The organism is Variovorax sp. Soil_C_19, assembly GCF_057657255.1.
Genome location: NZ_JBDGIV010000010.1, coordinates 1 through 110,667, shown reverse-complemented (window position 1 = coordinate 110,667; position 110,667 = coordinate 1). Strand labels below are relative to the sequence as shown.

At 68.9% G+C, this 110,667-nt stretch carries 105 protein-coding genes and 1 pseudogene (1 of these 106 only partly in view); 55 read left to right on the top strand and 51 right to left on the bottom strand.

Features of this window, described 5'->3' with window-relative positions; genetic code table 11:
• Nucleotides 1-115, top strand: partial view of an ABC transporter substrate-binding protein gene (locus tag AC3A6R_RS19250; RefSeq protein WP_487865268.1) — the final stretch only. It extends 1,010 nt beyond the left edge of the window; 115 of the gene's 1,125 nt are visible here — the last part of the coding sequence; its start codon lies beyond the left edge, outside the window; its stop codon occupies nt 113-115.
• Nucleotides 116-125: 10 nt separating this feature from the next.
• Here the strand turns inward: AC3A6R_RS19250 and AC3A6R_RS19245 are convergent, their stop codons facing one another.
• Genes AC3A6R_RS19245 through AC3A6R_RS19235 form a run of 3 tightly spaced genes read right to left on the bottom strand, consistent with a single transcriptional unit; the run spans nt 126 to nt 3,671 of the window.
• Nucleotides 126-1,220: a M14 family metallopeptidase gene (locus AC3A6R_RS19245; protein WP_487865267.1), complete on the bottom strand. Its 1,095-nt coding sequence runs from the start codon at nt 1,218-1,220 to the stop codon at nt 126-128.
• On the bottom strand, nt 1,217-2,425 hold the full coding sequence (locus tag AC3A6R_RS19240; protein ID WP_487865266.1) for a M20 aminoacylase family protein: 1,209 nt from the start codon (nt 2,423-2,425) through the stop codon (nt 1,217-1,219). The genes AC3A6R_RS19245 and AC3A6R_RS19240 overlap by 4 nt, the downstream gene beginning before the upstream one ends.
• A gap of 55 nt (nt 2,426-2,480) precedes the next feature.
• Nucleotides 2,481-3,671, bottom strand: a complete 1,191-nt coding sequence (locus tag AC3A6R_RS19235; RefSeq protein ID WP_487865265.1) for a glycerophosphodiester phosphodiesterase — start codon at nt 3,669-3,671, stop codon at nt 2,481-2,483.
• A 110-nt stretch (nt 3,672-3,781) separates the two neighbouring features.
• Here AC3A6R_RS19235 and argE point away from each other — a divergent pair, with 110 nt between their 5' ends.
• From argE to AC3A6R_RS19215, 4 genes are all read left to right on the top strand, one after another.
• On the top strand, nt 3,782-4,948 hold the full coding sequence (argE, locus tag AC3A6R_RS19230) for an acetylornithine deacetylase (protein WP_487865264.1): 1,167 nt from the start codon (nt 3,782-3,784) through the stop codon (nt 4,946-4,948).
• A 31-nt stretch (nt 4,949-4,979) separates the two neighbouring features.
• Nucleotides 4,980-6,203, top strand: a complete 1,224-nt coding sequence (locus tag AC3A6R_RS19225) for a DUF445 domain-containing protein (protein WP_487865263.1) — start codon at nt 4,980-4,982, stop codon at nt 6,201-6,203.
• Between the two features lie 124 nt (nt 6,204-6,327).
• Entirely contained in the window at nt 6,328-8,010 is a 1,683-nt protein-coding gene (locus AC3A6R_RS19220; RefSeq protein ID WP_487865262.1) for a Vgb family protein, read from the top strand.
• A gap of 120 nt (nt 8,011-8,130) precedes the next feature.
• Nucleotides 8,131-8,907 carry an MHYT domain-containing protein gene (locus AC3A6R_RS19215; RefSeq protein WP_487865261.1) on the top strand — a complete coding sequence of 259 codons (777 nt, stop codon included), beginning with the start codon at nt 8,131-8,133 and terminating at the stop codon, nt 8,905-8,907.
• 21 nt (nt 8,908-8,928) lie between these two features.
• Here the strand turns inward: AC3A6R_RS19215 and AC3A6R_RS19210 are convergent, their stop codons facing one another.
• Nucleotides 8,929-10,188: a DEAD/DEAH box helicase gene (locus AC3A6R_RS19210; protein ID WP_487865260.1), complete on the bottom strand. Its 1,260-nt coding sequence runs from the start codon at nt 10,186-10,188 to the stop codon at nt 8,929-8,931.
• Between the two features lie 57 nt (nt 10,189-10,245).
• Between AC3A6R_RS19210 and AC3A6R_RS19205 the strand changes: the two genes are divergently transcribed.
• From AC3A6R_RS19205 to rbp, 3 genes are all read left to right on the top strand, one after another.
• Entirely contained in the window at nt 10,246-10,626 is a 381-nt protein-coding gene (locus tag AC3A6R_RS19205; RefSeq protein ID WP_487861192.1) for a translation initiation factor Sui1, read from the top strand.
• Nucleotides 10,627-10,653: 27 nt separating this feature from the next.
• Entirely contained in the window at nt 10,654-10,887 is a 234-nt protein-coding gene (locus tag AC3A6R_RS19200; protein WP_487861191.1) for a DUF3820 family protein, read from the top strand.
• 184 nt (nt 10,888-11,071) lie between these two features.
• Nucleotides 11,072-11,479 carry an RNA-binding regulator gene (gene rbp, locus AC3A6R_RS19195; protein WP_487865259.1) on the top strand — a complete coding sequence of 136 codons (408 nt, stop codon included), beginning with the start codon at nt 11,072-11,074 and terminating at the stop codon, nt 11,477-11,479.
• Between the two features lie 97 nt (nt 11,480-11,576).
• Here rbp and AC3A6R_RS19190 read toward each other — a convergent pair whose 3' ends face one another.
• Nucleotides 11,577-12,335: a TSUP family transporter gene (locus tag AC3A6R_RS19190; protein WP_487865258.1), complete on the bottom strand. Its 759-nt coding sequence runs from the start codon at nt 12,333-12,335 to the stop codon at nt 11,577-11,579.
• 343 nt (nt 12,336-12,678) lie between these two features.
• Here AC3A6R_RS19190 and AC3A6R_RS19185 point away from each other — a divergent pair, with 343 nt between their 5' ends.
• Nucleotides 12,679-12,939, top strand: a complete 261-nt coding sequence (locus AC3A6R_RS19185; protein ID WP_487861188.1) for a hypothetical protein — start codon at nt 12,679-12,681, stop codon at nt 12,937-12,939.
• A 7-nt stretch (nt 12,940-12,946) separates the two neighbouring features.
• Here AC3A6R_RS19185 and AC3A6R_RS19180 read toward each other — a convergent pair whose 3' ends face one another.
• Nucleotides 12,947-14,620: a thiamine pyrophosphate-binding protein gene (locus AC3A6R_RS19180; RefSeq protein ID WP_487865257.1), complete on the bottom strand. Its 1,674-nt coding sequence runs from the start codon at nt 14,618-14,620 to the stop codon at nt 12,947-12,949.
• Between the two features lie 185 nt (nt 14,621-14,805).
• Between AC3A6R_RS19180 and AC3A6R_RS19175 the strand changes: the two genes are divergently transcribed.
• Nucleotides 14,806-15,306, top strand: a complete 501-nt coding sequence (locus tag AC3A6R_RS19175; protein ID WP_487861186.1) for a hypothetical protein — start codon at nt 14,806-14,808, stop codon at nt 15,304-15,306.
• Between the two features lie 21 nt (nt 15,307-15,327).
• Here the strand turns inward: AC3A6R_RS19175 and AC3A6R_RS19170 are convergent, their stop codons facing one another.
• Complete coding sequence (locus tag AC3A6R_RS19170; RefSeq protein WP_487865256.1) at nt 15,328-16,959, bottom strand: GMC family oxidoreductase; 1,632 nt, start codon at nt 16,957-16,959, stop codon at nt 15,328-15,330.
• Between the two features lie 133 nt (nt 16,960-17,092).
• Here AC3A6R_RS19170 and AC3A6R_RS19165 point away from each other — a divergent pair, with 133 nt between their 5' ends.
• The 6 genes from AC3A6R_RS19165 (at nt 17,093) to AC3A6R_RS19140 (ending at nt 22,102) form a co-directional block, all read left to right on the top strand.
• A complete protein-coding gene (locus tag AC3A6R_RS19165; protein ID WP_487861184.1) occupies nt 17,093-18,022 on the top strand; it encodes a LysR family transcriptional regulator in 930 nt (309 codons plus the stop codon).
• A gap of 145 nt (nt 18,023-18,167) precedes the next feature.
• Complete coding sequence (locus AC3A6R_RS19160) at nt 18,168-19,334, top strand: MlaE family ABC transporter permease (protein ID WP_487861183.1); 1,167 nt, start codon at nt 18,168-18,170, stop codon at nt 19,332-19,334.
• A complete protein-coding gene (locus AC3A6R_RS19155) occupies nt 19,331-20,149 on the top strand; it encodes an ABC transporter ATP-binding protein (protein WP_487861182.1) in 819 nt (272 codons plus the stop codon). Before AC3A6R_RS19160 ends, AC3A6R_RS19155 begins: the two co-directional genes overlap by 4 nt.
• A gap of 16 nt (nt 20,150-20,165) precedes the next feature.
• On the top strand, nt 20,166-21,134 hold the full coding sequence (locus tag AC3A6R_RS19150; RefSeq protein ID WP_487865255.1) for an MlaD family protein: 969 nt from the start codon (nt 20,166-20,168) through the stop codon (nt 21,132-21,134).
• Nucleotides 21,135-21,149: 15 nt separating this feature from the next.
• A complete protein-coding gene (locus AC3A6R_RS19145) occupies nt 21,150-21,836 on the top strand; it encodes an ABC-type transport auxiliary lipoprotein family protein (RefSeq protein WP_487865254.1) in 687 nt (228 codons plus the stop codon).
• Nucleotides 21,837-21,880: 44 nt separating this feature from the next.
• On the top strand, nt 21,881-22,102 hold the full coding sequence (locus AC3A6R_RS19140) for a hypothetical protein (protein WP_487861179.1): 222 nt from the start codon (nt 21,881-21,883) through the stop codon (nt 22,100-22,102).
• Nucleotides 22,103-22,119: 17 nt separating this feature from the next.
• Here the strand turns inward: AC3A6R_RS19140 and AC3A6R_RS19135 are convergent, their stop codons facing one another.
• Nucleotides 22,120-22,902 (bottom strand): SIR2 family NAD-dependent protein deacylase, encoded by a 783-nt coding sequence (locus tag AC3A6R_RS19135; protein ID WP_487865253.1) that lies wholly within the window; start codon nt 22,900-22,902, stop codon nt 22,120-22,122.
• Between the two features lie 19 nt (nt 22,903-22,921).
• Nucleotides 22,922-23,776 carry an IclR family transcriptional regulator gene (locus AC3A6R_RS19130; RefSeq protein WP_487865252.1) on the bottom strand — a complete coding sequence of 285 codons (855 nt, stop codon included), beginning with the start codon at nt 23,774-23,776 and terminating at the stop codon, nt 22,922-22,924.
• A gap of 110 nt (nt 23,777-23,886) precedes the next feature.
• On the opposite strand from AC3A6R_RS19130, the gene AC3A6R_RS19125 reads away from it, so the two are divergent.
• From AC3A6R_RS19125 to fahA, 5 genes are read left to right on the top strand one after another with little or no spacing between them, the layout of a single operon-like run.
• Complete coding sequence (locus tag AC3A6R_RS19125) at nt 23,887-24,846, top strand: MBL fold metallo-hydrolase (RefSeq protein ID WP_487865251.1); 960 nt, start codon at nt 23,887-23,889, stop codon at nt 24,844-24,846.
• Nucleotides 24,847-24,894: 48 nt separating this feature from the next.
• Entirely contained in the window at nt 24,895-26,535 is a 1,641-nt protein-coding gene (locus AC3A6R_RS19120) for an FAD-dependent oxidoreductase (RefSeq protein WP_487865250.1), read from the top strand.
• A gap of 14 nt (nt 26,536-26,549) precedes the next feature.
• Complete coding sequence (locus tag AC3A6R_RS19115) at nt 26,550-26,750, top strand: DUF2783 domain-containing protein (protein ID WP_487865249.1); 201 nt, start codon at nt 26,550-26,552, stop codon at nt 26,748-26,750.
• A gap of 52 nt (nt 26,751-26,802) precedes the next feature.
• Entirely contained in the window at nt 26,803-28,107 is a 1,305-nt protein-coding gene (gene hmgA / locus AC3A6R_RS19110) for a homogentisate 1,2-dioxygenase (protein WP_487861173.1), read from the top strand.
• A 31-nt stretch (nt 28,108-28,138) separates the two neighbouring features.
• Complete coding sequence (gene fahA, locus AC3A6R_RS19105) at nt 28,139-29,413, top strand: fumarylacetoacetase (RefSeq protein ID WP_487865248.1); 1,275 nt, start codon at nt 28,139-28,141, stop codon at nt 29,411-29,413.
• On the opposite strand, the gene mrdA is transcribed toward fahA, so the two are convergent.
• The 4 genes from mrdA to AC3A6R_RS19085 form a co-directional block, all read right to left on the bottom strand.
• Nucleotides 29,414-31,381 (bottom strand): penicillin-binding protein 2, encoded by a 1,968-nt coding sequence (mrdA, locus tag AC3A6R_RS19100; RefSeq protein ID WP_487861171.1) that lies wholly within the window; start codon nt 31,379-31,381, stop codon nt 29,414-29,416.
• A 61-nt stretch (nt 31,382-31,442) separates the two neighbouring features.
• On the bottom strand, nt 31,443-31,964 hold the full coding sequence (gene mreD / locus AC3A6R_RS19095; protein WP_487861170.1) for a rod shape-determining protein MreD: 522 nt from the start codon (nt 31,962-31,964) through the stop codon (nt 31,443-31,445).
• Nucleotides 31,961-32,929, bottom strand: coding sequence for a rod shape-determining protein MreC (gene mreC, locus AC3A6R_RS19090; protein ID WP_487865247.1), 969 nt, complete (start codon nt 32,927-32,929; stop codon nt 31,961-31,963). Before mreC ends, mreD begins: the two co-directional genes overlap by 4 nt.
• An 86-nt stretch (nt 32,930-33,015) precedes the next feature.
• The gene (locus AC3A6R_RS19085) at nt 33,016-34,059 is read right to left on the bottom strand and encodes a rod shape-determining protein (RefSeq protein ID WP_007833435.1); all 1,044 of its coding nucleotides are present in this window, start codon (nt 34,057-34,059) and stop codon (nt 33,016-33,018) included.
• 214 nt (nt 34,060-34,273) lie between these two features.
• Here AC3A6R_RS19085 and gatC point away from each other — a divergent pair, with 214 nt between their 5' ends.
• Genes gatC through gatB form a run of 3 tightly spaced genes read left to right on the top strand, consistent with a single transcriptional unit; the run spans nt 34,274 to nt 37,559 of the window.
• On the top strand, nt 34,274-34,573 hold the full coding sequence (gatC, locus tag AC3A6R_RS19080; RefSeq protein WP_487861168.1) for an Asp-tRNA(Asn)/Glu-tRNA(Gln) amidotransferase subunit GatC: 300 nt from the start codon (nt 34,274-34,276) through the stop codon (nt 34,571-34,573).
• Nucleotides 34,570-36,063, top strand: coding sequence for an Asp-tRNA(Asn)/Glu-tRNA(Gln) amidotransferase subunit GatA (gene gatA, locus AC3A6R_RS19075; RefSeq protein WP_487861167.1), 1,494 nt, complete (start codon nt 34,570-34,572; stop codon nt 36,061-36,063). Before gatC ends, gatA begins: the two co-directional genes overlap by 4 nt.
• A gap of 2 nt (nt 36,064-36,065) precedes the next feature.
• Nucleotides 36,066-37,559 (top strand): Asp-tRNA(Asn)/Glu-tRNA(Gln) amidotransferase subunit GatB, encoded by a 1,494-nt coding sequence (gene gatB / locus AC3A6R_RS19070; protein WP_487865246.1) that lies wholly within the window; start codon nt 36,066-36,068, stop codon nt 37,557-37,559.
• Between the two features lie 12 nt (nt 37,560-37,571).
• Here gatB and AC3A6R_RS19065 read toward each other — a convergent pair whose 3' ends face one another.
• Nucleotides 37,572-38,246: a DUF4124 domain-containing protein gene (locus AC3A6R_RS19065; protein ID WP_487861165.1), complete on the bottom strand. Its 675-nt coding sequence runs from the start codon at nt 38,244-38,246 to the stop codon at nt 37,572-37,574.
• 10 nt (nt 38,247-38,256) lie between these two features.
• Nucleotides 38,257-38,943 (bottom strand): orotate phosphoribosyltransferase, encoded by a 687-nt coding sequence (pyrE, locus tag AC3A6R_RS19060; protein WP_487865245.1) that lies wholly within the window; start codon nt 38,941-38,943, stop codon nt 38,257-38,259.
• A 12-nt stretch (nt 38,944-38,955) separates the two neighbouring features.
• On the opposite strand from pyrE, the gene AC3A6R_RS19055 reads away from it, so the two are divergent.
• Together AC3A6R_RS19055 and AC3A6R_RS19050 are read left to right on the top strand one after the other, a co-directional pair.
• Nucleotides 38,956-39,759: an exodeoxyribonuclease III gene (locus AC3A6R_RS19055; RefSeq protein WP_487865244.1), complete on the top strand. Its 804-nt coding sequence runs from the start codon at nt 38,956-38,958 to the stop codon at nt 39,757-39,759.
• A gap of 46 nt (nt 39,760-39,805) precedes the next feature.
• The gene (locus tag AC3A6R_RS19050; protein WP_487865243.1) at nt 39,806-40,450 is read left to right on the top strand and encodes a Fic/DOC family protein; all 645 of its coding nucleotides are present in this window, start codon (nt 39,806-39,808) and stop codon (nt 40,448-40,450) included.
• On the opposite strand, the gene AC3A6R_RS19045 is transcribed toward AC3A6R_RS19050, so the two are convergent.
• Genes AC3A6R_RS19045 through AC3A6R_RS19035 form a run of 3 tightly spaced genes read right to left on the bottom strand, consistent with a single transcriptional unit; the run spans nt 40,434 to nt 41,942 of the window.
• Nucleotides 40,434-40,598, bottom strand: coding sequence for a hypothetical protein (locus AC3A6R_RS19045; RefSeq protein WP_487865242.1), 165 nt, complete (start codon nt 40,596-40,598; stop codon nt 40,434-40,436). The genes AC3A6R_RS19050 and AC3A6R_RS19045 overlap by 17 nt on opposite strands.
• Nucleotides 40,599-40,644: 46 nt before the next feature.
• On the bottom strand, nt 40,645-41,028 hold the full coding sequence (hpxZ, locus tag AC3A6R_RS19040) for an oxalurate catabolism protein HpxZ (protein ID WP_487861161.1): 384 nt from the start codon (nt 41,026-41,028) through the stop codon (nt 40,645-40,647).
• Between the two features lie 38 nt (nt 41,029-41,066).
• Nucleotides 41,067-41,942, bottom strand: a complete 876-nt coding sequence (locus AC3A6R_RS19035; protein WP_487865241.1) for a M48 family metallopeptidase — start codon at nt 41,940-41,942, stop codon at nt 41,067-41,069.
• A 49-nt stretch (nt 41,943-41,991) separates the two neighbouring features.
• Here AC3A6R_RS19035 and AC3A6R_RS19030 point away from each other — a divergent pair, with 49 nt between their 5' ends.
• The 7 genes from AC3A6R_RS19030 to AC3A6R_RS19000 all read left to right on the top strand — a co-directional run bounded on the left by AC3A6R_RS19030 (nt 41,992) and on the right by AC3A6R_RS19000 (nt 50,479).
• Complete coding sequence (locus tag AC3A6R_RS19030) at nt 41,992-43,347, top strand: AmpG family muropeptide MFS transporter (protein WP_487865240.1); 1,356 nt, start codon at nt 41,992-41,994, stop codon at nt 43,345-43,347.
• 106 nt (nt 43,348-43,453) lie between these two features.
• Entirely contained in the window at nt 43,454-44,656 is a 1,203-nt protein-coding gene (locus AC3A6R_RS19025; RefSeq protein WP_487865239.1) for a beta-ketoacyl-[acyl-carrier-protein] synthase family protein, read from the top strand.
• Nucleotides 44,653-45,489 carry a beta-ketoacyl synthase chain length factor gene (locus tag AC3A6R_RS19020; protein ID WP_487865238.1) on the top strand — a complete coding sequence of 279 codons (837 nt, stop codon included), beginning with the start codon at nt 44,653-44,655 and terminating at the stop codon, nt 45,487-45,489. Before AC3A6R_RS19025 ends, AC3A6R_RS19020 begins: the two co-directional genes overlap by 4 nt.
• Before the next feature lie 45 nt (nt 45,490-45,534).
• The gene (locus AC3A6R_RS19015; RefSeq protein WP_487865237.1) at nt 45,535-47,166 is read left to right on the top strand and encodes an NAD(P)/FAD-dependent oxidoreductase; all 1,632 of its coding nucleotides are present in this window, start codon (nt 45,535-45,537) and stop codon (nt 47,164-47,166) included.
• A gap of 58 nt (nt 47,167-47,224) precedes the next feature.
• On the top strand, nt 47,225-47,947 hold the full coding sequence (locus tag AC3A6R_RS19010; RefSeq protein WP_487861155.1) for a response regulator: 723 nt from the start codon (nt 47,225-47,227) through the stop codon (nt 47,945-47,947).
• Nucleotides 47,948-47,958: 11 nt separating this feature from the next.
• The gene (locus AC3A6R_RS19005) at nt 47,959-49,137 is read left to right on the top strand and encodes an ATP-binding protein (protein ID WP_487865236.1); all 1,179 of its coding nucleotides are present in this window, start codon (nt 47,959-47,961) and stop codon (nt 49,135-49,137) included.
• 76 nt (nt 49,138-49,213) lie between these two features.
• Nucleotides 49,214-50,479, top strand: coding sequence for an O-antigen ligase family protein (locus AC3A6R_RS19000; protein WP_487865235.1), 1,266 nt, complete (start codon nt 49,214-49,216; stop codon nt 50,477-50,479).
• On the opposite strand, the gene AC3A6R_RS18995 is transcribed toward AC3A6R_RS19000, so the two are convergent.
• The 3 genes from AC3A6R_RS18995 to AC3A6R_RS18985 form a co-directional block, all read right to left on the bottom strand.
• Nucleotides 50,445-50,654, bottom strand: a complete 210-nt coding sequence (locus tag AC3A6R_RS18995; protein WP_487861152.1) for a zinc-finger domain-containing protein — start codon at nt 50,652-50,654, stop codon at nt 50,445-50,447. The genes AC3A6R_RS19000 and AC3A6R_RS18995 overlap by 35 nt on opposite strands.
• 8 nt (nt 50,655-50,662) lie before the next feature.
• Nucleotides 50,663-51,610: a branched-chain amino acid transaminase gene (locus tag AC3A6R_RS18990; protein WP_487861151.1), complete on the bottom strand. Its 948-nt coding sequence runs from the start codon at nt 51,608-51,610 to the stop codon at nt 50,663-50,665.
• A gap of 78 nt (nt 51,611-51,688) precedes the next feature.
• On the bottom strand, nt 51,689-52,120 hold the full coding sequence (locus AC3A6R_RS18985; protein ID WP_487865234.1) for a MarR family winged helix-turn-helix transcriptional regulator: 432 nt from the start codon (nt 52,118-52,120) through the stop codon (nt 51,689-51,691).
• A 209-nt stretch (nt 52,121-52,329) separates the two neighbouring features.
• Between AC3A6R_RS18985 and AC3A6R_RS18980 the strand changes: the two genes are divergently transcribed.
• The 3 genes from AC3A6R_RS18980 to AC3A6R_RS18970 all read left to right on the top strand — a co-directional run bounded on the left by AC3A6R_RS18980 (nt 52,330) and on the right by AC3A6R_RS18970 (nt 55,444).
• Nucleotides 52,330-52,824, top strand: coding sequence for a tripartite tricarboxylate transporter TctB family protein (locus tag AC3A6R_RS18980; RefSeq protein WP_487861149.1), 495 nt, complete (start codon nt 52,330-52,332; stop codon nt 52,822-52,824).
• Nucleotides 52,825-52,840: 16 nt separating this feature from the next.
• Nucleotides 52,841-54,355, top strand: a complete 1,515-nt coding sequence (locus AC3A6R_RS18975) for a tripartite tricarboxylate transporter permease (RefSeq protein ID WP_487861148.1) — start codon at nt 52,841-52,843, stop codon at nt 54,353-54,355.
• Between the two features lie 117 nt (nt 54,356-54,472).
• Entirely contained in the window at nt 54,473-55,444 is a 972-nt protein-coding gene (locus AC3A6R_RS18970) for a recombination-associated protein RdgC (protein WP_487861147.1), read from the top strand.
• 52 nt (nt 55,445-55,496) lie between these two features.
• Here the strand turns inward: AC3A6R_RS18970 and AC3A6R_RS18965 are convergent, their stop codons facing one another.
• Both AC3A6R_RS18965 and radA read right to left on the bottom strand, forming a co-directional pair.
• On the bottom strand, nt 55,497-55,910 hold the full coding sequence (locus AC3A6R_RS18965; protein ID WP_487861146.1) for a glycerate kinase: 414 nt from the start codon (nt 55,908-55,910) through the stop codon (nt 55,497-55,499).
• A gap of 68 nt (nt 55,911-55,978) precedes the next feature.
• Nucleotides 55,979-57,370, bottom strand: coding sequence for a DNA repair protein RadA (radA, locus tag AC3A6R_RS18960; RefSeq protein WP_487861145.1), 1,392 nt, complete (start codon nt 57,368-57,370; stop codon nt 55,979-55,981).
• Nucleotides 57,371-57,470: 100 nt separating this feature from the next.
• Between radA and hpaR the strand changes: the two genes are divergently transcribed.
• Genes hpaR through AC3A6R_RS18900 form a run of 12 tightly spaced genes read left to right on the top strand, consistent with a single transcriptional unit; the run spans nt 57,471 to nt 68,362 of the window.
• Nucleotides 57,471-57,905: a homoprotocatechuate degradation operon regulator HpaR gene (gene hpaR, locus AC3A6R_RS18955; protein ID WP_487865233.1), complete on the top strand. Its 435-nt coding sequence runs from the start codon at nt 57,471-57,473 to the stop codon at nt 57,903-57,905.
• On the top strand, nt 57,902-58,540 hold the full coding sequence (locus tag AC3A6R_RS18950; protein ID WP_487865232.1) for a fumarylacetoacetate hydrolase family protein: 639 nt from the start codon (nt 57,902-57,904) through the stop codon (nt 58,538-58,540). Before hpaR ends, AC3A6R_RS18950 begins: the two co-directional genes overlap by 4 nt.
• The gene (locus tag AC3A6R_RS18945; RefSeq protein WP_487865231.1) at nt 58,537-59,310 is read left to right on the top strand and encodes a fumarylacetoacetate hydrolase family protein; all 774 of its coding nucleotides are present in this window, start codon (nt 58,537-58,539) and stop codon (nt 59,308-59,310) included. The genes AC3A6R_RS18950 and AC3A6R_RS18945 overlap by 4 nt, the downstream gene beginning before the upstream one ends.
• Nucleotides 59,307-60,767 (top strand): 5-carboxymethyl-2-hydroxymuconate semialdehyde dehydrogenase, encoded by a 1,461-nt coding sequence (gene hpaE, locus AC3A6R_RS18940; RefSeq protein WP_487865230.1) that lies wholly within the window; start codon nt 59,307-59,309, stop codon nt 60,765-60,767. The genes AC3A6R_RS18945 and hpaE overlap by 4 nt, the downstream gene beginning before the upstream one ends.
• 2 nt (nt 60,768-60,769) lie before the next feature.
• Nucleotides 60,770-61,648: a 3,4-dihydroxyphenylacetate 2,3-dioxygenase gene (gene hpaD / locus AC3A6R_RS18935; protein ID WP_487865229.1), complete on the top strand. Its 879-nt coding sequence runs from the start codon at nt 60,770-60,772 to the stop codon at nt 61,646-61,648.
• A 17-nt stretch (nt 61,649-61,665) separates the two neighbouring features.
• Nucleotides 61,666-62,073 carry a 5-carboxymethyl-2-hydroxymuconate isomerase gene (locus AC3A6R_RS18930; protein ID WP_487865228.1) on the top strand — a complete coding sequence of 136 codons (408 nt, stop codon included), beginning with the start codon at nt 61,666-61,668 and terminating at the stop codon, nt 62,071-62,073.
• Nucleotides 62,074-62,086: 13 nt separating this feature from the next.
• A complete protein-coding gene (hpaH, locus tag AC3A6R_RS18925; protein WP_487865227.1) occupies nt 62,087-62,890 on the top strand; it encodes a 2-oxo-hept-4-ene-1,7-dioate hydratase in 804 nt (267 codons plus the stop codon).
• 25 nt (nt 62,891-62,915) lie between these two features.
• Complete coding sequence (hpaI, locus tag AC3A6R_RS18920) at nt 62,916-63,746, top strand: 4-hydroxy-2-oxoheptanedioate aldolase (RefSeq protein ID WP_487861137.1); 831 nt, start codon at nt 62,916-62,918, stop codon at nt 63,744-63,746.
• A 50-nt stretch (nt 63,747-63,796) separates the two neighbouring features.
• A complete protein-coding gene (gene ilvD / locus AC3A6R_RS18915) occupies nt 63,797-65,545 on the top strand; it encodes a dihydroxy-acid dehydratase (RefSeq protein ID WP_487865226.1) in 1,749 nt (582 codons plus the stop codon).
• A gap of 34 nt (nt 65,546-65,579) precedes the next feature.
• A complete protein-coding gene (locus AC3A6R_RS18910; RefSeq protein ID WP_487865225.1) occupies nt 65,580-66,569 on the top strand; it encodes a Bug family tripartite tricarboxylate transporter substrate binding protein in 990 nt (329 codons plus the stop codon).
• 19 nt (nt 66,570-66,588) lie between these two features.
• Nucleotides 66,589-67,380: a class II aldolase/adducin family protein gene (locus AC3A6R_RS18905; protein ID WP_487861134.1), complete on the top strand. Its 792-nt coding sequence runs from the start codon at nt 66,589-66,591 to the stop codon at nt 67,378-67,380.
• Between the two features lie 4 nt (nt 67,381-67,384).
• The gene (locus tag AC3A6R_RS18900; protein ID WP_487861133.1) at nt 67,385-68,362 is read left to right on the top strand and encodes a 2-dehydropantoate 2-reductase; all 978 of its coding nucleotides are present in this window, start codon (nt 67,385-67,387) and stop codon (nt 68,360-68,362) included.
• Here the strand turns inward: AC3A6R_RS18900 and AC3A6R_RS18895 are convergent.
• The 5 genes from AC3A6R_RS18895 to alr form a co-directional block, all read right to left on the bottom strand.
• Nucleotides 68,356-69,345, bottom strand: a complete 990-nt coding sequence (locus tag AC3A6R_RS18895; RefSeq protein ID WP_487865224.1) for a tripartite tricarboxylate transporter substrate binding protein — start codon at nt 69,343-69,345, stop codon at nt 68,356-68,358. The genes AC3A6R_RS18900 and AC3A6R_RS18895 overlap by 7 nt on opposite strands.
• Nucleotides 69,346-69,380: 35 nt before the next feature.
• Nucleotides 69,381-70,589: an acyl-CoA dehydrogenase family protein gene (locus tag AC3A6R_RS18890; protein ID WP_487865223.1), complete on the bottom strand. Its 1,209-nt coding sequence runs from the start codon at nt 70,587-70,589 to the stop codon at nt 69,381-69,383.
• A gap of 18 nt (nt 70,590-70,607) precedes the next feature.
• The gene (locus AC3A6R_RS18885) at nt 70,608-72,209 is read right to left on the bottom strand and encodes an AMP-binding protein (RefSeq protein ID WP_487865222.1); all 1,602 of its coding nucleotides are present in this window, start codon (nt 72,207-72,209) and stop codon (nt 70,608-70,610) included.
• 120 nt (nt 72,210-72,329) lie between these two features.
• Complete coding sequence (locus tag AC3A6R_RS18880; RefSeq protein WP_487861129.1) at nt 72,330-73,325, bottom strand: LysR family transcriptional regulator; 996 nt, start codon at nt 73,323-73,325, stop codon at nt 72,330-72,332.
• Between the two features lie 39 nt (nt 73,326-73,364).
• Nucleotides 73,365-74,468: an alanine racemase gene (gene alr / locus AC3A6R_RS18875; RefSeq protein ID WP_487865221.1), complete on the bottom strand. Its 1,104-nt coding sequence runs from the start codon at nt 74,466-74,468 to the stop codon at nt 73,365-73,367.
• Nucleotides 74,469-74,639: 171 nt separating this feature from the next.
• On the opposite strand from alr, the gene lplT reads away from it, so the two are divergent.
• Genes lplT through AC3A6R_RS18860 form a run of 3 tightly spaced genes read left to right on the top strand, consistent with a single transcriptional unit; the run spans nt 74,640 to nt 77,356 of the window.
• Nucleotides 74,640-75,944 (top strand): lysophospholipid transporter LplT, encoded by a 1,305-nt coding sequence (lplT, locus tag AC3A6R_RS18870; RefSeq protein WP_487861127.1) that lies wholly within the window; start codon nt 74,640-74,642, stop codon nt 75,942-75,944.
• Between the two features lie 7 nt (nt 75,945-75,951).
• Nucleotides 75,952-76,842, top strand: coding sequence for a DMT family transporter (locus tag AC3A6R_RS18865; RefSeq protein WP_487865220.1), 891 nt, complete (start codon nt 75,952-75,954; stop codon nt 76,840-76,842).
• A 16-nt stretch (nt 76,843-76,858) separates the two neighbouring features.
• Complete coding sequence (locus AC3A6R_RS18860) at nt 76,859-77,356, top strand: glutathione peroxidase (RefSeq protein WP_487865219.1); 498 nt, start codon at nt 76,859-76,861, stop codon at nt 77,354-77,356.
• Between the two features lie 3 nt (nt 77,357-77,359).
• Here AC3A6R_RS18860 and AC3A6R_RS18855 read toward each other — a convergent pair whose 3' ends face one another.
• The 10 genes from AC3A6R_RS18855 to AC3A6R_RS18810 all read right to left on the bottom strand — a co-directional run bounded on the left by AC3A6R_RS18855 (nt 77,360) and on the right by AC3A6R_RS18810 (nt 87,343).
• A complete protein-coding gene (locus tag AC3A6R_RS18855) occupies nt 77,360-77,794 on the bottom strand; it encodes a carboxypeptidase regulatory-like domain-containing protein (RefSeq protein ID WP_487865218.1) in 435 nt (144 codons plus the stop codon).
• A gap of 88 nt (nt 77,795-77,882) precedes the next feature.
• A complete protein-coding gene (glcF, locus tag AC3A6R_RS18850; protein WP_487865217.1) occupies nt 77,883-79,133 on the bottom strand; it encodes a glycolate oxidase subunit GlcF in 1,251 nt (416 codons plus the stop codon).
• Between the two features lie 42 nt (nt 79,134-79,175).
• Nucleotides 79,176-79,988, bottom strand: a complete 813-nt coding sequence (locus AC3A6R_RS18845) for a YoaK family protein (RefSeq protein ID WP_487861121.1) — start codon at nt 79,986-79,988, stop codon at nt 79,176-79,178.
• 9 nt (nt 79,989-79,997) lie between these two features.
• Nucleotides 79,998-81,116, bottom strand: coding sequence for a glycolate oxidase subunit GlcE (gene glcE / locus AC3A6R_RS18840; protein WP_487865216.1), 1,119 nt, complete (start codon nt 81,114-81,116; stop codon nt 79,998-80,000).
• An 11-nt stretch (nt 81,117-81,127) separates the two neighbouring features.
• Nucleotides 81,128-82,594: an FAD-linked oxidase C-terminal domain-containing protein gene (locus AC3A6R_RS18835; RefSeq protein WP_487865215.1), complete on the bottom strand. Its 1,467-nt coding sequence runs from the start codon at nt 82,592-82,594 to the stop codon at nt 81,128-81,130.
• A 110-nt stretch (nt 82,595-82,704) separates the two neighbouring features.
• A complete protein-coding gene (locus AC3A6R_RS18830; RefSeq protein WP_487865214.1) occupies nt 82,705-83,595 on the bottom strand; it encodes a LysR substrate-binding domain-containing protein in 891 nt (296 codons plus the stop codon).
• A 19-nt stretch (nt 83,596-83,614) separates the two neighbouring features.
• Entirely contained in the window at nt 83,615-84,550 is a 936-nt protein-coding gene (locus tag AC3A6R_RS18825) for an SMP-30/gluconolactonase/LRE family protein (protein ID WP_487865213.1), read from the bottom strand.
• 139 nt (nt 84,551-84,689) lie between these two features.
• Nucleotides 84,690-86,090: an ammonium transporter gene (gene amt, locus AC3A6R_RS18820; protein ID WP_487861116.1), complete on the bottom strand. Its 1,401-nt coding sequence runs from the start codon at nt 86,088-86,090 to the stop codon at nt 84,690-84,692.
• 20 nt (nt 86,091-86,110) lie between these two features.
• Entirely contained in the window at nt 86,111-86,449 is a 339-nt protein-coding gene (gene glnK, locus AC3A6R_RS18815) for a P-II family nitrogen regulator (RefSeq protein ID WP_487861115.1), read from the bottom strand.
• Between the two features lie 69 nt (nt 86,450-86,518).
• Entirely contained in the window at nt 86,519-87,343 is an 825-nt protein-coding gene (locus AC3A6R_RS18810) for a TorF family putative porin (protein WP_487861114.1), read from the bottom strand.
• Nucleotides 87,344-87,566: 223 nt separating this feature from the next.
• On the opposite strand from AC3A6R_RS18810, the gene AC3A6R_RS18805 reads away from it, so the two are divergent.
• Entirely contained in the window at nt 87,567-89,108 is a 1,542-nt protein-coding gene (locus AC3A6R_RS18805) for a YifB family Mg chelatase-like AAA ATPase (protein WP_487865212.1), read from the top strand.
• A gap of 20 nt (nt 89,109-89,128) precedes the next feature.
• On the opposite strand, the gene AC3A6R_RS18800 is transcribed toward AC3A6R_RS18805, so the two are convergent.
• The 6 genes from AC3A6R_RS18800 to tssJ all read right to left on the bottom strand — a co-directional run bounded on the left by AC3A6R_RS18800 (nt 89,129) and on the right by tssJ (nt 98,935).
• Complete coding sequence (locus tag AC3A6R_RS18800) at nt 89,129-91,099, bottom strand: serine/threonine-protein kinase (protein WP_487865211.1); 1,971 nt, start codon at nt 91,097-91,099, stop codon at nt 89,129-89,131.
• Nucleotides 91,100-91,133: 34 nt separating this feature from the next.
• Complete coding sequence (gene tagF / locus AC3A6R_RS18795) at nt 91,134-91,847, bottom strand: type VI secretion system-associated protein TagF (RefSeq protein ID WP_487865210.1); 714 nt, start codon at nt 91,845-91,847, stop codon at nt 91,134-91,136.
• A 1-nt stretch (nt 91,848) separates the two neighbouring features.
• Nucleotides 91,849-95,481: a type VI secretion system membrane subunit TssM gene (tssM, locus tag AC3A6R_RS18790; RefSeq protein ID WP_487861110.1), complete on the bottom strand. Its 3,633-nt coding sequence runs from the start codon at nt 95,479-95,481 to the stop codon at nt 91,849-91,851.
• Nucleotides 95,481-96,872: a DotU family type VI secretion system protein gene (locus AC3A6R_RS18785; RefSeq protein ID WP_487865209.1), complete on the bottom strand. Its 1,392-nt coding sequence runs from the start codon at nt 96,870-96,872 to the stop codon at nt 95,481-95,483. The genes tssM and AC3A6R_RS18785 overlap by 1 nt, the downstream gene beginning before the upstream one ends.
• Nucleotides 96,873-96,880: 8 nt before the next feature.
• Nucleotides 96,881-98,176: a type VI secretion system baseplate subunit TssK gene (gene tssK, locus AC3A6R_RS18780; RefSeq protein ID WP_487861383.1), complete on the bottom strand. Its 1,296-nt coding sequence runs from the start codon at nt 98,174-98,176 to the stop codon at nt 96,881-96,883.
• Between the two features lie 243 nt (nt 98,177-98,419).
• Nucleotides 98,420-98,935 carry a type VI secretion system lipoprotein TssJ gene (gene tssJ, locus AC3A6R_RS18775; protein ID WP_487861108.1) on the bottom strand — a complete coding sequence of 172 codons (516 nt, stop codon included), beginning with the start codon at nt 98,933-98,935 and terminating at the stop codon, nt 98,420-98,422.
• 184 nt (nt 98,936-99,119) lie between these two features.
• Between tssJ and AC3A6R_RS18770 the strand changes: the two genes are divergently transcribed.
• Genes AC3A6R_RS18770 through AC3A6R_RS18760 form a run of 3 tightly spaced genes read left to right on the top strand, consistent with a single transcriptional unit; the run spans nt 99,120 to nt 102,257 of the window.
• A complete protein-coding gene (locus AC3A6R_RS18770; RefSeq protein WP_487865208.1) occupies nt 99,120-99,494 on the top strand; it encodes a TssQ family T6SS-associated lipoprotein in 375 nt (124 codons plus the stop codon).
• A gap of 44 nt (nt 99,495-99,538) precedes the next feature.
• Nucleotides 99,539-101,431 (top strand): type VI secretion system-associated FHA domain protein TagH, encoded by a 1,893-nt coding sequence (tagH, locus tag AC3A6R_RS18765; RefSeq protein WP_487865207.1) that lies wholly within the window; start codon nt 99,539-99,541, stop codon nt 101,429-101,431.
• Nucleotides 101,424-102,257, top strand: coding sequence for a PP2C family protein-serine/threonine phosphatase (locus tag AC3A6R_RS18760; RefSeq protein ID WP_487865206.1), 834 nt, complete (start codon nt 101,424-101,426; stop codon nt 102,255-102,257). The genes tagH and AC3A6R_RS18760 overlap by 8 nt, the downstream gene beginning before the upstream one ends.
• Before the next feature lie 18 nt (nt 102,258-102,275).
• On the opposite strand, the gene AC3A6R_RS18755 is transcribed toward AC3A6R_RS18760, so the two are convergent.
• The 7 genes and pseudogenes from AC3A6R_RS18755 to AC3A6R_RS18725 form a co-directional block, all read right to left on the bottom strand.
• A complete protein-coding gene (locus tag AC3A6R_RS18755) occupies nt 102,276-102,659 on the bottom strand; it encodes a DUF4150 domain-containing protein (RefSeq protein WP_487861104.1) in 384 nt (127 codons plus the stop codon).
• 44 nt (nt 102,660-102,703) lie between these two features.
• Entirely contained in the window at nt 102,704-103,414 is a 711-nt protein-coding gene (locus AC3A6R_RS18750; RefSeq protein WP_487865205.1) for a DUF3540 domain-containing protein, read from the bottom strand.
• Nucleotides 103,411-104,538 (bottom strand): pentapeptide repeat-containing protein, encoded by a 1,128-nt coding sequence (locus tag AC3A6R_RS18745; RefSeq protein WP_487865204.1) that lies wholly within the window; start codon nt 104,536-104,538, stop codon nt 103,411-103,413. The genes AC3A6R_RS18750 and AC3A6R_RS18745 overlap by 4 nt, the downstream gene beginning before the upstream one ends.
• On the bottom strand, nt 104,535-107,201 hold the full coding sequence (locus tag AC3A6R_RS18740; protein WP_487865203.1) for a DUF2169 family type VI secretion system accessory protein: 2,667 nt from the start codon (nt 107,199-107,201) through the stop codon (nt 104,535-104,537). Before AC3A6R_RS18740 ends, AC3A6R_RS18745 begins: the two co-directional genes overlap by 4 nt.
• A complete protein-coding gene (locus AC3A6R_RS18735; RefSeq protein ID WP_487865202.1) occupies nt 107,198-107,647 on the bottom strand; it encodes a hypothetical protein in 450 nt (149 codons plus the stop codon). Before AC3A6R_RS18735 ends, AC3A6R_RS18740 begins: the two co-directional genes overlap by 4 nt.
• Nucleotides 107,648-107,675: 28 nt before the next feature.
• Entirely contained in the window at nt 107,676-110,018 is a 2,343-nt protein-coding gene (locus AC3A6R_RS18730; protein WP_487865201.1) for a type VI secretion system Vgr family protein, read from the bottom strand.
• A 55-nt stretch (nt 110,019-110,073) separates the two neighbouring features.
• Nucleotides 110,074-110,667 (bottom strand): annotated as a pseudogene (locus AC3A6R_RS18725) (type VI secretion system tip protein VgrG); the annotation flags it as partial.

The following is a 110,667-nucleotide window of genomic DNA, read 5'->3' as shown; positions in this document are numbered from 1 at the left end:
CATCGACCGCCAGCCCTTCGGCGGTTTCGAGGTCTCGTTCTCGCCGCGCAACCACGTGGGCTCGAAGTTCGTCGAGCTCTCGATGATCACGGGCGACGGGCGGATCAGGACCTGAGCCTCGCCCCTCAGGACGCCAGGCCGTCGACGGCCTGGAACATCGCCTGCCGTGCCTGGCTGATGACCTGCCCGCGCCAGGCGTCGGTGTCGGTATAGAAGGCCTCGCGCATGCGCGTGCGGATGCCGTCGGCCAGGTCGGCCGGCGCCTCCGGGTGCTTGTGCAGCCAGTGGTCGGCGCGCAACGCGCCCGTCACTTCGAGCATCGGCAGCGTGCCGTACTCGAGCGCGATGCCGGTGTATTCGGCCTGCGGGCATTCTTGGTACGCGGCATCCCACATCAGCCCGCGCAGCAGCGCCGAACTCGAAGAGCCGTCGTAGATCGAGGTGACCGGCGCCGCCGCCGTGCCCCACCAGGCATTGGCGCGCGCATAGGCGGCCTTGTCGTCGCGGCAGGCAAAGATGCGTTCGCCGATGCCGTTCGGCCCGAGCCCCGTGTGCAGGTCGATCCATGCGAGCCGGCGTGCCCCGCCGGCATGCCGTTGCAGCACCGTGCGCAGTGTCCTGTTGCTCCAGGTCGGCGCCCGGCCGCCGAAGAACAGGCCGTCGTCGAACTGGTACTGGCCGCTCGTGACCGCGGCCTGGTAGGCGGTGGCGCCATGCGCCTCGATCCACTGGCCGATCGCGGCCTGGTTCTCGGGCGTCGGCGGCCAGGTGTCGGGGACGAGCAGCGGATGCAGGCTGGCGTAGGCCTCGTTGACGGGCAGCGGCTGCGAGAAGTCGACGAAATTGCGGTTGAGGTCGACGTTTTCGTGCGTCACGCGGCGGCCGTGCGAAAAGCCGTGCGGGTTGAGCGCATGGATGTAGAGCACCGCCACGCCCTGCGCGCGCGCCTTCTCGCGCCATTCGGCATCGTGCAGCGCGAACACCTGCACGCCGCTGCCGCAATGGCCCTCGACGCCGTGGCAGGCACTGGTCACGATGAGCAGGCGCTCGGCGCCGGGTTCGCCGTCGAGCGCCACGTCCATCGACAGCGCCTCGCCGTCGCGGCCCTTCTCGGGGTGTGCATGCGGCTCGACCACGAGGCCCGCGCTCACGCAGGCCTGCAGGAACTTCTGGCGCGCCTGGGCGTAGCGCGGCGAGAACGCCTCGCCGATGCCGATCAAGACGCCGCTCCCCCGGGGTTCCGTGCCAGGAACTGCTCGGCGATCTGCACCCAGCAGGTGGCGCCGAGCGGGATCAGGTCGTCGTTGAAGTCGTAGCTCGCGTTGTGCAGCGTGCACGGCCCCTCGCCGTGGTGCACGTCGCGGTGCGAACCGTCGCCGTTGCCGATGAAGGCATAGGCGCCGGGCTTGGCCTGCAGCATGAAGGCGAAATCTTCCGAGGTCATCGCGGGCTCTTGCCGGAGCACGTTCTCGGCGCCGACGATGCCGCCCATGACGCGGCGCGCGAAATCGGCCTCGGCCTCGGTGTTGACCGTGGGCGGGTAGTACCGCTCGAAGCGGAATTCGCAGGTCGCGTCGTGCGCGGCGCAGATGTGGTCGCAGACCTGCTTCATGCGCGCCTCGATCATGTCGAGCACCTCGAGCGAGAAGGTGCGCACGGTGCCCGAGAGCTCGCAGTTGTCGGGGATCACGTTGTTGGCCTCGCCGGCATGGATCGTGGTCACCGAGATCACGGCCGAGTCGGTCGGCTTCATCTTGCGCGTGAGGATGGTCTGGAAGGCCTGCACGATCTCGCAGGCGATCGGCACCGGGTCGATGCCGGTCTGCGGCAGCGCCGCATGGCCGCCCTTGCCGATCACGTTGACGAAGAACTTGTTGCCCGAGGCCATGACCGGACCAGGGCTCACGGCGAACTGGCCCGCCTTCATGCCGGGCCAGTTGTGCATGCCGAACACCGCGTCCATCGGGAACTGGTCGAACAGCCCCTCCTTGATCATTTCGCGCGCGCCGCCGCCGCCCTCTTCCGCGGGCTGGAAGATCAGGTAGACGGTGCCGTCGAAGTTGCGTTGCTTCGCGAGGTGCTGCGCCGCGGCCAGCAGCATGGCCGTGTGGCCGTCGTGGCCGCAGGCGTGCATCTTGCCCTGGTGCTTGCTGGCATGCGCGAAGGTGTTGAGCTCGGTGACGGGCAGCGCGTCCATGTCGGCGCGCAGGCCCACGGCGCGGTTGCTGGTGCCGTTCTTGACGATGCCCACCACGCCGGTGGTGCCCAGGCCGCGGTGGATCGGAATGCCCCATTCGGTGAGCTTGCCTGCCACCACGTCGGCGGTGCGGACTTCTTCGAAGCAGAGTTCGGGATGGGCATGGAGGTCGCGCCGGACGGCGGCGATGCCGGCCGCCTGCGTGACGAGCGAGTCGATGAGTTTCATGGGCACAGTCTAGGCTTTGCGGCATCGCCCGCAAAGACCGTGCCCGGGCAAACCCTCAGCGGCCGAGGCTCTTGAGGAACTCGGCGCGCGCCGCGATGGCAGTGTCCGGAAAGTCGGTGAAGACGCCGTCCACGCCCAGCCGGTAGTAGGTGGCGTATTCCTTGGCGCCGTCCTTGTCGTAGTCGGCCGCGAGCCGGCGCGACTCGTTGCGGAAGGTGAAGGGGTGCACGAACAGGCCCGCCTTGTGCGCCTCGGCCACGAGCGGCGTGGGCGAGACCGAGGTGGCGTCTGCGTCGTCGACCTTGCCGTCGCGGTTCAGGTCCATCGGTTTGCCGTCGGGCCCGATGACGCCTTTCAAGCTCACGATGTAGCGCTTCCACGGGCCGATGCCGTCGGCATAGGTCTTGATTTCCGCGAGCCCCGCGGGCGTGACCATCACGTCGAAATTGCGCCGGTCGCCGGCCTTGGTCCATTCGTAGGGACGGTCGAAGGGCACCGCGTAGGTCATGGCACCGGTCGCCATGTCGATGCCGTCGCCGTCGATGAGCTGCACCAGCTTCGCCTGGAGGCCCCTGGCCCGCATGATCTTGAGGCTGCCGGGCTCGAACGACTGCACGAACACCGGCGCGGCCTTGCTGTTCCAGCCCGCGGCCGTGAGCGCGGCGACCACCTTGTCCTCCATCGCGAGCCCGAGGTCGCGGAAGTAGGTCGGGTTCTTGGTCTCGGGGTAGATCGCGATGGTGCGGCCGGTTTCCTTCGACTTTGCCTTGGCCAGGTCGATGATCTCCTGGAAGGTCGCGACCTTGAACTTGCCGTTGTACTGCTGCGGCCGCTCGGGATCGGTCGCGATGGCGCCGAGCATCCTGATCTCGGCCAGCGTGAAGTCGTTGCAGAACCAGCCGGTCTGGGTCTCGCCGTCGACCTTGATCGTCTTCTTGCGCGCAGCGAAGCGCGGGTGCTTCGCCACGTCGGTGCTGGTCGCGAGGTTCGGGTCGTGGCGCGCGATCAGCACGCCGTCCTTCGTGGAGACCAGGTCCATCTCGATCACGTCGGCGCCCTGTTCGATGGCGCGCACATAGGCTTCGAGCGTCTGCTCCGGCAGGTAGCCCGAGGCGCCGCGGTGGGCGATCACCAGCGGCGGCTGGCCATCGAGCGTTGCAAGGCGGCCCGGGGGCGCCGTGGCGGCGCAGCCGGCGAGGCCCAGCACGGCCGCTGCGGCCCAGACGATCGGCAGGGAAATGCGCATGGTGTGTCCTCCATCGAGACCGTGAAAATCGAAGAATGAGGCTACCCCGTCGTCATGAAAGCGCCGATACCCGGCAGCGCCCGGTGCCGACTTCCGGGAGAATGTGTTGCATGCAGCACACGCTTTCTCCCCAGAGCCTCCAGATGGCGCAAACCTTGGTTCGCATGAACACCATCAGCGCGAACAGCAACCTCCAGCTGATCGACCTTGCGCAGGCCCACCTCGCCGCACTCGGCGTCAAGAGCCGCATCACCTACAACGCCGAGCGCACCAAGGCCAACCTGTTCGCCACGCTGGGCGAAGGCAAGCCGGCGGGCGTGATCGTCTCGGGCCACACCGACACGGTGCCCTGGGACGGCCAGGCCTGGAGCGTCGACCCGCTTTCGGCCACGGTGCAGAACGAGCGCCTCTACGGCCGCGGCTCGGCCGACATGAAGAGCTTCATCGCCATCGCGCTGTCGAACGCGAAGCGCTTCCTCGAGAGCGATTCGCCGTTCGCGATGCACTTCGCCTTCACCTACGAGGAGGAGATCGGCTGCTTCGGCGTGAAGGAGCTCATCGCCGACATGCGCGATGCCGGCATCAAGCCGCTCGCCTGCATCGTCGGCGAGCCGACCAGCATGGTGCCGGCCATCGCGCACAAGGGCGTGTACCGCTACCGCTGCTGCGTGCGCGGCAAGGAGGCGCATTCCTCGCTCACGCCGAAGTCGGTCAACGCGATCGAGATGGCCGCGCGCGTGGTCGGCAAGGTGCGCGACATGGCCGAGGGCTTCGAGCGCAGCGAACCACGCTACGAAGGCTTCGACGTGCCTTTCAGCACCGCGAGCGTGGGCCAGTTCCATGGCGGCATCGCCGACAACGTGGTGCCGCGCGATGCCGAGTTCCGCTACGAATTCCGCGACCTGCCGACCGCCGACGCCAAGCGCATGCAGGAGGAAGTGATTGCTTATGCCGGCACGCTCGAGCCGGCGATGAAGAAGGTGGCACCCGATGCCGGCTTCAGCTTCGACACCATCTGCGAGATCCCGAGCTTCCTGGGCAGCGCGAACGATCCGGTCACCCTGCTCGCCCAGCGCCTGGCGGGCGAGGACCGCACCACGCTGGTGGCCTTCGGCACCGAGGCGGGCCTGTTCAAGAACGCCGGCATTCCCACAGTGGTGTGCGGCCCCGGCAGCATCGAGCAGGCGCACCAGCCCGACGAGTTCGTGAGCCTCGAACAGCTCGCGCGCTGCGAGCTGTTCATGGAGCGACTCGCCGCCACGCCGGCCATCGGCTGAAGGACGAAGAAGCCGTGGACGCGCGCGGCCCATGAAACGCATCGCCTTCGGCCTGCTGTGCGCCGCCGCCGCGCTCTATGCGCTGGCCAGTGTGATGCACGACGTGCACCCCGCCTGGGGCTACGTGGCCGCGTTCGCCGAAGCGGCCATGATCGGCGCGATCGCCGACTGGTTCGCGGTGGTGGCGCTGTTCCGGCATCCGCTCGGCCTGCCGATCCCGCACACCGCGATCATCCCGAGCAACAAGGACCGCATCGGCGCCAAGCTCGCGGGCTTCATCTGCGACAACTTCCTGAGCACCGCGCAAGTGCTCGCGAAGCTGCGCGAGTTCGATGCCGCAGCCCGCATCGCCGACTGGCTGGCGCGGCCCGCGAGCGGCGAGAAGCTGAGCGAATGGGGCGTCGCCGCCGCGCGCTACGGGCTCGGCGCCTTCGACGACGAACGCGTGCGCGCCTTCATGGGCCGCGCTGCGGCCGCAGGCCTCGGCAAGGTCGACCTGTCGCGCCTCATGGGCCAGGCGCTCGATGCGCTCACGGCGGGCGGTCGCCACCAGGCGCTGCTCGACGACGTGCTGCAGCAGCTCGCGGGCGTGCTCGAGGGCGAGGAGGTGCAAGCGCACATCACCGAAGCGATCGCGCGCGAGATCCGCACGCTGCGCTACGTGGGCCTCGACCAGGTCGCGGCCAGGATGGCCACGCGCAAGATCGTGGCCGCGGTGGCGAACACCATCGCAGAGCTCGCGGCCGAGCCCGGCCATCCGATGCGCAAGCGCTTCGACAGCTTCATGGACGACTTCGTGGTGCGCCTCAAGCTCGACCCCGAGTTCCGCGCGCGCGGCGAGCAGGTCCGGGCCGAACTCATGGCCCACCCCGCGCTCGGCGAGTACCTGCACGGGCTCTGGAGCGAACTGCTGGCCTGGCTGCACGACGACCTGGGGCGCGGCGATTCCTCCATCGGCCGGCGCATCGCCGTGATGGCCGGCACGCTGGGCCAGCGGCTGCAGGCCGATGCGGCGATCCGCGGGTGGATCAACGAGCAGCTCGAAGCCGCCGCGCCGGCCGCGATCGAACGCTACCGCGAAGACATCCGCCGCTACATCGAAGGGCGCGTCGCCGAGTGGAACGCCGCCGAGATGACCGTCGAGCTCGAGCGCCACATCGGCCGCGACCTGCAGTTCATCCGCATCAACGGCACGTTGGTGGGCGGGCTCGTGGGACTGGTGATCCACGCCGTGACGCAATTCCTGCGCGGCTGATCCTGCGCGGCGGATCCCCGGGTAACCGAGAGCGGATGAAAGTCCGCATGTCCCGCGCGGGACTGCCACACGCCCCCCGCCTGCTTCTAGACTCGTCCGCACACAGAAGAAGGAGAGAAGCAGCATGTTCTTCCGCCGCTTTGCAGCAGCCGCCGCCCTGACCGCCACGCTCGCCCTGCTGGGTGCCTGCAGCAGCGTCTTTCCGCCCTCGGCGCCGCAGCAACCGCCCACGCGGCCCGATGCCTGGGGGCCGCCCGAGGCCCTGGTGGCGCCCTCCGCGTTCGCAGGGGTGCACGGCCTGGCCATCGACACGAAAGGGCGCCTGCTCGCCGGCTCGGTGCTCGGCAACACGCTGTGGGAAGTCGACCGCCGCACCGGCGCCGCGCGCGTGCTCGTGCCGGCGCCCGAAGGCCAGGCCGACGACATCGCGGTGGGGCCGCGCGGCGAACTCGCATGGACCAACTACCTCATGGGCATGCTGCGCTACCGCGAGCACGACGACGCGCCGATGCGCGTGCTCGCCAAGGACCTGCCGGGCCTCAATTCGGTCGACTTCGACCGCCGCAGCAACAAGCTCTACGCCTCGCAGGTGTTCCTCGGCGACGCGCTGTGGGAGATCGACCGCGAGGGCAAGAAGCCGCCGCGGCTCATCAAGAAGGACATGGGCGGCTTCAACGGCTTCGAGGTCGGGCCCGACGGCATGCTCTACGGACCGTTGTGGTTCAAGGGCCAGGTGGTGAAGATCGACCCCGCCACCGGCAGCATGACCGTGATCACCGACGGCTTCAAGATTCCGGCCGCGGCCAACCTCGACGGGAAGGGCAATCTCTGGGTGGTCGATGCGCGCAGCGGCGAACTGGTGCGCGTGGACCTCGCCAGCGGCCGCAAGACGCTGACCCGGCAGCTGCGTCCGTCGCTCGACAACCTGGCCATCGCACCCGACGGCACGATCTACGTGTCGAACATGGCCAACAACGAGATCCAGGCCTTCGACCCGGCAACGGGCGCGCTGCGCACGCTCACCAGCGGCAAGCTCGCCGCGCCCGCGGGCCTCAAGGTCGAGGGTCGCACGCTGTGGGTGGCCGACGTGTTCGGCTTCCGCCAGGTCGACGTGCACACCGGCGAGGTGCGCGACGTGTTCCGCATGCAGCGCGACCCCGAGCTCGACTACCCGTTCTCGGTCGGGCTCTCGGGCCGGCTCTTTGCGCTCGCCTCGTGGTTCACCGGCACGGTGCAACTGGTCGACCGGCAGACACTGCGCACCGTCGAGACGCTGCACGGCCTGAAGGCGCCGTTCGACGCGATGCCCATGGCCGACGGCAGCGTGATCTATGCCGAGATCGCGACCGGCAGCATCACGCGCGCCAGCGGGCCGGGCTTCGCACAGAAGCAAGTGCTCGCCAGCGGCCTTGGCGGCCCGGTGCAGATGGTCCTTGGCCAAGACGGCGCGCTCTATGTGACCGAGGCGGCCGGCAAGCTCACGCGCATTCCGCTCGACGCGAGCGCGCCGCTGCGCGCGATCGCCGAAGGCCTTGCGCTGCCCGAAGGCCTGGCGCAAACGCCCTGGGGCAGCTTCATCGTGGCCGAAAGCGCGGCGCGCCGCCTGGTGGAGATCGACCCCGCCACCGGCAGCCGCCGCACCGTGGCGGAAGACCTGCCGATCGGCCTCGCACCCGGGCCGGGCCTGCCGGCGCCCTACGTGGTGACCGGCGTGGCGGTCGGCCCTGACGGGACGGTCTATGTGTCGGCCGACCGGAACAACGCGATCTACCGGATCCGCCCCAGAGGCAAAGACCAGAAAATGTGAAAAATGCAAAATTCTGTTTACTTATCCACACAAAGGTTACAAACTCCGCGACGAACGTCTGGTTACGCCTCCTGACAACGGTGTCGGGGGCGGGCGTTCTTCCATCCAGAAGGAGTCCCCATGCCACCCCTCGTCGTAGGCCAGATGCTGTCGCCCGAATACTCGCTGGGGCTGGTGGCGCTCTCGTTCCTGATCTCGTTCGCGGGATCGCTGGTGGCGCTGATCTGCGCGAAGCGCATGGTCGGCGCGGACGGCAACCCGAACCTGGCCGTCGTGGCCTGCGCGGCGGTGGCGCTCGGCGGCATCGGCATCTGGTCGATGCACTTCATCGGCATGCTGGCCTATCGGCTGCCGGTGGGCATCTCGTACAACGTGCCGCTGACCGCGGTGTCGCTGGTGGCGGCGATCCTGATCTCAGGCATCGCGCTGTACCTCGCGGGCGGTCGACGCAGGTTCAGCAAGCCCGGATGGCTGGCCGGCAGCCTGCTCGCGGGCGTAGGGGTCTGCGTGATGCACTACATGGGCATGTTCGCGATGAACATGCGCGCCTCGATGGACTTCGACCTCGGCATCGTGGCGCTGTCGGTGGCCATCGCCATTACCGCGGCCGGCGCCGCGCTGTGGCTGGCCTTCAACCTGCGGCGGCTGCTGCACCAGGTGGCGGCAGCCCTTGTGATGGCGCTGGCCGTCTGCACGATGCACTACGTGGGCATGAGCGCCGCGAGCATGATCTGCACCGCGGCCGCGCCGGTCGACGCGCTCGCCATCGGCGGCAGCTACATAGGCCTCACGGTGTTCGGCACCGCCGGCGCCGTGCTGATCTTCATCTACTGGGTCGTGACCGGCACCAGCATGGACGCGCCCGCCGCGCCGCGCCGCGTGCGCACCAGCAGCTGACGCAACGGCCCGCGCGCGGGGCTACTCGCCCTGCCCGGTCGCCTTGGCGGCCGCCGCGCGCAGCTTGTCCTTCTTGCTCGGCCGCTTGCCCTTGATGCCGCCGGTGCCCGACGCATCGACGAGCGGCACGGCCGCTTCGGTCGGCTCGAAGCCCTCGATGCGCTCGCGCGGCAGGCTCAGACCCTGGCGTTTCTCGATGAGCCGGAAATGCGCCTCGGTCGACGCACCCACGAAGCTGATCGCAAGCCCGCTTTCCCCGGCACGGCCGGTGCGGCCGATGCGGTGGATGTAGTCGGTGGGCGAACGCGGCAGGTCGTAGTTGATCACCACCGGCAACTGCGCAATGTCGAGGCCGCGTGCCGCGAGGTCGGTGGCGACCACCACGTCCCAGCGGCTCTGCTTGAATTGCGACAGGATGTCGCTGCGCGTGCCCTGCGCGATGTCGCCGTGGAATGGCACCGCGTAGATGCCGTTCTTGTAGAGCTTCTCGGCCACGATCTGCGCCGCATGCTGCGTGGCGACGAAGACCAGCACGCGGTCCCAATCGTCCTTGTGCCGTTCGAGCAGGTGGCGCAGCAGTTGGGTGCGGCGGTTCGCGTCGACCTCGATCACGCGCTGCACGATCGCCGGCTCGGTGCCCGGCTCGCCCTGCACGTCGACGATCGCGGGCTCGTGCAGCATGCCGTCGGCCAACGCCTGGATGGCCGGCGGGAAGGTGGCCGAGAACAGCAGGTTCTGGCGCTTCGCCGGCAGCAGCGCGAGGATGCGGCCGAGCTCCTCGGCAAAGCCCAGGTCGAACAGGCGGTCGGCCTCGTCGAGCACGAGCATCGACACCCCATCGAGCCGCAGCGCGTTGTGGTCGGCCAGGTCGAGCAGCCGGCCCGGCGTGGCGACCACGATGTCGGCGCCGCCGCGCAGGCTCATCATCTGCGGATTGATCGACACCCCGCCGAAGGCGACGACGATCTTCAGCCGCACGCTCAGGTGCTGCGCGAGGCTGCGCATGCTCTCGCCGACCTGCGCCGCGAGTTCGCGCGTGGGCACGAGCACCAGCGCGCGCACGCGGCGCGGCGTACCCACGGTCTCGCCCGCCAGACGCTGCAGCAGCGGCAGCGAAAATGCGGCGGTCTTGCCGGAACCGGTCTGCGCCGTGCCGCGCAGGTCGCGGCCCTGCAGAATCGCCGGGATGGCGGCCGCCTGGATCGCGGTCGGCGCGGCATAGCCGCTCTCCGTGGCTGCCTGCACGAGCGCGGGCACGAGGCCCAATGAATCGAATGGCATGTGAGCAGGCGGCAAGATGGAGAAACCCCGGAAATTGAAGACGAAGAGACGGACCGAATGGCAGCGATGAAGAACAACCCGGCGAGCGCGCTGGTGTATTCCACCGAATCGGGCGGCCGCATGTGCCCCGCGTGCGGCGCGCCGGTCGCGCAATGCCGCTGCAAGGAACTGATGAAGAAGGCGCAGACGCCCGCCACGGACGGCATTGTGCGGGTATCGCACGAGACCAAGGGCCGAAAGGGCAAGGGCGTGACGGTCGTCAAGGGTCTCGCGCTCGATGCGGCGGCGCTCGCAGCGCTCGGCAAACAACTCAAGGCGGCCTGCGGTTCGGGCGGCACCGTGAAGGACGGAATCATCGAAATCCAGGGCGACCACCGGGACCTGGTGATCGCGTCGCTCGCGAAGCAGGGCCACACCGTCAAGCGCGCAGGCGGCTGAAATCCGGCGCCGTCACCAAGAAGAAGCATGAAACCCGAAGACCTGCAGCGCCTCGTGACGCTCCCCATGCCGTTCGGCAAACACAAGGGCACCGTGATTGCCGATTTGCCCGGAAATTACCTGACCTGGTTCGCGCGCGAGGGTTTTCCCGCAGGCGAGATCGGGCGGCTGCTGCATTTGATGCATGAAATAGACCACAACGGGCTCAAAGGGCTGCTCGAACCGTTGCGAAATCGCCCGTCCGGACGTGATGATTGGTAATAAGTGGGGGATGCAGCGTGCTTTTTCCGAATCGCCGCTGATAATCGGGCCTACGTGTCTGCGAGCTTGTCTCCCGTGCACGTAATTCGGTGATCGGTCAGTTTCGCGCCACAGCGCAATTTTGTTTGTTGTGATTCTGGGACTCCATCGCTTTGTTTTGTTGGTTTGAATCAGGAGTCCCTCCATGGGCAAGAAACTTTACGTAGGCAACCTCGCCTACTCCGTGCGTGACAGCGACCTGGAACAGGCTTTCGGCGAGTACGGCTCGATCGTCAGCGCCAAGGTCATGATGGAACGCGACACCGGCCGTTCGAAGGGCTTCGGCTTTGTCGAAATGGGCTCGGACGCCGAGGCCCTGTCGGCCATTGAAGCCATGAACGGCCATTCGTTCCAGGGCCGCGCCCTGACGGTGAACGAAGCACGTCCGATGGAAGCACGCCCCCCCCGCACCGGTGGTGGCGGCGGCTACGGCGGCGGCGGTGGTGGTTACGGCGGTGGCGGTGGTGGCGGCGGCTACGGCGGCGGCGGCGGTGGCCGTAGCGGTGGTGGCGGCGGCTACGGCGGCGGCGGCGGTGGCCGCGGCGGCTACTAAGCCCTTGCACCTCCGAGAGTTCGCTCTCGAATGAAAAAAGCTCCTTCGGGAGCTTTTTTCGTTTCTGTCCGCCGTGTGCCCGGGCGAGGTCGGGCCGCTATTTCAGAAATGCGTCGTAGGCGGTCTTCAGGATCAACGCGCTCACGACGACGATGAATACGCCTCGCACGAAGCCGGCGCCGTGCTTGAGCGCCACGCGCGTGCCAAGCAGGCTGCCGGCGACGTTGGCCACCGCCATCACCAGGCCGTAGTGCCACCAGACATGGCCCTTGGCGGCGAGCAGGAGCAGCGCCGCGGCATTCGTGAGCGTGTTGATGATCTTGGCCGAGGCCGAGGCGTTGAGAAAGTCGTAGCCCATCCAGCGCACGAACAGGAACACGAGGAAGCTGCCTGCACCCGGGCCGAAGAAGCCGTCGTAGAGGCCGATCGAGAAGCCGATCGCGCAGGCCGCGAGCGTTTCGGCGCGCCCCGCGAAGCGCGGCACGTGGTGGCGGCCGAGGTCCTTGCGCGCCAGCGTGTAGAGCAGCACGCCGAGCAGCACAATGGGCAGCGCGCGGCGCAGGAAGTCGCCCGGGAACAGCGTCACGCCCCAGGCGCCGAGCATCGAGCCGACGAAGCCGAGCACCGCGGCGGGCCACAGCGCAGCCCAGCGCATCTGCACGCGCTGGCTGAACTGCGCCGCCGCGGCCGCGGTGCCCCAGATCGACGCGCTCTTGTTGGTGCCGAGCAGGGTGGCCGGCGGCGCGCCCGGAAAGACTGCGAACAGGGCCGGCACGAGGATCAGCCCGCCGCCGCCAACGATCGCATCGACAAAGCCCGCGAACAGCGAGGCGAGCGTGACCACCAGCATTTCCATGCCGGGATTGTCGCATCGCTTGCTACAAAAACAGGAGCTAAAACCAGCGCTGCGTGCAGAGCAGATGGCCTTGCACCGCCGGCTGCGGACATAAAAAAGGCGCCGACCAGCGGCGCCTTTCAAGTTCAGCAGGGCCTCTCGAGCGGAAGCCTTCAGATTCTTCTTTTGACCGGAATTTGTCTCCTCGGACCCTCGGCAGCACGAGCTTGGCCCGTTGCGAGTGGGCAGACTGTAGGCGGTGCACCGGCGCAGTGCATCGGGAATTACCCGCTTTCGGCCTGTGCGCCCTCTGGGGTCGGCCTCGATCTTGCTGAGGCATTGCGAGCACCCCGACGGAGACGCCATGCCATCCATGTCCGAAAGCGAACGCATTGCCCTGGCCGCGCGCCTGCACGTGGCGCTCAGGCGAAAGCACGGGCGTGTGACCGATACCGAATGGATGGCGACCAATGCGGAGTACGCGGCCGAGATCGTGCGCATGACGCGCGCCCACGCGATCGAGACCAACGACGAGGAACTCGGGCAGCTCGCGGGGCGGCTCGAGTTGGCGATGGAGCCGCTGGCGCGCGCCGCCCGCCTGGCGGCACGGCGACCCGGCGTTTAGTCGCCCTTCAGCGTGCGGCCAGCGCCGCCTCGCGAAGGCCCTGCAGCGTGCCCGTGGGCGTGATCGCCTCGGGGTCGAGCAGGCAATGCAAGATCGCAGGCTTGCCGCTCGCGCGCGCACGGGCCAGCGCGGGCGCGAATTCCGCCGTGTGCGTCACGCGTTCGCCGTGGCCGCCGAACACCTCGGCATAGCCGCGGAAGTCGGGGTTCCTGAGCTGTGTGGCACTGACGCGGCCGGGGTAGTGCTTTTCCTGGTGCATGCGGATGGTGCCGTACATCGCGTTGTCGAGCAGCACCACGAGGATCGGCAGCCCGTACTGCACGGCGGTGGCGAACTCCTGGCCGTGCATCATGAAGTCGCCGTCGCCCGCGAACACCACGACCTCGCGCTGCGGCCACAGGCGCTTGGCGCCGACGCCGGCCGGCAGGCCGTAGCCCATCGAACCGCTGGTCGGCGCCAGCTGGCTCGCGAAGGCGCGGAACGGCCAGAAGCGGTGCACCCAGGTGGCGAAGTTGCCCGCGCCGTTGCAGAAGATGGTGTCGGGCGGCAGCACTTCGCGCAGGTGCTGCATCACCTCGCCCATCTGCAGCGTGCCGGGAATTCGGATCGGCGCCGGATCGCTCCAGCGCAGGAACTCCTCACGCGCGGCTTTCGTGCGCGCCTGCCAGGCGGGCTCGGCGGCCGGACGCAGCGCGGCCACGGCTTCGGCAAAGGCCTGCGGCGTCGCATGGATGCCGAGCGCCGGCCGGTAGAGCTTGCCGAGTTCATCGGCATCGGCATGCACGTGCACCAGCGCCTGCGCGGGCTGCGGAATCGCGAGCAGTTCGTAGCCCTGCGACGGCACCTCGGACAGGCGCCCGCCGATGAGCAGCACCAGATCGGCATCGCGGATGCGCTCGAGCATGCGCGGGTTGGCGCCGAGCCCCAGGTCGCCCGCATAGTTCGGGTGATCGGCCGACAGCAGCATCTGGCGGCGGAACGAGCAGTAAACGGGCAGCGAGAACGCGGCCGCGAAATCCGCGAACTGCAGCGCCGCCTTCTCCGACCAGCGGCTGCCGCCGAGGATGACGACCGGACGCTCGGCCCGAGCGAGGCGCTGCTGCAGCTCGGCGAGCTGTGCCGCGCCGGGATGCGTTTCTGTCACGGCATACGGAAGCGCGTCGGCCACGCTCGCGGCCTGCGTCAGCATGTCTTCGGGCAGCGCGATCACCACCGGGCCGGGCCGGCCGGAGGTGGCCACGTGGAAGGCGCGCGAGACCAGCTCGGGCACGCGCGCGGGGTCGTCGATCTGCACCACCCACTTGGCCATGGTGCCAAAGACGGCCGCGTAGTCGAGCTCCTGGAAGGCCTCGCGGCCGAGCGCGTTGCGCGCCACCTGCCCGACGAACAGCAGCAGCGGCGTCGAGTCCTGGTGCGCGATGTGCACGCCGGCCGAGGCATTGGTGGCGCCCGGCCCGCGGGTGACGAAGCACACGCCGGGCCGGCCGGTCAGCTTGCCTTGCGCCTCGGCCATCATCGCAGCGCCGCCCTCCTGGCGGCACACGGTGACGTCGATTGCGCCGTCGTGCAGCGCATCGAGCACCGCGAGAAAACTTTCGCCGGGTACGCAGAAGAGCTGCCGGACGCCATGGATGAAGAGTTGGTCGACCAGGATCTGGCCGCCGGTTCGGGGGGAGTTCATGCGGGGCACTATCAGCCAATCGCGTGCGCTTGCCTAGCGACAAAAACGAAGGACCTGGTGCGTTGGCGGAAGGAACCCGGCGCCCGCTGTGCGCACGATGCGCTGGGCGCCTACGCGCCGCAGGCCCCTGTGCGCCGAAGATCCGGGCGCCGATCCACCGCACGCCGCACCCGGCGCACACCCGCATGAAACTGGTCCACTCCCTCTACGCCGCGATCCATGCGCTGATGTCGCTGGCCTTCGCCCTCGCATCGATCGTGCTCGTCGTGATCGCGGTGCGGGCCGGCTGGAGCGCAGTTCTCAACGGCCTCGACCTGGCCGCAGCGGAAGCGATCATCGAGGCGGTAGGCCTGCTCGCGGCCGGCGTGGTGGCGCTGCAGATCTCGCAGACCGTGCTCGAGGAGGAAGTGGTGCGCGACGCCCACATCAGCGCGCCGACGCGCGTGCGCAGGTTCCTCTCGCGCTTCATGGTGGTGATCGTGGTCGCGGTGTCGGTCGAAGCGCTGGTCGCGATCTTCAAGGCGCGCGAGGCACCCGAGCTGATGCTCCATGCGGCGCTCATGCTCGGTGCCGTGGGCCTGCTGATGGCCGGCTGGGGCGTCTTCATCCGTATGAACCGCTATGCGGAGGAGCTCGAGCCCGAGGCCATGGCCGAAGCCAAGCGCGAAGACAGCAAGCTCAAGTGAACCGTCCGGGCGCGCCTCTTTTCAGACGCCCCGAAGAACCCAGTCTGCCGCCTTCTCGGCCATCATCAGCGTCGGGCTGTTGGTGTTGCCGCTGGTGATGGTGGGCATGGCGCCCGCATCGACCACGCGCAGGCCCTGCACGCCACGCACGCGCAGGTGCGAATCGAGCACGGCCATCGGATCGTCGTCGGCGCCCATCTTGGTCGTGCCGACCGGATGGAAGATGGTGGTGGCGATATCGCCGGCCAAGCGCGCGAGGTCGTCGTCGCTCTGGTACTGCACGCCCGGTTTCCACTCCTCGGGCTTGTACTTCGCGAGCGCCGGCTGCGACGCGATGCGGCGCGTCACGCGCAGCGAATCGGCCGCCACCTTGCGGTCCGCGTCGGTGCTCAGGTAGTTGGGCGCGATGGCCGGCGCGTCCTCGAAGCGCGCACTGCGGATACGCACCGTGCCGCGGCTCGTCGGGTTGAGGTTGCACACGCTCGCGGTAAAGGCGGGAAAGCTGTGCAGCGGCTCGCCGAAGGCATCGAGCGAGAGCGGCTGCACGTGGTATTCGATATTGGGCCACGCGTGCTCGGGCGAGCTGCGCGTGAAGGCGCCGAGCTGCGACGGCGCCATGCTCATCGGGCCGCTGCGCTTCATCAGGTACTGGAGACCGATCTTTGCCTTGCCGAGCATCGAGGAGGCCAGCACGTTGAGCGTGGGCGCGCCGTCGATCTTGTAGACCGCGCGGATCTGCAGGTGGTCCTGCAGGTTGGCGCCGACGCCCGGTGCATCGACCGCCACCTCGATGCCATGCTGGCGCAGCAGATCGGCCGGGCCGATGCCCGAAAGCTGCAGCAGTTGCGGCGAGCCGATGGCGCCGCCGCAGAGGATCACCTCGCGCGTGGCGCGGGCCGTCACCATCTCATGGCCGTCCCACACCTGCACGCCGGTGCAGCGGCGGCTGCCGTCGGGCTGGGTCTCGAGCACCAGCCGCGTGGCGTGCGCATTGACCCACATCTCGAAATTGGGCCGGCCGTAGCACACCGGCCGCAGGAAGGCCTTGGCGGTGTTCCAGCGCCAGCCGTTCTTCTGGTTGACCTGGAAATAGCCCACGCCCTCGTTGCTGCCGCGGTTGAAGTCGGTGCTGTGGGGAACGCCGGCCTGCACCGCGGCCTCGGCGAAGGCATCGAGGATGTCCCAGCGCAGCCGCTGCTTCTCGACCCGCCATTCGCCGCCGGCGCCATGCAGTTCGTCGGCGCCGAGGTAGTGGTCCTCGTGTTTCTTGAAGTCGGGCATCACGTTGTCCCAGCGCCAGGCGTCGTCGCCGGTGAGCCGCGCCCATTGGTCGTAGTCGCGCGACTGGCCGCGCATGTAGATCATGCCGTTGATGCTGGAGCAGCCGCCCAGCGTCTTGCCGCGCGGATAGCGCAGCGAGCGCCCGTTGAGCCCGGCGTCGGGCTCGGTGCTGTAGAGCCAGTCGGTGCGCGGATTTCCGATGCAGTAGAGATAGCCGACCGGGATGTGAATCCAGTGGTAGTCGTCCTTGCGGCCGGCCTCGACGAGCAGCGTGCGCTGCTGCTTCTTGCGCGTGAGGCGGTTGCACATCAGCGCACCGGCCGTGCCGCCACCGATGACGATGTAGTCGAAAGTGTTGTCGTCTTCGCTCATGGCACCTGCTTCTTGTCTCTGTGGATATTTTTGCTGCTCATGGACCATGCCGATCCCGCGGACGGCAGTTTCACCCATTCCCTCGGCCGATTGCCAATGATTTCGGCGCCAGTGGTTTATAAGTCGCACTTATATGACCGCCGCCGCCCCGGACCTCCATCTCCTCCGCGCCTTCGTGCTGGCGGCGCGCGAAGGCAATGTCTCGCGTGCCGCCGAGCAGCTGCACCTCACGCAGCCGGCGGTGAGCCTGCAGCTCAAGCGGCTGGCCGAGGACACCGGACTGCAGCTCTTCACCCGGACGCCGCACGGCCTGGCGCTCACGGCGGACGGCGCCGCGCTGCTGCCGCAGGCCGAGCGCGTGCTCGCGGCAGTGGCCGACCTGCAGCAGGCGGCGCGCAACCTGCAGGGCAGCGTGCGCGGGGCGCTGCGCATCGGCACCATCCTCGACCCCGAATTCACCCGGCTCGGCATGTTCCTGCGCGAGCTCGTCGAGTCGGCTCCGCAGATCGAGACCGAGCTGCGCCACGGCATGAGCGGCACGGTGCTGGCCCAGGTGCTGCGCGGCGAGCTGGACGTGGGCTTCCACCTCGACACCTTCGACGGCGAGCCCACCGACGGGCCCAGCGACGCACCCGCCGCCGCCGCGCCGCTCGCCGCACGCACGCTCACGCGCTTCACCTACCGCGTGGTCGCGCCCGCCGGCTGGGGCCCGCAGGTGCTGGGCCGCGACTGGAAAGCCCTGGCCGCGCTGCCGTGGCTCGGCACGCCGCCCGAATCGGCGCACCACCGCCTGCTGCAGCGCGTGTTCGGCCCGCTCGGGCTCGCGCCGCGGCGCGTGGCGCTCGTGGACCAGGAGGCGTCGATGCTCGACCTGCTGAAATCGGGCGTGGGCCTGAGCCTTCTGCGCGACTCGATCGCCATTCGCGAGAGCCAGTCGCATGGGCTGGTGATGGCCGACCGCGTGCAGCTCGACTGTGCGCTGCGCTTCGTCTCGCTCGCGGCGCGGCGCAACGAGCCGGTCATCGCCAGCGCCTGGAACGCACTGTCGCGCGCCTGGGGGTGACGCCGGGGCCCGGCAGGCGGCCGCGGAAACGGCGTGAACCCCTACGCCAAGCGCCGGCAGAGCGTCACCGGAACGCCGATTCACCCGGTTACGATGCGGCCTCCGACCGCCGCTTTCTTCTTGCTCCGCCCTGCACCGCCCCGCCATGCCCATCGCAACTTCGCCTGCCGACGCATCCGCCGCCGACAGCGGATTGCCGCGCATCGAAGCGCGCGAGCAGGAGGGCCGGCGCTGGATGGTGGCGACTGGCCGCTGGACCACGCTCGCGATGTCGTCGCGCCCTGCCTGGCAGGCGCTCGCAAGCGACCTCGCCGCGGCGCCGCCCGGCGACGACCGCGCCTGGGACCTGCGTCCGATCGATCAGCTCGACCACATTGGCGCACAGCTGCTCTGGGACCACTGGCGCCACGACTGGCCGGCAACGCTCGAAATGTTGCCGCAGCACAAGGCGGTGCTCGACCAGGTGGCGCGATACACCGTCGGCACGCCCGAGGAACCGTCGCCGACGCTGGCCGAGCGGCTGCGGCATTTCTCGCACACCGGCCCGCGCGCGCTGCAGGCGACGCGCGACTACGTGGGCCTTGTCGGCCAGCTCGCGATCGACGTCGGCACGCTGCTGCGTGCGCCGCACCGCGGGCCGTGGCGCGACTTCTCGGGCCACCTCTACCAGTTCGGCGCCACCGCCCTGCACATCACGGCGCTCGTGGGGCTTTTGATCGGCGTGGTGCTGGCCTACCTGATCTCGCAGCAGCTGCGCCAGTACGGTGCCGAGGCGTTCGTGGTCAACATCCTCGGCCTGTCGCTGGTCCGCGAACTCGGTCCGGTGCTCGCCGCGGTGCTGATCGCGGGCCGTTCGGGCTCGGCGATAACGGCGCAGATCGGCGTGATGCGCGTGACCGAGGAACTCGACGCGATGCGCGTGATGGGCATTCCGCACGGCTTCCGGCTGGTGATGCCGCGCGTGCTGGCGCTGGCGATCGCGATGCCGCTGATCAGCCTCTGGACCTCGATGGCGGCGCTCGCGGGCGGCATGCTCGCGGCCGACGCGGCGCTCGACATCTCGCCGGCCTACTTTCTTTCGGCACTGCCGCGCGCGGTGCCGATCACCAACCTCTGGATCGCGCTCGCGAAGTCGGCGGTGTTCGGCGTGCTGATCGCGCTGATCGGCTGCTACTTCGGCATGAAGGTCAAGCCCAACACCGAAAGCCTGGGGCGCGGCACGACCTCGTCGGTCGTGACCTCGATCACCGCGGTGATCCTGGTCGATGCGCTGTTCGCGGTGCTGTTCAAGGGCGTGGGGTTCAGGGCATGAGCGACGAAGCAGCAGTCGTCGACATCCGCAAGCTCTGGACGGTGTTCAAGAACGCCGACGGCGAGCAGGTGGTTCACCGCGACCTCGAACTGCGCATCGAGCGCGGCGAGGTGCTGTCGCTGGTCGGTGGCTCGGGCACCGGCAAGACGGTGCTGCTGCGGCAGATCCTCGGCCTCGAGAAGCCCACGAAGGGCACGGTCGAGGTGCTGGGGCGGGCGCCCGGCGAGCTCAGCGCCAAGGGCGCGGCGAACGTCGGCATGCTGTTCCAGCACGGCGCGCTGTTCTCGGCCTTCAGCGTGCTCGAGAACATCGCCTTTCCGCTGCGCGAGCTCAAGCTGCTGCCCGACGAGCTGATCCGCAACGCGGCGCTGGTCAAGCTGCAGATGGTGGGCCTCGAGCCGCAGCACGCCAACAAGAGCCCGGCCGACCTGTCGGGCGGCATGATCAAGCGCGTGGCGCTGGCGCGCGCGCTCATCATGGACCCGCCGCTGCTGCTGCTCGACGAGCCCACGGCAGGCCTCGACCCCGAGGCCTCCGACAGCTTCTGCGACCTGCTGCGCGGCCTGCACCGCGAGCTCGGCCTCACGGTGGTGATGGTCACGCACGACCTCGACACGCTGTTCGACCTGAGCACCCGCATCGCGGTGCTGGCCGACCAGAAAGTCATCGTGAGCGGCGCCGCGCGCGAGGTGATCGCGTACCCGCATCCGTTCATCCACGAATATTTCCTGGGCGGGCGCGGCCAGCGCGCGCTGGAGGCCCTGCATGACAAACCCGCCGATGCCCCGCCTGCCGCGGCCGGCGCGGGCCACTGAAAGGTAGCCACACACCATGGAAAACAAATCCCATGCGCTCGCCGCCGGCGCCTTCGTGCTCGGCCTGATCGCCGTGCTCATCGGGCTGGTGGTCTGGTTCACGCGCGACAACACGGTGCGCAACATCTACGAACTCTCCACGCGCGACGCGGTCAGCGGACTGCAGCCGCAAGCCATGGTGCGCTACCGCGGCATCGCGGTCGGCAAGGTGACCTCGATCGACTTCGACCCCAAGATGCGCGGCAACGTGCGCGTGCGCATCACGGTCGACCAGCGCGTGCCGCTCACCACCTCGAGCTTCGCGACGCTGAGCTACCAGGGCGTGACGGGCCTCGCCTTCATCGCGCTCGACGACAAGGGCGAATCGAACGTGGTGCTGACGCCGAACAACGACGACCCGCCGCGCATTCCGCTCAAGCCCTCGATGCTGGCGCAGCTGCAGGACCGCGGCGAGGCCATCATCAACCAGGTCGACGAGGCCACGAAGCGCGCCAACGCGCTGCTCGGCGACGGCAACCAGAAGCGCGTGGCCGAAGCGCTCGAGAACATCGCGGCCGCCTCGGCCAGCGCCAATACGCTGCTCAAGCAGCTCGACAACACGGTGAAGACCGGCCTGAACCCCACGCTCGCAGCGCTGCCCGAGACCATGGGTTCGGTGAAGAAGGCGGCCGGCGACGTCTCGCGCGTGGCCAACAACTTCAACACCACCGTCAACCGGCTGAATGCGCCGGACGGGCCCATCGATCGCCTGGGCGAGGGCACCAAGTCGCTTGCGCAGGCGGTCGACTCATTCAATTCCGCCACGCTGCCGCGCGTGAACCGCGTCGCCGACGACACCTCGCGCGCGGTGCGCCGGCTCGGCCGCGCGGCCGACGGCATCAACGACAACCCGCAATCGCTGCTGTTCGGCAACGGCGGCGCCGCCGCGGGGCCCGGGGAGCCGGGCTTCACGGCACCGCCCGCCGCATGGCCGGACCGCCCCTGAGGCCGAGGATTGAAGATGACCCTGACGAACCACACCATTCGCCGCCCCTTCCGCCTCGCCCCGGCCGCCGGGCTCGGGCTCTTGCTCGGAGCGCTGCTGCTCGCCGGCTGCGGGGCCCTGCCCGACAAGCCCGCGCGCGCCACGCTCTACGACTTCGGGCCCGGCCCCGCTGGCGCGGCGGCCGCTGCGGCGGCACCGGCCGCGGCGCTGCCGACGCTCGCACTGGCCGAGATCGAGAGCAACAGCCGCCTCGACGGCACGCAGATCCTCTACCGGCTCGGCTATGCCGATGCCAACGAGCTGCGCCCTTACGGCCAGTCGCGCTGGAGCCTGCCGCCGGCCCAGTTGCTGCGCCAGCGGCTGCGCGACGCGCTGGCCGAACGGCGCACCGTGCTCGGCCCCGAGGAAAGCGCGACCATCGCGCGTACCGAAGGCCGGGTGCCCGACACCCTGCGCGTGTCGGTCGACGAATTCAGCCACTACTTCGATTCGGCCAGCAACAGCGCCGGCCTGGTGCGCCTGCGCGCCACGCTGATCCGCGGCACCGCGGGCGGCGACCGGGTGCTGGGCCAGCGCAGCTTCACCGTGCGCCGCCCAGCGCCGAGCGCCAACGCGCCAGGCGGCGTCAAGGCGCTGGCCGCCGCCACCGACGCGGCGGTCGCCGAGATCGTGCAATGGGTCGACCAGATCCCGCGGCAGTAAGCTCGAACCATCCACCACAACCATCACAACGAGGAGACCTCCGCATGAATCCCACACGCATCATCGGCATCCTGCTCATCGTCGCGGGCTTCGCAGGCCTCGCGCTCGGCGGCTTCAGCTTCACCAAGGAAACGCACCAGGCCAAGCTCGGCCCGCTGGAGCTGTCGGTGAAGGAGCAACAGCAGGTCAACTTTCCGGCCTGGGCCAGCGTGGCGGCGATCGTGGTGGGCGGGGCCCTGGTGCTGCTGGGCGGCAAGAAGGGCTGAGCGCCCTCAGGCTCGGCTCAGGCCAGGCTTCCCGGTCCGCCGAGCCCCGCCAGCAGCCGCGGCAACAGGTCTTCGGACGCGCCGCGCAGCACCACCGCTGCGGCCGCATCGAGCTGCGGCAGCGGCTCCATGTTGAGCGTGATCAGCCGGGCGCCATGGGCCAGCGCCATCTCCGGCAGTTCCGCGGCCGGGTAGACGACCGCCGTGCTGCCGACCACCATGAACGCGTCCGACTCCTGCGCCGCGGCCTGGGCGTCGAGCAGCACGCCGGGGTTGAGCGCCTCGCCGAACATCACCACATCGGGCCGCGCGCGCGAGGCGCAGCGCAGGCAGCGCTGGAACGGCCACGGCCCCTGGCGGTTGCCGCAATGGTCGCAGCGCCAGCGGCGCAATGAGCCGTGCAGTTCGAGCACCTCCAGTCCGCCTGCGATCGACAGCAGGCCGTCGACGTTCTGCGTGATGAGGCGCGTGGCCGGGCGCAGCCGCTGCAGCTGCGCGAGCGCCTGGTGGCCGGCGTTCGGCTCGGCGGCCTCGACGGCCGCGAGCCGCTGGGCCCAGAACCGGCTGAAGCCCTTGGGGTCGCGCTGCAGGTCCTCGGCATGCGAGAACTGCAGCGCGTTGCGGTTCATCCAGAGCCCGTCGGCGTCGCGGTAGGTCGGAATGCCCGATGCGCGCGACAGGCCCGCGCCCGAGAACACCACGATGCGGCGTGCGGCGCCCAGCAGCGCGATGGCGGATTCGACGGCCGCGGCAGATGGCGAAGCGGGAGAAGAAAGAGAAGAATCGTTGCCCAGGCTCATGGCGCTCGCGGAATCAGTCTCAGTCGGTGCCCTTTGCGACCGAGCTTGCGCCGAGCCGCTCGGACACCGTGCCCGCGCAGGCCTTGAGCGCGCGTGCGATTTCTCCGTCCCAGGCGGTGTCGAAGATGGCGGCGGGGCCGATGGCCGTGACGGACAGCACGATCGCGCCCGTGTGGTCGAACACCGGCGCGGCCATGGCGCTGACGCCCTCGATCACCTCGCCCTCCGAACGGCTGATGCCGTGGGCGCGCACTTCCTCGAGCTGCCGCTCGAATTCGCCCCACGAGGGCAGCGGGCGCTCGGGCGGCATGCCGGGCGTGCGCTGCTTCTGGCGCCCGCGCTCGGCGTCGAGCAGCTGCCGCACGGTGGCGGCCTCGAGGTAGGCGGCAAAGATGCGGCCCGAGGCCGTGTTGGTGAGCGAGAACACGGTGCCGTGCCGCATGTTCACATGCACCGGCGACGGCGACTCGGCCGTGCGCACGATGGTCGCGCCACGCGCGCCCCAGACCGCGAGCGCCACCGTGTGGCCGATGCGCCGCGCCACTTCGGCGATCAGCGACGTGGCGATGTGCACCGGGTCGGCCTGCTGCAGACTGATGAGCCCCAGTTGCAAGGCCAGCGGACCGAGCAGATAGTGGCCGCTGGCGCGGTCCTGCTCGATCAGCCCCAAACGCCCGAAGCTCACCATGTACGGGTGCGCCTTGGCGGGCGTCATGTCGGCTTCGCGGGCCAGGTCCTTCAGGGCCATCGGCCGGCCGTGGTGCACCAGTGCGCGCAGCAGCTGGCCGCCCACTTCGATGCTCTGGATGCCGCGCTGCGCCGCGCGGTCGGTGTCGTTGGCCGCCGTGGCGCCGGGCGTCGGATGTTCGTTCATGAAGAAGGGATTAGACATGAACCGGTTCAGCGCCTACACTTCGCAAATTCGTTATCCGCAAATTCATTTGCTTTAGACGAATTCAACATTCACATTCGATGGAGACCACGATGAGCCAAGCCAAGAAGTTCGCCAGCCAGGCCGACATGGAGGAGAAGAAGGTCACCTTCAGCCAGATCTCCGAGCACGCCTGGGCCTACACCGCCGAAGGCGACCCCAACACCGGCATCGTGATCGGCGACGACTGCGTGCTGGTGGCCGACACCCAGGCCACGCCCGCGATGGCCGCCGACGTGGTGCGGCGCATCCGCGAAGTGACCGACAAGCCGATCAGGTACGTGGTGCTCACGCACTACCACGCGGTGCGCGTGCTGGGCGCCGCCGGCTACGGCGCCGAGCACATCCTCGCGAGCCAGGACACGCGCGACCTGATCGTCGAGCGCGGCGAGGCCGACAAGGCCAGCGAGATCGGCCGCTTCCCGCGCCTGTTCCAGAACGTCGAGACCGTGCCGCCGGGGCTGACCTGGCCCACCATGACCTTCACCGGCAAGATGACGCTGTGGCTCGGCAAGCTCGAAGTGCAGCTGCTGCAGTTGGGCCGCGGCCACACCAAGGGCGACACGGTCGTCTGGCTGCCCCAGGAGCGCGCGCTGCTGTCGGGCGACCTGGTGGAGTTCGGCGCCACGCCCTATGCGGGCGACGCGTACTTCAAGGACTGGCCGCAGACGCTCGACAACCTCGCCGCGCTGAAGCCCGCGGCGCTGGTGCCGGGCCGCGGCGCGGCGCTCACCACGCCCGAGCAGGTGGCCGAGGGCCTGCAGGGCACGCGCAATTTCATCTCCGACGTGTACGCGAGCGTGCAGGAAGGCGTAAAGGCCGGACGCGACCTGAACGCGGTCTACAAGGAGACCTACGCGAAGCTCCAGCCCAAGTACAGCCAGTGGGTGATCTTCGACCACTGCATGCCCTTCGACGTGAGCCGCGCCTACGACGAGGCCTCGGGCCACGCCGACCCGCGCGTGTGGACGGCCGAGCGCGACATCGAGATGTGGAAGACGCTCGAGGGCTGAGCTTGCCCCTCCCCGGAGGGGAAGGAGAAGAAAACGGAGACAAGAATCGTGATCGACTACCAGAGCCTGCGCTTCGACTACCGGCGCCACGCCGATCAGGACACTGCCGCGCCCGCCCGTCACCCCGTGGTGATCGTCGGCGCCGGGCCGGTCGGCCTCACGCTCGCCATCGACCTGGCCTTGCGCGAGGTGCCGGTGGTGCTGCTCGACAACGACAACACGCTCTCGACCGGCTCGCGCGCGATCTGCTTCGCCAAGCGAACGCTCGAGGTGTTCGATCGCCTGGGCTGCGGCGACCGCATGGTGGACAAGGGCGTGTCGTGGAACATCGGCAAGGTCTATTTCCGCGACGAGCAGGTCTACCGCTTCGACCTGCTGCCCGAGCCCGGCCATGAGCGCCCGGCCTTCATCAACCTGCAGCAGTACTACGTCGAGGGCTACCTGGCCGAACGCGCGGCGGCGCTGCCGCTGATCGACATCCGCTGGAACAACAAGGTCACGGGCATCGCGCGGCAGGACGATGGCGCGCTGCTCACGGTGGAAACGCCCGAGGGCGAGTACCGCTTGGCGGCCGACTACGTGGCGGCCTGCGACGGCTCGCGCTCGAACCTGCGCCAGCTGCTCGGGCAGGAACCCAAGGGCCGCACCTTCCGCGACCGCTTCCTGATCGCCGACGTGGTGATGGATGCACAGCTGCCGACCGAGCGCCGCTTCTGGTTCGACCCGCCCTTCCATCCGGGCCAGAGCGTGCTGCTGCACAAGCAGGCCGACGGCATGTGGCGCGTGGACTTCCAGCTCGGCTGGGAAGCCGACCCGGTGGAAGAACGCAAGACCGAGCGCATCGTGCCGCGCGTGCGCGCGCTGCTCGACAGCATCGGCCATGCGGGGGTGCAGTTCGAGATCGGCTGGGCCAGCGTCTACACCTTCGCCTGCCAGCGCATGGAGAGCTTCCGCCAGGGCCGCGTGCTGTTCGCGGGCGATTCGGCGCACGGCGTGTCGCCGTTCGGCGCGCGCGGCGCGAACTCGGGCGTGCAGGATGCCGACAACCTCGCATGGAAGCTCGCGGCGGTGCTCAAGGGCGAGGCGCCCGACGCGCTGCTCGACACCTATGCGCGCGAGCGCGAGTACGCGGCCGACGAGAACATCCGCCATTCTACGCGCGCCACCGACTTCATCACGCCCAAGAGCGAGGTCAGCCGCCTGTTCCGCGATGCGGTGCTCGAGCTGACGAAGCGGCACGCCTTCGCGCGCACGCTGGTCAACAGCGGCCGGCTCTCGGTGCCGGCGGTGCTGCACGGCTCGCCGCTCCACACGCCCGATGCCGAGCCTTTCGCGGGGCCGATGGTGCCGGGCGCCGCGGCGGCCGATGCGCCGATCGTGCGTGCCGACGGCAGCACGGGCTGGCTGCTGCGCGAGGTCTGCCGCACGCACGGCTTCACCGCGATGGTGTTCGGCGATGCCCGCGACCCGGCCGTGGCGCAGAGCCTCGGCGCCATCGACGAAGCGGGCCTGCCGGTCGCCACCGTGCGCGTGCCGGCCGCCGCAGGCGAACTGGCGGCCCAGCGCTACGATGCGCGGCCCGGCACCGTCTACCTGCTGCGCCCCGACCAGCATGTGTGCGCCCGCTGGCGCGCGCCCTCGGCTGCGCAGCTGCGCGCTGCCTTCGACCGCGCGCTGGCCAGGCATTGAACGGACACCACGCCATGACCACCCTGCCACCACCGACCCTGATCACCGAGCCGCACCTCGAAGCGCCCGATGACTTCTACGAAGCACTGATCGAAGCCCACCAGGGCCTCGGCACCGAAGAGAGCCACGCCTACAACGCGCGCCTCGTGCTGGTGCTCGCCAACCACATCGGCTCGCTAACCGTGCTGCGCGAGGCGCTCGCGGCGGCGAAGTGAATGCCCTGCGGGCAGCCGATTTCCTTTTTTCCTTGAACCCCAAGACCACACCATGACCGCCACCTACCAAAGCGGCTTCGGCAACGAATACGCCAGCGAAGCCGTCGCCGGCGCCCTGCCCCAGGGCCGCAACAATCCGCAGCGCGCGCCCTTCGACCTCTACACCGAATTGCTCTCGGGCACGGCCTTCACCGCGCCGCGCCACGAGAACCGCCGCACCTGGCTCTACCGGCGCCAGCCTTCGGTGGTGTCGGGCCGCTACCAGCCCTACGCGCAGCCCCACTGGACCACCGGCGCCGACCGCGGCATCGCGCTCGCGCCCGAGCCGCTGCGCTGGCACCCGATGCCGCTCGACGGCGCGGCCGGCGCCGACTTCATCGACGGCATGCACACCGTCGCGGCCAACGGCGACGCCGAGTCGCAGGTCGGCATCGGCGCGCTGATGTACCTCGCGGGCCGTTCGATGGACAAGCGCGCCTTCGTCAATGCCGACGGCGAGATGCTCGTGGTGCCGCAGCAGGGCCGCCTCGTGATCACGACCGAACTCGGCGTGCTCGAGGTCAAGCCCGGCGAGATCGCGGTGCTGCCGCGCGGCATGGCGTTCAAGGTGGCGCTGCCGGATTCGGATGCCGGCGCGGGTCCCTCGCGTGGCTACGTCTGCGAGAACTACGGTGCGCACTTCCGCCTGCCCGAGCTCGGTCCGATCGGCTCCAACGGCCTCGCCAACGCGCGCGACTTCCAGGCGCCCGTGGCGGCCTTCGAGGAAGACGGCGGCGCCTGCGAACTCGTGAAAAAGTTCGGCGGCCGCTTCTGGGCCGCACCGACGAAGCAGTCGCCGTTCAACGTGGTCGCCTGGCACGGCAACCTCGCGCCGGTGAAGTACGACACGGCCAATTTCATGGCGATCGGCTCGATCAGCTTCGACCATCCCGATCCCTCGATCTTTACCGTGCTGACCTCGCCGAGCGACACGCCCGGCACCGCGAACTGCGATTTCGTGATCTTCCCGCCGCGCTGGATGGTGATGGAAAACACCTTCCGTCCGCCCTGGTTCCACCGCAACCTGATGAGCGAGTTCATGGGCCTGGTGCTCGGCGAGTACGACGCCAAGCCGGGTGGCTTCAAGCCCGGCGGCGCGAGCCTGCACAACTGCATGGTGCCGCACGGCCCCGACGAGGAGGCCTTCGACAAGGCCACGAACGCCAACCTCCAGCCGCAGAAGCTCGACAACACGCTGGCCTTCATGTTCGAGAGCCGCTACCGCTTCATCCCGACGAACTTCGCACTGAACAGCCCTGCGCTGGACACCGACTATGCCGACTGCTGGGCCGGCCTCAAAAATCACTTCAAGCCCTGACCCGCCGATTTCGAACGGAGAAAGACATTCCATGACCACCGCCACACTGAACACCACCCACGACCCGAAGCTGCGCAGCTGGGTTGCCGGCGCCAACCAGGCCGGCAGCGACTTCCCGATCCAGAACCTGCCGTTCGGGCGCTTCCGCGCCGCGGGCAGCAGCGAGGCCTTCCGCATCGGCGTGGCCATCGGCGACCAGGTGCTCGACCTGCGCGCGGCGGGCCTGGTCGAGACCGACGACATGAACCTGCTGATGGCCGCGAGCGTGCCGGAGCGGCAGGCCCTGCGCGCGGCGATCTCCGCCGGCCTGGCCGAAGGCAGCGACAAGCAGGCCGCATGGTCCAAGGCGCTGACCGCGCAGGCCGGCGCCGAGATGGCCGTGCCCTGCCGCATCGGCGACTACACCGACTTCTACACCGGCATCCATCACGCGACCACCATCGGCAAGCTGTTCCGCCCCGACCAGCCGCTGATGCCCAACTACAAGTGGGTGCCGATCGGCTACCACGGCCGAGCCTCGTCGATCGGCGTGAGTGGCCAGGTGTTCAAGCGCCCGCATGGCCAGACCAAGGCACCCGATGCAGCGGCGCCGAGCTTCGGCCCGTCGAAGCGGCTCGACTACGAACTCGAACTCGGCTTTCTCGTCGGGCGCGGCAATGCGCTCGGTGAACCCGTCGCGATCGGCGAGGCCGAGGACCACCTGTTCGGCGTGACGCTGCTCAACGACTGGTCGGCGCGCGACCTGCAGGCGTGGGAATACCAGCCGCTCGGCCCGTTCCTCGCGAAGAACTTCGCGAGCACGCTGTCGCCGTGGATCGTGACGATGGAGGCGCTCGCGCCCTTCCGCGCCCGGTTCGAGCGCCCGGCCGGCGATCCGCAGCCGCTGCCGTACCTCGACGCACCTTCGAACCGCGAGCGCGGTGCACTCGACATCACGCTCGAAGTGCTGCTGCAGACCGCGAAGATGCGCGCCGAAGGCGCAGCGCCCGTGCGCCTCACGCGCGGCAACACCACCGAGGCCGCCTACTGGACCGCCGCACAACTCATCGCGCACCACACGGTGAACGGCTGCAACCTGCAGCCCGGCGACCTGCTGGGCTCGGGCACGCTCTCGGGCCCGCAGCCCGACCAGGCCGGCTCGCTGATCGAGCTCACGCAAGGCGGCAAGCAGCCGATCACGCTGCCGAACGGCGAGCAGCGCACCTTCCTCGAAGACGGCGACACGCTCGTGATCCGCGGCTATTGCGAGCGCGATGGCGCGGTGCGCATCGGGCTGGGCGAAGTCAGCGGGACGGTCGTCGCGTAGTCAGGGCGCGGGCGCGATCGTGCTGACCATCGGCCATGCCATCTCGCTCGCGATGCGCGGCTTGCCGATCGGTGCGCCGGCCTTGCCGATGCGCACCGCGGCGATGTCGGCTTCGCTCGGATACTGGTCCATGAGCCAGTAGTCGAACACGCGCCGCGCAATGGGCGCCGCGGCGCCGGCGCCCCAGCCCGCGTTCTCGACGATGACCGCGAGCGCGATCTTGGGGTCGGTGGCCGGTGCGTAGGCCATGAACAGCGCATGGTCGCGCTGGTGCTCTTCGAGCGCCTTGGCGTTGTAGCGGGTGTTCCGCGCCTGCGTCATGGCCTGCGCCGTGCCGGTCTTTCCGGCCGCCTGGTAGCCCGCACCCGCGAACACGCCGCGCGCCGTGCCGTTCGAGACCACGCTGGCAAGGCCTTCGCGGATCACCGCGACGTGGGCCGGCTTGTAGCCGAGGTTCTCGGGCGGCGGCTGCGGCAGCGGCACGACCTGGCCGCTCACGGTGTCGCGTGTGGCCAGCACCAGGTGCGGCTTGCGCTTCATGCCGCCGTCGGCCACGATGGCCGTCGCCTGCGCGAGCTGCAGCATCGTGAAGGTGTTGTAGCCCTGGCCGATGCCCAATGAGATGGTCTCGCCCGCGTACCACTTCTTCTGCTCGGGCCGCCGGTAGGCATTGCGCTTCCATTCGGTGCTCGGCAGCACGCCGCGCACCTCGCCGCCCATGTCGATGCCGGTGATCTGGCCGAAGCCGAGCGGCTTCATGAAGTCGTGGATCAGGTCCACGCCCATCTCGTTGGCGAGCGAGTAGTAGTAGATGTTGCTCGACACCTGGATCGAGCGGCGCATGTCGACGCCGCCGAGGTTGCCTTCGGGACTGCCGAAGCGGTGGCCGCCAAAATTGAAATAGCCCGGGTCGTTGACCACCACGTTGGCGCCGCGCTTGCCGGTTTCGAGCGCAGCGAGCGCCATGAAGGGCTTGTAGGTCGATCCGGGCGGGTAGGTACCGCGCAGCGCGCGGTTGAGCAGCGGCTTTTCGATCGATTCGCTGAGTTCCTTCCAGCTCTCGGTGTCGATGCCTTCGACGAACAGGTTCGGGTCGAAGGTGGGCTTGCTCACGAAGGCCAGCACTTCACCGGTCTTGGGATCGATCGCCACGAGCGCACCGCGGCGGTCGCCGTACATGTCCTCGACGAGCTTCTGCAGCTTGATGTCGAGCGACAGCATCACGGTGTTGCCCGGCGTGGCCGGGTGGCTCGCGAGGCGGCGCACCGCACGGCCGCCGGCCGAGGTCTCCATCTGCTCGACGCCGGTCTGGCCGTGCAGCGTCTTCTCGTAGCTCTGCTCGATGCCGAGCTTGCCGATGTAGTCGGTGCCCTTGTAGTTGGCCTGGTCTTCCTCGGGCCATTCCTCCATCGCGGTCTTCTCGCGCTGGTTGATGCGCCCGATGTAGCCGAGCACGTGCGCAGCGGTCTCGCCATGCGGGTAGTTGCGGAACAGCCGCGCCTTGATCTCCACGCCCGGAAAGCGGTAGCGCTGCGCCGCGAAGCGCGCCACTTCCTCGTCGCTCAGGCGCGTGCGGATCGGGATGGAGTCGAAGCTGCGCGAGTCCTCGCGCAGGCGCTTGAAGCGGCGGCGGTCGCGCGGCGAGACCTCGAGCACCTGCGTAAGGCTGTCGATGGTCTCCTCGACGTCGTCCACCTTCGAGGGCGTGATCTCGAGCGTGTAGGCCGAATAGTTCGAGGCCAGCACGATGCCGTTGCGGTCGAGGATCAGGCCGCGGTTGGGCACCACCGGCACGATGGCCGTGCGATTGCTCTCGGCCCGCTCCGCGAGATCGGCGTGCCGCACGACCTGCAGGTAGAACAGGCGCGCGCCGATCAGACCGAAGGCGAAGAGCACCACGAGGCCGATCACGACCACCCGGCGCTTGAAGCGCGCGAGGTCGGCGGCGACATTGCGGATTTCGGTCATGGCGAAGTGAGCTTAGGTGCGCGCGGCTGCGTTGGCAATGCAAGACCCGGGAACAGCAGGCTCAAAGCGGGCGGTTCTCGTCAGGATCGGGCGTGCGCAATTGCGGCGCGAGCAAGAGCGCGGTCGCCAGCGGCCACAGCGCGGCTTCGATCGCCGGCGAGGCCAGCACCCACCAGCCCGGGAACACGCCGCCACCGATCAGGCGCGCGACGATCTCGATGAACTGCGACACCGCGAACAGCGGCAGCACCTGCAGCGCCTGCGATGCCACCGGGTACCACAGCAGGCGCCGGTGGACGGTGGCGGCGAAGAAGCCGAGCAGGGTGTAGGACAGCGCGTGCTGGCCCAGCATCGCGGCCTCGTGCACATCCATGCACAGACCGAACGCAAAAGCCGCGCCGATGCCCACGCGCATCGGCTGGTGCACGCCCCAGAAAACGATCGCGAGCGCGAGCAGGTCGGGCATCCAGGCGGCGCGGCCGACCGGGATCATGTTGATGAGCAAGGCGACCACGAGGCTCGACCACATGAACAGCGGGCTGACGGGCAGCAGGAGCTGCTGTTGTCCGGGACGTTTGATCATCGGGCACGCTCAGCGGTCTTCTTGTCGGTCTTGGCGGGTTTCGATGCCGCCTTGGCTTCGGGCTTCTTCGTGGGCGCCACGGCAGCCGGCGCAGGCGGCGGTGCCGTCGGGCCACCCGTGGGCGCCAGCACCAGCACGTAGCGCACGGCCGTCACATGCGCGAGCGGCACGCAGTAGATGCGCGCAAAGGCCGAGTCGGCGCGGCGCTCGATGCGTTCGATCTTCGCGACCGGCAAGCCGGGCGGATAGACGCCATCGACGCCGCTCGTGGACAGCAGGTCGCCCTCCTGCAGGTCGGCATTGGCGGCCATGAAGCGCAGTTCGAGGCCGCTGCCGTGCGCCGAGGCATCGCCGAAGGCCACGCTGCGCACGCCGGTGCGGGTGTTCTGCACCGGAATGGAAAGATCGCGGTCGATCACCAGCGTGACCTCGCTCGTGAAGGGCAGCACCTGCGTGACCTGGCCCAGCACGCCGTTCGCGTCGATCACCGGCGAGCCCGGGACAACGCCTTGCGTGAGCCCCTGGTCGATGACGATCTTGCGCGTGTAGGGGTCGGCCGCGTCGTAGAGCACCTCGGCCGCACGGCCCGGCGTCTGGGTGGTCTCGCGCAGCTCGAGCAGCGCGCGCAGCCGCGCGTTCTCCTGCGCGAGCGTGTCGGCCTGGCTCGCGCGCTCGGCCTGCAGCATGAGCGCGCGGCGCGCCGCGTCCTCGTTGTGCTGCGCGGTCTGCAGGTCCTCGAAGTAGCGGCCCGCGCCCGTCACGAACTGCACCGGCTTGAGCGCCAGCCATTGCACCGGGTAGAGCACCGCGCCGACCGCCGCGCGGATCGGCTGCACCAGGTGCAGCCGCGCGTCGGCCACCATCAGGAACAGCGCGAGCGTCCCGAAGAAGATCAGCTTGCTCAGCGCCGACTGCCCCTGGTTGAACAGGGGCGGGGCGGAGCGATCGAGCGTGCCCAGGGGCATGGTTCAGATCCGGCTGGCGTGCAACGTCAGATGGCAAAAAGGCCGGCCTGCGCAAGCAGAGCCGGCCGACGGTGGCAGTGGCGCATTCACTCGCTGGTAAAGATGCTGCCCAGGCGGTCCATGCGCTCGAGGGCAATGCCGCATCCGCGCACCACGCAGGTCAGCGGGTCTTCCGCCACCAGCACCGGCAGGCCGGTTTCTTCGGCCAGCAGGCGGTCGAGGTCTCGCAGCAGCGCGCCGCCGCCGGTCAGCATCATGCCGCGTTCGGCGATGTCGGCACCGAGCTCGGGCGGGGTCTGCTCGAGCGCGTTCTTCACGGCCGAGACGATGTTGTTGAGCGGATCGGTCAGGGCTTCCAGCACTTCGTTGCTGCTGATGGTGAAGCTGCGCGGCACGCCTTCGGACAGGTTGCGGCCCTTGACTTCCATTTCCTTGACTTCGGAGCCGGGGAAGGCCGAGCCGATGTTCTTCTTGATGACTTCGGCCGTCGGCTCGCCGATCAGCATGCCGTAGTTGCGGCGGATGTAGTTGATGATGGCTTCGTCGAAGCGGTCGCCGCCGACGCGCACGGAGCCCTTGTAGACCATGCCGCCGAGGCTGATGACGCCCACCTCGGTGGTGCCGCCGCCGATGTCGACCACCATCGAGCCCGAGGCCTCGCTGACCGGCAGGCCGGCGCCGATGGCCGCGGCCATGGGTTCCTCGATCAGGTAGACGGAGGTGGCGCCAGCCGCTTCGGCAGCGTCCTTGATGGCGCGGCGCTCGACCTGGGTCGAGCCGCAGGGCACGCAGATGATGATGCGCGGGCTCGGCGTGAGCAGCGTGCGCGGGTGCACCATCTTGATGAACTGCTTGATCATCTGCTCGGTGATCACGAAGTCGGCGATCACGCCGTCCTTCATCGGGCGGATGGCCTCGATGTTGCCGGGCACCTTGCCGAGCATGGCCTTGGCCTCGCGGCCCACGGCCTGGATCACCTTCTTGCCGTGGGGGCCGCCTTCATGGCGGATCGCGACGACCGAGGGCTCGTCCAGCACGATGCCCTTGTTGCGGGCGAAGATCAGGGTGTTGGCGGTGCCGAGGTCGATGGCCAGGTCGGTGGAAAAGTACCGACGAAAAGCTCCAAACATGTGCGGAATCCTTTGGAGCACGCCTGCGCGTCGGCAGGTCGTCGCTCTTTTTTTGGGTCGTTTGACGGGGTGAATTGATCGTTTTTGGCGCAAAAGCCGGCGCGTTCGCGGGGGTTGCGGCAAAGGCGGGATAATACCCGAATCCCCTCTGAATCCCGTGTCTGCACCCCTCTGGGCGTGCGAATTACTGCCGGTTCCGCGACCGGTCCGACCCATGTCCCTTTCCAGTTCAGATATTGCACGCATTGCCTCGCTCGCAAGGCTGCAGCTTGCGCCAGACGAAAGCGAGCGCATGCTTAGTCAGATCAATGGCTTCTTCGACCTGGTCGAGCGCATGCGCGCCGTCGACACCACCGGCGTCGAGCCGCTGGCCCATCCCGTGGCCGCCCTCGAAGATGTCACGCTGCGCCTGCGTGACGACGTCGTGAGCGAGCCGGACAACCGCGAAGCCAACCAGAAGAGCGCGCCCGCGGTCGAAGCGGGTCTGTTCCTGGTGCCGAAGGTGATCGAATGAGCGCCGGCAAGGACCTGCATCAACGGGGCGTGGCGGAACTGGCGGCGGCGCTGTCCCGGCGCGAGGTGTCGGCCGTCGAGGCGGCGCAGCACTTTCTCGGCCGCATCAAGGCCAACGAGGCGCTCGGCACCTTCCTCGACCTGAACGAGGACGCCACGCTGGCCCAGGCCCGCGCGGCCGACGAGCGGATCGCCGCGGGCGGCGCGCCTGCGCTCGCCGGCGTGCCGATCGCGCACAAGGACATCTTCGCCACCACCGACTTCGCCACCACCGCGGGCTCGAAGATGCTCGCGGGCTACCGCTCGCCCTTCGATGCCACCGTGGTGCGCCGCCTGGCCGAGGCCGGCGCCGTGACGCTGGGCAAGCTCAGCTGCGACGAGTTCGCGATGGGCTCGGCCAACGAGAACGTCGCCGTGCCGGCCGTCGGCCACGACAAGGCCGTGCCGGTGCGCAACCCCTGGAACCTCGAGCGCATCCCCGGCGGTTCGTCGGGTGCCAGCGCGGCGGCCGTGGCGGCGCGGCTCACGCCGGCAGCCACCGGCACCGACACCGGCGGCTCGATCCGCCAGCCGGCCTCGTTCTGCGGCATCACCGGCATCAAGCCGACCTACGGCCGCGCCTCGCGCTACGGCATGGTGGCCTTCGCGTCGAGCCTCGACCAGGCCGGGCCCATGGCGCACTCGGCCGAAGACTGCGCGCTGCTGCTGTCGGCCTTCTGCGGCCCCGACCCCGACCGCGATTCCACCTCGCTCGACCGCCCGGCCGAAGACTTCGGCCGCGCGCTGAACGACTCGCTCGAGGGCCTGCGCATCGGCGTGCCGAAGGAGTTCTTCGGCGACGGCGTGGCGCCCGGCGTGCGCGCGGCCATCGATGCCGCGCTGTCGCAGTACGAGAAGCTCGGCGCCAAGCGTGTCGAGGTCTCGCTGCCGCGCACCGAACTGTCGATTCCCGTCTACTACATCCTGGCCGCGGCCGAGGCCTCGAGCAACCTGAGCCGCTTCGACGGCGTGAAGTTCGGCCACCGCGCGGCGCAGTACAAGGACCTGTCCGACATGTACGGCCGCACGCGCGCCGAAGGCTTCGGCGATGAGGTGAAGCGCCGCATCATGATCGGCACCTACGTGCTCTCGCACGGCTACTACGACGCCTACTACCTGCAGGCGCAGAAAGTGCGCCGCATGATCGCCGACGACTTCCAGCAGGCCTTCCGGCAGTGCGACGTGATCGCCGGCCCCGCTGCGCCGACCACGGCCTGGAAGATCGGCGAACACGGCGACGACCCGGTCGCCGACTACCTCGCCGACATCTTCACGCTGCCCGCCTCGCTCGCCGGCCTGCCCGGCATGAGCGTGCCCGCGGGCTTCGACGCGGGCATGCCCGTGGGCCTGCAGCTGATCGGCAACTACTTCGGCGAAGCGAAGCTGCTCAACGCCGGCCATCGCTTCCAGCAGGCCACCGACTGGCACCTTCGCACGCCGGAGGGCTTCTGACCATGAGCGAGACAGCAGTGAACACCTTCGAAGCACAGCAACAGGGCCGCCCGACCGGCCCGCTGGTGCGCGGCTATGAAGTCATCATCGGCTTCGAGACCCATGCCCAGCTCTCGACCGCGAGCAAGATCTTCAGCCGTGCGTCCACGGCTTTCGGCGCCGAGCCCAACACGCAAGCCTGCGCGGTCGACCTGGCGCTGCCCGGCACGCTGCCGGTAATGAACAAGGGCGCCGTCGAGCGCGCCATCCAGCTCGGTCTCGCGCTCGGCTCGCACATCGCGCCGCGCAGCGTGTTCGCACGCAAGAACTACTTCTACCCCGACCTGCCCAAGGGCTACCAGATCAGCCAGTTCGAGATCCCGGTGGTGCAGGGCGGCACGGTGTCGTTCTTTCTCGGCGAAGAGATGAAGACGGTGCGCCTGGTGCGCGCCCACCTCGAGGAAGACGCGGGCAAGTCGCTGCACGAGGACTTCGTCGGCCAGAGCGGCATCGACCTGAACCGCGCGGGTACGCCGCTTCTGGAGATCGTGACCGAGCCCGACATGCGCTCTACCGCCGAGGCCGTGGCCTATGCGCGCGAGCTGCACAAGATCGTCACCTGGATCGGCATCTGCGACGGCAACATGCAGGAAGGCAGTTTCCGCTGCGACGCCAACGTGTCGGTGCGCAAGCCCGGCGACAAGCTCGGCACGCGGCGCGAGATCAAGAACCTCAACAGCTTCAAGTTCATGCAGCAGGCGATCGACTACGAGATCCGCTGGCAGATCGACGAGATCGAGGACGGCCGCAGGATCGAACAGGCCACCGTGCTGTTCGACCCCGACACGGGCGAGACGCGTGCCATGCGCGCCAAGGAAGACTCGGCCGACTACCGCTACTTCCCCGATCCCGACCTGCCGCCGCTGGTCATCGCCGCCGACTGGATCGAGCGCGTGAAGGCCACGATGCCCGAGCTGCCGCGCGCGATGGCCGATCGCTACGTGCGCGAGCACGGCCTGTCGGCCTACGACGCGGCGCAGCTCACGCAGAGCGCGGCACTCGCCGGCTACTTCGACGCCGCCGTGGCCGCGGGCGCCACGCCGAAGCTCGCGAGCAACTGGATCACGGGCGAGATGGCGCGGCGGCTCAACGCGGCCGAGATCGGCATCGAGGCCGCGCCGGTCACTGCACAGCAGCTCGCCGCGCTGGTGCAGCGCATCGCCGACGGCACGCTGCCCAACAATGCGGCGCGCCAGGTGTTCGAGGCACTCTGGACCGGCGAAGGCAGCGACGTGGACGCGATCATCGAGGCCAAGGACCTGAAGCCGATGAACGACGCCGGCGCGCTCGACAGGATCCTCGACGAGGTGATTGCGAAGAATGCGAAGAACGTCGAGGAATACCGCGGCGGCAAGGAAAAGGCGCTCAACGGCCTCGTCGGTCAGGTCATGAAGGCCAGCGGCGGCAAGGCCAATCCGGCGCAGGTCACCGAGCTGCTGAAAGCCAAGCTGGGCTGAGGCCCGTCGCGCTCAGCGGTTGGTGCCGCCGTTCTGCGGTGACCAGAGCTGCTTGAGGCGCGTGCGCTCTTCGTCGAAGCGCGCGTTCACGCGCTTCTTCTCGTCTTCCTGTTCGCCGACGAAGCGGTCTTGCACCGCCACGCTGCGCAGGTTGTCCTCGAGCTTGCGGCGCACCGCGCCCGGCGCCTTGCTCACGTCGGCCTTGTAGAACTCGAGCTCCTCGTCGATCTTCCGGCGGTCTTCGGCCAGCTCGACCAGGCGCTTCTTCGCGGCCTGGATCACGGCATCGATCTGCACCAGCGCCTCGGCGCGCTCGCGGTCGTGTACGGTCGCATTGGGGTAGCGCACCAGCAGCGCACGCTCGCGGCGGCGCTCGTCGACGATCCGCGCGGCCTGCAACGCGGCCTCGCGCGCACGGTCTTCGCGCTCGGCGATTTCGCGCGCGGTGTAGGTCGGCTCGATGACGCGGCGCGTGGTGCCGCTCGGGTTCAGTTCGCGCTGCTCGCGGTCGATGCAGGCGGCGATCGGCCGGTCGGCCGTGTGCGTGCGGCCGCGTGCATCGGTGCATGAATAGATGCCGCCTGGCGCAGGCGCCGACGGCACCTGTGCCAGCGCGGCCGCGGGCGCCAGCGCGAGCAGCGCCGCGGCGATCGCCGGATCGAATAGGTGATGGCGAACGTCACGCATGGCGCGGGCCTCAGTGGGCGCCGTAGCGCGCGCGGTAGGCCAGCACCCGGTCGCGGTGCGCGCCCAGGTCGGTGGCGGCATGGCCCGAGAGATAGCTCAGCAGGTCGTCGAGCGTGGCGATGGCGACAACCTTCAGGCCGAGCTGGTTGCGAACGTACTGCACCGCACTGTGGTCGACGTCGACGCCGTTCTCGGTGGCTTTCTCCTGCCGGTCGAGCGCGATCGCCACCGCGTGCGGCGTGGCGCCGGCGGCCTCGATGGCGGCAATGGATTCGCGCACCGCGGTGCCGGCCGACATCACGTCGTCGACGATCAGCACGCGCCCCTGGAGCGGCGCACCGACCAGTGCACCGCCTTCGCCGTGGGCTTTGGCTTCCTTGCGGTTGTAGGCAAAGGGATGGTTGCGGCCGCGCCGGGCCAGTTCGGCCGCGACCGTCGCACCGAGCGGAATGCCCTTGTAGGCCGGGCCGAAGATCATGTCGAACTCAACGCCGCTCTCGATCAGCCGGTCTGCATAGAATCCGGCGAGCCGCGCGATCTTGGCGCCGTCGTCGAACAGCCCCGAATTGAAGAAGTAGGGGCTCAGGCGGCCGGCCTTGGTCTTGAACTCGCCGAAGCGCAGGACGCCCGCGTCGAGCGCGAACTGGACGAAGTCCTGCGCCACCGCGCTGCCTTGTTCCTCACCATCTACAGCCATCGGAATTTCCTTGTGTTCAAACTGACCAGCCTCAATCTCAATGGCCTGCGTTCGGCCGCCACGAAAGGGGTGGCGGACTGGGTGGCCGAACTTGCGCCGGATTGTATTTGCATGCAGGAAATCCGGGTCCAGGCGAGCGACATCGAGGGCCGCTTCGAGGAGATGGCGGGCCTCAAGGGCCATTTCCACTTCGCCGAGAAGAAGGGCTATGCCGGCACTGCCATCTACACCCGGCACGCGCCGAGCGACGTGGTCGTGGGCTGGGGCGACCGCGAGTTCGACGCCGAGGGCCGCTACCTCGAGCTGCGCTTCGACACCCCGGCGCGCAAGCTCTCGATCATCAGCTGCTACTTTCCCAGCGGCAGCTCGGGCGAGGAGCGCCAACTGGCCAAGTTCCGCTTCCTCAAGGGCTTCTTCCCGCACCTGGTGGCACTCAAGCAGTCGCGCGAATTCATCCTCTGCGGCGACATCAACATCGCGCACAAGGAGATCGACCTCAAGAACTGGCGCGGCAACCAGAAGAACAGCGGCTTCCTGCCCGAGGAGCGCGCCTGGATGACGCGGCTGCTCGACGCCAGCACCGACGGCGCGGGCATCGTGGACGTCTACCGCATGCTCAAGCCCGAGACCACGGCCGAGGCCTACACCTGGTGGAGCAACCGCGGCCAGGCCTATGCGAACAACGTGGGATGGCGGCTCGACTACCACCTCGCCACGCCGCAGACCGCCGCGCTGGCGCGCACCGAGCAGATCTACAAGACCGTCAAGTTCAGCGACCACGCGCCGATCACGGTCGAATACGACTTCGGACTCTGAGCGCCACGATCTGAGTATTCGATAAGGTTGCCGAACCCAACGCGCGATGATCAACCGCTATCAAACTGCTGGAGCTGAAGGCGAATTCGAACCAGGGTCGAACGAACAGGTGCTGCGCAATCTCGTTGGCATCACGTCCGCCGACGATATAGACGCGCTTGAATTGCAGCTATTGAACGACCTCTACGACGAGGTGCTCCTGCAGGATCTGCCGGACCGCACCCTGACGGTGGCCGACCTCAAACACTGGCACCGCTTGTGGCTCGGCAACGTGTACGCATGGGCGGGGCAGGAACGCTCGGTCAACTTGGGCAAGGGCGGCTTCCAATTCGCTACCGCCGGGCTGCTGCCGGGCTTGCTGAACAATTTTGAAAGGGAGTTCCTGACGAGATGGACTCCCTGCGGCAACCTGGCTCCCGACGAACTGGTGAATGCCATTGCCGTGACGCACGTGGAGTTGATCGTGATCCACCCTTTTCGCGAGGGCAATGGCCGCTTGTCGCGCCTGCTGGCCGATGTGATGGCCGTACAGGCCGGCCATGAGCCGCTGGACTACAGCAGTTGGGAGCAAAACAAACCAACCTATATTGGTGCGGTTCACGCCGGCTTCTCGGGCGACTATGGCCCGATGGAGCAGCTTGTGGGTCAGGCCATGGCTGCCGGCGATGCCGGCCTCAGCGGGCCAGCTTGATGTTGGGAAAGCGCGCAGCGGGTTGCTGCAGTCGACGTTCGAGCTGCGCGACGTTTTGGCCTGTTTCCACCGCCGTGGAACTGGCCACCGACCGCCGCACGGCTTTGCGGCTGGGCGTCTTGCGTTGGGGCTCTGCGATTTTTGGCATGCTGTGTTTCACGAGGGCGGGGATGTGAATTTTATCGGGGCGTGATTCAGCCCAGCAAACTCACATGGGCCGCCACCACGCGCCAGCCCGCGGGCGTGCGCATCCAGGTCTGGCTCTGCCGGCCGGTGCGGGTGCTGCCGTCGCGCCGGAATTCGCAGTGGGCCGTGGCGAAGTCGCGCCCGTAGGTGGTGATGGCGGTGCGGGTCAGTTCGCGGGCCAGGCCCTGCGACGGGCGCGCCGCACGGAAAGCCTGGATCTCCTCGTAGCCGTAGAGGTTCTCGGTGGCGCCGTAGCGCATCGTCGTGGGGCTGTTCCAGAACAGTTCGTCGAGCACCTCGACCTTGTTGTTCACCAGGGCGTCCTCGTAGCGCGCGAAGGCGGCCGTCACTTCGGCGAGCACGTCGGGCAGGTTGATGTCGGTCGGTTTCATGCGGCGATCTTCGCCGATGCGGTGCGGCCGCGGGCCGCTCAGCTGCGCCGGGCTTCCTTGTAGAGCCCCTCGACCTTCGGCAGGTTGGCCTCGAGCTTCTGGATCCGGTCCGGCCCGCTCGGATGGGTGGACAGGAAGCTCAGCCCGCCCTGGCTCTTCGAGGCGGCGGCCATCTTCTTCCAGAGCGACACCGAGGCCTTGGGGTCGTAGCCGGCGCGCGCCGCCAGTTCGAGGCCGACGAGATCGGCCTCGGTCTCGTCGCCGCGGCTGAACTTGAGCGTGAGCAGCTGGGTGCCTGCGCGCGCGGCCAAATCGCCCATCTGGCCGAGCCCGAGCAGTTGCGCGCCGATCGAGAGCGCGGCGCCGGTGCCGGCGCTCTTGGCGAGCCGCGCGCGCGCATGCTCGCGCAGCGCATGCGCCATTTCGTGGCCCATCACCATCGCGACCTCGTCGTCGCCGAGCTTGAGCTGCTCGAGGATCCCGGTGAAGAAGGCGATCTTGCCGCCGGGCATGCAGAAGGCGTTGACCTGCTTGCTGCCGATGAGGTTGACCTCCCACTTCCATTCGCGCGCCCGCGAGTTCCAGGGCGTGGCGAACGGGATCAACCGCTTGGCGATGGTGCGCAGCCGCTGCAGCTGGGCATTGCCGTTGCCCGCAAGGGCGCCCTTGGCGCGCGCCTGGTCGAGCAGCTGGCCGTACTGCTGCACGCCCGCGGCCTCGATGCGGTCGGCAGGCACGAGATTGCGCGCCACCGAGGCGTTGCCCACGTTGACCTGCGCGAGGGCCGGGCCCGTGAGCGCGGCGCCGGCCGCCGCGAGCAGGAAGGCGCGCCGCGGCTGCCAGGCCGAGGCCGGCGAGGCCGCGTCGGCGGGCGCGCCGTGGAGAACGAAGGGGGCGTCGCATCGGTTGCACATGCGCGAATGATAGGAACAATCGCCTGCCCTCGTGGACAATCCGGGGTTCATGTCTGCCCAGCCCGCCGAAACGCCCCCTTCCTCGCCCTCCGTGCCCTGGCGCGACACACTGAAGGTCTATCTCGAGCCCGCCACGCTGCGCATGCTGGCGCTCGGCTTTTCGGCCGGGCTCCCGCTGCTGCTGGTGCTGGGCACGCTGAGCTTCCGCCTGCGCGAGGCGGGCATCGACCGCACCACCATCGGCTACCTGAGCTGGGTCGGCCTGGCCTACGGCTTCAAGTGGGTGTGGGCGCCGCTGGTCGACCGGCTGCCGCTGCCGCCCCTGACCACGCTGCTCGGGCGCCGGCGCGGCTGGCTGCTGCTGGCGCAGGGCCTGGTCATTGCAGGGCTGGTCGGCATGGCGTTCAACGATCCGCGCCAGGGGCTCGGACCGCTGGTCTGGTGTGCGTTGCTGGTGGCCTTCGGCTCGGCCACGCAGGACATCGCGCTCGATGCCTTCCGCATCGAATCGGCCGAGACGCGCAAGCAGGCCGCGCTCGCGGCGGCCTACCAGACCGGCTACCGGCTCGCGATGATCTGGGCCGGGGCCGGCGTGCTGTGGGTGGCAGCCTGGGCCGAAGTGGTGCCGGCGACCGCGGCCACGGGCGCCGCAGCCTACCAGAACGCGGCCTGGAAGACGGCCTACCTGGTGATGGCGGCTTCGATGGCCGTGGGCGTGCTCACCGTGCTGCTGTCGCCCGAGCCGGTGCGCCGTGCGCTGCCCAAGGCGCGCAATGCGGCCGAGTGGCTGCGCAGCGTGCTGATCGAACCCTTCGCCGACTTCATCCGCCGCTACAAGTGGCAGGCCGCGCTGATCCTCGCACTGATCGCGACCTACCGCATCAGCGACGTGGTGATGGGCATCATGGCCAATCCGTTCTATGTCGACATGGGTTTCACCAAGGACGAGGTGGCCACGGTCAGCAAGATCTACGGCGTGGTCATGACGTTGGTGGGCGCCTTCGTGGGTGGGGTGCTCTCGATGCGCCTCGGCGTGATGCGGGTGCTGATGCTCGGCGCCGTGCTCAGCGCCGCCAGCAACCTGCTCTTCGCCTGGCTGGCCACGCGCGGGCACGACCTGACGGCGCTGATCGCGGTGGTCTCGGCCGACAACCTGGCCGGCGGCATCGCCTCGGCGGCCTTCATCGCCTACCTGTCGAGCCTGACGAACATCAGCTATTCGGCCACGCAGTACGCGCTATTCAGCTCGCTGATGCTGCTGCTGCCGAAGTTCATCGCCGGCTATTCGGGCCTGTTTGTCGACGTCTGGGGCTACGCCCGGTTCTTCACCTGCACCGCGCTGCTGGGTGTGCCGGTGCTGCTGCTGGTGGCGCTGGCCGCCCGCGCCGCTCGGGCAAACAGATGACGCCGCAGCGGCCGCGCAGCTGGTAGGCTGTCGTTTTCCGGCCACCGCCGCTTCCGCCGCTTCGCTTCCAAGCGTTCCTACACCTTCGCCGAAACCCTCAAGCACCGTGCCGTCCCGCATTCCACCCCTTCAGATCAGCGCCTTCACGGCCACGTCGGCCGTCGGCGTCGGCAAGGAGCCGCTCGCGGAGGCACTCGCCGAATCGCGCAGCGGCCTGCGTGCCAACGATTTCGGCCCCGCGCCGCTGCCGACCTGGATCGGCCGGGTCGACGGGCTCGAAGACGTCCGCCTGCCCGAGGCACTCGCCCATTGGGACTGCCGCAACAACCGGCTCGGCTGGCTCGGCCTCCAAGCCGACGGCTTTCTCGAAGCGGTGGCGGCTGCGCGGGCCAAATACGGCGCGTCGCGCATCGCGCTGGTGCTCGGCACCTCGACCTCGAGCATCGGCGAAACCGAACTGGCCTACACCCAACTCGATGCCGATGGGCTCTTTCCCATGGACCAACGCCGCCCCGCCGTGCATTCGCCGCATTCGCTCGCGATGTTCGTGCAGCAGGCGCTCGGGCTCACCGGCCCGAGCGAGACGATCTCCACCGCCTGCTCGTCGAGCGCCAAAGTGTTCGCCTCGGCCGAGCGGCTGATCCGCCTCGGGTTGGCCGATGCGGCCGTTGTGGGCGGGGCCGACACGCTGTGCGGCAGCGTGCTGTTCGGGTTCAACTCGCTCGAACTGGTGTCGAGCGAACCCTGCCGCCCGTTCGACGCGCACCGCAAGGGCATCAGCCTCGGCGAGGCGGCCGGCTTCGCGCTGCTGGAGCGGGTGCAGGACGACCCGGCCTTGCCGCTGCGGCTTCTGGGCTACGGCGAAGCCAGCGACGCGCACCACATGTCGACGCCGCATCCCGAAGGCCTGGGCGCGGAACGCGCGCTCGACGACGCGCTCGCGCGCGCGGGTCTGGCGCCCGAAGCCATCGACTACATCAACATGCACGGCACGGCGAGCCAGAAGAACGACGAGGTCGAGGGCGCGCTGGTCGCTCGCCGCTTTCCGGCCCGCACCCATGCGAGCTCGACCAAGGGCTTCATGGGCCACACGCTGGGCGCGGCCGGCATCGTCGAATCGGTCATCAGCCTGCTCGCGATCGAGCGCGGCCTGATGCCCGGCACCGTGAACACCACCGAGCTAGACGAGAGCTTCGGGCCGCAGATCCAACTCGCGTCCGTGCGCGGCGACGTGCGGCATGCGCTCACCAACTCCTTTGGCTTCGGCGGCAACAACTGTTCGCTCGTCTTCGGCAAGGCTGGCCAATGACGACGATCACGCCACCCACGCTCTACATCGAAGGCCCGGCCTTCTGGACGCCCACGCTGCCCGGCTGGGACGCGGCACGCGCAGCCTTCCGCGGCGAAGGCGCGCTCGCCGACCCGCCGGCCAAGCGGCCGTCGCCGCAGGTGCTCGCACCGGCCGAGCGCCGGCGCGCGCCCGACACCGTCGCCCTGGCGCTCGAAGTGGCCGCCGCCGCCATGGCGGGCGCGGGCCGCAACGCGGCCGACGTGCCCTGCGTCTTCGTGTCGGCCCATGGCGACCTCTCGATCAACGACTACATGTGCAGCACGCTCGCGAGCGATCCCACGGTGCTGTCGCCCACGCGTTTTCACAACTCGGTGCACAACGCGGCCGTGGGCTACTGGACCATTGGCACCGGCTGCATGGCCGCGAGCAACTCGCTCTCGGCGTACGACCACAGCTTTCCCGCGGGCCTGCTCGAGGCGGCCGTGCAGTGCGCGGCCGACCAGTCGCCAGTGCTGCTGGTGGGTTACGACACGCCCACCGTCGGCCCGCTGACCTCGGTGACCGACAGCCGCGGCCTGCTGGCCGTGGCCTTGGTGATCGCGCCCGAGCGCACGGCGCGCAGCGTGGCGTCGTTCGACTGGTCGATCGAAAGCAGCGACGGGCACTTTCCCGCGCCGCGCTCCGAGGCCGCAAAAACGCTCGCGCAGATCAATCCGATGGCGCATGCGCTCGGCCTGTTCGAGGCGCTCGCGTTGGCGGCAGACGGCGGCCCGTCCGCCTCGGCCATCGAACTGCCGCTCTCGGCGACGCTTTCACTGCGGCTGTCGCTGCAGCCGCTCAACAACGACTAGGAACAAGCCATGAACGCTGCGTCAGGAGTGCCACCGGAAAACACTGTGCATTCTTTCGACGCCGTGATCATGGGCGGCGGGCTCGCGGGCCTGACGCTCGCGCTGCAGCTCAGGCAGCGCTTTCCCGACCTCGACGTGCTGGTGCTCGAACGGCGCCGGCATCCCGTGCCCGAGGCCGCGCACAAGGTCGGCGAGTCGTCGGTCGAGATCGGTGCGCACTACTTCGACACGGTGCTCGGCCTCAAGCCCCACATGGACGGCGCGCAGCTGCGCAAGTTCGGCTTCCGCTTCTTCTTCAGCGAGGGGCGCCGCGACTTCGACCAGGTCACCGAGATCGGCGCGAGCCGCTACCTGGCCGTACCGAGCTACCAGATCGACCGCGGCATCTTCGAGAACTACCTCGCCGAAGAGGCCGTGCGGCGCGGCGTGCGCTTCGAGGACGGCGCGCTGGTGCGCCGCATCGAACTCGCCGCCGAGGACGATGCGCCGCACCGCATCGAATGGTCGCAAGGCGACCGGACGCACGCGGCCGAGGCGCGCTGGCTCATCGACGCCTGCGGCCGCGCCGGCATGCTCAAGCGCAAGCTCGGGCTTGCCGAGCCCAATGCGCACGACGTCAACGCGGTGTGGTTCCGCATCGCGGAGCGCATCGACGTCGACGCCTGGAGCGACGATCCGGCCTGGCGCGAACGCTGCGATCCGCAGGCGCGCTGGCTCTCGACCAACCACCTCGTGGGCGCGGGCTACTGGGCCTGGCTGATCCCGCTGGCCTCGGGCTCGCATTCGGTGGGCATCGTGGCCGACCCGAAGCTGCATCCGCTCGACACCATCGACACCTTCGAGAAGGCGATGCAGTGGTTCGCCATCTACCAGCCGCGGCTCTACGACGCGCTCGACGGCAAGCGCCACCTGCTGCAGGACTTCGCGTTCCTCAAGCACTTCTCGCACGGCTGCAAGCAGGTGTTCTCGGGCCGGCGCTGGGCGCTCACGGGCGAGGCGGGGCTCTTCCTCGACCCGTTCTACTCGCCGGGCAGCGACTTCATCGCGATGAGCAACACCTACATCACCGACCTGGTGGCGCACGATCGCACGGGCCGCTCGGTGGAGGCGCGTGCGCAGCTCTACGACCAGATCTACCACTCGTTCTACGAGAGCACGCTGGCGCTCTACCAAGACCAGTACCCGCTGTTCGGCGACCCCGAGGTGCTGCCGGTGAAGGTGATCTGGGATTACGCCTACTACTGGGGCGTGCTGTCGCAGATCTTCTTCCAGCAGCGGCTCACCGACCTGATGCTGCTCGGCAGCCTGAAGGAAGAGCTGCAGCATTGCCAGCGCCTGAACATCGCGGTGCAGCAGCTGCTGCGCGCCTGGTCGGCCGCGAGCCGCAAGCGCAATGCACCGGTCATGCTCGATCAGGCCGCGATGCCGTGGTTCGCCGAGCTCAACAAGAGCCTCACCGACCCGCGGCTGGACGACGCCGCGTTCAAGGCGCGCATCCGCACCTCGACCGCGCAGCTGCGCCAGCTGGCGCGCGAGATCCTCGAGCGGGCCCGGGCCGACGGCACGGACCTGGCGGACTGCGCCGTGCCCGCCATGCTCGAGGCGCACATGGCCGAGCCCTCCGCCGCCCTTCCTGCGGGCGCCATGCTGTTTTCGGCCCACCCGTTGACAGCCTGAAGCGCCGTTTACCCAACTTTACGGAGCGTTCAAGCCCCGTTGCCTCCTGTGGACGACCATGAAGCGCATGAGCACCCCCCATCTCCTGATGATCGAAGACGACACCCGCCTGGCGCAGATGGTGAGCGAGTACCTGACGCAGTCGGGCTTCGTCGTCACGCACGCTGGTGACGGCGCGAGCGGCCTCGAGCAGCTGCAGCAGCACGCGCCCGACCTCGTGATCCTCGACCTGATGCTGCCCGACACCGACGGGCTCGAGGTGTGCCGCCGCATCCGCTCGCTGCCGCCGCCGGCGTCGAAGGTGTCGGTGCTGATGTTGACCGCCAAGGGCGACCCGATGGACCGCATCATCGGCCTGGAGATCGGCGCCGACGACTACCTGCCCAAGCCCTTCGAGCCGCGCGAGCTACTTGCGCGCATCCGCGCGGTTCTGCGCCGGCGCAGCGAGAACAGCGTCGACACCGAGGCCAGTTCGGTGATGCGCTTCGGCACGCTCGAGATCGACCGCAATGCCCGCACCGTGTCGGTGGCGGGCGTGGTGGCCGACCTCACCTCCTACCAGTTCGACCTGCTGGTCGCGATGGCCGAGCGCGCGGGCCGGGTGCTCACGCGCGACCAGATCATGGAAGCCGTGCGCGGCCGCGAGCTCGAGGCCTTCGACCGCTCGATCGACGTGCACATGGGCCGCATCCGCGCCGCCATCGAGGCCGATGCGAAGAACCCGAAGCGCATCCTCACGGTGCGCGGCGTCGGCTACGTGTTCGCCAAGCAGCAAGACTAGGGCCCGACCCGATGCTGCGCACCCTCTACTCGCGCCACCTCTACGTCCGCATCTGGATGGCGGTGGTGGCCGGCGTCGTGATCCTCACGCTGATGGCGAACTGGGTCGTGCGTGAAGCGGCGCAGGCCGAGCGTGAGCGCCTCGCGCCGGTGCCGCGCAACGTCGTGGTGCTCGACGAGAACGACACCCCCATCGGCACTGGGCAGGCCTTGCGCGTGCCGGGCCAGGGGCTGGAGTTCGACGTGACGTTGAGCGACGGCAGGGAGATGACCCTGCGCGTGGCGCCGCGCGATCGCCGCCCGGGCGGGTTCTCGCCCTGGCGAACGCCGTTCGGGCTCGGCTGGATGATCGCGCTCGTGGGCATCGCCGTGGCGCTCGGGGTGTACCCCATCGTGCGGCGGCTGACGCAGCGGCTGGAGGCGCTGCAGCGCGGCGTGCAGCGCTGGGGCGACGGCGATCTGTCCGTGCGCATCACCGAGGAAGGGCAGGACGAAGTGGCCGATCTCTCCAAACGTTTCAATGCCTCGGCCGAACGCATCGAACAGCTGGTGCGCTCGCACAAGTCGCTGCTGGCCAACGCCTCGCACGAGCTGCGTTCGCCGCTCACGCGCATCCGCATGGGCCTCGAGCTCATGGGCGAGCGGCCGAGCCCCTCGGCGCGCGAGGAGATCTCGCGCAACATCGGCGAGCTCGACCAGCTCATCGACGAGATCCTGCTCGCGAGCCGCCTCGATGCGCGTGAGGCCGACATGGGCACGATCGAGGCAGTCGACCTGACCGGCCTCGCCGCCGAGGAATGCTCGCGCGTGGACGCCGAACTCGACCTCGTCGAAGGCACCGACAGCGCGACGCTCACCGTCCCCGGCGTGCCCCGGCTGCTGCGCCGCGCGGTGCGCAACCTGCTCGAGAACGCGCGCCGCTACGGGGCGGGCGAGACCTCGGTCGAACTCGGCAGCACCGACGGCTTTGCCACGGTGCGCGTGAACGACCGCGGGCCGGGCGTACCCGCCGCACTGCGCGAGCGCATCTTCGAGCCCTTCTACCGGCTGCCCGGCGCGAGCGAGCGCAACGGCGGCGTGGGGCTCGGACTGGCACTCGTGAAATCCATTGCCGAACGCCACGGCGGCAGCGTGCAATGCGAAGACCGCCCGGGCGGCGGCGCAAGCTTCGTGATCCGCCTTCCGCGGTGACGCAGCACCGCGCGGGGACCCGCCGCACCGCCAAAGCCAGGCGCGCGATCGGGCCGCGCCTCTAGAATTCCGCCCCATGTTCCGTTCAAGACTCGGACGCCCTGCGGCGGCCCTCTGGGGCTTCGTGGTCTACATGCCGGTCGGCGTGAACTACGCGGCCCTTCTTCTCCTGCTGCTCGCGATGGCCATCGACGGCAACTGGCGCGAGCGTGCGGCGCGCGTCAGGGCCCATCCGCTGTGGTGGCCGATCATGGCGTACGTGGGCTGGATGCTGGTGGTGCTGGCCGTGTCGCCGCACTTCAAGGAAACCGGCGGCGAGCTGGCCCATGGCCTGCGCATCGCGCTCACGATGCTGCTGGCGCTGGCACTCACGCGCGACGAATGCGTGTGGGCGCTGCGCGCTTTCCTGCTCGCCTCGGTGCTGGGGCTGCTGCTGATCGCGCTGTACCACACCGTCGGCCTGCCCGACCTGCAGGTCTGGCGCGCCGTGACGATCATGCAGGGCAACAAGTCGATCAACGACGCGCTCCTGTTCGCGATGATCGGCGCCGCGGCCGCGGTGCTGGGCCTCGCGCACCTCGGCGATGCGCGCCGCTGGCACTGGGCCGGGCCGGCCTTCGGCGTGGCGGCCGTGATGGCGATCGTGGTCAGCCTCGCGCTGCCTTCGCGCACCTCGCTCGTCGCCATGCTGGGCTGCGTGTTCGCGGCCTGCTTCCACCAGTGGCGCAGCCATCCGCGCGGCCTGCTGGCGGGCCTGGCGCTGGCCACGGCGCTCGCGGCGCTCGGCGCCTGGCAATTGCCCGCTTCCATCAAGAGCAAGTTCGAGCTCGGCGTGCAGGAGCTCGAGCAGGCCCAGGCCGGCCTGGCCTCGGAGGGCAGCTGGGTTTCACGCTACTACATGTACCGCGAGACCGCGCAGATGATGCTCGACGCGCCGGTCGCGGGCCAGGGCATCGGCGCCTGGACCAGCGAATGGAAGAAGCGCGCGCCGGAAGTGATCGGCTACAAGAACATGCCGCACAACGACTATCTCTGGATCGGCTCGCAAGCGGGCATTCCGGGGCTGCTGTCGCTGCTCGCGATCATGCTGGGCGGGGTCTGGGTGTGCTGGCGGCGCGCCGACCTGACGGGGCGCATCGGCTTCGTTGCGATGCTCACGATGACCGTGGCCGCCAGCCTGAACTCGGCCATGCGCGACGCGCAGATCGGCCTGTCGCTGCTGTTCGTGGCCTTTCTTTTCCTGCGCATGGTGCAGGAAAGCGGCAGCCCGTGGCGATCGGTGCTGCCGCCGCGCCTCGCGGGCCTCTTCAGTGGTGGCCCGCCACCTGCTCACCCGCTTTGAGGCGGTAGACGGTGCCGCAGTAGGGGCACTTGGCTTCGCCGGTGCGCGCCACGTCCAGGTAGACCTTGGGGTGGGTGTTCCAGAGCTTCATGTCGGCCTTGGGGCTCGGGCAGAACACGCCGCCCTGCGGGTTGAGTTCCTTGGCCAGGAGTTCGACGACTGCGTTGGTGGGCATGGGTTCTCTCAGACCTTCGTGAGCCAGTGGGCGTACTTGGGGTTTTTGCCGTTCACGATGTCGAAGAAGGCCGCCTGGATCTTCTCGGTGACCGGCCCGCGCGAGCCGCCGTCGCCGCGGTTGCCGATCTCGATGCGGTCCAGTTCGCGGATCGGCGTGACTTCGGCGGCCGTGCCGGTGAAGAAGGCCTCGTCGGCGATGTAGACCTCGTCGCGCGTGATGCGCTTTTGCACCAGCTCGATGCCGAGGTCCTTGCACACGTGCAGGATGGTGTTGCGCGTGATGCCGTTGAGCGCGCCCGCCGACAGGTCGGGCGTGTAGACCACGCCGCCCTTGACCACGAAGATGTTCTCGCCCGCGCCTTCGGAGACGAAGCCGCTCGCGTCGAGCAGCAGCGCCTCGTCGTAGCCGTCGTCCAGCGCTTCCATGTTGGCGAGGATCGAGTTGGTGTAGTTGCTCACCGACTTGGCCTGCGTCATCGTGATGTTGACGTGGTGGCGCGTGTAGCTCGAGGTCTTCACGCGGATGCCGCGCCGCATGCCCTCTTCGCCGAGGTACGCACCCCACGACCAGGCCGCGACCATGGCGTGGATCTTGTTGCCCTTGGGGCTGACGCCGAGCTTCTCGGAGCCGATCCAGACCAGCGGGCGCAGGTAGCAGCTCTCGAGCTTGTTCTCGCGCACGACCTGCTTTTGCGCTTCGTTCAGCTCTTCGGGCGTGAACGGGATCTTCATGCGCAGGATCTTGGCGCTGTTGAAGAGCCGCTCGGTGTGTTCGGCCAGGCGGAAGATCGCCGTGCCCTCGGGCGTCTTGTAGGCACGCACGCCTTCGAATGCGCCGCATCCGTAGTGCAGCGTGTGGCTCAACACGTGGATCTTGGCGTCGCGCCAGTCCACGAGTTCGCCGTCCATCCAGATCTTGCCGTCACGGTCGTCCAGAGAGGGAAGCGCGCTCATGTGGGGTCCTTAGGAGGAGAAAGCAAAGCGCGGATTTTAGCGGCCCGGCCTTTTCCGGCATTTTCCCGGCGCGGCGCCTCAATGTTCGTCGATGCTGCCCTGGATCGCGTGCGCGAGGCGCACCGCCTCGGCCAGCTCGGAGAGTTCGGTCAGGTGGCGCTGCGCCAGCTTGGCCAGCACCTTGCGCCCCTTGGGCAGCAGGTGCACCTCGACCTGGCGCCGGTCGACCTTGCTCGACTCGCGTCGCACCAGCCCGGCGTCCTCGCAGCGCGAGATCAGCGCCACCACACCGTGCGGCTGCGCCTGCAGGCGTTCGGCCAGCTCGCTGACGGTCGCCCAGAGCCGACCGGGAAAGCCCTGGGTGTGCAGGAGCAGCTGGTACTGCAGCGCGGTCACGCCGGCCTCGCGCGCCGCATCCTCGCTGAAGCGAAGGAAGTTGCGCAGGCGATAGCGAAATTCGGAAAGCGCCTCGAGGCGCCGCTTGGAAGGACTTTCCCGGGGATCGGACATGGTGTGCTTTGTTGTGGCCCGTCGCTGAATGTAGCAAGGCGCGGCCACACCGGGGCAGGGAAAGCGATAAGTCAATTCTCGATTCGCTTACATCACGACATGATATAAATTTGGATGCTGGCCACGGCCCCATCGGGGCCCTTCGTCCGTGCGCGTCGCCTGCGGCCTCCTCCATCCATCTCTCCCCACCCGAAAGTGCACCACCCACCATGAAGATCAGGAGTCAAAAGGACTTTTTCTCCGGGCTGATGTTCGCCTCCGTCGGCGCGGCTTTTGCCATCGGCGCCCTCAACTACAAGATTGGCAGCGGTGCCCGCATGGGCCCGGGCTATTTCCCGCTGATGCTCGGCATCCTGCTGTGCGTGATGGGCCTGGTGGTCCTGGTGAATTCGCTCTCGCTGCGCGGCAACGAGGGAGACACCAACCCGGTTGGTGCCATCGCCTGGAAGCAGCTGGGTTTCATCATCGGCGCCAACCTGCTGTTCGGCGTGCTGCTCGGCGGCATGCCGAGCATGGACGTGCCCGCGCTCGGCCTGGTGCTCGCGATCTATGCGCTCGTGATCGTCGCCAGCATGGCCGGCACGCAGTTCAGGTTCAAGGGCTCGCTCATGCTGGCCAGCGTGCTTGCCGTCGGCAGCTACCTGGTCTTCATCCTCGGCCTGAGCCTGCAGTTCCAGGTCTGGCCCAGCTTCATCACCGGCTGAAGGGGCCGACAACAACATGGAACTGATCGACAACCTCGCGCTGGGCTTCGGCGCAGCCTTCACGCTGCAGAACCTGCTCTATGCCTTCTTCGGCTGCCTGCTGGGCACTTTGATCGGCGTGCTGCCGGGCATCGGCCCCGTCACCACCGTCGCGCTGCTGCTGCCGGCCACCTATGCGCTGCCGCCGGTCGCGGCGCTGATCATGCTGGCGGGCATCTACTACGGCTCGCAGTACGGCGGTTCGACCACGGCCATCCTGGTCAACCTGCCCGGCGAATCGTCGTCCGTGGTGACCGTGATCGACGGCCACCAGATGGCCAAGCAGGGGCGCGGCGGGGCCGCACTCGCGGCCGCGGGCATCGGCTCTTTCTTCGCCGGTTGCGTGGGCACGCTGGTGCTCGCCGCCTTTGCACCGGTGCTGACCGAGCTGGCCTTCAAGTTCGGCCCGGCGGAATACTTCGCGCTCATGGTGCTGGGCCTGATCGGCGCGGTGGTGCTGGCCTCGGGCTCGCTGCTCAAGGCGATCTGCATGATCGTGCTGGGCCTCCTGATCGGCCTGATCGGCACCGACGTCAACTCGGGCGTGGCGCGCTACTCGTTCGACATCCCCGAACTCACCGACGGCGTGAGCTTCATCGCGGTGGCCATGGGCGTGTTCGGCTACGGCGAGATCATCGCCAACCTGGCCAAGCCCGAAGAGCAGCGCGAGGTCTTCACGGCCAAGGTGTCGAGCCTGTTCCCGACCCGCGAGGACTTCCGCAACATGGTGCCGGCCATCCTGCGTGGCACCACGCTGGGCTGCGCGCTCGGCATCCTGCCGGGTGGCGGCTCGCTGCTGTCGGCCTTCGCGTCGTACACGCTCGAGAAGAAGCTGCGCCTGAGGCCCGGCGAGATCCCGTTCGGCCAGGGCAACATCCGCGGCGTGGCGGGCCCCGAGTCGGCTAACAACGCGGGCGCGCAGGCCTCGTTCATCCCGCTGCTCACGCTCGGCATTCCGGGCAATGCAGTGATGGCGCTGATGGTCGGCGCGATGACCATCCACAACATCCAGCCGGGCCCGCAGGTGATGACCAGCGACCCCGAACTGTTCTGGGGCCTGATCGCCTCGATGTGGATCGGCAACGCGATGCTCGTGATCCTGAACCTCCCGCTGATCGGGATCTGGGTCAAGCTGCTGACCATTCCGTACCGCTGGCTGTTCCCCGCCATCGTGCTGTTCTGCGCGATCGGCGTGTACTCCACGAACAACAACACCTTCGACGTCTGGATGGTGGGCCTGTTCGGCATCATCGGCTACGCCTTCCACAAGCTCGAGTGCGAACCGGCACCGCTGCTGCTGGGCCTGATCCTCGGGCCGATGATGGAAGAGAACCTGCGCCGCGCGCTGCTGCTGTCGCGCGGCGACTGGAGCGTGCTGGTCACGCGGCCGATCTCGGCCAGCCTGCTGGCCGCGGCCGCGGTGCTGCTGGTGATCGTGCTGCTGCCGTCGGTGCGTAGCAAGCGCGAAGAGGCTTTCGTCGAAGAAGACTAGGCCGCACCTCGAAGCACCTTCTCTCAAAGGGCCTCCGGGCCCTTTTTTCTCGCCCGCGGGCCGGGCCTGTGACAATGGCGGGTTCCGCGTTCGTCGCAGAGTAGAAAAGGTTTTTCAGTGTCCGTATTCAAGAACGTCATCGTCTATCGCATCGAACCTGCCTGGTCCCAAACGCTGGCCGAGGCGGAAGAAGGCCTGGGCAAGCAGCGCTTCGAGCCCTGCGGCCCGTCGCAGGAAAAGTCGGCCGGCTGGATCGAGCCGCGCGGCGAGGCCAATGGCCCGCTGGTGGAGTCCATCGACGGGCAGTGGCTCGTCGAGTACATGATCGAGAGCAAGGCCGTGCCCGGCTCGGTGGTGCGCCGCAAGCTCGACGAGCGCTGCGCGCAGATCGAGGCCGCCACGGGCCGCAAGCCCGGCAAGAAGGAAAAGAAGGAGCTCAAGGAGGACATCACGCTCGAGCTGCTGCCGATGGCCTTCACGCGCAGTGCCCGCGTGGCCGTGTGGATCGACCAGGCCGAGCGCCGCCTCGTGATCAACTCCGCCAATGCCGCGCGCGCCGACGAGGTGATCACCAGCCTCGTGAAGGCGTTCGACGGCTTTGCCGTGAGCCCGATCAACACGCAGGTCGAGCCCGCTGCCGCCATGGCCAACTGGCTGCTCACGCAGGAACCGCCGGCCGGCTTCACGGTCGACCGCGAGTGCGAGCTCAAGGCATCCGACGATTCGAAGGCCGTGGTGCGCTATGCCAAGCATCCGCTCGACATCGAGGAAGTCAAGCAGCACATCAGCGACGGCAAGCGCCCGACAAGGCTCGCGCTGACCTGGGACGACCGCGTGTCGTTCGAGCTCACGCACGGCATGCTGATCCGCAAGATCGTGTTCCTCGAAGGCACGGGGGACGGCGCGGCCGGCGGCAAGAAGGAAGACAACTTCGATGCCGACGTGGCGATCGCCACCGGCGAGCTCGGCCAGCTCGTGCCGGCGCTGCTCGACGCGCTCGGCGGCGAGGCGGCGTTCGGCGCGGCTCCGACAGAGGCCGCAGCGCCAGCGACCGCTACGCCGGCCGAAGAGGCGGACGCACCGTTCTGAAAGCCGGCCGCCGTACGCGGCGGCCGTGAAGGGTTCGCGCAGGACGCGAAAGCTACGGCTGCTCGTCGTCCGCGGGCTGCTCGGGCCGCGTCAGCGTCCAGCTTTGCAGCTTGCCGCCGTTGAACACCGCGTCGACGTAAGAGCCGCCTGCATCGGTCCAGCGGTAGTGCTCGGGCTGCTCGTCGCGCGGCGAGCGCGGCTCGCCGAGTGCGCGTGTCAGGGCGATGACGTGCATCAGCGTGACGCCCTGCTTGAGCTTGGCATTGAGCATCACCGCGCTCGCCACATGGCCGATCGGGCGGTTGCCCGCGCGCTTGAGCACCTGCATCAGGCGATTGAAGTGCATCAGCACGAACATCACGATCACGCCGGCCGCGAACGCGACTCCGCCCCAGCCGTAGCTGCGCCACGAGACACCGATCAGCACGATGGCGCCGACCGGAATCAGAAACTTCTGGAAATTCATGCGCATATTGTCGCCGCCCGCACTGGCGTTCTTCGCCGCGCAGCGCGTCGAAGGCGCTTCGGGCACGTTCAATCCAGCCCGCGTACGACGTCCATCGCCTCTTCGATGCGATCGACCGCGTGGATCGTCAGGCCCTCGATCTCCTTCGCGCCCTTGCGCGGCGCGTTGGCCTTGGGCACCACGGCCACGCTGAAGCCCAGCTTGGCGGCTTCGCGCAGCCGCTCCTGGCCGCGCGGCGCGGGCCGCACCTCGCCGGCCAGGCCGACCTCGCCGAAGGCGATGAAGCCCTTGGGCATCGGCTTGCCGCGCAGGCTCGAGGTGATGGCGAGCATCACCGCGAGGTCGGCCGCGGGTTCGCTGATGCGCACGCCGCCCACCGCGTTGACGAACACGTCCTGGTCCATGCAGGCCACGCCCGCATGGCGGTGCAGCACGGCCAGCAGCATCGCGAGGCGGTCGCGGTCCAGGCCCACGGAGAGCCGGCGGGGGCTGGGCCCGCCGTCGTCGACCAACGCCTGGATCTCGACCAGCATCGGCCGCGTGCCTTCGAGCGTGACCAGCACCACGCTGCCGGGCACCGGCTCGGCATGCTGGCTCAGGAAGATCGCGCTCGGGTTCGCCACGCCCTTGAGACCGCGCTCTGTCATCGCGAACACGCCGATCTCGTTGACCGCGCCGAAGCGGTTCTTGATGGCGCGCACCAGGCGAAAGCTCGAGTGCGTGTCGCCCTCGAAATACAGCACCGTGTCGACCATGTGTTCGAGTACGCGCGGCCCCGCGAGCGCGCCCTCCTTCGTGACGTGGCCCACCAGCACCACCGCCGTGCCGCTGGTCTTGGCGAAGCGCGTGAGGTGGGCCGCGCATTCGCGCACCTGCGCGACCGAGCCGGGCGCCGAGGTGAGCTGGTCGGAGTAGACGGTCTGGATCGAGTCGATCACCGCGATCGCCGGCCGCGTGGCGTCGAGCGTGGCGATGATCTTCTCCAACTGGATCTCGGCCAGCACCTGCACCTGCGAATGGTCAAGGCCGAGCCGCCGCGAGCGCAGCGCCACCTGCGCCCCGCTTTCTTCGCCGGTGACGTAGAGCGCGTTCTGTCCTGCGCGCTGCAGCGCATCGACGGCCTGCAACAGCAGCGTCGACTTGCCGATGCCGGGGTCGCCACCAATCAGCGTGACGCCGCCCGAGACGATGCCGCCGCCGAGCACGCGGTCGAGTTCGTCGAGGCCCGTCGGCGTGCGCGCGATGTCGGTGGCCTCGATCTCCGACAGCGTCGCGAGCTCGGACGCGCCGGCCAGCGACGCGAACTGCGTGCCGAAGCGGTTGTTGGCCGAGCCGCTGGCGCTGCCCGCCACCTGCTCGACCAATGTGTTCCAGGCGCTGCAGCTCGGGCATTTGCCGAGCCACTTGGGGCTGGTGCCGCCGCATTCGCTGCAGACGAAGAGTGATTTGTCCTTGGCCATGCGGCGAGTTTAGGGGTCCGCACAAACCCCTATGCGTGGCGGCTAGGAAGCAGCGGGCAAATCATTTAATATGTTAAGTAATTTGAACCGGACGAGCCACTTGAGCACCACCTTCACCCACCGCAATCTGCCGCGCCTGCTGCTGCAGGCGCGCGAGGCCGTCATGGCCCACACGCGGCCCAGCCTGCGCGAACACGCGCTGTCCGACCAGCAATGGCGCGTGCTACGCGTGCTCGGCGAGAACGGCGCAGTCGACACCGGCCACGTGGCGCGCGAGGCCTTCATCCTCGGCCCGAGCCTCACCGGCGTGCTCGCGCGCATGGAGCGCGACAAGCTCATCACGCGCAGCCGCGACCCGGCCGACCAGCGACGCACCGTCATCGAGGCCACGCCGCATGGCATGCGGCTGGTCAAGCGCCTGGGTGCCAGCATCGAGGCGCACTACGCCTGGATGGAAAAGTCACTCGGCAAGACCAAGCTCACGCAGCTCTACGGACTGCTCGACGAACTCATCGCGCTGGAGCAGCCCGCATGAACGGCACCGCCTCGCACTACCTTCCGACCGGCACCGTGTACGGCACGCTGCTGAACTTTCGCGCCGAATTCGACGCGCTCGTGCCGCAGATGACCGAGCCGCCCTACAAGGCCGCACCGAAGGCCCCGGTGCTCTACGTGAAGACCGCCAACACCTGGAGCCCGCACGGTGCTGCGATCGCCGTGCCGGTGGACGCGCCCGAGGTCGAAGTCGGCGCGACCGTCGGCATGGTGATCGGCGCCGACGGCGACGTCGAGGGCTTCGTGCTGATGAACGACCTCTCGATCCCGCACACGAGCTTCTTCCGCCCGCCCGTCAAGTTCAAGTGCGTCGACGGGTTTCTCGGCATCGGCCCGGCGCTGCGCGATGCGCAGGAAGTGGCCGACCCGGCGGGCTTCAGCGTCGAGGTCCGCATCAACGGCGCGCTGCGGCAGACCCTCGACTTCGCCACGCTGGTGCGGCCTGCGCGCCAGTTGCTCGCAGATGTCGGCGAGTTCATGACGCTCGCACACGGCGACGTGCTGTTGCTCGGCTGCGGCGCGGGCCGGCCGCTGGCACGCGCGGGCGACCGCATCGAGATTTCCGCCGCGGGCTTCGAGCCCCTGGTCAACACGCTGGTGCAGGAGGCCGCATGAAGCACGCACGCGTCATCTACGAAGGCCGCGAGCACACTGGCACCAGCCACGACCTCGACGGGCAGCCCGACGCCGCGGTGCGCCTGCAGGACGGGCGCGTGGTGCCGCAGGCGCAGCTCGTGTGGCTGCCGCCGCTGGCGCCGACGCCACGCCCGCGCACCATCCTCGCGCTCGGCCTCAACTACGCCGACCATGCGAAGGAGCTCGAATTCAAGGCGCCCGAGGAACCGCTGGTGTTCGTCAAGGGACAGGCCACGCTGACGGGGCACCGGCAGAAGACCTTCCGGCCCGCCGGCGTGCAGTTCATGCACTACGAATGCGAACTCGCGATCGTGATCGGCAAGACCGCGCGCAAGGTGAAGCGCGACGACGCCTTCGACTTCATCGGCGGCTACACGGTGGCCAACGACTACGCGATCCGCGACTACCTCGAGAACTGGTACCGCCCCAACCTGCGCGTGAAGAACCGCGACACCTGCACGCCGCTCGGCCCATGGTTCGTCGATGCGGTCGACGTGCCCGATCCGATGTCGCTCGCGCTGCGCACCACCGTCAACGGCAAGGTCACCCAGCAAGGCAACACGCGCGACATGATCTTCGACGCGCCCTTCCTGATCGAGTACTTCAGCCGCTTCATGACGCTGTCGCCCGGCGACCTGATCCTCACCGGCACGCCCGACGGCGTGGTCGACTGCCGGCCCGGCGACGTGGTCGTGACCGAGATCGAGGGCATCGGCGCCCTCCAGAACACCATCGAAGGACCCGCATGAGAATCGACCACCTGATCGCCGGCCGGCGCGTTGCCGGCACCGACTACTTCGAGACCGTGAACCCCGCCACGCAGGAAGTGCTGGCCGAGGTCGCCGCGGGCGGCGAGGCCGAAGTGAACGCCGCCGTGGCAGCCGCCAAGGAAGCTTTTCCCAAGTGGGCCGGCCTGCCCGCGCCCGAACGCGCGAAGCTGATGCGCAGGCTTGGCGAGCTGATTGCCAAAAACGTGCCCGAGATCGCGCGCACCGAGACCGACGATTGCGGCCAGGTCATCGCCCAGACCGGCAAGCAGCTGGTGCCGCGCGCGGCCGACAACTTCCACTATTTCGCCGAGATGTGCACGCGCGTCGACGGCCACACCTATCCGACGCCCACGCACCTGAACTACACGCTGTTCCACCCGGTGGGCGTGTGCGCGCTCATCAGCCCGTGGAACGTGCCGTTCATGACGGCCACCTGGAAGGTCGCGCCCTGCCTGGCCTTCGGCAACACCGCGGTGCTGAAGATGAGCGAGCTCTCGCCGCTCTCCGCCGCGCGGCTCGGCGAACTCGCGCTCGAAGCCGGCATTCCGCCGGGCGTGCTGAACCTGGTGCACGGCTACGGCAAGGACGCCGGCGAGCCGCTGGTGGCGCACCCCGACGTGCGCGCCATTTCGTTCACCGGCTCCACCGCCACGGGCAACCGCATCGTGAAGAGCGCGGGCCTGAAGAAGTTCAGCATGGAGCTCGGCGGCAAGAGCCCGTTCGTGATCTTCGACGACGCCGACCTCGACCGCGCGCTCGACGCAGCCGTCTTCATGATCTTCAGCAACAACGGCGAGCGCTGCACCGCGGGTTCGCGCATCCTGGTGCAGCAGTCGATCTATGCCGACTTTGCCGCCAGGTTCGCCGAGCGCGCGAAGCGCATCGCGGTCGGCGACCCGCTCGACGAGAAGACCATCGTCGGCCCGATGATCTCGCAGGCCCACCTGGCCAAGGTGCGCAGCTACATCGAGCTGGGCCCGAAGGAGGGCGCGACGCTGCTGTGCGGCGGGCTCGAGGCGCCGGGCGACCTGCCCGAGCGGGTGAAGCGCGGCAACTACGTGATGCCGACCGTCTTCGCCGACGTCGACAACCGCATGAAGATCGCGCAGGACGAGATCTTCGGCCCCGTCGCCTGCCTGATCCCGTTCAGGGACGAGGCGCATGCGATCGAACTGGCCAACGACATCGCCTACGGCCTCTCGAGCTACGTCTGGACCGAGAACATCGGCCGCGCCCACCGCGTCGCCGCCGCGGTGGAGGCCGGCATGTGCTTCGTCAACAGCCAGAACGTGCGCGACCTGCGCCAGCCCTTCGGCGGCACCAAGGCCTCGGGCACGGGCCGCGAAGGCGGCACCTGGAGCTACGAGGTGTTCTGCGAGCCGAAGAACGTGGCGGTGTCGCTGGGCAATCACCACATTCCGCATTGGGGAGTCTGACCATGGGCACGCTCGCACTCGCCGCCAAGATCACGCATGTACCGTCGATGTACCTGTCGGAATTTCCGGGGCCGAACTTCGGCTGCCGCGACGCCGCGATCCAGGGCCACAAGGAAATCGACCGCCGCTGCCGCGCGCTGGGCGTGGACACCATCGTGGTGTTCGACGTGCATTGGCAGGTCAACAGCGAATACCACATCAACTGCGGTCCGGAATTCGGCGGCACCTACACCAGCAACGAGCTGCCGCACTTCATCAAGAACATGCCGTATGCCTACCCGGGCAACCCGGCGCTCGGGCACCTGATCGCCGACGCGGCGAACGAGATGGGCGTGAAGAGCCGCGCGCACAGCGACACCACGCTCGAGCTCGAGTACGGCACGCTGGTGCCGATGCGCTACATGAATGCCGACCAGCACTACAAGGTGATCAGCATCAGCGGCTGGTGCGACTGGCACGACCTTGCCGAGTCGGGCCGCTTCGGCCTCGCGGTGCGCCGCGCGATCGAGGAGCGCTACGACGGCACGGTCGCGGTGTTCGCGAGCGGTTCGCTCTCGCACCACTTCGCCGACAACGGCCGCGCGCCCGAGTTCATGCACAAGGTCTACGACCCGTTTCTCGAGCAGGTCGACCATCGCGTGGTCGAACTCTGGAAGGCCGGCGACTGGAAAACATTCGTCGGCATGCTGCCGATGTATGCCGACAAGTGCTGGGGCGAAGGCGACATGCACGACACCGCGATGCTGCTGGGCCTGCTCGGCTGGGACCGCTACACCGCACCCGTGGAGATCGTGACGCCTTATTTCGGCAGCTCGGGCACGGGACAGATCAACGCGATCTTCCCGGTCACGCCGCTGCCGGCCGACGCCGCCACCGCCTGAGCAAGGGAGCACGACGCATGCCGCACCTGGTGATCCTCTACACGCCCAACATCGAGCCCGAGACCGACATGACGGCGCTCTGCCGCACGCTTGCCGACACCATGCTCGCGCAGCGCGACGCGGCGGGCCGGCCGGTCTTTCCCACGGGCGGCACGCGCGTGCTGGCCTACCCGGCTGCGCACCATGCGGTGGCGGACGGGAAGGCCGACTACGCCTTTGTCTACCTCAACCTGCGCATGGCGGCGGGCCGCACCGATGCCGTGAAGAAGAAGGCCGGCGACGACCTGCTCGCGGCGGTGAAGACGCATTTCGCGCCGGTGCTCGAGCGCCGCCACATCGGCATCACGCTGCAGATCGACGAAAGCCCGCAGCAGGTGTACGACGGCAAGCACAGCAACCTGCATCCCCTGTTCAACAAAGGCTGAGAAGAAGACTTCCATGCTTTCCGACGCCACCATCGCCCAACTGGCCGCCGAACTGCACGAGAGCGAACGCACGCGCGTGCAGGTCGAGCATTTCTCCAAGCGCTTTCCCGAGATGACGGTCGAGGACGGCTACGCCGTCTCGCGCGCCTGGGTCGCGCACAAGATCGCCGGGGGGCGCACCGTCAAGGGCCACAAGATCGGCCTGACCTCGCGCGCGATGCAGCTGTCGAGCCAGATCACCGAGCCCGACTACGGCACGCTGCTCGACGACATGTTCTTCGAGCAGGGCGCCGACATTCCTTTCACGCGCTTCATCGCGCCGCGCATCGAGGTCGAGCTGGCCTTCGTGCTCGGCCGGCCGCTCAAGGGGCCGGGGGTCACGATCTTCGACGTGCTCGCGGCCACCGACTACGTGGTGCCCGCGATCGAGATCATCGATGCGCGCATCGAGCAGTTCGACCGCCACACCAAGGCGCCGCGCAAGGTGTTCGACACCATCGCCGACAACGCGGCCAACGCCGGCATCGTGCTCGGCGGCCGGCCCGTCAAGCCCGATGCGGTCGACCTGCGCTGGGTCGGCGCGCTGCTCTACAAGAACGGCGTCATCGAGGAGACCGGCGTGGCCGCGGCCGTTCTCAACCACCCGGCCACCGGCGTGGCCTGGCTCGCGAACAAGCTCGCGCCCTGGGACGAGCACCTCGCGGCCGGCGAGGTGGTGCTCGCCGGTTCGTTCACGCGCCCCACCACCGCGCTCGCGGGCGACACCTTCCACGCCGACTACGGCCCCCTCGGCGCGATTTCGTTCAGACTCGCCTGACCCGCCACTATCGAGACATCGTCCCATGCAGACACCCCTCAACACCTTCAAGCAGGCCCTGGCCGGCAAGCGCGCCCAGATCGGTCTCTGGGTCGGCCTGGCCGACGGCTATGCGGCCGAGATCCTGGCCGGCACCGGCTACGACTGGCTGCTGGTCGACGGCGAGCATGCGCCGAACGACGTGCGCTCGATCCTCGCGCAGCTGCAGGGCATCTCGAGCGCCTGGTCGGCCCTTCCCGAGGGCGCCACGCGGCCGCAGCCGGTGGTGCGCGTGCCGGTCGGCGACACCACGCTGCTCAAGCAGATGCTCGACATCGGCGCGCAGACCATCCTGGTGCCGATGGTCGACACCGCCGAACAGGCCGCACGCATGGTGCAGGGCATGCGCTACCCGCCCGAAGGCGTGCGCGGCATGGGCAGTGCGCTCGCGCGCGCCTCGCGCTGGCAGGCCTACCCCGACTACCTGCACGAGGCCAATGCCCAGACCTGCCTGCTGGTGCAGGCCGAGACGGTCGAGGCGATGAGGAACCTCGACGCGATCGCCGCCACCCCCGGCGTGGACGGCGTGTTCATCGGTCCGGCCGACCTTTCGGCCTCGATGGGCTTCGTGGGCCAGCCCGGCCACCCCGAAGTGCAGGCCGCGATCGCCGATGCGATCGCACGCATCCAGAAGGCCGGCAAGGCGGCCGGCATCCTGTCGACCACCGAGGAGCAGGCGCGCAAGTGGCTCGCTGCGGGCGCGGCCTTCGTCGCCGTGGGCGTGGACACCATGCTGCTGGCCGCAGCGGCCAGCGCGCTGGCGGGCAAGTTCAAGCCCGAGGGCGCGGCCGCCAGCGCCGCGCCCGGCAGCTACTGACGCCTTCTGCAAACCCATCCATCGACCGAACGCCAGCCGCCCGCCAGCCAATGACCACCCCGACCGACCCGAAGAAACCGCCGCGCTTCCGCTCCGCCATCATCCGCGAGGGCACGATCCGCGCCACCACGCGCAGCTTCCTGCATGCGCTGGGGCAGGACGACGAGGACATCGAACGCCCGCACATCGGCGTGTTCCACACCGGCGGCGAGATGAGCCCCTGCAACCTCAACCTGCGCGAGCAGGCGCAGCATGCCAAGACCGGCATCTACGCGGGCGGCGGCACGCCGCACGAATGCCCGGTGGTGTCGGTGAGCGACGGGCTCACGATGGCGCACTCGGGCATGCGCTTCTCGCTGATCTCGCGCGAACTCATCGCCGACAGCGTCGAGGCCTCCACGCGCGGCCACCAGTGGGACGGCATCTTCGCGATCGGCGCCTGCGACAAGAACCTGCCGGGCCTGATGATGGGCATGGTGCGCTGCAACGTGCCGAGCGTGTTCGTGCACGGCGGCTCGGCGCTGCCGGGGCAGATGCCCGGACCCGACGGGCGCGACCTGAACGTGGTCGACACCTACGAGACCATCGGCAAGGTGCTCGCCGGCACCGCCACGACCGACGAACTCGACGCCATGAGCCGCGCCTGCCTGCCCACCGCGGGCGCCTGCGCGGGCCAGTTCACGGCCAACACCATGGGCATGGTGTCCGAGGCGCTCGGCCTCGCGCCCATCGGCTCGAGCATGGTGCCGGCGGTGTTCAGCGAGCGCGCGCCGCTGATGCGCCGCGCCGCGAAGCACCTGATGAAGGCGGTGATGGGCGACGCCCCGCTGCCGCGCGACATCGTCACGCGCAAGGCGCTCGAGAACGCCTGCGCCGTGGTGTCGGCCACGGGCGGCTCGACCAATGCCGCGCTGCACCTGCCGGCGATCGCGCACGAGGCGGGCATCCGCTTTCACCTCGACGACGTGGCCGAGATCTTCGCGCGCACCCCGCTCATCGCCGACCTGCGCCCGGGCGGGCAGTACCTGGCGCGCGACGTCTACTACATCGGCGGCGCGGGCGTGATCCTGCGCACGCTGATGGACCAGGGCTTCGTGCACGGCGACGCGCTGACCTTCACCGGCCGCACGCTGGCCGAGGAGCTTGCCGGTGCCGCCGCGCCCGACGGCCGGGTGGTGCGCCGGGCCGGCGAGCCGATCACGCGCGACGGCGGCCTGGCGGTGCTGAAAGGCAACCTGTGCCCCGACGGCGCCCTGCTCAAGACCGCGGGGCTGAAGACGCTGGTGCACCGCGGGCCGGCGCGCGTCTTCGAGTCGGAAGAACAGGCGCAGGCCGCAGTGCAGAACCGCCGCTATGCGCCCGGCGACGTGATCGTGATCCGCAACGAGGGCCCCAAGGGCAGCCCAGGCATGCGCGAGATGCTCGGCATCACCGCCCTGCTCTACGGCCAGGGCATGGGCGACAAGGTGGCGCTTTTGACCGACGGCCGCTTCTCGGGCGCGACACGCGGGCTGTGCATCGGCTATGCGGGGCCCGAGGCGGCGGACGGCGGCCCGATCGCGGCGTTGCGTGACGGCGACATGGTGGCGATCGACGCGCGCGCCGAAGCGCGCAGCATCTCGGTCGAACTGGGGGCGGAGGAGATCGCCGGGCGGCTCGCAGCGCGCGGGGTCATCAACGTAAACGCGGGGGTCCAGCACCGTGGCTTGCTGGAAAAATACGCGCTCACCGTGCGCCCTGCCCATCAGGGTGCCGTGACCCATTCGGGCGCAGTCACCTGGCTGCGCGACGAGTCGTGAAACGCAACCACCCTACCCCGGAGAGAGACCCATCATGACCTTCAACCGCCGCCAGTTGCTGCAGACCACCGGCGCCTCGGCGCTGCTCGCCAGCCTGGGCCAGCACGCCTTCGCCCAGGCCTCGATCGAGACCGCCACCATCGTCACCGGCTTTGCGGCCGGCGGCACCTCGGACACCACCTGCCGGCGCGTGGCGACCCGCCTGAGCCCCGACTACGCGAAGACCGCCGTGGTCGAGAACCGCACCGGTGCGGGCGGCCAGATCGCTGTCAGCTACGTGAAGGGCCGCCCGGCCGACGGCGCCACCATCCTGCAGACGCCGACCTCGATCCTCACGATCTATCCCCACATCTACAAGAAGCTGCCGTACGACCCGATGGTCGACCTCACCCCGGTGAGCCTGGCCTGCATCTTCGACTTCGGCTTCGCGGTCGGCCCCGCGGTGCCCGCGAGCGTCAAGAACGTGCCCGAGTTCCTCGCCTGGGCCAAGGCCAACCCGACCGGCGCCAACTACGGCTCGCCGGCCGCGGGCTCCACGCCGCACTTCATCGGCGCGCTGCTGGGCAAGAAGGGCGGCGTCGAACTCAAGCATGCGGCCTACCGCGGCACCCAGCCGGCCATGCTCGACTTGCTCGGCGGCAACATCTCGGCCGTGTCGGGCCCGATCGGCGACATCACGCAGCACCTGGCCTCGGGCAAGGTGCGCATCCTGGGCGTCTCGGGCGCCAAGCGCAACCGCTTCGCCCCCGAGGTGCCGACCTTCGGCGAGCAGGGCATCAAGGACATGGCGCACAGCGAATGGTTCGCCTTCTTCCTGCCCGCCAAGGCGTCGCCCGAAGTGGTCGCGAAACTCAGCACGGCGATGAAGAACGCGCTGCTGCAGAAGGACGTGATCGACGGCCTCGGTACCTTTGGGCTCGAGGCCATGTCGTCGACGCCAGGCGAGCTCACCGAGCTGCTCAAGAAGGACACTGCCAAGTGGGCGCCGATCGTCAAGGAGGTCGGCTTCACTGCCGAAGGTTGATAACGATGAAGGAACTGCCATGAACGCACCCGCCACCACCGCGCCCACCGCGCTGGTCCATCCGTCGATCCATCCCGACGAGCGCGCCGCACGCGAAGAGCTCGCGGCCTGCTACCGCGTCTTCGCGATGCTGGGCTGGACCGAGATGATCTACAACCACATCACGGTGCGGCTGCCCGACAGCGTGACGGGCGGCGAGAAGCAGTTCCTCATCAACCCCTTCGGCCTGCACTACAGCGAGGTCACGGCGAGCAACCTCGTGAAGATCGACCTGCAGGGCAAGGTGCTCGACGGCTCGACCTGGCCGGTGAACCCGGCCGGCTTCACGGTGCATGCGGCCATCCACGACGGCCTCGAAGGCGCGCACTGCGTCATGCACACCCACACCACGGCCGGCGTGGCCGTGGCCTGTCTGCAGGGCGGCCTGCAGCAGACCAATTTCTATACCGCCCAGCTGCACGACATGGTGGCCTACCACGACTTCGAGGGCATCACCATCCATGCCGACGAAGGGCCTCGGCTGCTGCGCAGCATCGGCAACCGCAATGCGGTGATCCTGCGCAACCACGGCCTGCTGGCCTGGGGCCAGACGCTGCCGCAGACCTTCGCGATCCTCTGGACGCTGCAGCGGGCCTGCGACATCCAGATGGCGACGCTCTCGATGGGCCAGGCTATCCCCGTGAGCGAGGACATCGCGCGCAAGTGCACGCGCGACGCGCTGCAGTTCAACCCGAACCACGGCGCGGGCCAGGACGTGTTCGACGCGCTGGTGCGCCAAATCGACCGCATCGATCCCTCCTACAAGAACTGAAGCGATGAAGATCTGCATCTACGGCGCCGGCGCGATCGGCGGATGGATCGGCGTCGGCCTCGCGCAGGCGGGCGAGCGGCTCAACGTGGTGGCGCGCGGCGCCACGCTCGAGGCGCTGCAACGAGACGGACTCTCACTGATGCGCGGCGAGGTGCGCACGCGCGTGCCGGTCAACGCCGTGGCCGACCCCGAGGCGCTCGGCGTGCAGGACCTGGTGGTCATCGCCGTCAAGGCGCCCGCGCTGGCCGGCGTGGCCGAGCGCATCGGCCCGCTGATCGGTCCCGACACCGTGGTGCTGACAGCAATGAACGGCGTGCCCTGGTGGTTTCTCGAAGGCGGCTTCGGCGGCCCGATCACCGGCCGCCGGCTCGCGGCCGTCGACCCCGACGGCGCGATCGCACGCGCCATTCCCGCGGCCAACGTGATCGGCGCCGTGGTGCACTGCAGCTGCTCGCTCGATGCGCCCGGCGTGGTGCGGCACCATTTCGGCAATGGCCTGATCGTGGGCGAGCCTTCGGGCGCGGCCACGCCGCGCGTGCAGAAGCTGCTGGCGCTGCTGCAGCGCACCGGCATCGACGCCACGCTCTCGCCGCAGATCCAGCGCGACGTATGGTTCAAGCTCTGGGGCAACATGACCGTCAACCCCATCAGCGCGCTCACGGGCGCCACCACCGACCTCATCATGGGCGACGATTTCGTGCGCGGCTTCATCTCGGCCGTGATGCTCGAAGCCAAGGAGATCGGGCGCCGCATCGGCATCGAGATCGCACAGAGCCCCGAAGACCGCCACGAGGTGACGAAGAAGCTCGGCGCCTTCAAGACCTCGATGCTGCAGGACGTCGAAGCCGGCCGCGCGGTCGAGCTCGATGCGCTCGTGACCGTGGTGCGCGAACTCGGCGAACTCACTGCCGTGGCAACGCCCTTCACCGATGCGCTGCTGGGCCTGGCGCGGCTGCAGGCGCGGCGCCTGGGCCTCTACTGAGGCTGCAGCTTCACCTGCTTCATCATCACCTCGGTCAGCGTCATTTCCTTGGTGAAGCCGCGCGTGTATTCGGGCGCGGGCAGCGGGCTCGCCTGGCCGCCGTTCTCGGTCAGGCCGGCCTGAACCGAAGGCGTCGCGAGCGCCTTCTCGAAAGCCGCGGCGATGCGTGCAGCCACCGCGTCAGGCGTGCCGGCCGGCACCGAGACGCCGCCCCATGACGTGAGCTCGACACCCTTCACACCGAGCTCGGCGAGCGTCGGCACATCGGGCAGCTTGGGGTTGCGGCGCGGGCCCGCGATCGCGAGCGGCTTGAGCTTGCCCGACTGGATCAGCGGATAGGCGACCGACAGGATCGGCGTTCCGAACGTCACCTGGTTGCCGAGGATCGCGTTCACCAGCTCCGACGCGCCCTTGTAGGGCACGTGCAGCGCCTCGGCATTCAGCGCGTTCAGCAGCAGCTCCACGCCCAGGTGCGACGGCGTGCCGACCCCGCCCGACGCGTAGTTCAGCGCGCCTGGGTTGGCCCGTGCCTTGGCCGCCAGTTCGTTCAGGCTTCCGATGCCCGACGCGGCGTTGACCACCAGCGCGATGTCGGAGGTGCTCACCCGCATGATGTGGCGAAAGTCCTTGAGCGCGTCGTAGCCCGGGTCGCGGTACATGCGCATGTTCGCGGCCATCGGTGCGGCCGAATAGATCCAGGTGTAGCCGTCGGGCGCAGCGCGTGCCACCAGCCGGGCGCCGATGTTGCCGGCCGCACCGGCCTTGTTCTCGATCACCACCGCCTGGCCCAGCAGCGGCCCCACGGCCTCGGCCAGGATGCGCGCGGTGATGTCGGGGCCGGTGCCCGCGAGGTAGGGCACCACCCACTTGATGGGGCGCTCGGGCCATGCGGCCTCGGCGGCCAGCGCGCACGAGGCGGCCGGCAGCAGCGCGGCGACGAGGGAGGCGGCCAGCACGTGGCGCCGTTGCAGCAGTCTGTTCATGTCTTCTTGTCTCCTGGTGTGTCTCTGTCTTGTCGTCAGCCGGCGTCGCCGAGCAGCTCGCGCGCGATCGTGTTGCGCTGGATCTCGCTGGTGCCGGTCAGCACCCGGTACATGCGCAGCATGCGGAACAGGAACTCCACGCGCCGCCCCTGCACGATGCCTTCGCCGCCGTGGACCTGCACCGCGCGGTCGGCGATGCGGAACGCGGCTTCGGAGCAGAACAGCTTGGCCATCGAGGCCTCGGCGCGCGCTTCGCTGCCGGCATCGATCTGGCGCGCCGTCGACACCATGAGCGCCCGCGCGGCGGCCAGCTCGGTCGCCATGTCGGCCAGCATGTGCTGGACCGCCTGGAACTGCCCGATCGCGCGGCCGAACTGCTTGCGCTGGCCTGCATAGGCGCAGGCGTCGCGCAGCGCCACCGCCGCCAGCCCCACCATCGCCGGGCAATGCAGCAGCCGGTTGACCGTGATGCGGCCCAGCGCCAACGCGAGCCCGCGCCCGGGTTCACCGATCAGGTTGGCCGCGGGAATGCGGCAGTTCTCGAGCACGATGTCGCCGGTGTGCGACTGCCCCGCCATCGTCTTGTAGCCGGCCTCGACGCGCACGCCCGGCTGCTTCAGGTCGACGAAGAAGGCCGTGACCTCGCGCTGCGCGCTCCCGGCCGGAGCGGTCGACGCCATGAGCACCGCGAAGTCGGCAAAGGGCGAGCCCGAGATGAAGCGCTTGCGTCCGTCGAGCACGAAATGCTCACCGTCGCGCACGGCGCGCGTCTGCACCGCGCCGGCGTCCGAGCCCGCCTCGGCCTCGGTGAGCGCGAAGCAGATCGCCTTCTCGGCCCGGGCCACCGGCTCGATGAAATTCTGCATGTGGTGCGGCGTGGCCTTGCGCACGAGAGCACCCACGCGCGGCGGCCCGCTGAGTTCGCCGAACACGTGCGGCGCGAGCGGCGAGCCGCTCGCATAGATGGCCTCCTTGATGAGCACGTGGTCGAGCACCGACAGCCCGAGGCCGCCCATCGATTCGGGCAGCGTCATGCCGTAGAAGCCGAGCGCATGCGAGCGGCGCCAGACCTGCTGCAGCACCTCGCGGCTGGCGCCATGCTCATGGTCGATGCCGTGCGTGCGCACGATGTCGGCCAGCTCGCCGTGCAGGAAGCACTCGATGCGGCCGATCAGCTCGGCGGCGCGCGGCGAGCCCTCGAAGACGCCGCGGCTTGCCATGGCGGGGGTGGCGTTGTCGTTCATCATTCTTCTCGTCCTCGTTCAGTTCACCATGCGGCTCTGACCGGCCCAGTACGGCGCCTGGATCTGCTTGCGCGCGACCTTGCCGTTGGGGTTCTTCGGCAGCGCCTCCACGAACGCCACGCGGCGCGGGCGCTTGAAGCCGCCGAGCCGCTCGGCGCAGAAGGCATCGAGCGCGCCGCCGTCGAGCGCATGGCCGGGCTTGAGCACCACGTGCGCGGCCACGGCCTCGCCCCACTTGTCGTCGGGCACCGCGAAGACGCAGGCGTCGGCAATCGCCGCGTGCTGGTAGAGCACCGCCTCCACCTCCGACGGATAGACGTTGAAGCCGCCGCTGATGACCATGTCCTTCTTGCGATCGACGATGTAGACGAAGCCCTCCGAGTCCATACGCGCGAGGTCGCCCGTGTGATAGCGGCCGTTCTTCAGCACCTCGGCCGTGAGCTCGGGGGCGCGCCAGTAGCCCGCGAACACGTCGGCGCCGCCCACCACGATCTCGCCGATCTCGCCCGTGGCCACGGGCTCTCCCGCGTCGTCGACGATCTCGACCCTCGATTCGAGGAACGGCCGGCCGCACGAGGCAAGCCGCTCGGGCGCTGCGGCGCGTGCGAACAGGTGGTCTTCCACGCTCAGGCCGCACACGCCCGAGGTGGTCTCGCCCGCGCCGTAGCCTTGCGACAGCACCGGTCCGAACACGTCCATCGCGCGCAGGATGCGGGCCGGCGCCATGGGCGCGGCGCCATAGCCCAGGCGCAGCAGGTCTGGCAGCGGCCGGTACCGGCCTTCGAGCTCGCCGAGCAGCATGTTGATCATGGTCGGCACCATGAAGGTGTGCGTCACGCGGTCGGCCTTCATGTCGGCCAGGAAGCGTCCGGGCTCGAAGCCCGCGAACAGACGGATGGTCGCGCCGCTGCACAGCGCCGGCACGATCTGCATGCCCGAGGCATGCGTGATCGGGCCCACGAGGCCGAGCAGGTGGCCTTCGCGCATGCCCTCGGAACGCATGAGGAACTTGCGCAGCTGCGCGAGCCGGTTGCCGAAGGTTTGCATCGCCGCCTTCAGCACGCCCGACGAGCCCGAGGTGTAGTGCAGCACGGCAAGCTCGTCGGCCTGGACGCTGACCGCCTCGAACACATCGCTCGCGCGTTCGAGCAGGCCGGCATAGGAGCTATCGGCATCCTCGGGGCCGTCGATGAACAGCAGCCTGGGCATCTCCGCGCTGCCGCCCTTCAGGTGCGGCAGGAAGGCTTCGGCGCGCTCTGCAGTGGTGACGATCAGCGCCGCGCCACTGTTGGCCACGATGTCGCCCACTTCGGTCGGCGACAGCCGCGCATTGAACGGTGCCTTGACGAGCGCGGCCTTGTAGCAGGCCAGTTCGATCTCGACGATCTCGGTGCAGTTCGGCAGGTAGATGCCGACGCGATCGCCGCGCTGCAGACCGCATGCGAGCAGCGCGTTGGCCAGGCGGTTGGACCGGCGGTCGAGCGCTTCGTAGCTCAGGCTGCGGTCGGCGGTGCGCAGCGCGATGCGCCGGCCGTGGATGCGCGCGCAGCGCGAAACGAGTTCGCCGACGTTGGCGACCGTGGAGGTGTGTGGCAAGGGCTGTCTCCTGGATGCGTGCATGCATGGGTTCTGCATGCGATGCGCCACTGTCCCGCAAAGCGGCAGCCAAGAGGAAATACCGTTTGCTGATGCCGGGCCATCAATCGGATTGATGGCCCCGCTTGCTCGCCGTGCGTGCGGCTATGCCCGAGGCGTGCGCCTCGCGCTGTCGTGCGCGAGCAGCTCGGCCTCCCAGCGCCCTTCGCGGATCAACCGCGCCGCCTGCTCGGCCAGCGCCTCGGCCACCACCTGCACGGCCGGATCGGGCGCGCGCTCGGCGGGCATGGCGATGGTGTAGCTGCGCTGCAGCGCGGGCTCCACCACGCGCGCAACGACCCAGTCGTCGCCGCCGTGCGGGCTGTCGCCGAGTGCGCAGGCCGGCGTGAAGGTGTAGCCCGCACCGCAGCCGTAGAGCGAGCGGATCACGCGCGCCGAATCGTGTTCGTGCGCGAGGTTCAGCGTCACGCCCAGCGACGCGGCAGCCTCCTCCACGCGCTGGCGGATCGAGAAGCGGCGCGATTGCAGCACGAGCGGCAGGCGCGCCGCGTCGGCGAAAGCGACCTCGGGCTTCGTGTTCTTTCCGCGCGCCCGCCGCCGCAGGTGCGCCGACAGGGCGCCATCGCGGTCGTAGCCGCAGACGAAGATCGACTCGCGCGCGAGCGGCCGGCAGTCCAATCCTTCGACTTGCGGCGTGTCCACGAGGATGCCGACGTCGGCGCGGCGGTCGAGCATGGCTTTCTTCACGGCCAGGCTCAGGTCGTCGAGCACGAACACGCGGATGCGCGGATGGCTGGTCTTGAGCGCGGCCAGCACTGGCCCGAGCAGCAGCGAGGCGATCAGGAACGGCACCGCCACCGTCACCGAGCCCTCGGGCCCCTGCGGCAGCCGCTGGATGCGCTCGCGTACCGCATCGGCGTCCGACAAGAGCCGCCGCGCGTCTTCGTAGAGCTGCATGCCGGCGGGCGTGGGCGTCACGCCCGCATGCGAGCGGTCGAAGAGCTGCGCGCCGAGTTCGGCCTCCAGCTTCTTGATCTGCGCGGTGAGCGCCGGCTGCGCGATGTAAAGCGAACCGGCCGCGCGCGAGAGACTGCCGGCCTCGAGCACGGCGATGAAATAGCGCAGGGTCCGCAGGTCCATGCAGGCCGCTCAGTCAGTCAGACAGTCAGCGAGCGGGCTTCATTCTTCGTGCGCGGTGGGCGCGAACGGCACGCGCTGCGCCACTGCGCACATGAGCTCGTAGCCGACGGTGCCGGCAGCGCGCGCGACCTCGTCGATCGAGAGCGTCGCGCCGTTCACGGCCGAACGGCCCCAGAGCGTGACCTCGCTGCCGAACTTCGCGTCGGGCACGGGCGTGAGGTCGACGGTGATCATGTCCATGCTGACCCTGCCCACCATGCGCGTGCGCACGCCGTTCACCAGCACCGGTGTGCCGGTATCGCAGTGGCGCGGATAGCCGTCGCCATAGCCGGCCGCGGCCACGCCGATGGTGAGCGGCGCCTCGGCCGTGAAGCGCGAGCCGTAGCCGATGGTGTCGCCGGGCTGCAGCGTCTGCACCGAGAGCAGCTTCGTCGAGAGCGTCATCGTGGGTTCGAGTTGCCAGTGCGCGGCGTCGTGCTCGGGATGGTCGGGCGCGCTGCCGTACAGCACGATGCCGGGGCGCACCCAGTCGCCCCGGGCCTGCGAGGCATGCCGCAGCGTGGCCGCGCTGTTGGCGATCGAGCGCTCGCCGGGCAGGTCTTTGGTGACGCGCTCGAACACCGCAAGCTGGTGCGCAATGCCGCGCTCGCCGTCGGCGTCGCTGAAGTGCGTCATCAGCGAGATCTCGTCGACCTGCGGCAGCGCATTGAGCCGCGTCCAGGCCGCGCCGAAACGCTCGGGCGCGTAGCCCAGGCGGTTCATGCCCGAGTTCATCTTGAGGAAGACGCGCTGCGGCTTGAGCGTCTTGTGCGCGGCGAGCATGTCGATCTGCTCGTCGCAATGCACCGTGTGCCAGAGGTCGAGCCGCGAGCAGAGCTCGAGATCGCGCGCCTCGAACACGCCCTCGAGCAGCAGCACCGGCCCGCGCCAGCCGAGCGCGCGCACGCGCTCGGCTTCGGCCAGGTCGAGCAGCGCGAAGCCGTCGGCGCCGCGCAGGCCTTCGTACACGCGCTCGATGCCGTGGCCATAGGCATTGCACTTGACCACGGCCCAGACGCGGGCATCGACGGCGCTGCGCCGCACCCGGTCGAGGTTGTGCCGCAGTGCGGCGGTGTGGACAGTGGCGAGAATGGGGCGCGGCATGGGAAATCCCGAAGGTCGAAGACCGGGGTTTTAGCACCTTCGCGGACCGGGGCGCCCGGTGTGGCCATGCGGGTTTGCCAGTCGTACCCCCATGCTATAACCGCCCATTCGCCGTGAACGACGCGGCCTTTCTCACTACTGCCAGCGAGCTCCTGGCCAGCCAGCCCATCGATGAAGCGCGGTTTCTACACGATCATGTCGGCCCAGTTCTTTTCGTCGTTGGCCGACAACGCGATCTTCGTCGTGGCCGTGGAGCTGATGCGAAGCAACGGGGCGCCCGAATGGCAGCGTGCCGCGCTGGTGCCGATCTTCGCGGTCTTCTACGTGGTGCTCGCACCGCTCGTGGGCGCCTTCGCCGATGCGCTGCCCAAGGGGCGGGTGATGTTCATCAGCAACGCGATCAAGGTGATCGGCTGCCTGATGATGCTGTTCGGCTCGCACCCGCTGCTCGCGTACTCGATCGTGGGGCTCGGCGCCGCGGCCTATTCGCCGGCCAAGTACGGCATCCTCACCGAACTGCTGCCGGCCTCGCAGCTGGTCAAAGCCAACGGCTGGATCGAGGGCCTGACGATCGCCTCGATCCTGCTGGGCATCGTGCTCGGCGGCTCGCTGGTGGGCCATGCGATCTCGAGCTGGCTGCTCGCGATCGACATCCCGCTCCTGGACACCGGCGTCGAGTCGCCGGCCGAGGCGGCGATCTCGGTGCTGATCTTCGTCTACGCGCTCGCGGCCTGGTTCAACACCCGCATCCCGAGCACCGGCGTCGAGATGCGCCCGCTGCGCGCCAACCCCGCGCATGGCCTCGCGCGCAACATGTTCGCGCTGATGCCCGACTTCTGGAACTGCAATGCGCGCCTGTGGCGCGACAAGCTCGGGCAGATCTCGCTCGCCACCACCACGCTGTTCTGGGGTGCGGGCGCCAACCTCAAGTACATCGTGCTGGCCTGGGCCGGGCTTGCGCTCGACTACAACACCACGCAGGCCACCGCCCTCACCGGCGTGGTGACGATCGGCATGGCGGTGGGCGCCATCGTTGCCTCGATGCGCATGCGGCTGGACATGGCCACGCGCGTGATCCCGATGGGCATCGCCATGGGGGTGCTGGTCATCTGCATGAACCTGATCGGCAGCGTCTGGCTCGCGGTGCCCTTCCTGATCCTGCTCGGCGGGCTCGGTGGCTTCCTGGTAGTGCCGATGAATGCACTGCTGCAGCACCGCGGCCATAACCTGATGGGCGCGGGCCGTTCGATCGCGGTGCAGAACTTCAACGAGCAGGCCTGCATCCTGCTGCTTGGCGGCTTCTACAGCGCCTGCACCGGCCTGGGCCTCTCGGCCTACGCGGCCATCGCCGCCTTCGGCGGCGTGGTGGCGGGCGTCATGTGGATCATCCAGCGCTGGCACCAGCAGAACCTGCGCAAGTATCCGGAAGAAGTCGAGCACCTGCTCGCGATCGCCCGCAGCGACAAGCATCATTGACCTCCTCTTGGCTCCCCTTGCACTGATCTTCAACGCCTTCGTGTGGGGCGTGTCCTGGTTTCCGTTCCGCCACATCGAGGCCCACGGGCTGCATCCGGTCTGGACCACCTTCCTGATCTACGCGGCGATCTCGCTGGCGATGGGGCTGCTGCGCCGCCACGCCTGGCGCGGCTTCGCGGACTTTCCGATGCTGGTGCTGCTCGGGCTTGCTGCCGGCTTCACCAACCTGGGCTTCAACTGGGCGGTGACGCAAGGCGACGTGGTGCGCGTGGTGCTGCTGTTCTACATGATGCCGCTGTGGAGCGTGCTGCTGGGTTGGGCGGTGCTGGGCGAGCGGCCTACGGGCGGCGCGCTCGCACGCGTGGCGCTCGCGCTCGGCGGCGTCGTCGTGGTGCTCAAGGCGCCGGGCGTCGACTGGCCGGTGCCCGCGAGCCTGCCCGACTGGCTGGGCCTCGCGGCGGGCTTCGGCTTCGCGGTGACCAACATCGTCCTGCGCCACCTGCGCGCTGCGCCTGGCGAATCGCGCGCACTCGCGATGTTCAGCGGCTGCGCGCTGGTCGCGGGCACCGCGGCCGCGAGCGGCACCGCGCTCGGCGCCTTCGCCTCGCCGCTCCTGGCCACGCCGGGATGGATCGGCTGGGCCATGCTGCTGGGCGTCGGCTTCGTGGTGGCCAACGTCTGCCTGCAATACGGTGCGGCACGGCTCGCGGCCAGCGCCACTGCGGTGATCATGTTGTCGGAGGTGCTGTTCGCGAGCGTCTCGTCGGTGACGCTCGGCGCGGCCACGATGAGCCCGCGCATCCTTGCGGGCGGCGCGCTGATCGTGCTCGCGGCGGCCTGGTCGGCATTTGCGCGAACGCCTGCGCGCAGCGATGATCGGCTTCCCTCCGCCACTTGATGATGAAGGAAGCGCCATGGCCAGCAGCATCCACGACTTCGAAGCGCGCCGCATCGACGGCCAGGCGGTCAGCCTCGCGGACTACCGCGGCAAGGTGCTGCTCATCGTCAACACCGCCAGCCAGTGCGGCTTCACGCCGCAGTTCGCTGGGCTCGAGGAACTGCACGAGAAATACGCGGACCAGGGGCTCGTGGTGCTGGGCTTTCCGTCGAACCAGTTCGGCGGCCAGGACCCGGGCAGCAACGAGGAGATCGGCGCCTTCTGCACCCGCAACTACGGCGTGAGCTTTCCGATGATGGAAAAGATCGAGGTCAAGGGCAACGGCGCGGCACCGCTGTACCAGTGGCTCACCAAGGAAAAGCCGGGGCTATTGGGCAGCACGGCGATCAAGTGGAACTTCACCAAGTTCCTGGTGGGGCGCGACGGCCAGGTGATCAAGCGCTATGCGCCGCTCGACAAGCCGGCCGCGCTGGCGGGCGACATCGAAGCGGCGCTGGCGGCGACGGCCAGCTGAGGCTCAGAACCTGAAGCTCGCGGTCTTCGAACCGCCGCCCACCGTCACGTTCTGGCTCTTCGACTCGCCGTTCTGGGTGGTCGCGGCGATGGTGTAGCGGCCCGCGGGAATGTCGACCAGGCACACCGGCCCGGTGGCGCGCAGCGACAGCGCCGTGGCCCCGTCGGCGCCCCTGATATCGACCTGCACGTCGGCCAGGTAGGCGCCATCGGCGCGCGCGAACAGCAATGCGAGCGGATGGTCCTTCATGGCCGCGCGCATCGCGTTCGACTCGTCCGAACCGATGCCGCCGCAGACGTGGCGCACCGCGCCCTCGCCCTGCCATGGCGGCATGCCCGACTGGGCGTGCGCGGCCAGCGCGCCGGCCGCACAGGCCAGGACCGGCAGCAGGCGCAGCAAACGCTTGCTTCGAATGGCGGCAGTTTGAACACGGGACATGACTGGCTCCTTCAGGGACTCGAAGCCGCGATGATGCGGCACGCCAAGCATCGGCGCCAGTCGGACCAGGGCGCGCACCGGCGTGCGATCAGGCCGCTGTTTTTTCGAGCGCCGCGTCGAGCAGCTCCACCCAGTGCCGCACCGGCGTCTCGTCGCTGCCGCTCTGAAGGTGCGTGATGCAGCCGATGTTGGCCGAGGCGATGACGCTGGGCTGCAACTGCTTCAGGTGCCCCAGCTTGCGGTCGCGCAGCGGATAGGCGAGCTCGGGCTGCAGCACCGAATAGGTGCCGGCCGAGCCGCAGCACAGGTGCGACTCGTTCATTGCCACGCGCACGTCGAAGCCCAGCGCACGCAGGTGCGTCTCGACACCGCCGCGCAGCTTCTGGCCATGCTGCAGCGTGCACGGCGGGTGGTACGCCACCACGCCCTCGGGGGCGCGCACGCGGGCCTTCAGCGCTGGCACCAGTTCGGGCAGCAGCTCGCTCAGGTCGCGCGTGAGCTCGCTGATGCGTGCGGCCTTGGCGGCATAGGCCGCATCGTCGCGCAGCAGGTGGCCGTACTCGCGCACGGTGACGCCGCAGCCCGACGCATTCATCACGATCGCCTCGACCCCCCCTTCGTCAGGATGGCGTTCGACGACCGGCCACCACGCGTCGATGTTGGCGCGCATCTGGGCCTTGCCGCCCTCCTGGTCGTTGAGGTGGAACTTCACCGCGCCGCAGCAGCCGGCCGCGGGCGCGACCACGGCCTGGATGCCGGCCGCGTCGAGCACGCGCGCCGTGGCGCCGTTGATGTTCGGCATCATCGCCGGCTGCACGCAGCCCGCGAGCATGAGCACCTTGCGCGCATGGGTGGCCGTGGGCCATTCGCCGGCCGCCTGCTTCGGCGGCACCTTGGCCCGGAGCGCCGCGGGCAGCAGGCCGCGCACCGCCTGGCCGAGCTTCATCGCGGGGCCGAAGAGCGGCGACGGCAGCCCTTCCTTCAGCAGCCAGCGCTGCGCCGACTCCATCGCCGGGCGCGGTACCTTCCGGTCGACGATGCGCCGGCCGATGTCGACCAGGTGGCCGTACTGCACGCCGCTTGGGCAGGTGGTTTCGCAGTTGCGGCAGGTCAGGCAGCGGTCGAGGTGAAGCTGCGTGCTGCGCGTCGGCGCCTGGCCTTCGAGCACCTGCTTCATCAGGTAGATGCGCCCGCGCGGACCGTCGAGTTCGTCGCCGAGCAGCTGGTAGGTGGGACAGGTGGCGGTGCAGAAGCCGCAGTGCACGCACTTGCGCAGGATGGCTTCGGCCTCGCGGCCTTCGTCGGTGCCTTGGAATTCTGGGGCGAGTTCGGTTTGCATCGTGGGTGGGTTCTTGTGGTTGACTGGCAGGGCGCGGCCGCCTCACGAGCCCGGGGAAGCACCGTTCTTGCGCCGCGGGCGGACGGCGCCGAGCAGTTCCCGCAGGTAAGCCGAGCGCCGCACGTCCTCGATGAACGGCGGCAGCGACAGCGCCAGCAGCAATGCCGCGAGCGGCACCACGCAGACGAAGCCGACGTAGGTGAAGCCGGCCGCGCCGACGATGCCACCCCCGACGAACATACCGACGAGCCCCGCGAACAGCCGCAGCCGCGCGCGGTTGTGGCGCACCGGCCCCGCCGCGGTTTCGCCGAGCCGGGTGCTGCGGTTCCAGTACGCCAGCTTGCCGAGCTCGATGCCGAGGTCGGTGAGATTGCCGGTCATGTGGGTGCTTCGGATGCGGCCGCCCGAAGTCTTCGAGCCCACCGCGTTCTGCAGGCCCATGATGAATGACAGCAGCAGCACCGTGAGCGGCACCGCGAAAGGCGTGTGCCAGGTCAAGGTGATGGCGCCCATCAGGCCGAAGGGCAGCATCAGTGCCGATTCGAGCAACAGCGGTAGAGCGTAGACGCTGCGCAGGCGGTGCTGGCGCGCCCAGTTGACCAGGACGGCCGAGACCGCGGCGCCGGCCACGAAGGCCAGGATCGCGCCGAGCGCGTTGAGCAGCAGGGTCGCATTGCCGAGCACCAGCGCGTCGGCCACCTGCGAGGTGAAGCCGGTCATGTGGGAGGTGTACATGTGCAGCACCAGGAAGCCCCCCGCATTGACGGCGCCGGCGTTGAACGCGAGCAGCAGGCCGAGCATGCGGTTGGTCGAGGGCGCGCGGTGGCGGCCGGTGAGGAAGCGCAGGCGCCGCATGATCGTTGTTCAGGCGAAGGCGTACAGGCGGCTGCGGTCGAAGAGGCCGTGCGGATCGAACTCGCGCGCCAATGCCTGGTGGATGCGCGCGACGGGCGGGCTCAAGGCGTCGAACCGCGCGGCGGCGCCGGCGTCCTGTCCTGGCGGCAGCCTGAACAGCGTGGCGTGGCCGCCCGCTGCATGCACCGCCGCGCGAATCGCGGTGGCCTGTTCGGCCGGCGCGCGGTACCAGCGCTGCGCGCCGTGCCATTCGACCAGCGGCGTGCCGGCACCGGGCCAGGCCAGCACCGGCGCTGTCTGCGGCACCGACACGCGCCAGAGCGCGTCGGGCGCTTGCGCCGTCGTGTCGAACCATGCGGCCTGCTGGTCGCGCAGCGACCGCCACCAGCGTGCGGCCGCCGCATCGTCCTGGCGCTCGCCGCCGAGATGCGCGCAGGCCGCTTCCACCGCCGCGGCCGCGCCGCGCAGGCGCAGGCTCAGCACGCCGGCGCCGTCGCGCTCGCCCCAGCAGCTCGCATTGAGCGGCAGCGGCCGGCCGCCCCATTCGTTGAGCAGCCGCAGCGCATCGGCCTGGCTGCACTCGAACGCCAGCGTGGCCTCGGCGGGTGCGACGGGCAGCACCTTGAGGCTCACTTCGGCGATCAGCCCCAGCGTGCCGAGCGAGCCGGCCAGCACGCGCGAGACGTCGTAGCCCGCCACGTTCTTCATCACCTGGCCGCCGAAGGTGAGCAGGTCGCCGCGGCCGTTGACGAGCGTGGCGCCGAGCACGTAGTCGCGCACCGCACCGACGCTGGCGCGCGCGGGCCCGCTGAGCCCCGCGGCCACCATGCCTCCGACGGTAGCGGCGCCAGGCGCACCGAAGTGCGGCGGCTCGAACGGCAGGCACTGCCCCTTGTCGGCCAGCACGGCCTCGAGCTCGGCGAGCGGCGTGCCGGCACGCACGGTGACGACCAGTTCGCTCGGCTCGTAGCTCGCGATGCCGCGCAGGCCGGCGGTGTCGAGCGCCTCGCCGCGCGGCGCCTCGCCGTAGAAATCCTTCGTGCCGCCGCCGCGGATGCGCAGCGGCGCGGCATGGCCGGCGGCGGCGGCGCGAATGCGCTCGACCATTTCGCGCAGGGTGTTGTCCATGGCATCCATCGTCAGAACCTCGGCAATTCGGGATGCGGCAGACGCCCGCCGCGCACCACCTGCTTGCCGTATTCGGCGCAGCGCTGCAGCGTCGGGATCACCTTGCCGGGGTTCAAGAGGCCCGCCGGATCGAAAGCGCGCTTGACGCCGAACATCTGCTCGTTCTCGGCCGCGGTGAACTGCACGCACATGCTGTTGAGCTTCTCGATGCCCACGCCGTGCTCGCCCGACACCGTGCCGCCCATCGCGACGCTGGTCTCGAGGATGTCGGCGCCGAACAGCTCGCAGCGGTGCAGCTCATCGGGGTCGTTGGCATCGAACAGCACCAGCGGATGCAGGTTGCCGTCGCCCGCGTGGAACACGTTGCAGCAGCGCAGGTTGTACTTCTTCTCCATCGCCTGGATCGCCAGCAGGATGTCGGCCAGGCGCTTGCGCGGGATGGTGGAGTCGAGGCACATGTAGTCGGGGCTGATGCGACCCGAGGCGGGGAACGCGTTCTTGCGGCCGCTCCAGAAGCGCATGCGCTCTTCCTCGCTGGTGCTCACCGCGATGGCGGTGGCGCCCGAGGCACGCAGCACGGCGGTCATGCGGCCGATCTCCTCCTCGACCTCTTCCGGCGTGCCGTCGGATTCGCACAGCAGGATGGCAGCGGCGTCGAGGTCGTAGCCCGCGTGCACGAAGTCCTCGACCGCGGCCGTCATCGGCTTGTCCATCATCTCGAGCCCCGCGGGGATGATGCCGGCCGCGATCACCGCGGCCACCGCATCGCCGGCCTTTCGCACGTCGTCGAAGCTCGCCATGATGCAACGCGCGAGCTGCGGCTTGGGCACCAGCTTGACCGTGACCTCGGTGGTGACCGCGAGCATGCCCTCGCTGCCGATCACGAGCGCCAGCAGGTCGAGCCCCGGCGCGTCGAGCGCCTCGCCGCCGAACTCGATCGGCTCGCCCTCGGCCGTGAAGCCGCGCACGCGCAGCACGTTGTGCAGCGTGAGGCCGTACTTGAGGCAGTGCACCCCGCCCGAGTTCTCGGCCACGTTGCCGCCGATGGAGCACGCGATCTGGCTCGACGGATCGGGCGCGTAGTACAGATTGAAGGGCGCGGCGGCCTCGCTGATCGCGAGGTTGCGCACGCCGCACTGCACCACGGCCGTGCGGCTCACCGGATCGACCTTCAGGATGCGGTTGAACTTGGCGAGCGACAGCGTCACGCCCATTTCGTGCGGCATGGCACCGCCCGACAGCCCGGTGCCCGCGCCGCGCGCGACCACGGGCACGCCCAAGCCGTGGCAGGTCTTCAGCACCGCGGCCACATGCGCCTCGGTCTCGGGCAGCGCCACCACGAGCGGGCGCTGGCGGTAGGCTGTGAGGCCGTCGCATTCGTAGGGCGTGGTGTCCTCGGCATGCCAGATCAGCGCATGCGCCGGCAGGTGCGCCTGCAGCGCGCGCACGACCTGTGCCTGGCGTTCGGTCTTGTCCATCGTGTTGTCTGTCGTTCGTGTTGTCGTCTCGTGGAGAGACGCACTCTACGCAAATTGAGGCCGCGCCGGGTTGAAGCTTTTTCGCGCCGGGCTTGAGAGAACTTCGCCGCTCAGCGCAGGCTCTGCGCCAGCCAGTCGACGAAGGCGGCGCATTCCCAGCGCTCGAGCGTGCCGGGCTGCCAGCAGATGGTGTGCCTGTGCGGCGAGCGCACGGGCCGGTCGGACAGCGCCACGAGGCGCCCCGACTCGAACCAGGCAGCCCCCATCTTCAAGCGCACCAGCGCCACGCCGAAGCCGCTCGCGGCCGCGTCGTAGACCAGGCCCAGGTCGTTGAACTGCGAGCCCACGTGCGGCTCGGGCTGGTCGATGCCGCAGGCCGCGAACCAGGTGCCCCAGGGTTCGAGCGGGCTGCGGATGAGCCGCGAGTTCGCGATCTCCGCCGCGGTGCGGAAGCCGTCGAAGGGGCCGAACTCGTTGAGGTAGCTCGGGCTGCAGGCGGGCACCGCGTCTTCCTCGAGCAGCAGGCGGTGCTCGCAATCGGCGTAGTTGCCGCTGCCGTAGCGCACCTCGAGGTCGGCCTGCTCGGCCGTCACGTCGAGCAGCGGGATCGACACCTGCAGCACCAGCTCGATGTCGGGATAGATGTTGCGAAACAGTTCGAGCCGCGGCATCAGGAACTGCCGGCTGAAGGTCGGCGTGACCGCGAGGCGCAGGCGCGTCGCGCGCTGCTGCTTCTGCGCGGCCGGCCCGCCCGGCGTGGCCTGCAGCGCCGCCAGGCCGGTGCGCACATTGGCCAGGTAGGCGGCACCGTCGGCCGTGAGGCTGAAGTCGGCGCGGCCGAACAGCTTGAAGCCGATGTGCGATTCAAGCTGCCGGATGCGGTGGCTCACGGCGCTCGGCGTCACGCAGAGCTCGTCGGCCGCGCGCCCCGCATGGCGCAGCCGCGCCAGGGCCTCGAAGGTCACGAGGCACTGGATCGGCGGGATGTGCTGGAGCGCCATGGCGTCTTGGCCTTGCGAATCAGTCTTCGAAGAAGGCGACTGGCAGGCCGGGTGCATCGACGCGCGTAGACAGCACCATGCCCGAGGCCGGGCAGCGCTCGATCTCGTCGGCCGGCCGCCCCTTGCGCGCGCTCGTGACGAACAGCGTTTTCAGGTCGTCGCCGCCGAAGCAGGGCATGGTCGGGCATTGCACCGGCACCGGCACAGAGGCCACGCAGTCGCCCGACGGCGCGAAGCGCAGCAGCTGCGCGCCTTCGAACATCGCGACCCAGTAGTGGCCCTCGGCATCGACCGTGGCGCCGTCGGGCCGGCCTTCGTAGCGCGGCATGGCCGCACCCGGCGTCCAGCCCTCGGGCTTGGCGTCGAACTGGCGGAACACGCGCGGCCCCGACAGCAGGTTGGCCTCGGCGTTCCAGTCCCATGCGCGCACGCGGTGCGCGGCCGTGTCGGCCCAGTACAGGGTGCGCGCATCGGGCGAGAAAGCCAGGCCGTTGGCCGTGGTCACCTCGTTCGCCATGCGCGACAGCAGCGGCACCGCCTGCACGCCGGGCCGCGCATCGAGGCAGTGGAGCGCCGCGTTGGGCCGGTCCTTGGTTTCGTTGAGCGAGCCGGCCCAGAAGCGGCCGAAGGCGTCGCACTTGCCGTCGTTGAAGCGCATGGTGCGCGCGTCGTGGTCGACCCGCGCGAGCGGCACGAGTTCGCCGCCCCATTCGCGCGCGCGGTAGATGCCGTCGCGCAGCGCGATCACGAGCCCGCCGCGGCGCGCCGGGGCCATGCATCCGGGCTCGGTCGGCAAGGCCCAGCGCTCCACGCGCGCGGACGGCGTGCCGATCTCGCCGCGCGTGCGCAGCACGGCGCGGCCGGGGATGTCGAGCCAGTAGAGCGCGCGCTCATCGGGATGCCAGAACGGCGATTCGCCGAGCTCGCAAAGGCTGTATTCGAGGGATGTCCACATGGTTCGAGGGATTGTGCACCGCCCCTCGCGCAGGCCAAAAAAAGCCCGCTCACGCCGAAGCGCTCGCGGGCTGAACATCCAAAGGAGACCTTGCTGAAACTGATCGTTTGCGTTGTTCTTGTTGTCGTACCGGCCGGGCTTACCTGTTGTAAGCCGTCTCGCCGTGCGAGGAAATATCCAAGCCTTCGCGCTCTTCCTCTTCGGACACGCGCAGACCGATGGTGAGGTCGGCGATCTTGAAGGCGATGAAGGCCACCACGCCCGACCAGACGATGGTGAACAGCACGCTCTTCACCTGGATCCAGACCTGCGCGCCCATCGAGAAGGTGTCGGGCGTGAGGCCGCCGGTGCCGCCAAGGCCCTGGGCCGCGAACACGCCGGTCAGGATGGCACCCAGGATGCCGCACACGCCGTGCACGCCGAACACGTCGAACGCATCGTCGGCGCCGAGCATGCGCTTGAGTCCGCCCACGCCCCAGAGGCCGATGAGGCCGGCCAGCAGGCCCATCACGATCGAACCCATCGGGCCGACGAAGCCGGCGGCCGGCGTCACGGCCACCAGGCCGGCGACGGCACCCGAGGCGGCGCCCAGCATCGAGGCCTTGCCCTTGTGCAGGCTCTCACCCAGGATCCACGACAGCGCCGCGGCGGCGGTTGCAAGCACGGTGTTGACGAAGGCCAGACCGGCGACCGCATTGGCCGCACCTGCCGAGCCCGCGTTGAAGCCGAACCAGCCGACCCACAGCAGCGAGGCGCCGACCATGGTGAGCGTGAGCGAGTGCGGCGTGAAGGCTTCCTTGCCGTAGCCCACGCGCTTGCCGACCAGGTAGGCACCCACGAGGCCGGCGACACCGGCGTTGATGTGCACCACGGTGCCGCCTGCGAAGTCGAGCGCGCCGTCCTTGGCGAGCAGGCCGCCGCCCCAGACGATGTGGGCCATCGGCACGTAGGCGAAGGTGAACCACAGCACTGAGAACAGCAGCACGGCCGAGAACCGGGCGCGCTCCGCGAAGGCGCCGACGATCAGCGCCACGGTGATGGCCGCGAAGGTGCCCTGGAACGCGACGAACACGTATTCGGGGATCGTGGTGAGCGCGCCGAAGGTTTCCTGCGTGATGCCCTTCATGAAGATCTTGTCGAAGGTTCCGACAAAGCTTCCTTCACCCGTGAAGGCCAGGCTGTAGCCGTAGATGGCCCACAGGATGCTGATCAGCGAGAAGATCACGAAGACCTGCATCAGCACCGACAGCATGTTCTTCGAGCGCCCGAGGCCGCCGTAGAAGAGCGCGAGGCCGGGAATGGTCATGAGGATCACGAGCAGCGTGGAGGTGAGCATCCACGCGGTGTCGCCCGAATCGATCTTGGGCGCCGCTGCCGCAGCAGGCGCGGCGTCCGCAACGGGTGCTGCAGCCGGAGCAGCCGCGGCCGGTGCCATAGCGGCGGGCGCCTCGGCTGGTGCCGCGGGCGCCTGGGCGAAGCTCGCGGTGCCTGCAGCGAGCAGGCTCAGGCCGAGCGCGAGGGAAACAAGCAGTTTTTTCATTTGTTTTGTTCCGGGCTGGATCAGAGGGCTTCGCGGCCGGTTTCACCGGTGCGGATGCGAACGACCTGCTCGAGGTTGTAGACGAAGATCTTTCCGTCGCCGATCTTGCCGGTGCGCGCCGCGCCTTCGACGGCCTCGATCACGCGGTCGACGAGGTCGTCGGAAACCGCCGCCTCGATCTTCACCTTGGGCAGGAAGTCGACCACGTACTCGGCGCCGCGGTAGAGCTCGGTGTGCCCCTTCTGGCGCCCGAAGCCCTTGACCTCGGTGACCGTGATCCCCTGCACGCCGATGGCCGACAGTGCTTCGCGCACTTCGTCGAGCTTGAACGGTTTGATGATGGCTGCGATCAGCTTCATGGTGTGTTTCTCCTTCTGGATGGAATGAATGGCGCGGCAGCGTGGGCCGCACCTCGTTTTTGTTTTCTCTTACAGCGTCTTGCTGAGCGTAACGATGAAGCGCGCCTTGTTGGGCGAGTAGTACTGCTCGCCGAAGGTGCCGAAGCCGAAGTCGTAGCCCGGGTTGCTCAGTGCGAGGTACGAGCTCTTCTTGTTGGCGCCCTGCACCGAGCCCGCCAGCGCCAGGCCGTTGCCGAAGTCGTACGACACGCCGACGTTGTAGTCGACGTAGCTCTTGTAGCCCAGGCTGCGGATGTCGCTGGCCATGTGGGTGTAGCCCACGGCGGCCTTGAGCGTGAGCTTGGGCGCGACTTCCTTGGCGTAGGCGAGGTTCACGTAGCCGGTGTTGCGGCCCTTCAGGCCCGAGCCCGACTTGTAGCCCGCGTAGCCGAAGTAGTCCTTCGACACCGTGTGGGAGTACTTGAGCGTGAACGCGCCGATGGCTTCGTCGGCAAAGGTGGCGCCGGCGTAGAGCTCGGTGGTGTTGCCGACCGAGTTGCCGGGGTAGATGTAGGTCAGCGCGCCCACGTCGAGGTCGAAGGGGCCGGCCTTGAACTTGTAGCCACCGTAGAGGTCGCTCTCGATGCTGTTGCCCTGCAGCCAATTGACACTGGAGTTCCAGTTGCCGACGTAGAAGCCGCTCTCGCCGAACGCATAGTCGAAGCCGCCCTGGATCGCAGGCTTGAAGCTCTTGGTCTTCGCGTAGTCGTTGTTCCCGATCATGTCCTGGTCCTGGCCGCGGAACTTGTAGTTGCTCGTCAACGCCACGTTCCCCGAGAGCTGCGCGCTCGCCAGCATCGGCAGGACGGCAACAGCGGCGACGGCCGCTGCCTGAACGAATTTACGGTGCATCATCGAGACTCCTCGGGTTTGTGGTGGGTGGCGTTGAATGGGGGGGACAACCTCACTTAGCAGGGAGCGTGCCAAAGTGCTCGTTTCGCCTTCGGTGCAGCCGCCCGCCCTTGGCCACCGGACCGAGCGAAGTAACAGCCTGTTCAAAAACGGGGTGTCCCACGAGGCACCCTGGTGCAAGAGCCCGGCCCAGACCGGGTGCACCATATTGGGGAGAGGGGGAGGAATGAGCCTGTCTTTGGTGCAAAGCCGCGCTTTGCTTGGGCTGGAAGCGGCCAGTGTCACGGTCGAGGTGCATCTGGCGAACGGCCTGCCGAGCTTCACGCTCGTGGGACTGGCCGACACCGAGGTCAAGGAGGCACGCGAGCGCGTGCGCTCGGCGATCCAGAACGCCGGGCTGGAATTTCCCAACAACAAGCGCATCACCGTGAACCTGGCGCCGGCCGACCTGCCCAAGGACTCGGGCCGCTTCGACCTGCCGATCGCGCTCGGCATCCTCGCGGCCAGCGGACAGATCCAGTCGGCGCGGCTGGCGGGGCACGAATTCGCGGGCGAGCTGTCGCTCTCGGGCGAACTGCGGCCCGTGCGCGGCGCGCTGGCCATGGCGCTGGCGCTGCACACGCGCGGCATCGCGACCCGCCTGGTGCTGCCCACCGACAGTGCGCAGGAGGCGGCGCTGGTGCCGGGCGGCGAGGTCTACGGTGCGCGGCACCTGCTCGATGTGGTGCAGCGCTTCGTGGCCGAGGATGGGTCAGGCCATGACAGCAACGACAACCGAACCGACGGCTGGGCCCGCGTGCAGGCCGCCGATGCGGCGCCCGCGCTGCGCTATGCCGATCTCTCCGACGTGAAGGGGCACGCCGGCGCCCGGCGTGCGCTCGAGATCGCCGCCGCGGGCGGGCACAGCCTGCTGATGGTCGGCGAGCCGGGTTCGGGCAAGTCGATGCTGGCGCAGCGCTTTGCCGGCCTGCTGCCGCCGATGAGCATCGAGGAAGCGCTCGAAAGCGCGGCCATCGCGAGCCTGGGCGGCAGCTTCTCGCCCGCCCGGTGGATGAACCGGCCCACCGCCGCGCCCCACCACACCTCGAGCGCCGTCGCCCTCGTCGGCGGCGGCTCGCCGCCGCGCCCCGGCGAAATCTCTCAGGCACACCACGGCGTGCTCTTTCTCGACGAGTTCCCGGAGTTCGCGCGCGCGGCGCTCGAGGCGCTGCGCGAGCCGCTCGAGACCGGCACCATCACCATCGTGCGCGCCGCGCGGCGCGCCGAGTTTCCGGCGCGCTTCCAGCTCGTGGCGGCGATGAACCCCTGCCCCTGCGGCTACCTGGGCTCGATGCGCAAGGCCTGCCGCTGCACGCCCGACCAGGTCGCGCGCTACCAGTCGAAGCTCAGCGGCCCGCTGCTCGACCGCATCGACCTGCACATCGAAGTGCCGGCGATCCCGGCCGACCAGCTGCTGGGCTCACCCGCGGGCGAATCGACCGCCGCCATCCGCGAGCGCGTGGTCGCCGCGCGCGAACGGGCGCTGAAGCGCCAGGGCGTGGCGAACCATGCGCTCGCGGCCGGCGAGATCGACCGGCACGCCGCGCTCGACGAAACGGCGCGCCGCTTCATGGTCAACGCCGCCGCCAAGCTCGGCTGGTCGGCCCGCAGCACGCACCGCGCGCTCAAGGTGGCGCGCACCGTGGCCGACCTGGCCGGCGCCGATGCGGTGCAGGCGACGCACGTGGCGGAGGCGGTGCAGTACCGGCGGGCGCTCAGCGGGCGCTGAGGCGCCGGGCATCTGCGGCGCTACTTGAACTCATGGCTCACCACCGGCGCCGACTTGCTGTCCTGCACCGTCACGCGCTGCCGGAACACCTCGAGGTCGCCGTTGCGCACCTCGACGTTGTAGATGCCCGGTCGCAGCGACAGCGACTTGAGCGGCGGGCTCACGCCGCGGTCGACGCCGTCGACGAAGATATGGCCCCAGGGCCGGATGTTGAACTGCACGCGGCCGCTGCCCGGCGCTGCGGCAGGCGACGCCGGGGTGGGGGGCAGCGGAGCGCCGCCGGCGATCACGGTCGGCACGGGATTGGTCGAGGGCACCGGTGCGGGCGGTTGCGCCTGCGCCTGGCGGTTCAGCTCGGCGATCGCATTGCGCGCATCGCGCGCGTGCGCACCACGGCGGTAGCGGCGCAGGTAGGCTTCGTAGCCTTCGCGCGTGTTCTCGGCCTGCGCGAGGTTCCAGTCCTCGGCCTCGGTGATGGCGAGCGCGGCCTCCGGTGATGGCGTGGTGGGCGCCTCCGCCGGCTCGGTCGGTGCCGCGGGCGGGGCGGGAACGGGGGCGGCGACCGGCACGTTGTCGAGCGGCGTGAGCGGGCCGGCTGGCGCACTGGCCGGCGCATTGACAGCGGGCGCGGCGGCTGCGGGATCGGTCGCACCCGGTGGCATGGCGGCGGGCGGCGGCGCGGTCGCCGACATCGGCTCGGAAGGCGGCGGCACGGGGACCATGGCGGTCCGGGTGTCCTGCCGGCCCCCGCTCAGGTGCAGGCCGATCCAGCTGCCGACGGCAATGAGCGCGATCACGAGCACGCCGACCAGCCCCCAGGGCGGGCGCGACGACTTCTTGGCCGGCTGGCGTGCCGCGGGTGCAATAACCGCCGCCGCACGTGGCGCAGCGGCCTTCGGTGGGAGCGCAGGCGCAGGCGCAGGCGCCGGCGCCGCTTCGGACGCGGCCCGCGGCGGCACCGCTTCTTCGCGCGACCCAGCAGCAGAGGCGAGCGGCGCCGCCACCGGCGGCTCGGCCTGCGCGGGCGATGGCGGCACGATCACAGTCGGCGCCGCGAGCCCGCCCACGTAGGTCTCGCCGAGCTTCACGAGCCCGAGCTCCGCCGCAAAGGCGGCCACGGTCTGCGTGCGGTCCTTGCTGTGCACCGCGAGCGTGTGGTCGATGGCCGCGCAGAAGGCCGGGCTCAGGTCGCTGCGCCCCATGGAGGACAGCGGCACGTAGGCGTCCTGCACGCTGCGCACCACGGCCGAGGGCGGCGGAGCGCCGGTGACCGCGCGGTACAGCACGGCGCCGAGCGCGTACAGGTCGGTCCACGCGCCCTGCAGCAGCGTGTTGTCGTCGGCGTACTGCTCGATCGGCGAATAGCCCGACTTCACCATCACCGCCACTTCGTCGACGAGGTCGGCGATCGATTTGCGCGCGGCACCGAAGTCGAGCAGCACCGGCAGGTCGTCTTGCTGGATGAAGATGTTGTCGGGCGCGATGTCGCGGTGGAAGCACTGGCTGCGGTGCAGCGTCTCGAGCGCGCCGAGCAGCGGGCCCAGCATGCCGAGCAGCCAGGCTTCGGAGATCTTCGCGGGCTCTTCCTCCGCCACGCGCCGCAGCGTGCGGCCGCGGTAGAGCTGGATCGCCATGTAGGCGGTGGAGTTGGCCTCCCAGAAGCGGTGCACCCGCACCAGCGCCGGATGGCTGAACTGCGCGAGCGTGCGGGCTTCGTTGATGAAGCTGCGAAGGCCGGCCTGGAAAGTGGCGGTAAGGCGGTCGGAGCGCACGTGCACGCTGTCGTCGCCCACGCGGCGCGCGAGCATCGAGGGCATGTATTCCTTGATGGCGACCTCGCGCTGCAGCGAGTGGTCGTAGGCGCGGTAGACGATGCCGAAGCCACCTTCGCCGATCACCTCGCGCAGCTCGAACTCGTCCAGCCGATGGCCCACGGCGAGCGGATGGGGCCGCTCCTGCGGCTCGCCCGCGCTGCTGGCAGTCGTCGTCATGCATCCCCTCCCGCGCTTTGGATCTTGTGTGCGTTCATGCCCATTGCACATGCCCCTGGGAAAAGAGTTTAGAGAACAACGGCGTGTTGAGCCCGCCGCCGTGCGCCGCGGTGCGCAGCGGCGAGCCGTCGGCCTGGTTGGTCCACCAGTAGCTGGTGCTGCCGAAGGCATCGAAGCACAGTGGCAGCTCGGGCCAGCCGAGGCGCTGCTGCGGGCTGGCGCCGCCGGCCGCGGGCCCGAGGATCGAAAGGATGTCGTCGGAGCCGCCGCTCGCGGTTTGGAAGCCGCCGTGCGCGGCGGCCAGCACCTGGTGGTCGAACTGGTCGGGCGCCACGCTGTGGCGGATCGCCTGCAGCAAGGCACTGCCGCATTGCCAGTACCAGGCGGCCGAGCCTTCGAGCATGGCGGGGCGGTAGCCCGAGGCCGCCACCTGCACCGTCACGCAGACCGGGTAGTAGCGGCCCACGCGGTCGCAGCTCGGCGCGATGCAGCCGAACTGCACCGCGTCCACGCCCTGCGTGGCCGGAATGACGAAGTTCCAGACCGGCGCGACCACGAAGTGCCGCGTCATCGCGTCGGGCCAGCGCTTGAAGCTGCCCAGGCCGTTCTGCATCCAGCGGTCCCACCAGGCCTGCAGTTCGCGCGGCATGCGGCGGTAGAGGAAGTCGCCCGCGGCCGGCAGCTTGCCGTACCAGCCGATCTGCTCATCGGGCGGGACCCAGGCGTGCGGGGCGATGCTGCTGTTCATCTCAGGATTTCCCGGGGCACGAGAACCCGCTCATCTGGTTGAGCCGCAGCGGGTTGTAGACGCTGTTCGCGTTCACCGCGAGCACCACCTTGCGGCCCTGCAGGTCGAAGGTGGCATTGAACGATTCGGGCGCGCTGCCGGCCGAGACCGAGGCGCGGTCGAACAGCCGGTGCAGTGCCCACGGTCCCTCGGTCACGATGCCGCCGGCGGGTGTGCCGTTGGCGGTAGTCACCTGCAGCCGCACCTGGTTGCTGTTGCGCGGACCGGGCCACTTGACGGAGGCGGGCGCCTGCGGGCCGTGGGCATAGCGCACCGTCTGGCCATCGACGTCGAGCGTGAACTGCGTCAGCGCGGCGTCCATGTCCTCGGGTCGGATGTCGATGGTGAACGACGGCGTGCGCCCGCCCGCCATGCCCGAGAAGAAGACGTCGCGAATGGCCTGCGCCTTCTGGAACGAATCGAGGTAGGCCGAGCGGCCCGACGCACTGCCGTCGATGCCGCGCTTGAAGGCCCAGGGGTTGACCGAGGTGTCGACCTGCGAGGCGAGGTTCTTCTGGAAGAAGTCGTCCATCATGCCGCCCGGTGCGAACAGCTGCGCGAAGTCGCCGGCCGCCACGTCGCGCTTCGATCCGCGCGAGAACGGATAGCGCCCGGCGATGGCCCGGTTGCAGAACTGCCCGATGGTCGCGGCCGCGCTCTGGCCGATGTTCTGCCGCGTGACGGCCGCGGCCTTCGACGACGCGGTGGCCGAGAGGTCGTTGAGCATGCCCTGGAACGGCACCGGCAGGCGGCCCGCCTCGGCCTGCACCTTGGTGACCGCGTCGCTCGACGGCGGGATGTTGCCGCTGCGCAGCGCGGTGTCGGTGGCGGTGAGGAAGGTGTAGAGCTCGTTGATCAGCGCGGCGGTGGCGTCGATGGGCGCCTGCCCGCCGTTCTTCGGTGCCGTCACCATGCGGCGCAGCGGCGCGAAGTGGTTGTCCACGAGCGACTCGGGGCGGTCGGGAATCGTGTTGCGGCGCTGGCTGCCGTCGGGCTGGCCGATGAGCTGCTCGATGCGCTCGCGCGTGCTGGCCACGCGGTTCTGCGCCTGGTCGAGCAGGCTGCGCGTGGCCTCGTCATGGTTGCGCAGCAGATCGGTCTCGCGTGCCGCGCCGCGAATCAGGCGCGACATCGGCGACTCGGAGGTCGACAGCACGCGCGTCATCTGGATGCTCTGCAGCAGCGAGCGGCTGTCGGCCAGGCGAATGTCGGCCAGGTACTCGTCCCAGGTGCGGATGTAGTCGGTCAGGTAGAGCCGGCGCACCTCGCGCAGCAGCAGCTCGCGCGAGGTGATGTCGGTCATGCCGGGCGCGCGGATCTCGAGCACCCAGCGGTCTTCCTGCTCGAGCGCGAGCGTGGTCTCGGCCATGCGCTTGTCGAAGATGTCCCAGTACCCGCGGTAGGTGAAGAGCGTCGGGATGCCGTCGGTCAGCGGCTTGCCGCTCGCGCGCCGGATCACGAGCGCCGATTCGGCGCCGGCCGCCTCGGCGATGCTGAACGCATTGGGCGGGCTGGTCTGCAGCAGGATGCGCTTGAGCCGCGCATACGAGCGTTGCGCGAGCGGCATGCCCGCGAGGCGCTCGCGCGTCTCGGTGACCAGCCGCTCGTCCTTGGCGAAGGGCGAGGTCACCACGCGGCCCGCGAACAGCGCCTGCAGGTGCGTCTCGAGGTTGGTGCGCTGCTCGCGCGTGAGGCCGGCGCCGATCTTGCGGTCCACGTCGGTCAAGAGCCAAGCCTGCAGGTAGTCGGCGTCGTAGCGCTCCGCGTCGTAGAGCATCAGGTAGGCCTTGAGCGCCTCGTAGCTGTATTCGGCGTCGCTCTTCGGCGCCTCGCGCAGCGCCTGTTCCACCCGGTGCGCCGCCTGCGGCAGCAGCACGCTCTCGAGCGCGCGCTGGTAGACGCCGTCGGTCGCGGCCTGCAGCTTGTCGCCCTGGTAGAGGCCGAAGCGGTGGCCGAGCGGCGGGTCTTCGATGTCGAACTCGCTCGATTTCGGCAGGTCGCGCAGGCGGTCGAGCACCGGCAGTGAACTCGCGATGTCGCTGTTCGAATCGACCACCGTCGGCAGCTCGCCGCGCGCCGCGGCCTTGTTGAAGGCCTTCGCGTTGTTGTCGACCTCGGCCACGTAGTCGCGGTTGTTGCGCCAGCTGTTCACGCAGGCGCCGAGCAGCACCACCATGAGCACGCCGATCAGCGCGTAGCCGCCGATGTCGATGGCGCGCTTGCGCCGGTACCAGCGCAGATTGGTGCCGGCGACGCCCGCGTCGCGGAAGATCACCTGCTGCAGCAGCTCCTTGAGGAAGTAGCTCTTGCCCGGCCCCGGCGGCGGCGCGGGCGGCGCGTTGACCGCGAGGTAGCGCTTGATCGCGCCCATCACGCGGTCGAAGGCGGTGCCCTCCTGTGTGCCGCTCGTGAAGTACACGCCGCGCAGCATCGGCGCGGTCTCGAACTTCGACGGATTGAACACGTCGGCCAGGAACGTGCCGAGGATGTCCTCGAAACTGGCGAACTGCTGCGGCAGCAGGTAGGCCTGCGCGCGCCGGAGGGGGTCGGGCTCGGCCGCGAGCAGTTCGGGCAGGCGCTCGTCGAGCCGCTGGTGCAGCAGCTTGTATTCCTGGTGGAAGCGCTCGCGCAGGTCGGCCTTGGCCGGATCGGCCGGGTTCTCGTCGATCGGGAAGGTGAAGCCCCAGACCTGCGAGCGCTCGGCACGCCCGAGCGAGCCGAAGTACTCGTTGAATCCCGCGAGCAGGTCGGTCTTGGTGACCATCACGTACACCGGGAAATTGATGCCCAGGTCGCTGCGCAGCTCGAGCAGCCGCTTGCGCAGCGCCATCGCATGGCGCGCGCGCTGCGCGTCGTCGGCCAGCGGCAGGTCGGCGATGCTGATCGTGAGGATCGCGCCGTTGATCGGCTGGCGCGGCCTGAACTTCTTGAGCAGCTCGAGGAAACCCTTCCACTCGCCCTCGTCGGTCTCGCGATTGCTCTCGTGCGTGGTGTAGCGCCCGGCGGTGTCGATCAGCACCGCCTCGTTGGTGAACCACCAGTCGCAGTTGCGCGTGCCGCCGATGCCGCGCACCGCGGCCTTGCCGAGCTGGTCGGCGAGCGGGAAGTCGAGGTCGGAATTGACCAGCGCGGTGGTCTTGCCCGAGCCCGGCGCGCCGATGAAGATGTACCAGGGCAGCTGGTAGAGGTACTGGCGGTCGAACACCGAGAAGCGGCCCGCGCCCTTGCCGTCGGCACCCGTGCCGAAGCGCATGTTCTTGAGAATGGCGGTGGCGTCGGTGAAGCCGCTCTGCAACTCCTTGATTTCGGGCGCGTCCTCGGGCTTGGCGGCCTTCTCCTTCGAGGGCGTGCGCAGCTGGTTGAGCAGCTGCGCATTGAGGCGCCGCTCGCGCCACTTGCGGTAGAGCACGCGCGCGATCCAGATCGCGAACATCAGCGCGATCACGACGATGCGCACGAACTCGCTTTCGAGCGGCCGGTAGCGGCCCACCGCCACGACGGGCCCGATGATCCAGATCAGGAAGGCCAGCGCCAGCAACCCGAAGAACACCCACAGGTCGCGGCTCACGATGAAACGGAAGATCGCGCGCAGCATCAGCGGGACCCTCCCTGCGGCGCTTGCCTCGCGGCACCCGCCACGGGCGCCACCAGCAGCGTGATCTCGACGCGCCGGTTGCGCGCGCGGTTCGCCGGCGAGTCGTTGGGCACCAGCGGATCGGCCTCGCCGCGGCCTTCGGCACGCAGGCGCTCGGGCCGGTCGATGCGCTCGGCGACCATCTTCTTGACGGCATCGGCTCGCGCCTGCGAGAGCTGCCAGTTGGAAGGAAAGCGCACGCTGCGGATCGGCTGGTCGTCGCTGAAGCCGCTGATCAGCACATTGCCCTGCACCGAATTGAGCGCGTCGGCCACGCGCGCGAGCACGGGCAGGTAGCGGTCGAGCACGCGGTCCGATGCCGAGGCGAACAGGCCGTCGCCGCGCAGCACCACCACGCTGCGGTCGGCCTCGTCGCGCACCGTCAGCAGGCCGTCGCGGATTTCGGGCTCGAGAAAGCGCTGCAGCCGCGGCTGCGGTGCCGGCAGCGCCACTGCGCGGTGCGTCTGCGGCAGGCGCACCGCATTGACGGCAGCGAAAGCGCCGTCGGAGCGGCCGGCGAGGCTGAAGGTGAGCAGCGCGAACACCAGCACCAGCAGCACCCCGGCGACCGCGGCCACGGCCCACAGCGGCAGCCGGTTGCGCGTGCGGCGCACCGGCGTGCTCGCATCCTGCCAGTGCGGCGACAACGGCACGGGAATCTCGCCACGTGTCTGCCGGATGATCTGCAGCAGCCGCTGCTTGAGCGTCTCGAGCTGCGTGCGGCCGTTGTCGATCACGCGGAAGCGGCCTTCGAAGCCCATCGCGAGGCAGAAATAGATCAGCTCGATCAGGTGCAGGTGCTGCTGCGGGTTCTGGACCAGGCGCGACAGCAGCTGGAAGAACTTCTCGCCGCCCCAGGTCTCGTTGTGGAACATCACGAGCAGGCTCTGCGACGACCAGATGCTCCCACCCCAGGGCGTGAGCGCAGCCGCCTCGTCGACCGCGGTGCACAGGCAGTAGCGCGCGCCGATGATCACCTCGGGCGCGATGCCGCTCTGCTGCGCGCGCGTCTCGAAGCGGCGCACCTCGTCGACCAGGTGCTCGCGCAGTTGGGCCGGCGAATCATGGTGGCCGGTGGCGCGGATCTGCGGGATCAGGTCGAGCAGCGGATTGGCCGCCGCGACCAGCGGGTTGTTGCCGGCGAGCGCAGTGTCGCCCGCATGCGGGCGGCGCGCGTCGTGCCAGGCAGTGAAGGCCTGCGGCGGCTCGCCCGGGCCGCGCGAGGCGGCGGGCATGCCGGGCGCATCGCCGTGCTGGCTGCTGCCTTGGTGGTTGCCCGGGTGGGCGCCGCCGCCCGGATTCGGTGGCACGAAGCCTCCAGCACCGACGGCCATGTCGTTGACACCGCTCATAAGGTCCTTCACGGACGGATGGCCCAGAACTCCATGGCCAGCCCGGGGAAGTCGCCGGCCAGGTGCATTGCCACGCCGCCCGATTTCTCGAGCTGGCGCCACATGTCGCCGCTCTTGTCGAGTTCGAAGTAGTGGTAGCCCGCGTGGTACGGAATCTGGCGCGGCGCCACCGGCAGCGGCCGCACGGTCACGCCGGGCAGCTGCAGCTGCACCAGGTCGCGGATGCGCTCGACCGAGCCGATCTTGACCTGCGTCGGAAAGCGCTGCTGCACCGCCTCGGCCGGCAGGTCGGCATGCACCGCGAGCACGAAGCCCGCATTGCGCACCAGCACCGGATCGGGCATGCGGCCTACGCGCACGCCGTGGCTGCGCTCCTCGAGCTCGATCGCGATGGCGCTCTGCTCGAGCACCGCCGAGAGCGAACGCCGCAGCTCCTCGATCAGCGGGCGGATGCTTTCGTTGAGGTTGTCGTGGTCGTACACCGGCCACACCACCGGGCGCCGCGTCGGCGAGGTGTGCGTGGCCAGATGGCAGGCGAGCTTGAGCCAGTCGACGAACAGCTGCTCGGGATGCACCTGCACGGCCTGCTGCGCATGCCAGGTGAGCGCGAGATAGCGATTGACCAGTTCGAGCAGCAGGAAGTCGGACACCTCGCTGACGCCGCCGCGGCCCGGCTGCGACAGCCGCGAGGCCAGCGCCTCGGAGCGCTGCGTGAGCAGGCCGTGCAGCTCGGCGATCATGCTGCGCAGCATCGGGTGCGTGGAGGCATCGAGCACCGGCGGTATGTAGTTGGCATCGACCACGAGCTTGTGGTCGGTGCGGCGCTCGATCACGCGCACCGCGCCGATGGCCTGCCATTCGGCCGTGAGCGACGAGGCACGGGCCAGGCGCAGGCGCGGCCGCGCGAGCTGCAGCACCGCGGGGCCGAGTGCGACCGCGTTGGCGTCGGTCACCTCGCGCTCGATCACGCCGAAGCGCGCGGCCGAGCCCTCGTCCTCCGCGAAGATGACCTCTTCGCTGCCCGTCCGTCGCAGCGGCAATGCCAGCACGATCAGTTCGTCGGTCAGGTCGGTGGGTACTTCATAGGGCGGCGGCGCGTCCTCGGCGCCGAACGCGAACGGCGTGCCGTCGGGCAGCACGCCCGCGCCGCCGAGCAGCGAGATGCGGCCGAGCGCATACGCGTCGCGGTCGATCTCGAGCTGCAGCCATCCCCAGTAGGCGCCTTGCAGTCCCGCGGAGCGGCGCGTGACGTACTGCTCGACGTAGCGCTCCAGCTGCTGGAAGTGCTGCGGCCTCAGGTACATGCCTTCGGACCAAACGACGCGATTTGCCAACGCCTGCGGGTGAGCGCCTTGTCTTGCAGTGCCCGGGTTGCGAACTGTCACCAAAGAACCTCCTGGGAGTGCCCACACTGAGGCGGAATGGCCGGGTTAAGGGCATCCCGCTCGATACTGTTTTGTTCTCGGATGCTACACGGCGCTTCTTACATTTTTCACTGCATTTCGCGCACGAATTCTTCGCACTTTTGGGTTACTTCACCAGCAGGATTAACGACTTGGTAGTAACTCGATGCCTGTTTTTCGCACGGCGATGCGCACCACCTGCTCGCTCGGCGAAAACTGCCAGACCTTGTAGAGATTGGTTTGCTTCGGCTCCTTGAGCGGCAGCACGATGCGCCAGCGTGCGGACTCCAGCCTGCGGTAGCCCGCGATGATGCCGATCGCACGCGAGTCGAGTCCTGCCTCGCGCTTGAAGGTGCGTTGCTCGCCGCTGCGCATGATCGCCTGGTCGGCGTTCACGAGTTCCGTCGACAGCGTCTCGCGGTCGCGGTCCTGCAGTGCAAAGTAGTCTGCCGCTTCGAAGTTACCGGAAGATTTCAGTTCGAAGACTTTCACGAGGATCGGTGCGGGCTGGCCGCGGCCGTCGGGATTGACGCCCTCGTCGATGCGCACGCTGACGGCATAGGGCGTGGGCAGCGACTTTGCGGTCGATGCACATCCAGCGAGGCCACCGAGCAGTGGCGTGGTGACCAATGCGCCTTGAAGAAGGATTCGTCGTTGCATATGTGATCTTCCTCTGGGTTCGCGATCTATATTATCGAAGTTGTGCGTACGCACCACTTCGTATCGCTTCGCATCGTCCGGCATCGCACGCCTGTCGCATGACAGCGGCACACTCTCTCGCGCATTGCCTTCCGCAAGTTAGGAGAAAAGATTGAAGTCATGTCTGGCCGCCCTGGCATTCACCGTGTTGTCCCTCGTCGCCGGTTGCACCACCACGCCGCCACCCGATCCGCAACAACCCGAGCGGCTGAGCCAGCAGGTGGCACGCACCACGCTCGAACGCGCACAGCAGGCGTATGACGAAGGCGACTACGCCAAGGCCATCACCACGCTCAAGAGTGGCGGCGTGTCGGTGTTCGACGCGGCGGAACCCGGCACCCGGCTCGACGCGATGAAGCTCGAGGCCTTCAGCTACTGCGTGGCCAACCAGGTGCCCGAATGCCGCGCACAGTTCCGCAAGCTGCTCGACACCTTTCCCAACTTCGATCTCAACGTGGCCGAGCGCAAGCATCCGGTCTGGGGCCCCGCCTTCGAGGCCGCGAAGCGAATGAAGCGCTGAGCGAACGAGCAGCAGCATCAGCTCGACATGAACATGGAGACGCCATGCGTTGGACCGTGATCGAACATGCCGGCAAGCCGGTGGCCTCGGGACCTTCGGCATTGCTTGCAATGCCGGGCGGCACCATCGGCCGCAGCCCCGACAACCACCTGGTGCTGCCCGACGCGCAGCGGCAGATCTCGCGCCTGCAGGCCACCGTGCGCTTCGACGATACCGGCACCGCCGTGCTGCGCAACATGAGCGCAGTGCTGCCGATCGCCGTGAACGGGCGCACGCTGGAGCACGAGCAGGAGTCGCCGGTCGCCGATGGCGACCGCGTGACCATCGGCAGCTATGTGCTCGAGGCGGCGAGCGGGACACGCGCCGCGGCCGCTGCCGTCGATGCGCCAGCGATGCCGATGCCCGCAGCGGCCGCACCCGCGCGCGACATGCAGATACCGCCGACTGTGGCGCCCGCGCCCATCGATGCGCTGTTGCCTTCGACGCCGGTCTCCGATGTGTTCTCGGACCTCTTCGGCGCAGGCGCGCTGCCGATCGGCGATGCGCAGCCGGTGAGCGCTGCGCCGGTGCCGGCGCCTGCACCCGCAGTGGTGTCACCGCCACCGCCACCGCCACCGCCATCTTCGGCATCGGCATCGGCACCGATCGCCCGCCCTGCACCAGCGGCAGCGCAGGTACCCACCGCCGCCGACTGGGACGCGATCCTTGCCAACGCCCCGCGCCGCGCGCCGAGCACGGACCCCGAGCCGATCCCCGACCCGATGGCGCACGAGCCCTTCGAGCTGCCCTCGCAGGCGCGCAGGAACCCGGCCGATCCGCTGGCCGAGCTGAACCCGCATGCGGCCGGTGGCATCTCCGACGTGGCGCTCAAGCGCGGCATGGACCCGCTGTCGTTCTTTGCGGGCGACAGCAGTGCGCCCTCGCCGCTGTCCGATCCGCGCCCGACCGCGCTCACGCACGACGATCCGCTCAGCGACGTGCATCCCGCGATCGACCTGCTGGCCCGACCGCCAGCGCCCGCGGCCTACGCGAGCCATTCGGACCATGCGCGCGAAGTGACCGCGCAGTTCAGGCCGCCCGATCCCGTGGCGTTCGAGCCCGCGAAGCCCGCGCCTGCGCAACCCGACAAGGCCGTCGACGTCGAGGTTGAAGCGCCGGCACCTGCGCCCGTTGCGATCGCCGCGCCGGCCCCCGTCGCACCGGCACCCGTACCCGTACCCGTACCCGTACCCGTACCCGTAGCGGCGCCCGCGCCTGCGCCGATCCCCGAACCTCCACCCGCACCGCTGGCCAGCCCGCCGCCGACCAATCCCGCATCGTCTTCTTCGGCTTCCAACGACGACCTCTTCCGCGCCTTCCTCGAAGGCGCCGGCGTGCCCGACGTCGCGGGCCAGCAGCAGTTCGATGCCGAGGCCATGCGCCGGCTCGGCCGGCTGATGCGCGCCTTCACCGACGGCACCATCGAGCTGCTGTCGTCGCGCGCCATGCTCAAGCGCGAGGTGCGCGCCGAGATCACGATGATCGTCGACGAGGAGAACAACCCGTTCAAGATCCTGCCCAACGGCCGCGCCGTGCTGATGCAGATGTTCGGCGCGCGCATGCCGGGCTTCCTGCCGCCCGAGGCCGCCGTGCACGATGCGCTCGGCGACCTGCAGTCGCACCAGCTCGGCATGGTGGCCGGCATGCGCGCCGCGCTGCTCACCGTGCTCCAGCGCTTCGATCCCGGCGCGCTCGCGAGCGAAACGCCGCACGACGGCGGGCTCGGCGAGAAGCTGCTGCCCGGCGGACGCGAGGCGCGCCTGTGGCGCCAGCTGCAGAAGCTGCATGCCGAGACCACGGCAGCGGTGGAAGACGACTTCCAGGCCGTCTTCGGCCGGGCCTTCCAGCAGGCCTACGACAAGGAGATGGAACGCTTGAAGGAGGCCCGCCGTGCTTGAAGCCACACGCACCGTGTCGTCGATTCCGATCTCGACTTCGCAGTTCTCCTGCGTGGGCGAGCGCAGCGGCAACCAGGACGCCATCGGCTACCACCTCGACGACCACAGCGCCTGCTTCGTCGTGAGCGACGGCGTCGGCGGCAACGCGGGCGGCGAACTGGCCGCGCGCATCGCGGTCGACACCGCACTCGACACCTTCGTCGACCATCCTTCGGTCGCGCAGGAGGACATCCAGCATGCCGTGAAGCGGGCCAACGACGCCATCCTCGCGAAGCAGCGCGAGCTGGCCGACCAGAACCGCATGAGCGCCACCATCGTCTCGCTGTTCGTCGATCGCGCGAGCGGCCAGGCCTGCTGGGCGCACGTGGGCGACAGCCGGCTCTACTGGTTCCGTCGCGGCGCGCTGATGCAGCGCACCGAAGACCACAGCCTGTCCGAACGTTCGGGCGAGGCCGCGATCGGCAGCGGCACCAACGGCGGCGAGCGCCTGGTGAAGACCAACCTGCTGTACCGCGCGCTCGGCGCGCGGGCCACGGCCGAGACCACGGTCTCGACGCCGCAGCGCCTGGCCGACGGCGATGCGTTCCTGCTGTGCACCGACGGGCTCTGGCAGCTCATCTCGCAGCAGGTGATGGAGCGCTCGCTGCAGCTCGCCGCGAGCGCCGAGGAATGGCTCGCGCTGCTACGCCGCGCGGCCGAGGCCAAGGCCGACGAGTCGCGCGACAACTACTCGGCGCTGGCGGTGTGGGTGGGGTTTCCGCAGCAGGTGACGCTGGCCGGGACGGCGCGGCCGGGGGCGGCGCGGCCGGGGGCGGCGGGCGGCTGAGGTCGCATTGCCGGCGACTCAGGCGCAGAGGTTCACGCTGGTGAGCTGGGGCGGCGTCGCGAGGATGCCGTTCGCGTTGCCGCGGTTCTGCTTGGTAAAGCTCGTCACGCGCGTGGCCGGGGACCCTTTGATCAGGAAGGTGTTGGAGGCAGTGATCTTCTTCGACTGTCCCATGACGCTGGGCACGCGGACACCGAGTCCGATCCCCGCGGTGTCGCCGAAGGTCAGCGGAATCTTGGTCTTCTTGTTGTGCGCCATCATGCAGGACCAGAAGATGTTCGGCACGTTGGGGATCGCCATCAGGCCCAGCCCGATGTCGATGTGAGGGATGGGAACGGCCGGTGTCTTGCAGACGTCCGGGAATCCAAGATCCAGACTGGGGCCTTGCGCGGCAAAGAACATCTCGGCTCTCCTTCAAAAAAAGTTTCGTTGCTTGGACGGGCTTCTCAGCCCATGTGGATCTGCTTGGCATCGGCCTTGATCAGATCCTTGGCCGTGACCACGGTGTTTCTTCCATGCACCCGCGCCATCTCGCTGGCCTGGTAGTCGATCTGGCCCGCGTGCAGCTGGTCCACGCCCTCGGTCATGCGAAAGGCCGACTTGCTCAGGTGCACGAGGCGGTCGACGATGGCCTCGTAGACGCGGCCGACGATGCGCATGTTCAGCACGGTCGCGCGCGCTTCCACGCCCTGGTAGCTCATCCGGCCGACCTGGCAGTCGGCCGCCTGCGCGTCGAGGCGCAGGTGCGCGGTGTCCATGCGCAGAGCGCGTGGACCGCTCAGGTGCAAGTCTGTGGCGCCCTGCAGCGTGACCGCACCGCGCTGCGAAGCCACTGTGAGATCGCCGGCCACCTCGATGTGGGCGACCCCCGCATCGGCCTGCTCGGCCACGGCGGTCAGGTACAGGCGCTGCGCGTCGGGACCGCTGACGAGCACGATGTCACCGATCTCCGGCCGCAGCAGGCAGCTGGCGGCGCGCAGGCACCGCAGCATGCGCCCGTCGCTGTCCACGCTGTGGATGCCTCCAGGCAGGATGGCCGTCACTGTGCCCAGCGCGTTGACAACGCCGCCGCCCCCGGGCTTGAGCGCAGCGGCCGCAGAGCGCAGTTCGCCGCCTGCGGGTGTCGGGTCGGAAGCTGTACGTCGGAATGTCGTCATCTCTGGGAACCCTTCTCTGCGGCCTGTGCGCTCGTGTCCGGCTCGCCGCGAGACCGGGGTGGATCGCGGTGGCTGGGCCGGCGCGCCGAATAGGCCTCGGCCTCGTACAACGCATCTTCCTTGAGCAGCAGGCCGCCGCGGTCGGAGAACTGCGTGCCTTCGAGCACCGCGCGGTGCACCTTGGTGCGCATCAGTGTGGCGCCCCGGAAATCGGCTTCGCGCAGATCGGCATAGGAAAAGTCGGCGTAGGCGAGCCGCGCTTCCGAAAACCTCGCATCGCCGCATTGCGCACGGTGGAAGACGCATTGTTCCAGGTGCGCGCCGGACAGGTCGGCACCGGGCAGCCGGGCATCGGCCCAGACGCTCTGGAAGAAGTGGCCGCCGTTGAAGGACACGCCGCCGAGGTTGGCCCCCACGAACACGCTGTGCGCCGCCGCCGCACGTCGGAACGAACCGCCCTCGATCCGCGCTCCCTTGAAGTTGCACTGGCGCAGCGTCGCTTCGTCGAAGTCGCAGCCAGCCAGGTTGGCATCGGGAAACTGGCAGAGATTGAATGTCTGCCCGCGAAACACCTGCCCCGACAGATCGCACTCGGAAAAGATGCAGCGTTCGAAGCTGCAGCGCGCGAACACCGCGGTGCGCAGGTCGGCCTGATAGAAGGTGGCGCCGTCGAGCAGCGATCCGGAAAAATCCGTCCGGTCGAGCCGCGCCCCATAGAACACCAGCATTTCGGACTTGATGTCGCGCAGCGAAGTCCCCGCCAGGTCGCAATTGGAAATGCCGATCACATCGCCCTCGACACCGTCGAAGCGCGCGTCGGCGAGCTGCGTGTCGTAGAAGCTCGTGCCATTCATGGTGGCGCCGGCCATCGCGGCGCCGGATGCGTTCACGCGATGGAAGTTGCAGCGGTCCAGCACGGCGCGCTCGAGCGTGGCACGGCTCAGTCCGCAGGTCGCGAAGGCGCTGCCCTTGAGGTTCGCGCCCGACAGGTCCGCGCCAGTGAAGTCGCTCTCGATGAACATGCCGCCTGACAGGTCGAGGCCGCGGAAATCCATGCCAGCCAGGTTCTGGTCGACGATTTCCTGCCCGCGCTTGACCATGGTCTGCACCTCCTTCGGCGTCATCGCGCGCCCTCTTGCGCCTTGCGCCGCGGCACCGTGACCACGTTGACCGTGTAGGCCTCGTCGAAGCGCGTGGTGTCGTCGATCAGGCACTGGGACAGGTCGGCCTGGAACAGGTTGGCGCGGTGGAAATCAGTGGCAACGAGGATGGCCTTGCTGAAGTCGGCCTCGATCAGGCTCACGTCGACCAGCGACGCAGCGGTGAGATCGGTGCGCACGAATTCGGAACCGTCGGCGTTCGCGCCGTCGAGCCGGGCGCCACGCATCGACGCATCGGTGAAGTCGGTGTTGTCGAGCCTCGCATCGCGGAAGTCGGCCTCGTCGAGGCGGATCGACTGCAGGTTGCATTCGACCAGCGTAGCGCCCTGGAAGTCGGCCTTGTGCAGGTCGCTCGATCCCACGAAACAGGTCGCGACGAGGCGCGCATCGGAGAAGTCCATGGCCTCGGTGCAGTCGGTGTCGGTCCAGTCGCAGGTGTCGAGCGTGGCCCCACGGAAGCGCAGCCCGCCGGCCTGGCATTCGATCCAGGCCACCTTGTGGAATCTGGCGCCTTCGAAATCCAATCCTTTCAGCCGGGTGCCCTCGGTGAAGCTCAAGTTCCGCAGTTGCGCACGCTCGAAGCCGCAGTTCTCCCACACCACGCCCGCGGCCTCATGGAGGTCGAAAAATGCGTCGGCGAATCTGCAGCCGTGCGCGGCCATGCCTTCGAGTTGGGTGGACTCGAAGCGCGCACCGGTGAAATCCGCGTTCTCGCACCGCACCAGGGACAGGTTCGCGTCCTTGAGGTTCACTTGCTGCATTGAAGTGCCGACCAGGCGCGCGCGCGCGAGCAGCGCATCCGACAAGTCGCCGCCATCGAGCTTGCTGCCGCTGAGATCGGCGCACTCCAGCATCGCGCGGTGCCAGCATGCGCCGCGCAGGTCCATCCCCGTGAGATCCGCGCCCGTGAGGTCCATGTCGGACAGGTCTCGCGTGCCGGCCATCCGACGCTCGACTTCCATGCGCGTCTCGGCCGACCGCGCTTCGGACATCGGGTCCGCCGCATCCTGGTGTTGTGCCGTGCGGCGGTAGTTCTCGAGCAACTGGCGTGCGGCATCGTCGTGAACCTCGCGCAACTGCGCGATCTGCTCGGGCGTCGGCGAGAAGCCGCTGCCGTCGGATTGGGCGACGATGCTTTCGATGCGGGACCACCTGTCCACATTCGGAGGTCCCTTCTGCGACGACGATTCGACCTGTTGCATCAGGGTCGACGTGTCGAAGCCCGCCTTGCGCGAATGCTCGGCATTGGCCTTTGCGGCCTCGTCGAGCTCCTGGCGCGCCGCCTCGATCTTCTGGCGGTGCTCCTCGATGAGCGCCTTGCGCTGGGCCATGTAGGCCGGCAGTTCGCGCAGCGTGGGCGCCTTCTCCATCAGGTCGACGGCGGGCGGCTCCTCCTGCGCGGCCGGGCCGAGGCCCGAGGACCTGAACGACACCTTCATGCGCTCGCGCTCATAGTCGGCGCGCGCCTGCACATTGCGCCGCATCGGAGATTCCTCGAGCTCCGCGTCGAGCTCAGGCCACGGGCCGATGATCGGATCGGGCAACAACAGGTCATCGCGCATGCCGTAGAGCGCGCGGTCTTCCGACTCGCAGCGCAGCACCAGCACGTCGCGCCAGGCATCGAGTCCCTGAGGCGGCATGGCCGCCTCCTCCATGGCGATCATGGCGTGCGTGACGTCTGCCGCGTCGTCCTGTTCGACCTCCACGAAGCCGTGATAGATCAGGCCCATGCGCTCCAGATGCGGAAAGAACCAGGCGGTGGTCAGGCGCATCGGCACGTCGTGCAGGGTGCCTTCGTCGAGCTTCACGCTGTTGATCGGGCCGCGCACGACGATGGCACGCGCGCGCCAGTCGGGCACCCGCCCGTGCAGCACCGTGCGGTCGGGATGCAGGTTCCAGAGCTCGAACTCCTTGCCCGCGAGTTCGCCGTCGTCACGCCCGAACCATTGGTCCGGCGGCGCGACATTGAAGAAGGCCCAGTCCATGTCCTGCGCGAAGCCGGGGTAGAGCTCGTTCTGCCAATGCGCGTCGTACTGGCGGCCCAGCCGGTCCGCACGCGAGGGCCGCGTGGCCTCTACGGGCCCGAACCCCGCTGGCTGCACGGTCTGGTCGGGGCGCTGCACGCGGGCGCGCGGATCCTCGACGTTCGGAAGGCGCTGCACCTGGACGCCACCCACCTGCTCCTGCGCATGCCCGATGCCGCACGGGTTCTCGGCCAATCCCGGACCGCCAAAGGCATGGTCCCAGTCGATGCGCATCGACTCGAAGGGCTGCGGTGCACTCGGCCGGCCATCGATCCAGAAGCGGTCGCCGAAGACCAGCAGGTCCTTCTGCCGCTCGCCGACGCGCGCCCGGACCGCGCATTGCGTCTTGTCCTGCTCCCGACGGGTATAGGCCGCGCCTGTGACGAGGAATTCCGGATGCAGCTTGGGCATGCCCAGGTCGAACGCGCCGTCGGTGCCGACCTCCTCGCCGAAGATCTTCCAGCACGCCTGCTCCGAGACGAGTCGGGCGTCGCCGTCGAGGCGATCTGCCATCGCGATGGCGGTCACGGCCAGCCAGTGGCGTCCGTCGTTGGCAAAGGGCCGGGTCAGCATGCCCAGACGCAAGGGCTTGATGATTTTCATGCGTCGATCGTGGAGCGAATCTCGAGTTGCACGCGATCGCGGTCCACCGCGACGCGCAACGTCGGGTTCTTGGCATAGACGATCGGCAGCGGACGGCCGCCCGAGAAGTTGGCCAGCAGTTCCTGGTCGATGAAGGTTCGCAGGGTCACGCGGTGGTTCTCGCCGTCCGAATCCGTGAACGCGATCAGCATCTCCGCGGCCGCCATGTTCGGTGAGTCTCCGCGCCAGGTCACCAGACGGAAGCCGGGCCGCGCCAGCGCCAGGATCTCGGCGACCGCGCGCGCGCCGTCGTGCCGCAGCGCCTCCCACTCCTCCTCCTCCCGGACATGCACCGCCTTGGTCGCGCTGCCGGCGCGAAAGACGCGGGAGCTGCCGAGCGTGGACACCAACAGGACCGCGACACCGACGACGGCGACCGCTATTTCCAGCCATCTCATGATCTGCATCCGCTGCGACTCCCTTGTTGCGATGGCTTCACTTCTCGACGTCGAGCGCGCTCTTTACGAATTGCGCCGCTCCAGCAACGATCAATATCGGATCAAGCCAGAAATGGTAGTGGCCGAGTTCCTGCCTGTTCACTGCCTGCACCCAGTTGACGGCCGAGATGTTCACGAATGCCCCCCTCTGCAGCAGCGTGTTGCGCACCGCGAGCTGGATCTTGGCCGTGTAGGAGTCGGCCGATGCCGCCACGAACAGGGCCTGGTGGCCGATGCCTTCCTTGACCGCATGGAGCCACCACTTCGTATCCAACGAGTTGACGGTCTTGACCGGCGTATTCTCGATATCGACGCCGGTCACATTGATCTTGAGTGTGCCTGGCACATTGATCGTATGGTCACTGCCGGACAGATGAAAAATGGTCGGCGCGAAGATCACTTTCGGTCCGGTCACGGTGGTGATCTTGCTTCCCTGGACCAATGTCATGTCCACCGCGTTCACCACCTCCACCCGGGCCGCGCCGGTGATGCGGATGTCCGCTCCGCTGACCAGGCGCAGCACACTGCCGTTGATCGTCACCACCACTTCGCCATTGATGGTCTCGGTGATGCCGCCGGTGACCGTGCGCGTCTCGCCGCCCGTGATGGTCTCGGTGGCACCACCCGTGATCGTGCGTTCCTCGCCGCCCGCCACCATTTCGGTCGCCCCGCCCGTCACGGTTCGCTCCTCGCCGCCGTCGATGGTCTCCACCGCGCCGCCCGTGATGTGCCGCTCCTCGCCCGCCTCGTAGGTGGCCGACTCGTGGCCCTTGATCAGCGTGGTGCGCGTCTTCCCGGTCGTGTGCGTCTCGTCGCCCTCCACCTCCACGTCGAGGTTGCGCTCGGCATGCAGCAGGATCTGCTCGGCGCCCATCTTGTCCTCGAACGCGATGGCGTTCGCATTCGCGGGCGAGCCGCCCTTGGTCGAGCGCGACACGATGCCGCTCCGGGTGGCCTCGCCCGGCAGGTCGAACGGCGGCATCTGGTCGGCGTTGTAGACACGGCCGACGATGATGGGCCGATCGACGCGGCCCGCGATGAAGTCGACCACGACCTCCTGGCCGATACGCGGCACGTGCACGGTGCCGTAGCCATCGCCCGCCCAGGCCTGCGAAACGCGCACCCAGGCTGAACTGTTCTCGTTGCGCCGGCCCTCGCGGTCCCAGTGAAACTGAAGCTTCACGCGCCCGAATTCATCGGTCCAGATCTCCTCGCCCTCGGGGCCCACCACGGTCGCGGTCTGCGGCCCGCTCGTGTGCGGCAACGGCGTTTGCCGTGGTGCGCGATAGGGGCTGTCCGCGGGCTGCGCGACGAAATCGAAGCTGTACATGCCCGGTGCGCCGCCTGTTGTGTAGCCGCCCTCGCGCAACGCGTAGGCCACCGAGACGATCAGGTGCTCGCGGTTGTCGTCCGTGCGCGGTGCGTTGCGCATGGTGAATTTGGCGCCCGGCGCCATGCCGCGCACGCTGGCGTGGCCGGTGCTGCGCGAGGCCAGCGACTGCGCCTCTTCGAGCCGCACGCGCGCATAGTGCTCGGCTTGACCAGCGTCGACGTAGTCCCCGAGCCACTCGTACATGTCGTGGCTGGCGTTGTCGTGCGCGCGCGGCAGGCTGCGCGTGCTGCCGAGGTCACCCTTCGGCATGGTGAAGTTGAAGTCGTCCACCGCATAGCTGCCCGTGCGGATTTCCTCGGTCACCTGCCAGTCGTCGATGACCTCCATGTCCTCGTCGATGCCGCGGTCGGCTGCGAAGTAGTCGATGGTCTCGTAGCCCGGCATCGGCTCGTGCGCACCCGCGTCGTCGGCCAGCACCAGGGTATGGCGGCCTTTCTCGTGCTTGAACCAGTAATAGATGCCCTCCAGCTCCATCAGCCGGCTCACGAAGTCGAGGTCGCTCTCGTTGTATTGCGCGCAGTACACCCACTGCCGGTAGCTGCCGCTGAGCTTCTTCTCGAACGCGAAGCCGTAGGCGCCGAACACTTCTTCGAGGATGTCGACCACCGACTTGCCCTGGAAGATCCTGCTGCCGCTCGAGAACGAGAGATACCAGAGCCAGGGCCGCAGTACGGCGCGGTAGACCGTGTGGCGCGAGCTCCCGCCTTCCCGGCCCACCTTCGAGAAACGCACCACCTGACCATCGAGGAAACGCGGGCCGCCGACGGCGGTCTTGATCTCCAGCGACACCGACTTTCCGAGAAGGGTCTTGGGATCGATCGCCACGTCCGTGCTGAGCAACTCGAGCTCGAACTCGTAGGGTTGCGAAAGGCTCTCGAAACCTTGCATCGAGCGCAGCAGCAGTTGGTCTTCGCCCAGTGGAGAGTGGGTCTTCACGATGCGGTCCATGGGCTCGAGAACTCCTGATGGGTGGTTGTGTAAGGCCGGCCGCGATGCAGCGGGATCATTTTTTCTTCGTCAGGTAGACACACGACAGGTGCAGCTTGCAGAAGCCGACGTTCAATCCCTCCTTCTTCGAACTGCGCGCCGAGGTCTCGAACTTGACCGGCGCATCGAGCAGAAAATTCGTCGCCCTGTTGGTGAACCAGCCGTTGATTTGCGTGTTGAGCCCGCAGGCCTGCAGCTTGAGCCCATAGAAATCGGTCGCCAGAACGATCGCCCGTACGTGCTGATTGGACCAACGCAGGACATTGCATTTGAGCCACGTCTCATCGGCGACGTTGAGGATGCTGTGGGGCGATCTGGTGATGCTGACCGTCGCGTTGAGCGTGTAGGTGCTCGTGGTGTCGACGTGCTGCGTCGTGTGATAGAGGATGATCGGCGCCACCACGACCTTGGGGCCGGTGACCGAGGTGCAGTCGGCCCCGTTCACCTGCTTGAGGTCCATTGCATGAACCCTCTCGATGCGCCCACTGCGGGTGATGCGCAGATCCGCACCGTTCAGGAGTCGGATGCTGCCTCCATTCACCGTCAGCATCACGCCGCCATTGACCGTCTCGGTCAGCCCACCGGTGACCATGCGCGTCTCGCCACCCGT

Excerpts from the sequence above, each read along its gene's own strand:
- AC3A6R_RS19240 (WP_487865266.1), bottom strand. The coding sequence starts at position 2,425 with ATGAAACTCATCGACTCGCTCGTCACGCAGGCGGCCGGCATCGCCGCC.
- AC3A6R_RS19235 (WP_487865265.1), bottom strand. The coding sequence starts at position 3,671 with ATGCGCATTTCCCTGCCGATCGTCTGGGCCGCAGCGGCCGTGCTGGGC.
- argE (WP_487865264.1), top strand. The coding sequence starts at position 3,782 with ATGCAGCACACGCTTTCTCCCCAGAGCCTCCAGATGGCGCAAACCTTG.
- AC3A6R_RS19225 (WP_487865263.1), top strand. The coding sequence starts at position 4,980 with ATGAAACGCATCGCCTTCGGCCTGCTGTGCGCCGCCGCCGCGCTCTAT.
- AC3A6R_RS19220 (WP_487865262.1), top strand. The coding sequence starts at position 6,328 with ATGTTCTTCCGCCGCTTTGCAGCAGCCGCCGCCCTGACCGCCACGCTC.
- AC3A6R_RS19215 (WP_487865261.1), top strand. The coding sequence starts at position 8,131 with ATGCCACCCCTCGTCGTAGGCCAGATGCTGTCGCCCGAATACTCGCTG.
- AC3A6R_RS19210 (WP_487865260.1), bottom strand. The coding sequence starts at position 10,188 with ATGCCATTCGATTCATTGGGCCTCGTGCCCGCGCTCGTGCAGGCAGCC.
- AC3A6R_RS19205 (WP_487861192.1), top strand. The coding sequence starts at position 10,246 with ATGGCAGCGATGAAGAACAACCCGGCGAGCGCGCTGGTGTATTCCACC.
- AC3A6R_RS19200 (WP_487861191.1), top strand. The coding sequence starts at position 10,654 with ATGAAACCCGAAGACCTGCAGCGCCTCGTGACGCTCCCCATGCCGTTC.
- rbp (WP_487865259.1), top strand. The coding sequence starts at position 11,072 with ATGGGCAAGAAACTTTACGTAGGCAACCTCGCCTACTCCGTGCGTGAC.
- AC3A6R_RS19190 (WP_487865258.1), bottom strand. The coding sequence starts at position 12,335 with ATGGAAATGCTGGTGGTCACGCTCGCCTCGCTGTTCGCGGGCTTTGTC.
- AC3A6R_RS19185 (WP_487861188.1), top strand. The coding sequence starts at position 12,679 with ATGCCATCCATGTCCGAAAGCGAACGCATTGCCCTGGCCGCGCGCCTG.
- AC3A6R_RS19180 (WP_487865257.1), bottom strand. The coding sequence starts at position 14,620 with ATGAACTCCCCCCGAACCGGCGGCCAGATCCTGGTCGACCAACTCTTC.
- AC3A6R_RS19175 (WP_487861186.1), top strand. The coding sequence starts at position 14,806 with ATGAAACTGGTCCACTCCCTCTACGCCGCGATCCATGCGCTGATGTCG.
- AC3A6R_RS19170 (WP_487865256.1), bottom strand. The coding sequence starts at position 16,959 with ATGAGCGAAGACGACAACACTTTCGACTACATCGTCATCGGTGGCGGC.
- AC3A6R_RS19165 (WP_487861184.1), top strand. The coding sequence starts at position 17,093 with ATGACCGCCGCCGCCCCGGACCTCCATCTCCTCCGCGCCTTCGTGCTG.
- AC3A6R_RS19160 (WP_487861183.1), top strand. The coding sequence starts at position 18,168 with ATGCCCATCGCAACTTCGCCTGCCGACGCATCCGCCGCCGACAGCGGA.
- AC3A6R_RS19155 (WP_487861182.1), top strand. The coding sequence starts at position 19,331 with ATGAGCGACGAAGCAGCAGTCGTCGACATCCGCAAGCTCTGGACGGTG.
- AC3A6R_RS19150 (WP_487865255.1), top strand. The coding sequence starts at position 20,166 with ATGGAAAACAAATCCCATGCGCTCGCCGCCGGCGCCTTCGTGCTCGGC.
- AC3A6R_RS19145 (WP_487865254.1), top strand. The coding sequence starts at position 21,150 with ATGACCCTGACGAACCACACCATTCGCCGCCCCTTCCGCCTCGCCCCG.
- AC3A6R_RS19140 (WP_487861179.1), top strand. The coding sequence starts at position 21,881 with ATGAATCCCACACGCATCATCGGCATCCTGCTCATCGTCGCGGGCTTC.
- AC3A6R_RS19135 (WP_487865253.1), bottom strand. The coding sequence starts at position 22,902 with ATGAGCCTGGGCAACGATTCTTCTCTTTCTTCTCCCGCTTCGCCATCT.
- AC3A6R_RS19130 (WP_487865252.1), bottom strand. The coding sequence starts at position 23,776 with ATGAACGAACATCCGACGCCCGGCGCCACGGCGGCCAACGACACCGAC.
- AC3A6R_RS19125 (WP_487865251.1), top strand. The coding sequence starts at position 23,887 with ATGAGCCAAGCCAAGAAGTTCGCCAGCCAGGCCGACATGGAGGAGAAG.
- AC3A6R_RS19115 (WP_487865249.1), top strand. The coding sequence starts at position 26,550 with ATGACCACCCTGCCACCACCGACCCTGATCACCGAGCCGCACCTCGAA.
- hmgA (WP_487861173.1), top strand. The coding sequence starts at position 26,803 with ATGACCGCCACCTACCAAAGCGGCTTCGGCAACGAATACGCCAGCGAA.
- fahA (WP_487865248.1), top strand. The coding sequence starts at position 28,139 with ATGACCACCGCCACACTGAACACCACCCACGACCCGAAGCTGCGCAGC.
- mrdA (WP_487861171.1), bottom strand. The coding sequence starts at position 31,381 with ATGACCGAAATCCGCAATGTCGCCGCCGACCTCGCGCGCTTCAAGCGC.
- mreD (WP_487861170.1), bottom strand. The coding sequence starts at position 31,964 with ATGATCAAACGTCCCGGACAACAGCAGCTCCTGCTGCCCGTCAGCCCG.
- mreC (WP_487865247.1), bottom strand. The coding sequence starts at position 32,929 with ATGCCCCTGGGCACGCTCGATCGCTCCGCCCCGCCCCTGTTCAACCAG.
- AC3A6R_RS19085 (WP_007833435.1), bottom strand. The coding sequence starts at position 34,059 with ATGTTTGGAGCTTTTCGTCGGTACTTTTCCACCGACCTGGCCATCGAC.
- gatC (WP_487861168.1), top strand. The coding sequence starts at position 34,274 with ATGTCCCTTTCCAGTTCAGATATTGCACGCATTGCCTCGCTCGCAAGG.
- gatA (WP_487861167.1), top strand. The coding sequence starts at position 34,570 with ATGAGCGCCGGCAAGGACCTGCATCAACGGGGCGTGGCGGAACTGGCG.
- gatB (WP_487865246.1), top strand. The coding sequence starts at position 36,066 with ATGAGCGAGACAGCAGTGAACACCTTCGAAGCACAGCAACAGGGCCGC.
- AC3A6R_RS19065 (WP_487861165.1), bottom strand. The coding sequence starts at position 38,246 with ATGCGTGACGTTCGCCATCACCTATTCGATCCGGCGATCGCCGCGGCG.
- pyrE (WP_487865245.1), bottom strand. The coding sequence starts at position 38,943 with ATGGCTGTAGATGGTGAGGAACAAGGCAGCGCGGTGGCGCAGGACTTC.
- AC3A6R_RS19050 (WP_487865243.1), top strand. The coding sequence starts at position 39,806 with ATGATCAACCGCTATCAAACTGCTGGAGCTGAAGGCGAATTCGAACCA.
- AC3A6R_RS19045 (WP_487865242.1), bottom strand. The coding sequence starts at position 40,598 with ATGCCAAAAATCGCAGAGCCCCAACGCAAGACGCCCAGCCGCAAAGCC.
- hpxZ (WP_487861161.1), bottom strand. The coding sequence starts at position 41,028 with ATGAAACCGACCGACATCAACCTGCCCGACGTGCTCGCCGAAGTGACG.
- AC3A6R_RS19035 (WP_487865241.1), bottom strand. The coding sequence starts at position 41,942 with ATGTGCAACCGATGCGACGCCCCCTTCGTTCTCCACGGCGCGCCCGCC.
- AC3A6R_RS19030 (WP_487865240.1), top strand. The coding sequence starts at position 41,992 with ATGTCTGCCCAGCCCGCCGAAACGCCCCCTTCCTCGCCCTCCGTGCCC.
- AC3A6R_RS19020 (WP_487865238.1), top strand. The coding sequence starts at position 44,653 with ATGACGACGATCACGCCACCCACGCTCTACATCGAAGGCCCGGCCTTC.
- AC3A6R_RS19010 (WP_487861155.1), top strand. The coding sequence starts at position 47,225 with ATGAAGCGCATGAGCACCCCCCATCTCCTGATGATCGAAGACGACACC.
- AC3A6R_RS19005 (WP_487865236.1), top strand. The coding sequence starts at position 47,959 with ATGCTGCGCACCCTCTACTCGCGCCACCTCTACGTCCGCATCTGGATG.
- AC3A6R_RS19000 (WP_487865235.1), top strand. The coding sequence starts at position 49,214 with ATGTTCCGTTCAAGACTCGGACGCCCTGCGGCGGCCCTCTGGGGCTTC.
- AC3A6R_RS18995 (WP_487861152.1), bottom strand. The coding sequence starts at position 50,654 with ATGCCCACCAACGCAGTCGTCGAACTCCTGGCCAAGGAACTCAACCCG.
- AC3A6R_RS18990 (WP_487861151.1), bottom strand. The coding sequence starts at position 51,610 with ATGAGCGCGCTTCCCTCTCTGGACGACCGTGACGGCAAGATCTGGATG.
- AC3A6R_RS18985 (WP_487865234.1), bottom strand. The coding sequence starts at position 52,120 with ATGTCCGATCCCCGGGAAAGTCCTTCCAAGCGGCGCCTCGAGGCGCTT.
- AC3A6R_RS18980 (WP_487861149.1), top strand. The coding sequence starts at position 52,330 with ATGAAGATCAGGAGTCAAAAGGACTTTTTCTCCGGGCTGATGTTCGCC.
- AC3A6R_RS18975 (WP_487861148.1), top strand. The coding sequence starts at position 52,841 with ATGGAACTGATCGACAACCTCGCGCTGGGCTTCGGCGCAGCCTTCACG.
- AC3A6R_RS18965 (WP_487861146.1), bottom strand. The coding sequence starts at position 55,910 with ATGAATTTCCAGAAGTTTCTGATTCCGGTCGGCGCCATCGTGCTGATC.
- radA (WP_487861145.1), bottom strand. The coding sequence starts at position 57,370 with ATGGCCAAGGACAAATCACTCTTCGTCTGCAGCGAATGCGGCGGCACC.
- AC3A6R_RS18950 (WP_487865232.1), top strand. The coding sequence starts at position 57,902 with ATGAACGGCACCGCCTCGCACTACCTTCCGACCGGCACCGTGTACGGC.
- AC3A6R_RS18945 (WP_487865231.1), top strand. The coding sequence starts at position 58,537 with ATGAAGCACGCACGCGTCATCTACGAAGGCCGCGAGCACACTGGCACC.
- hpaE (WP_487865230.1), top strand. The coding sequence starts at position 59,307 with ATGAGAATCGACCACCTGATCGCCGGCCGGCGCGTTGCCGGCACCGAC.
- hpaD (WP_487865229.1), top strand. The coding sequence starts at position 60,770 with ATGGGCACGCTCGCACTCGCCGCCAAGATCACGCATGTACCGTCGATG.
- AC3A6R_RS18930 (WP_487865228.1), top strand. The coding sequence starts at position 61,666 with ATGCCGCACCTGGTGATCCTCTACACGCCCAACATCGAGCCCGAGACC.
- hpaH (WP_487865227.1), top strand. The coding sequence starts at position 62,087 with ATGCTTTCCGACGCCACCATCGCCCAACTGGCCGCCGAACTGCACGAG.
- hpaI (WP_487861137.1), top strand. The coding sequence starts at position 62,916 with ATGCAGACACCCCTCAACACCTTCAAGCAGGCCCTGGCCGGCAAGCGC.
- ilvD (WP_487865226.1), top strand. The coding sequence starts at position 63,797 with ATGACCACCCCGACCGACCCGAAGAAACCGCCGCGCTTCCGCTCCGCC.
- AC3A6R_RS18910 (WP_487865225.1), top strand. The coding sequence starts at position 65,580 with ATGACCTTCAACCGCCGCCAGTTGCTGCAGACCACCGGCGCCTCGGCG.
- AC3A6R_RS18905 (WP_487861134.1), top strand. The coding sequence starts at position 66,589 with ATGAACGCACCCGCCACCACCGCGCCCACCGCGCTGGTCCATCCGTCG.
- AC3A6R_RS18900 (WP_487861133.1), top strand. The coding sequence starts at position 67,385 with ATGAAGATCTGCATCTACGGCGCCGGCGCGATCGGCGGATGGATCGGC.
- AC3A6R_RS18895 (WP_487865224.1), bottom strand. The coding sequence starts at position 69,345 with ATGAACAGACTGCTGCAACGGCGCCACGTGCTGGCCGCCTCCCTCGTC.
- AC3A6R_RS18890 (WP_487865223.1), bottom strand. The coding sequence starts at position 70,589 with ATGAACGACAACGCCACCCCCGCCATGGCAAGCCGCGGCGTCTTCGAG.
- AC3A6R_RS18885 (WP_487865222.1), bottom strand. The coding sequence starts at position 72,209 with ATGCACGCATCCAGGAGACAGCCCTTGCCACACACCTCCACGGTCGCC.
- AC3A6R_RS18880 (WP_487861129.1), bottom strand. The coding sequence starts at position 73,325 with ATGGACCTGCGGACCCTGCGCTATTTCATCGCCGTGCTCGAGGCCGGC.
- alr (WP_487865221.1), bottom strand. The coding sequence starts at position 74,468 with ATGCCGCGCCCCATTCTCGCCACTGTCCACACCGCCGCACTGCGGCAC.
- lplT (WP_487861127.1), top strand. The coding sequence starts at position 74,640 with ATGAAGCGCGGTTTCTACACGATCATGTCGGCCCAGTTCTTTTCGTCG.
- AC3A6R_RS18860 (WP_487865219.1), top strand. The coding sequence starts at position 76,859 with ATGGCCAGCAGCATCCACGACTTCGAAGCGCGCCGCATCGACGGCCAG.
- AC3A6R_RS18855 (WP_487865218.1), bottom strand. The coding sequence starts at position 77,794 with ATGTCCCGTGTTCAAACTGCCGCCATTCGAAGCAAGCGTTTGCTGCGC.
- glcF (WP_487865217.1), bottom strand. The coding sequence starts at position 79,133 with ATGCAAACCGAACTCGCCCCAGAATTCCAAGGCACCGACGAAGGCCGC.
- AC3A6R_RS18845 (WP_487861121.1), bottom strand. The coding sequence starts at position 79,988 with ATGCGGCGCCTGCGCTTCCTCACCGGCCGCCACCGCGCGCCCTCGACC.
- glcE (WP_487865216.1), bottom strand. The coding sequence starts at position 81,116 with ATGGACAACACCCTGCGCGAAATGGTCGAGCGCATTCGCGCCGCCGCC.
- AC3A6R_RS18835 (WP_487865215.1), bottom strand. The coding sequence starts at position 82,594 with ATGGACAAGACCGAACGCCAGGCACAGGTCGTGCGCGCGCTGCAGGCG.
- AC3A6R_RS18830 (WP_487865214.1), bottom strand. The coding sequence starts at position 83,595 with ATGGCGCTCCAGCACATCCCGCCGATCCAGTGCCTCGTGACCTTCGAG.
- AC3A6R_RS18825 (WP_487865213.1), bottom strand. The coding sequence starts at position 84,550 with ATGTGGACATCCCTCGAATACAGCCTTTGCGAGCTCGGCGAATCGCCG.
- amt (WP_487861116.1), bottom strand. The coding sequence starts at position 86,090 with ATGAAAAAACTGCTTGTTTCCCTCGCGCTCGGCCTGAGCCTGCTCGCT.
- glnK (WP_487861115.1), bottom strand. The coding sequence starts at position 86,449 with ATGAAGCTGATCGCAGCCATCATCAAACCGTTCAAGCTCGACGAAGTG.
- AC3A6R_RS18810 (WP_487861114.1), bottom strand. The coding sequence starts at position 87,343 with ATGATGCACCGTAAATTCGTTCAGGCAGCGGCCGTCGCCGCTGTTGCC.
- AC3A6R_RS18805 (WP_487865212.1), top strand. The coding sequence starts at position 87,567 with ATGAGCCTGTCTTTGGTGCAAAGCCGCGCTTTGCTTGGGCTGGAAGCG.
- AC3A6R_RS18800 (WP_487865211.1), bottom strand. The coding sequence starts at position 91,099 with ATGACGACGACTGCCAGCAGCGCGGGCGAGCCGCAGGAGCGGCCCCAT.
- tagF (WP_487865210.1), bottom strand. The coding sequence starts at position 91,847 with ATGAACAGCAGCATCGCCCCGCACGCCTGGGTCCCGCCCGATGAGCAG.
- tssM (WP_487861110.1), bottom strand. The coding sequence starts at position 95,481 with ATGCTGCGCGCGATCTTCCGTTTCATCGTGAGCCGCGACCTGTGGGTG.
- AC3A6R_RS18785 (WP_487865209.1), bottom strand. The coding sequence starts at position 96,872 with ATGAGCGGTGTCAACGACATGGCCGTCGGTGCTGGAGGCTTCGTGCCA.
- tssK (WP_487861383.1), bottom strand. The coding sequence starts at position 98,176 with ATGTACCTGAGGCCGCAGCACTTCCAGCAGCTGGAGCGCTACGTCGAG.
- tssJ (WP_487861108.1), bottom strand. The coding sequence starts at position 98,935 with ATGCAACGACGAATCCTTCTTCAAGGCGCATTGGTCACCACGCCACTG.
- tagH (WP_487865207.1), top strand. The coding sequence starts at position 99,539 with ATGCGTTGGACCGTGATCGAACATGCCGGCAAGCCGGTGGCCTCGGGA.
- AC3A6R_RS18755 (WP_487861104.1), bottom strand. The coding sequence starts at position 102,659 with ATGTTCTTTGCCGCGCAAGGCCCCAGTCTGGATCTTGGATTCCCGGAC.
- AC3A6R_RS18750 (WP_487865205.1), bottom strand. The coding sequence starts at position 103,414 with ATGACGACATTCCGACGTACAGCTTCCGACCCGACACCCGCAGGCGGC.
- AC3A6R_RS18745 (WP_487865204.1), bottom strand. The coding sequence starts at position 104,538 with ATGACGCCGAAGGAGGTGCAGACCATGGTCAAGCGCGGGCAGGAAATC.
- AC3A6R_RS18740 (WP_487865203.1), bottom strand. The coding sequence starts at position 107,201 with ATGAAAATCATCAAGCCCTTGCGTCTGGGCATGCTGACCCGGCCCTTT.
- AC3A6R_RS18735 (WP_487865202.1), bottom strand. The coding sequence starts at position 107,647 with ATGCAGATCATGAGATGGCTGGAAATAGCGGTCGCCGTCGTCGGTGTC.
- AC3A6R_RS18730 (WP_487865201.1), bottom strand. The coding sequence starts at position 110,018 with ATGGACCGCATCGTGAAGACCCACTCTCCACTGGGCGAAGACCAACTG.